General features: G+C 36.7%; 92 protein-coding genes, 1 tRNA gene, 3 pseudogenes, 1 CRISPR repeat array and 1 riboswitch (1 of these 98 only partly in view). Of the genes and pseudogenes, 41 read left to right on the forward strand and 55 right to left on the reverse strand.

The annotated features are described in order from the left end of the window. Window positions 1–60: 60 nt before the first annotated feature. The 3 genes from LDL57_RS18080 to LDL57_RS03020 form a co-directional block, all read right to left on the reverse strand. Window positions 61–312, reverse strand: a complete 252-nt coding sequence (locus LDL57_RS18080; protein WP_375141949.1) for a M10 family metallopeptidase C-terminal domain-containing protein — start codon at window positions 310–312, stop codon at window positions 61–63. 207 nt (window positions 313–519) lie between these two features. After that, the gene (locus LDL57_RS03015) at window positions 520–2334 is read right to left on the reverse strand and encodes a M10 family metallopeptidase C-terminal domain-containing protein (RefSeq protein ID WP_225507034.1); all 1815 of its coding nucleotides are present in this window, start codon (window positions 2332–2334) and stop codon (window positions 520–522) included. 421 nt (window positions 2335–2755) lie between these two features. Then, the gene (locus tag LDL57_RS03020; RefSeq protein WP_180560586.1) at window positions 2756–3016 is read right to left on the reverse strand and encodes a hypothetical protein; all 261 of its coding nucleotides are present in this window, start codon (window positions 3014–3016) and stop codon (window positions 2756–2758) included. A gap of 1096 nt (window positions 3017–4112) precedes the next feature. On the opposite strand from LDL57_RS03020, the gene LDL57_RS03025 reads away from it, so the two are divergent. Continuing rightward, window positions 4113–5033: a metallophosphoesterase family protein gene (locus LDL57_RS03025; RefSeq protein WP_225507036.1), complete on the forward strand. Its 921-nt coding sequence runs from the start codon at window positions 4113–4115 to the stop codon at window positions 5031–5033. A gap of 637 nt (window positions 5034–5670) precedes the next feature. On the opposite strand, the gene LDL57_RS03030 is transcribed toward LDL57_RS03025, so the two are convergent. Then, the gene (locus LDL57_RS03030) at window positions 5671–7764 is read right to left on the reverse strand and encodes a hypothetical protein (protein ID WP_180560588.1); all 2094 of its coding nucleotides are present in this window, start codon (window positions 7762–7764) and stop codon (window positions 5671–5673) included. Window positions 7765–8802: 1038 nt separating this feature from the next. On the opposite strand from LDL57_RS03030, the gene LDL57_RS03035 reads away from it, so the two are divergent. From LDL57_RS03035 to LDL57_RS03045, 3 genes are all read left to right on the forward strand, one after another. Next, window positions 8803–10275 carry an NAD-dependent succinate-semialdehyde dehydrogenase gene (locus tag LDL57_RS03035; RefSeq protein ID WP_180560589.1) on the forward strand — a complete coding sequence of 491 codons (1473 nt, stop codon included), beginning with the start codon at window positions 8803–8805 and terminating at the stop codon, window positions 10273–10275. Window positions 10276–10626: 351 nt separating this feature from the next. Beyond that, a complete protein-coding gene (locus LDL57_RS03040; RefSeq protein ID WP_225507038.1) occupies window positions 10627–10779 on the forward strand; it encodes a DUF5993 family protein in 153 nt (50 codons plus the stop codon). 10 nt (window positions 10780–10789) lie between these two features. After that, on the forward strand, window positions 10790–11335 hold the full coding sequence (locus LDL57_RS03045; protein ID WP_180560590.1) for a disulfide bond formation protein B: 546 nt from the start codon (window positions 10790–10792) through the stop codon (window positions 11333–11335). A 180-nt stretch (window positions 11336–11515) separates the two neighbouring features. Here the strand turns inward: LDL57_RS03045 and ansB are convergent, their stop codons facing one another. Next, window positions 11516–12556 (reverse strand): L-asparaginase 2, encoded by a 1041-nt coding sequence (gene ansB, locus LDL57_RS03050; RefSeq protein WP_180560674.1) that lies wholly within the window; start codon window positions 12554–12556, stop codon window positions 11516–11518. Between the two features lie 583 nt (window positions 12557–13139). Between ansB and LDL57_RS03055 the strand changes: the two genes are divergently transcribed. Further along, complete coding sequence (locus tag LDL57_RS03055) at window positions 13140–15704, forward strand: hypothetical protein (RefSeq protein ID WP_225507040.1); 2565 nt, start codon at window positions 13140–13142, stop codon at window positions 15702–15704. A gap of 706 nt (window positions 15705–16410) precedes the next feature. On the opposite strand, the gene LDL57_RS17695 is transcribed toward LDL57_RS03055, so the two are convergent. From LDL57_RS17695 to dnaQ, 9 genes and pseudogenes are all read right to left on the reverse strand, one after another. Then, the gene (locus tag LDL57_RS17695) at window positions 16411–16890 is read right to left on the reverse strand and encodes a M10 family metallopeptidase C-terminal domain-containing protein (protein ID WP_180560592.1); all 480 of its coding nucleotides are present in this window, start codon (window positions 16888–16890) and stop codon (window positions 16411–16413) included. Between the two features lie 51 nt (window positions 16891–16941). Next, a pseudogene (locus LDL57_RS18085) lies at window positions 16942–17193 on the reverse strand (calcium-binding protein); the annotation flags it as partial. Next, entirely contained in the window at window positions 17190–18119 is a 930-nt protein-coding gene (locus tag LDL57_RS17700; RefSeq protein WP_180560594.1) for a calcium-binding protein, read from the reverse strand. The pseudogene LDL57_RS18085 and the gene LDL57_RS17700, both read right to left, overlap by 4 nt. Before the next feature lie 356 nt (window positions 18120–18475). Continuing rightward, on the reverse strand, window positions 18476–19555 hold the full coding sequence (fbaA, locus tag LDL57_RS03065) for a class II fructose-bisphosphate aldolase (protein WP_180560595.1): 1080 nt from the start codon (window positions 19553–19555) through the stop codon (window positions 18476–18478). Window positions 19556–19616: 61 nt separating this feature from the next. Further along, window positions 19617–20780, reverse strand: coding sequence for a phosphoglycerate kinase (pgk, locus tag LDL57_RS03070; RefSeq protein WP_180560596.1), 1164 nt, complete (start codon window positions 20778–20780; stop codon window positions 19617–19619). Between the two features lie 75 nt (window positions 20781–20855). Beyond that, window positions 20856–21887 carry an erythrose-4-phosphate dehydrogenase gene (gene epd, locus LDL57_RS03075; protein ID WP_180560597.1) on the reverse strand — a complete coding sequence of 344 codons (1032 nt, stop codon included), beginning with the start codon at window positions 21885–21887 and terminating at the stop codon, window positions 20856–20858. Between the two features lie 270 nt (window positions 21888–22157). Beyond that, complete coding sequence (gene tkt, locus LDL57_RS03080) at window positions 22158–24152, reverse strand: transketolase (protein ID WP_180560598.1); 1995 nt, start codon at window positions 24150–24152, stop codon at window positions 22158–22160. A 328-nt stretch (window positions 24153–24480) separates the two neighbouring features. Further along, window positions 24481–24557, reverse strand: a tRNA-Asp gene (locus LDL57_RS03085). A 117-nt stretch (window positions 24558–24674) separates the two neighbouring features. After that, a complete protein-coding gene (dnaQ, locus tag LDL57_RS03090; RefSeq protein WP_180560599.1) occupies window positions 24675–25439 on the reverse strand; it encodes a DNA polymerase III subunit epsilon in 765 nt (254 codons plus the stop codon). 59 nt (window positions 25440–25498) lie between these two features. Here dnaQ and rnhA point away from each other — a divergent pair, with 59 nt between their 5' ends. Further along, window positions 25499–25969: a ribonuclease HI gene (gene rnhA, locus LDL57_RS03095; protein WP_180560600.1), complete on the forward strand. Its 471-nt coding sequence runs from the start codon at window positions 25499–25501 to the stop codon at window positions 25967–25969. Here the strand turns inward: rnhA and LDL57_RS03100 are convergent. Continuing rightward, complete coding sequence (locus LDL57_RS03100) at window positions 25966–26682, reverse strand: methyltransferase domain-containing protein (protein ID WP_180560601.1); 717 nt, start codon at window positions 26680–26682, stop codon at window positions 25966–25968. The two genes, rnhA and LDL57_RS03100, sit on opposite strands and share 4 nt — an antisense overlap. A gap of 44 nt (window positions 26683–26726) precedes the next feature. Between LDL57_RS03100 and gloB the strand changes: the two genes are divergently transcribed. Together gloB and mltD are read left to right on the forward strand one after the other, a co-directional pair. Beyond that, window positions 26727–27479 (forward strand): hydroxyacylglutathione hydrolase, encoded by a 753-nt coding sequence (gloB, locus tag LDL57_RS03105; protein ID WP_225507042.1) that lies wholly within the window; start codon window positions 26727–26729, stop codon window positions 27477–27479. A gap of 90 nt (window positions 27480–27569) precedes the next feature. Next, window positions 27570–28934: a murein transglycosylase D gene (mltD, locus tag LDL57_RS03110; protein WP_180560603.1), complete on the forward strand. Its 1365-nt coding sequence runs from the start codon at window positions 27570–27572 to the stop codon at window positions 28932–28934. Window positions 28935–29035: 101 nt separating this feature from the next. Here mltD and LDL57_RS03115 read toward each other — a convergent pair whose 3' ends face one another. Beyond that, complete coding sequence (locus LDL57_RS03115; RefSeq protein ID WP_180560604.1) at window positions 29036–29401, reverse strand: ribonuclease G; 366 nt, start codon at window positions 29399–29401, stop codon at window positions 29036–29038. 306 nt (window positions 29402–29707) lie between these two features. On the opposite strand from LDL57_RS03115, the gene LDL57_RS03120 reads away from it, so the two are divergent. After that, on the forward strand, window positions 29708–30622 hold the full coding sequence (locus LDL57_RS03120) for a two-partner secretion domain-containing protein (RefSeq protein WP_180560605.1): 915 nt from the start codon (window positions 29708–29710) through the stop codon (window positions 30620–30622). Between the two features lie 128 nt (window positions 30623–30750). Here the strand turns inward: LDL57_RS03120 and eno are convergent, their stop codons facing one another. The 6 genes from eno to dgt form a co-directional block, all read right to left on the reverse strand. After that, on the reverse strand, window positions 30751–32052 hold the full coding sequence (gene eno, locus LDL57_RS03125) for a phosphopyruvate hydratase (RefSeq protein WP_180560606.1): 1302 nt from the start codon (window positions 32050–32052) through the stop codon (window positions 30751–30753). A gap of 66 nt (window positions 32053–32118) precedes the next feature. Beyond that, complete coding sequence (pyrG, locus tag LDL57_RS03130) at window positions 32119–33756, reverse strand: glutamine hydrolyzing CTP synthase (protein WP_180560607.1); 1638 nt, start codon at window positions 33754–33756, stop codon at window positions 32119–32121. Window positions 33757–33980: 224 nt separating this feature from the next. Beyond that, window positions 33981–34772, reverse strand: a complete 792-nt coding sequence (gene mazG, locus LDL57_RS03135) for a nucleoside triphosphate pyrophosphohydrolase (protein WP_180560608.1) — start codon at window positions 34770–34772, stop codon at window positions 33981–33983. A 72-nt stretch (window positions 34773–34844) separates the two neighbouring features. Continuing rightward, entirely contained in the window at window positions 34845–37079 is a 2235-nt protein-coding gene (relA, locus tag LDL57_RS03140; RefSeq protein ID WP_225507044.1) for a GTP diphosphokinase, read from the reverse strand. A 13-nt stretch (window positions 37080–37092) separates the two neighbouring features. Next, complete coding sequence (gene rlmD / locus LDL57_RS03145) at window positions 37093–38433, reverse strand: 23S rRNA (uracil(1939)-C(5))-methyltransferase RlmD (RefSeq protein WP_180560610.1); 1341 nt, start codon at window positions 38431–38433, stop codon at window positions 37093–37095. A gap of 543 nt (window positions 38434–38976) precedes the next feature. After that, the gene (gene dgt, locus LDL57_RS03150; protein ID WP_180560611.1) at window positions 38977–40503 is read right to left on the reverse strand and encodes a dGTPase; all 1527 of its coding nucleotides are present in this window, start codon (window positions 40501–40503) and stop codon (window positions 38977–38979) included. A 121-nt stretch (window positions 40504–40624) separates the two neighbouring features. Between dgt and mtnN the strand changes: the two genes are divergently transcribed. Then, window positions 40625–41338: a 5'-methylthioadenosine/S-adenosylhomocysteine nucleosidase gene (mtnN, locus tag LDL57_RS03155; protein ID WP_180560612.1), complete on the forward strand. Its 714-nt coding sequence runs from the start codon at window positions 40625–40627 to the stop codon at window positions 41336–41338. An 80-nt stretch (window positions 41339–41418) separates the two neighbouring features. Here the strand turns inward: mtnN and erpA are convergent, their stop codons facing one another. Next, complete coding sequence (erpA, locus tag LDL57_RS03160; protein ID WP_180560613.1) at window positions 41419–41763, reverse strand: iron-sulfur cluster insertion protein ErpA; 345 nt, start codon at window positions 41761–41763, stop codon at window positions 41419–41421. A gap of 218 nt (window positions 41764–41981) precedes the next feature. On the opposite strand from erpA, the gene hemL reads away from it, so the two are divergent. Then, a complete protein-coding gene (gene hemL / locus LDL57_RS03165) occupies window positions 41982–43265 on the forward strand; it encodes a glutamate-1-semialdehyde 2,1-aminomutase (protein WP_180560614.1) in 1284 nt (427 codons plus the stop codon). A gap of 64 nt (window positions 43266–43329) precedes the next feature. Here hemL and mrcB read toward each other — a convergent pair whose 3' ends face one another. Next, window positions 43330–45813, reverse strand: coding sequence for a bifunctional glycosyl transferase/transpeptidase (gene mrcB / locus LDL57_RS03170; protein ID WP_180560615.1), 2484 nt, complete (start codon window positions 45811–45813; stop codon window positions 43330–43332). 301 nt (window positions 45814–46114) lie between these two features. On the opposite strand from mrcB, the gene sfsA reads away from it, so the two are divergent. From sfsA to folK, 5 genes are all read left to right on the forward strand, one after another. After that, entirely contained in the window at window positions 46115–46819 is a 705-nt protein-coding gene (gene sfsA / locus LDL57_RS03175) for a DNA/RNA nuclease SfsA (protein WP_180560616.1), read from the forward strand. A gap of 195 nt (window positions 46820–47014) precedes the next feature. Next, on the forward strand, window positions 47015–47470 hold the full coding sequence (gene dksA / locus LDL57_RS03180) for an RNA polymerase-binding protein DksA (RefSeq protein WP_180560675.1): 456 nt from the start codon (window positions 47015–47017) through the stop codon (window positions 47468–47470). Window positions 47471–47532: 62 nt separating this feature from the next. Continuing rightward, the gene (gene gluQRS / locus LDL57_RS03185; protein WP_180560617.1) at window positions 47533–48435 is read left to right on the forward strand and encodes a tRNA glutamyl-Q(34) synthetase GluQRS; all 903 of its coding nucleotides are present in this window, start codon (window positions 47533–47535) and stop codon (window positions 48433–48435) included. Window positions 48436–48749: 314 nt separating this feature from the next. After that, window positions 48750–50090 (forward strand): polynucleotide adenylyltransferase PcnB, encoded by a 1341-nt coding sequence (pcnB, locus tag LDL57_RS03190; RefSeq protein WP_225507457.1) that lies wholly within the window; start codon window positions 48750–48752, stop codon window positions 50088–50090. Between the two features lie 2 nt (window positions 50091–50092). After that, complete coding sequence (gene folK / locus LDL57_RS03195) at window positions 50093–50572, forward strand: 2-amino-4-hydroxy-6-hydroxymethyldihydropteridine diphosphokinase (protein WP_180560618.1); 480 nt, start codon at window positions 50093–50095, stop codon at window positions 50570–50572. Between the two features lie 271 nt (window positions 50573–50843). Here the strand turns inward: folK and LDL57_RS03200 are convergent, their stop codons facing one another. After that, a complete protein-coding gene (locus LDL57_RS03200; protein ID WP_180560619.1) occupies window positions 50844–51614 on the reverse strand; it encodes an ABC transporter permease in 771 nt (256 codons plus the stop codon). Next, window positions 51611–52555 (reverse strand): ABC transporter ATP-binding protein, encoded by a 945-nt coding sequence (locus LDL57_RS03205; RefSeq protein WP_180560620.1) that lies wholly within the window; start codon window positions 52553–52555, stop codon window positions 51611–51613. The genes LDL57_RS03200 and LDL57_RS03205 overlap by 4 nt, the downstream gene beginning before the upstream one ends. 164 nt (window positions 52556–52719) lie before the next feature. Here LDL57_RS03205 and can point away from each other — a divergent pair, with 164 nt between their 5' ends. Next, window positions 52720–53370 carry a carbonate dehydratase gene (gene can, locus LDL57_RS03210; RefSeq protein WP_180560621.1) on the forward strand — a complete coding sequence of 217 codons (651 nt, stop codon included), beginning with the start codon at window positions 52720–52722 and terminating at the stop codon, window positions 53368–53370. 62 nt (window positions 53371–53432) lie between these two features. On the opposite strand, the gene hpt is transcribed toward can, so the two are convergent. Both hpt and cueO read right to left on the reverse strand, forming a co-directional pair. Next, window positions 53433–53969, reverse strand: a complete 537-nt coding sequence (gene hpt, locus LDL57_RS03215; RefSeq protein ID WP_180560622.1) for a hypoxanthine phosphoribosyltransferase — start codon at window positions 53967–53969, stop codon at window positions 53433–53435. Window positions 53970–54084: 115 nt separating this feature from the next. After that, entirely contained in the window at window positions 54085–55665 is a 1581-nt protein-coding gene (cueO, locus tag LDL57_RS03220) for a multicopper oxidase CueO (protein ID WP_225507046.1), read from the reverse strand. Between the two features lie 229 nt (window positions 55666–55894). Between cueO and LDL57_RS03225 the strand changes: the two genes are divergently transcribed. The 3 genes from LDL57_RS03225 to speD all read left to right on the forward strand — a co-directional run bounded on the left by LDL57_RS03225 (window position 55895) and on the right by speD (window position 58044). After that, window positions 55895–56248 carry a YacC family pilotin-like protein gene (locus tag LDL57_RS03225; protein WP_225507048.1) on the forward strand — a complete coding sequence of 118 codons (354 nt, stop codon included), beginning with the start codon at window positions 55895–55897 and terminating at the stop codon, window positions 56246–56248. Between the two features lie 105 nt (window positions 56249–56353). Then, on the forward strand, window positions 56354–57217 hold the full coding sequence (gene speE, locus LDL57_RS03230; RefSeq protein ID WP_180560625.1) for a polyamine aminopropyltransferase: 864 nt from the start codon (window positions 56354–56356) through the stop codon (window positions 57215–57217). Between the two features lie 26 nt (window positions 57218–57243). Continuing rightward, window positions 57244–58044, forward strand: a complete 801-nt coding sequence (gene speD, locus LDL57_RS03235) for an adenosylmethionine decarboxylase (RefSeq protein WP_180560626.1) — start codon at window positions 57244–57246, stop codon at window positions 58042–58044. A gap of 128 nt (window positions 58045–58172) precedes the next feature. Here the strand turns inward: speD and LDL57_RS03240 are convergent, their stop codons facing one another. Next, window positions 58173–58799 (reverse strand): TetR/AcrR family transcriptional regulator, encoded by a 627-nt coding sequence (locus LDL57_RS03240; protein ID WP_180560627.1) that lies wholly within the window; start codon window positions 58797–58799, stop codon window positions 58173–58175. 217 nt (window positions 58800–59016) lie between these two features. On the opposite strand from LDL57_RS03240, the gene LDL57_RS03245 reads away from it, so the two are divergent. The 3 genes from LDL57_RS03245 to LDL57_RS03255 all read left to right on the forward strand — a co-directional run bounded on the left by LDL57_RS03245 (window position 59017) and on the right by LDL57_RS03255 (window position 62810). After that, complete coding sequence (locus tag LDL57_RS03245; protein ID WP_180560677.1) at window positions 59017–60234, forward strand: Tm-1-like ATP-binding domain-containing protein; 1218 nt, start codon at window positions 59017–59019, stop codon at window positions 60232–60234. Between the two features lie 15 nt (window positions 60235–60249). Next, window positions 60250–61080, forward strand: coding sequence for a phosphoenolpyruvate hydrolase family protein (locus LDL57_RS03250; RefSeq protein ID WP_180560628.1), 831 nt, complete (start codon window positions 60250–60252; stop codon window positions 61078–61080). Window positions 61081–61469: 389 nt separating this feature from the next. Then, on the forward strand, window positions 61470–62810 hold the full coding sequence (locus LDL57_RS03255; protein WP_180560629.1) for an MATE family efflux transporter: 1341 nt from the start codon (window positions 61470–61472) through the stop codon (window positions 62808–62810). Between the two features lie 54 nt (window positions 62811–62864). On the opposite strand, the gene yjiA is transcribed toward LDL57_RS03255, so the two are convergent. The 9 genes from yjiA to rimO all read right to left on the reverse strand — a co-directional run bounded on the left by yjiA (window position 62865) and on the right by rimO (window position 74598). Beyond that, entirely contained in the window at window positions 62865–63764 is a 900-nt protein-coding gene (gene yjiA / locus LDL57_RS03260) for a GTPase (RefSeq protein ID WP_225507459.1), read from the reverse strand. 104 nt (window positions 63765–63868) lie between these two features. Next, on the reverse strand, window positions 63869–64072 hold the full coding sequence (locus LDL57_RS03265) for a YbdD/YjiX family protein (RefSeq protein WP_180560630.1): 204 nt from the start codon (window positions 64070–64072) through the stop codon (window positions 63869–63871). Between the two features lie 64 nt (window positions 64073–64136). Beyond that, window positions 64137–66290, reverse strand: a complete 2154-nt coding sequence (locus LDL57_RS03270) for a carbon starvation CstA family protein (protein WP_180560631.1) — start codon at window positions 66288–66290, stop codon at window positions 64137–64139. A 465-nt stretch (window positions 66291–66755) separates the two neighbouring features. After that, complete coding sequence (locus LDL57_RS03275; protein WP_180560632.1) at window positions 66756–67664, reverse strand: fimbrial protein; 909 nt, start codon at window positions 67662–67664, stop codon at window positions 66756–66758. Between the two features lie 17 nt (window positions 67665–67681). Beyond that, a complete protein-coding gene (locus LDL57_RS03280; protein ID WP_225507050.1) occupies window positions 67682–70207 on the reverse strand; it encodes a fimbria/pilus outer membrane usher protein in 2526 nt (841 codons plus the stop codon). Between the two features lie 21 nt (window positions 70208–70228). After that, window positions 70229–70939 (reverse strand): fimbrial biogenesis chaperone, encoded by a 711-nt coding sequence (locus tag LDL57_RS03285; RefSeq protein WP_225507052.1) that lies wholly within the window; start codon window positions 70937–70939, stop codon window positions 70229–70231. A 59-nt stretch (window positions 70940–70998) separates the two neighbouring features. Then, the gene (locus tag LDL57_RS03290; protein WP_180560633.1) at window positions 70999–71550 is read right to left on the reverse strand and encodes a fimbrial protein; all 552 of its coding nucleotides are present in this window, start codon (window positions 71548–71550) and stop codon (window positions 70999–71001) included. 971 nt (window positions 71551–72521) lie between these two features. Then, window positions 72522–73040, reverse strand: coding sequence for a DUF2165 family protein (locus tag LDL57_RS03295; protein WP_180560634.1), 519 nt, complete (start codon window positions 73038–73040; stop codon window positions 72522–72524). Between the two features lie 226 nt (window positions 73041–73266). Next, window positions 73267–74598, reverse strand: a complete 1332-nt coding sequence (rimO, locus tag LDL57_RS03300; protein ID WP_180560635.1) for a 30S ribosomal protein S12 methylthiotransferase RimO — start codon at window positions 74596–74598, stop codon at window positions 73267–73269. Window positions 74599–74897: 299 nt separating this feature from the next. On the opposite strand from rimO, the gene speFL reads away from it, so the two are divergent. The 4 genes and pseudogenes from speFL to LDL57_RS03320 all read left to right on the forward strand — a co-directional run bounded on the left by speFL (window position 74898) and on the right by LDL57_RS03320 (window position 79487). After that, on the forward strand, window positions 74898–75005 hold the full coding sequence (gene speFL / locus LDL57_RS03305) for a leader peptide SpeFL (RefSeq protein WP_119712386.1): 108 nt from the start codon (window positions 74898–74900) through the stop codon (window positions 75003–75005). Window positions 75006–75271: 266 nt separating this feature from the next. Continuing rightward, on the forward strand, window positions 75272–77431 hold the full coding sequence (gene speF / locus LDL57_RS03310; RefSeq protein WP_180560636.1) for an ornithine decarboxylase SpeF: 2160 nt from the start codon (window positions 75272–75274) through the stop codon (window positions 77429–77431). A gap of 76 nt (window positions 77432–77507) precedes the next feature. Then, a pseudogene (gene potE, locus LDL57_RS03315) lies at window positions 77508–78833 on the forward strand (putrescine-ornithine antiporter). A 237-nt stretch (window positions 78834–79070) separates the two neighbouring features. Beyond that, window positions 79071–79487, forward strand: coding sequence for a lysozyme inhibitor LprI family protein (locus LDL57_RS03320; RefSeq protein ID WP_180560638.1), 417 nt, complete (start codon window positions 79071–79073; stop codon window positions 79485–79487). Between the two features lie 118 nt (window positions 79488–79605). Here the strand turns inward: LDL57_RS03320 and LDL57_RS03325 are convergent, their stop codons facing one another. Together LDL57_RS03325 and LDL57_RS03330 are read right to left on the reverse strand one after the other, a co-directional pair. Continuing rightward, window positions 79606–80670, reverse strand: a complete 1065-nt coding sequence (locus LDL57_RS03325) for a porin (RefSeq protein ID WP_180560639.1) — start codon at window positions 80668–80670, stop codon at window positions 79606–79608. A gap of 272 nt (window positions 80671–80942) precedes the next feature. Then, a riboswitch (M-box (ykoK) riboswitch) is annotated at window positions 80943–81112 on the reverse strand. 154 nt (window positions 81113–81266) lie between these two features. Beyond that, window positions 81267–82148, reverse strand: a complete 882-nt coding sequence (locus LDL57_RS03330) for a LysR family transcriptional regulator (protein ID WP_180560640.1) — start codon at window positions 82146–82148, stop codon at window positions 81267–81269. A gap of 699 nt (window positions 82149–82847) precedes the next feature. Between LDL57_RS03330 and cas1f the strand changes: the two genes are divergently transcribed. From cas1f to cas6f, 5 genes are all read left to right on the forward strand, one after another. Beyond that, on the forward strand, window positions 82848–83804 hold the full coding sequence (cas1f, locus tag LDL57_RS03335) for a type I-F CRISPR-associated endonuclease Cas1f (RefSeq protein WP_180560641.1): 957 nt from the start codon (window positions 82848–82850) through the stop codon (window positions 83802–83804). A 4-nt stretch (window positions 83805–83808) separates the two neighbouring features. Then, complete coding sequence (cas3, locus tag LDL57_RS03340) at window positions 83809–86472, forward strand: CRISPR-associated helicase Cas3' (RefSeq protein ID WP_202881813.1); 2664 nt, start codon at window positions 83809–83811, stop codon at window positions 86470–86472. 292 nt (window positions 86473–86764) lie between these two features. After that, window positions 86765–87754: a type I-Fv CRISPR-associated protein Cas7fv gene (gene cas7fv / locus LDL57_RS03345; RefSeq protein WP_180560642.1), complete on the forward strand. Its 990-nt coding sequence runs from the start codon at window positions 86765–86767 to the stop codon at window positions 87752–87754. Window positions 87755–87761: 7 nt separating this feature from the next. Then, a complete protein-coding gene (gene cas5fv, locus LDL57_RS03350; protein ID WP_180560643.1) occupies window positions 87762–88787 on the forward strand; it encodes a type I-Fv CRISPR-associated protein Cas5fv in 1026 nt (341 codons plus the stop codon). Window positions 88788–88795: 8 nt separating this feature from the next. Beyond that, complete coding sequence (gene cas6f, locus LDL57_RS03355; protein ID WP_180560644.1) at window positions 88796–89401, forward strand: type I-F CRISPR-associated endoribonuclease Cas6/Csy4; 606 nt, start codon at window positions 88796–88798, stop codon at window positions 89399–89401. Window positions 89402–89532: 131 nt separating this feature from the next. Beyond that, window positions 89533–91001: direct repeats of the CRISPR family, unit length 28 nt; unit sequence GTTCACTGCCGCATAGGCAGCTTAGAAG. Between the two features lie 434 nt (window positions 91002–91435). On the opposite strand, the gene LDL57_RS03360 is transcribed toward cas6f, so the two are convergent. After that, window positions 91436–92584, reverse strand: a complete 1149-nt coding sequence (locus LDL57_RS03360; protein WP_180560645.1) for an acetate and sugar kinases/Hsc70/actin family protein — start codon at window positions 92582–92584, stop codon at window positions 91436–91438. 111 nt (window positions 92585–92695) lie between these two features. Here LDL57_RS03360 and LDL57_RS03365 point away from each other — a divergent pair, with 111 nt between their 5' ends. Next, window positions 92696–92932: a hypothetical protein gene (locus LDL57_RS03365; protein ID WP_180560646.1), complete on the forward strand. Its 237-nt coding sequence runs from the start codon at window positions 92696–92698 to the stop codon at window positions 92930–92932. A 131-nt stretch (window positions 92933–93063) separates the two neighbouring features. Here the strand turns inward: LDL57_RS03365 and LDL57_RS03370 are convergent. Together LDL57_RS03370 and LDL57_RS03375 are read right to left on the reverse strand one after the other, a co-directional pair. After that, window positions 93064–93159 (reverse strand): annotated as a pseudogene (locus LDL57_RS03370) (IS6 family transposase); the annotation flags it as partial. 200 nt (window positions 93160–93359) lie between these two features. Beyond that, the gene (locus tag LDL57_RS03375) at window positions 93360–94613 is read right to left on the reverse strand and encodes a phosphatidylserine decarboxylase family protein (RefSeq protein ID WP_225507055.1); all 1254 of its coding nucleotides are present in this window, start codon (window positions 94611–94613) and stop codon (window positions 93360–93362) included. A 1587-nt stretch (window positions 94614–96200) separates the two neighbouring features. On the opposite strand from LDL57_RS03375, the gene LDL57_RS03380 reads away from it, so the two are divergent. Both LDL57_RS03380 and LDL57_RS03385 read left to right on the forward strand, forming a co-directional pair. Then, a complete protein-coding gene (locus LDL57_RS03380) occupies window positions 96201–96920 on the forward strand; it encodes a helix-turn-helix transcriptional regulator (protein WP_180560647.1) in 720 nt (239 codons plus the stop codon). Window positions 96921–98466: 1546 nt separating this feature from the next. Further along, the gene (locus LDL57_RS03385; RefSeq protein ID WP_180560648.1) at window positions 98467–99189 is read left to right on the forward strand and encodes a helix-turn-helix transcriptional regulator; all 723 of its coding nucleotides are present in this window, start codon (window positions 98467–98469) and stop codon (window positions 99187–99189) included. A 79-nt stretch (window positions 99190–99268) separates the two neighbouring features. Here the strand turns inward: LDL57_RS03385 and LDL57_RS03390 are convergent, their stop codons facing one another. The 3 genes from LDL57_RS03390 to LDL57_RS03400 form a co-directional block, all read right to left on the reverse strand. Continuing rightward, on the reverse strand, window positions 99269–99442 hold the full coding sequence (locus LDL57_RS03390) for a hypothetical protein (RefSeq protein WP_180560479.1): 174 nt from the start codon (window positions 99440–99442) through the stop codon (window positions 99269–99271). A 480-nt stretch (window positions 99443–99922) separates the two neighbouring features. Next, window positions 99923–100213, reverse strand: coding sequence for a hypothetical protein (locus tag LDL57_RS03395; RefSeq protein ID WP_180560649.1), 291 nt, complete (start codon window positions 100211–100213; stop codon window positions 99923–99925). Between the two features lie 438 nt (window positions 100214–100651). Continuing rightward, window positions 100652–101137, reverse strand: a complete 486-nt coding sequence (locus LDL57_RS03400; RefSeq protein ID WP_225507058.1) for a VOC family protein — start codon at window positions 101135–101137, stop codon at window positions 100652–100654. Between the two features lie 348 nt (window positions 101138–101485). Between LDL57_RS03400 and LDL57_RS03405 the strand changes: the two genes are divergently transcribed. From LDL57_RS03405 to LDL57_RS03415, 3 genes are all read left to right on the forward strand, one after another. Further along, window positions 101486–101782 carry a magnesium transporter CorA family protein gene (locus LDL57_RS03405; RefSeq protein ID WP_225507059.1) on the forward strand — a complete coding sequence of 99 codons (297 nt, stop codon included), beginning with the start codon at window positions 101486–101488 and terminating at the stop codon, window positions 101780–101782. Continuing rightward, window positions 101779–102429, forward strand: a complete 651-nt coding sequence (locus tag LDL57_RS03410; protein ID WP_180560651.1) for a magnesium transporter CorA family protein — start codon at window positions 101779–101781, stop codon at window positions 102427–102429. Before LDL57_RS03405 ends, LDL57_RS03410 begins: the two co-directional genes overlap by 4 nt. A 628-nt stretch (window positions 102430–103057) precedes the next feature. Beyond that, the gene (locus LDL57_RS03415; RefSeq protein WP_225507061.1) at window positions 103058–103735 is read left to right on the forward strand and encodes a hypothetical protein; all 678 of its coding nucleotides are present in this window, start codon (window positions 103058–103060) and stop codon (window positions 103733–103735) included. Between the two features lie 406 nt (window positions 103736–104141). Here LDL57_RS03415 and LDL57_RS03420 read toward each other — a convergent pair whose 3' ends face one another. Beyond that, the gene (locus LDL57_RS03420; RefSeq protein WP_180560652.1) at window positions 104142–104549 is read right to left on the reverse strand and encodes a hypothetical protein; all 408 of its coding nucleotides are present in this window, start codon (window positions 104547–104549) and stop codon (window positions 104142–104144) included. Window positions 104550–104796: 247 nt separating this feature from the next. Here LDL57_RS03420 and aac(6') point away from each other — a divergent pair, with 247 nt between their 5' ends. After that, the gene (gene aac(6'), locus LDL57_RS03425) at window positions 104797–105243 is read left to right on the forward strand and encodes an aminoglycoside 6'-N-acetyltransferase (RefSeq protein ID WP_180560653.1); all 447 of its coding nucleotides are present in this window, start codon (window positions 104797–104799) and stop codon (window positions 105241–105243) included. A gap of 137 nt (window positions 105244–105380) precedes the next feature. Here the strand turns inward: aac(6') and LDL57_RS17705 are convergent, their stop codons facing one another. Then, a complete protein-coding gene (locus LDL57_RS17705) occupies window positions 105381–105503 on the reverse strand; it encodes a hypothetical protein (RefSeq protein WP_255498998.1) in 123 nt (40 codons plus the stop codon). Between the two features lie 388 nt (window positions 105504–105891). On the opposite strand from LDL57_RS17705, the gene mutS reads away from it, so the two are divergent. Together mutS and miaE are read left to right on the forward strand one after the other, a co-directional pair. Further along, the gene (gene mutS / locus LDL57_RS03430) at window positions 105892–108453 is read left to right on the forward strand and encodes a DNA mismatch repair protein MutS (protein WP_180560654.1); all 2562 of its coding nucleotides are present in this window, start codon (window positions 105892–105894) and stop codon (window positions 108451–108453) included. A gap of 2 nt (window positions 108454–108455) precedes the next feature. Beyond that, complete coding sequence (miaE, locus tag LDL57_RS03435; protein ID WP_225507063.1) at window positions 108456–109217, forward strand: tRNA isopentenyl-2-thiomethyl-A-37 hydroxylase MiaE; 762 nt, start codon at window positions 108456–108458, stop codon at window positions 109215–109217. Window positions 109218–109278: 61 nt separating this feature from the next. Here the strand turns inward: miaE and rpoS are convergent, their stop codons facing one another. The 7 genes from rpoS to ispD form a co-directional block, all read right to left on the reverse strand. After that, entirely contained in the window at window positions 109279–110268 is a 990-nt protein-coding gene (rpoS, locus tag LDL57_RS03440; protein ID WP_180560656.1) for an RNA polymerase sigma factor RpoS, read from the reverse strand. A 54-nt stretch (window positions 110269–110322) separates the two neighbouring features. After that, a complete protein-coding gene (gene nlpD / locus LDL57_RS03445; protein ID WP_225507066.1) occupies window positions 110323–111378 on the reverse strand; it encodes a murein hydrolase activator NlpD in 1056 nt (351 codons plus the stop codon). Between the two features lie 154 nt (window positions 111379–111532). Then, window positions 111533–112159, reverse strand: a complete 627-nt coding sequence (locus LDL57_RS03450) for a protein-L-isoaspartate(D-aspartate) O-methyltransferase (RefSeq protein ID WP_202881814.1) — start codon at window positions 112157–112159, stop codon at window positions 111533–111535. Beyond that, window positions 112153–112914 carry a 5'/3'-nucleotidase SurE gene (gene surE / locus LDL57_RS03455; protein WP_180560658.1) on the reverse strand — a complete coding sequence of 254 codons (762 nt, stop codon included), beginning with the start codon at window positions 112912–112914 and terminating at the stop codon, window positions 112153–112155. Before surE ends, LDL57_RS03450 begins: the two co-directional genes overlap by 7 nt. An 823-nt stretch (window positions 112915–113737) precedes the next feature. Continuing rightward, window positions 113738–114787: a tRNA pseudouridine(13) synthase TruD gene (gene truD / locus LDL57_RS03460; RefSeq protein WP_225507068.1), complete on the reverse strand. Its 1050-nt coding sequence runs from the start codon at window positions 114785–114787 to the stop codon at window positions 113738–113740. Further along, window positions 114753–115265, reverse strand: a complete 513-nt coding sequence (gene ispF, locus LDL57_RS03465) for a 2-C-methyl-D-erythritol 2,4-cyclodiphosphate synthase (RefSeq protein WP_180560659.1) — start codon at window positions 115263–115265, stop codon at window positions 114753–114755. Before ispF ends, truD begins: the two co-directional genes overlap by 35 nt. A 23-nt stretch (window positions 115266–115288) precedes the next feature. After that, window positions 115289–115343, reverse strand: the end of a protein-coding gene (ispD, locus tag LDL57_RS03470) for a 2-C-methyl-D-erythritol 4-phosphate cytidylyltransferase (RefSeq protein WP_180560660.1). 674 nt of this gene lie beyond the right edge of the window; only the last 55 of its 729 coding nucleotides appear in the window; the start codon falls outside the window, past its right edge; the stop codon is at window positions 115289–115291.

Raw genomic sequence — 115343 nt, forward strand, 5'->3', positions numbered from 1 at the left:
TGTTAATAATACTAACATTATTTTCTTTCTTATTTGCCAGATTATAGGCAGCTAATATAACTACCATACAATGATATCGGTATCTGGATTAAAGGTACCGAAAATGTCTAGCATAAAATCCCCTTCAGAATAACTATCCCCTCTGATAAGAATACGATGTCCATTATCCGAATAATGCTTTACCTCAATTTTTCCAATCTTATGACTAAACTGTTCAACAACATAGTCTCTATTTGTATTTTGCGCCTTATTGCTAATTTTCATTGCAGAGAGATCTATTTTATCAATTCCAGCCTGAAATCCTATAATCATGTCGCAAGCTGAAGGTGTTGATTCTTTAGCAGAAAAATAAATAAAGCGATCTTCTTCAATAATTTCATGAGAGATAGCCGCGGTTCTCCGATCGGCTATTTGCTGCGTTGTTATTTGTTGTTGCGTGGTAGATTGGTCAGCTTCTGCTCCTATTATTCCAGCCGCATTGGCTGAATCAAATGCAGTTATCTCCTGTTCAATAGTTTGTCACTGCTCTGGACTTAAAGTATCAAAATTAAACTTCTCTGAACCAATACTTTGCATGGCCTGAGTAAACCGAATCGATTGCGGATTTACGCCATCACCCCAAAGTCGATCAGCACCAAGTCCTCCATAAATAGTGTCATTGCCCGCTCCGCCTTTAATATTATTAGCTGCATCATTACCGACAATAGTATCATTGCCATAACCGCCAATAACATTTTCAATAACGGTTCCCTTAGCGATTGAAAGATTAGCTTTTAAACCACCAACATCAGAAAATGTACTCTCGTTCAAATTTATTCGTTGTCTCTGAAAATAGCCGGAAAGATCTAAAGTATAATTACCTCCGGCATCCCATATACAGCATATCAGCTCTATACGGGCATCATTGGTTAAATAGTAATCTTTGCCCGTATTAGAATTAAAACCATAGATTGTATCTCCAGTGCGAGTATTCATATTTGGCCCATACAACCTTTGTATAGCACTAATATCATCTAGCAAGGGCGCCGCTGCATAAAGCCCTTGAAAATAGGCACCGGTAACATCTTCACGCCAATAACTCATTACACTAAATTGACGAGAATCTTCCTTATAACTCGCATCAAACAGATAAGTTAATCTAACACCCTCTTGTGCATTATATTCACCCGGATGAGATAAACCTAAGGCATGACCAATCTCATGAACATAAGTATGTCGGCCATAATTGCCATTAGTTGGATATAAATTTTCTGAATGGTTCTGTACATTAAACCAGCATTCGCCGGAAAGGGCCCCAGAATTGGGTAAATAAGCAAAAGCTTGACCTTGCACTCTGTTAAAATTACCAAAATCAAGATTTGCTCGGCCACTGAGCGATGATTTAAGGCTAAAAGTGATATTAGCGACATAAGCCCAAGAATCTAATGCGAGCAATATTTGATGCTGTTGTTGTTCACTAAGGCCAACCACCTGAGTGGAACCAGGCGAATTCGAATTTGCCTGCCCCCAATCATAAAAAGTGTAAGTTATGTCAGCATGCCTACCAAGAATATTTTTACCATTCCAGGTTGAATTTTCTCGCGATATTTGTTCTGCCGCTTTAGTAATATCATAAGAAGGTTTATTATTAACTCCATTACTATAACCACCTCTGGCATAATCATTCATTAGCTCGACAATTTGCTTTGACGCTTGTGAACGAGGTATAAATAATGCTTCCTTTGACGTTACTGCTGGCTGTGATGAAGTCGGTGTTCTATCTATTATCAAACTATAGTCTAAATCTACATTTGAACCCGGTATCTTAATTTTTACATGCGAAGTTGGCGTTGTCGTTACAGGATGCGAAGTTGGCGTTGCCGTTACAGGATGCGAAGTTGGCGCTGTCGTTACAGGATGCGAAGTTGGCGCTGTCGTTACAGGATGCGAAGTTGGCGCTGTCGTTACAGGATGCGAAGTTGGCGCTGTCGTTACAGGATGCGAAGTTGGCGCTGTCGTTGAGGTCACAGTTGGCTGCGTTGATGTCGGAGTATTATTGATTAACCCATAGTTCAAATCAACACCCGCATCAGGCATCTTAATCGTTACGTGCGAAGTCGGCAATGTCGTTGTGCTATGCGAAGTTGGCGACGTGGTTGTATTATGTGAAGACGACCACCTCATTGTGCTATGTGAAGTTGGCAACGTCGTTGTGGCCTCGGTAGAGGGTAATGGAGTTGACCTATCAGAAGAATTAACGGTTGGGACTTGAACTGAAGTAGGTAATGTATACCGAGTATCCGATTGATTGGAATTATTGTAATTTATCCTAATATGCGTATAACTTCCCCCCATACCCCCTCCCATCTTTAAATGTTATTTTTTTTAACAAACTATAAGAGGTTATAACATTCCTTTATTTTTACAAATTCACCGCCACATACTTGCTTATTTTTAAATATTACTCAATTTGCCAATATAATAGAAAAATTAAGTAATTTTCATGTTAGGGTTTATAGATTTTTATAAATATTTTTAATAGCATATAATTGACTTCAGCATTCAATTATTAAACTATCAAGTCATTGATAAAATAACAGCCAGAATAAAATTAGCAAAAATAACTATTGAAAATCCGCCTATAAATATAGAATATAAAAAACTCAAACTATTATTTGATATAACGAAATAAATAAAGTCTGAGTTATCATTTTAATTATCCCTGTTGCCAGCACATTTAACTAAGTACACAGTCAGTAAATTATCTTTGTTTTTACTAATGTGCCTCTTTTGCCAGTAATTGATTTAATAAATCAAATGAAGAATGACTTAATGAATGAACTTCTATTATTAACTCAATAAAACTTTGTTGAGTCATTTCTTGGTAACTAAATGATCTTACTAAATATTTTAGCTCTATAAGTGCTTGAGGATATATTCTTACATCATGATAGATATATTCTGAATATAATTCTAAAAAATTCTTTTCATTGATTTTTTTAATATCAATTTCTTTGCTTAAATTCTGATTTAACAAATAATCAATCAGCTATAGATAAATTTCTTCTTTTTTAAAATGTAAAGGTGAATTTTATATAGGATAATTTATTATCAGTATAATTTTCCATAATAATTAAATAATGTTCTTCTACTTTTTTAAATTTTTCATCTATTAATGAAAAAAATCATTAACTTCAAATAATAATGTTTCTTTGTCAATTATTGAATTATTTATATTATAAATTTTTTGTTTAAAAAAACTAATTTTATCAAAGACTTCTTCTAATGTATTAGATTCTATAATGGAATCAGTAAGATAAACATTATTACAATTTTCAGATAACAGCAATATGCCACAATAAATCTCAATATCCTTTTTTTAAAAATTCAAGTTGGTTACTTATTTTAGATAAAGCTGAATATAAATCCTTATTATTTTTTATATTAGAGTTAATTTCATTTATTTTTCTTACACAAAATTAGAGTATTGACATAATTTTTCTACATCAGCCACATTAAACAGCTGTCCCTATTCATCAACAATTAATAATTTAGTATTTCAAGTTTTTTCTAATATATTGAAAATCTTGTGCTATAAAATTCTATTCTTTAGCTAGTTCACTATGAGAGATATAACCACAGCTTCCCTCATCCTAAATCTGGGTTGTATAGTTCAGCAACTCTTTATCAATTTTAAAATGTAATATATCGGTATGTTAATAATGACAAATAGATTATTGCGTAAAAAATAAAAAAAACAAAAATTCTTCAGGCTAACCAGTTTCAAAATACTCTACAAAACAACCTACTTAGGTTATCGAGACTGAAATTAATCAGTAAGCAAAAAAGCACAATAAATTGACCACGACAATATAAAAATCATTTTCATTAATATTAATAAAGTGTTAAATCTTGACATCCACGGATCAGTGCTCAAAGATGAATATAGGCAACATTTAATTTAGCCACTAGTAAAAAATTTTTGCAACTTAGGAAAAGCATCTATCAGTCGAAAATAACCTGGCCATGGATGTGATAGATACTGATAGGGAGAGTATACAATTTGGCAATATTGAGCTGAACACTTTGTTCTATCAAAGAGAAGAAAAAAGAATATGGGAATTAGAACATGTATGTACAATATTATTCTATTTGTCGCTCTGTTCTATTATGAAGCGAGCACAAAAAGCTATTGTATAGAAAATACAAATGAAGTTCCTTTGCATAAAAATAAATTAATTAAAAAAGATAATGACTCAGATAAATACCTGCTTCCAGATAGAAGAATCGTTGCTTATTATGGTAATTTTGACTCAAGAAAAATGGGAGTATTAGGCGAGTATTCCCCCTTACAGATGTGGAATAAATTAAAAACTGAAGCTGCACAGTGGAATGCAGCAGATCCGACAACCCCAGCGATAATGGCTTTGCACTATATAACCATCGTTGCAAGTAATAATCCAGGTAATGATGGCCAATACATTAACAGGATGAACAAATACCAAATAGATAATGCAATTTCAATCGCCGGTATGGAAAAAGACACCATTTTATTTTTAGACATCCAACCCGGATTGAGTGATTTAAGATATGAGGTGACAAGACTTCGACCTTATTTAAAAATGCCAAATGTTCATTTAGGTATAGATCCTGAGTTTATGATGCACAATGGCAATATACCTGGGAAGGCAATAGGTTCTATATCTTCTGTAGATATTAATTATATTATTGATTATTTATCAAATTTGGTTGAAGAGTTTAATCTACCACCTAAAGTTTTAGTTATTCACCGATTCACAAAGAGAATGGTGATTGATTTTGATAACGTGAAAAAATCGAAAAATGTGCAAGTTGTGTTAAATATGGATGGTTTTGGCGCACCGATTGTAAAAAAAACCAAGTATAGCCAAGTGATATCTTCAGAACCAAATGCTATTTATACCGGGATAAAAATATTTTATAAAAATGATTTAATCTCTCCTCCTCATAGATTGCTTTCTAAGCAAGAAATTCTTAATTTAGAGCCAAAACCTTTATATATACAATATCAATAATAGCCATTCGCCCCTTTAGCATAAATAGAAAATATTAGCTGACCTCCAACATCTAGCATATTTACAAGATGTTATTTTTGTGAAAAATAATTGAGTTTATATGTCATCTGTGCCAAATATTTTGATAATATTTATTAGACAATTATATGACACCTTTTGTTAAACCTGCATGGTCATATAAAACAAAATATTTATCATAAACTCTATTTTAAAAACTTATTAGCAATAAGTACTTTGAAACTAATTTGGATTATTTAATAAGTTATCCCTGGTATTTAATAAAGTAAATAATTTACCGTTACTCGACGAAAAATTGTCCATCTTTCGTGCTGCTATTTTTTGCCATTTATTTTAGTGACCAAATATCACAATCTAGCATGTCACAGCGCGATAAAAAAAGTTTCTAACATCATTTTACTCTATTTTTTATTACAATTTCATCCAATAGGATTTGTTTTAAATAAATGCAATCTATAACCCTAACGATAAACTCGTTCTTATAATAGACGCTAGTTAAAATTTGCAAAAAAAACTTTTTATTTAAATTAACTTAATATCTGTAGCATAGTGATAAATTAACATTAGCTCTATTGTTTAACATGTTATTATTAAAGTAGATATAACTAACAGTGTCTCACTATACGGGGTTGTTGGTATTTTGTTCAGCTGTTGCTTCCGTTGCTAATGCATTTATTATATGCTCATAAGCATCATCCCTTAAAAATTTAGCTTCATTTTTCATTTGTTTAATAAAATAATGGTTATAATGTTGGGTATAAATAGTTTTTGCTTGTTTATCAATCTGGATTAGTTGTTGCAGGTCATGCCAAGTAAATAATTTATCAGAAATACCATCTTGCTGTTGTAAAGCTGCTTTGATTATTTTGTTTTCTGTTGTTAGCTTTAAAAAATCGTGCACACAAGATTTTAATATTTTTTCTTGGCTAGTTGTTGATAGCAATATTTTATGCTGTTTTTGTATCTGCCCTAAGCTAGACATTAAATCATAGTATCCTTGTTGATTTATTAATTTATTTTCAATACAGTCAATCCTGTATTCACCAATGGTAAGCATATCTTTTATTATTTTTAAATCATCTAATAATAAACTAGTCGGTTGGCGGATAAAATGTTTATTTGGTTGTTCTATAAATCGTTTTTGACTCTTATTTACTCTATCAAATAATTGATTTACTTCATAACTAACCTCTTTATGTAATGTTTGTGCAGTTAGTAAAATATTATTCTGATAGGCTTTATTGAGGATCTTTTGAATTATCGAGAGTAATTTTGCTTCTGCTAAGATTTTTTGTTGTTGTAGCATAGTATTAGTGGCTGTTTTAACAACAGTATTATGTGTATCAGTCGTTGATAGAGGTGCTTGCTTAGTGACTGGAGCGGTTTCTTTAGCTTTATTTTTCGTTAGCTTATCAAAATTTAATCGTTTATTAGATAAATTTTCAGCTTCTTTAACCCCTAAAAATTTTACTTCTTGCACTTTACTTCTTATGCGAATAAAGGCTCCATAAATAGTCGCTGGAGCGCCAATTGCAGCAGGTACAAAACCTACCGCCGCACCAACTCCAGTAATGGCACTTAAAGAACTTAATGCCATCGCTGACTGCCCAATCGCTGTTACAGCCCCATACTCCAATCTTTGCTTCGAATTATAATGTATTTTGCGATCTGCTATTTCTTTTAATTGGGCAATATTTTCTTTAACAAAATCTTGGTGTTGGTTGTTTTTTAATAAAGTACGATTTTCTTGTAGTAGCTTATCTCGCTTAGATCCAGCAATGGTTTGAGCAATTCCATAGGATGTCATCATTATTTGGGCTGGCAAAAGTAGAATATTGCTTACCAACCCTGCCGCATCACTAGCTACTTCTGCTGCCTGGATCCCTTGCGATAACAATAGATCTGCAATTGATTTTGCAGACAAACCAACCATTCCTGCCGTCATCAAACTCATCGCTGCGGCTTGCAATGGAGAAGAATTGCGTTCAATTTTTACAGCAGGGAATTCTTGTTTAATACGTTGATATTCCTTAGCCATATAAGGAATCTTTGCTGAACCATGACCTTGTTCTTGCAAGTCTTGCCAGACAGCACACAGTTGCTGGAAATGTTCGCTATTTTCTTGTTTATTTTCACCTTGTAACCAATCAATCCAAGCATCGAAGTATTGTTCAATATCTTTTTTAATAAGCTTCTTGTCGACATCATTTGCAGCATTATTTTGTTGTAATGCTTTTAATATTTCCTGTTTTTTTTGCTTCATTTCTTTTATAAACGAAGGATAAATAACCTGAAAATTTTCTGTTGCTTCATCAATAGCACCTTTAGCACCAATTCCAACAAAAGGAATTGCGGGTAGTAATATACTTAACGATAATAATGCCTGTTGAAATTGTGGTAAAATTTGTCCTGTCGCCCCAGTAAATTCATCAATACCATCAATTGAACGCAAATAATGATATGCTGAACTTGTTATTTTTTTACAAGAAGTTTTTGCACTATTTAATATATTTTTTTGTTTATCTAGTGCGTTTGGCTGTATAAGAATAGAAGGTGTAGATTCGTTATCTATATTCTGATTAGAATTACTAACATTATTTATCATAGAAGAAAAAGTTGATTGATCTATATTATATTTAGCTTCTGAAGTCTTTTCTAAAGAATTAGTAGAGTTAATAGAATTTGCAAAAAAGATAGTAGAGGGAGAAAACATATTAATATCCCACAATGTAAATGATACTGATAACCAATATCATTTATCATATCAATTTTTTTTGCCAGAGTGGTAGATTTTTATTAGTAACTTTTGGCTTTATCACATTAATCGTAAAAAATTTAATTTGGCTAGAATAGAACGTTTTTTTAGGCAACTAAAGCATAAAAGAATTTTTTAGCCATATAAAATAGCAAAAAAACGCCTTAATAGATCAAATAATAATTTGTTATACTTTTATTGTACCTTCAATTATATGGCTATAGAAGAATAATAATTATTCTAATTGAATTATTATTTACTTAATTAACAACAAAACCTGAATAATATTAAGGGAAGTTTTATGAATAACCACAATAATAGTGCTGAATAGGGTAGTAATAACAACGATAATTTTCTTTCTGCGAAAATATTATTTAATCAACAAAAATAATATTAAGATTTCGTAGCGTTTATTTTTATTCCTCTTAATAAAGTTTGGTTATCATATTGTTTTAATAGATAATGATAAATTTATTATGTTGCATTTACAGCAGCAGAGCAGCAAAGGTTACGCTGCTGTTTTTTAGCCAGCTAACAGATAAGATTGGGCTACTAGTGACAACTCCACTTTTTTGAATATCCAATTATGATCGCTAGCAGCGATAGCAACATATTATTTTAACATTCCAATGTAGTGAACAAAATTTTATTGATCCCTTCACTATAATATAATTGCTGATATCTATGATGAATGAGGTATCCCATATAACAATATGATACTAACACGACAAAATAATCGCCTGATACAAAATTATTAACCCGTGATCATCATTTAGTGCAATAAAATTGGTGTTATTTGTGCTTAGCTGATTATTGTATTTTTCTAAATTAGAATAAAAATCTAACCTAGTAATGATGATAACTATTATTAACGCAGTTTTAAATCAGTTAGCAATTGTTGCATGTGTTATTCTGCAGTTCTTAGCCACAATTGAAAATAAAATTAAAGATAAAATATCAAATGGTATTCCACCCCTAAATTCTGGAGAAAAATCAATGGAAAATAATCTCATTAATTCTCCCCTTTTCCGTCAACAAGCCTATATTAACGGTCAATGGGTCGATGCTGACAAGCATTCAACATTTAATGTTATTAATCCCGCTAATGGTAATGTAATTGCTAAAGTTAGTGATTTAGGCAAAAACGAAACACAAAAAGCAATCGCTGCCGCTGATAAGGCATTACCCGCCTGGCGAACAATGAGCGCAAAACAACGCAGTCAAATTTTAAATAAATGGTTTTATCTGATTATGGAGAATCAGTCAGCCTTAGCAGAAATATTGAGTTTGGAACAAGGTAAATGCCATAACGAAGCAATGGGTGAAATAACTTATGGCGCTAGTTTTATCCAATGGTTTGCTGAAGAAGGAAAGCGAACCTATGGTGAAACAATCCCATCTCCTGTCGCTGATTGCCGAATAATGACCATCAAACAAGCTGTTGGAGTTGTAGCTGCTATTACGCCGTGGAATTTTCCCAATGCCATGATCACCAGAAAAGTTGCGCCTGCTCTGGCGGCTGGCTGTACTGTTATTTTAAAACCTGCCGCTGAAACACCGCTGTCAGCTTTAGCATTAGCAGTACTTGCTGAAAAAGCAGGTATTCCAGCCGGCGTTTTGAATATTGTACCCAGTACCGATGCAAAAACGATTGGTTCGGTGATGACAGAAAGCCCTATTGTCCGCAAATTAACCTTTACTGGCTCAACGCAAGTAGGCAAATTATTAATGGCGCAGTGCGCTAATACCGTCAAAAAGCTTTCATTAGAGCTAGGCGGTAATGCACCTTTTATCGTTTTTGATGATGCGGATTTAGAAGCCGCTGTTCAGGGTGTATTAGCGGCAAAATTTCGCAATAGTGGACAAACTTGCGTTTGCGCTAATCGTATTCTTGTTCAAACTAGTATTTATGATGAGATCGCAAAACGGTTAAGTGCTGCAGTTAAAACTCTGCGCATCGGGCCTGCAAGTCAAAAAGATGCCCAACTCGGACCCTTAATTAATCAGCAAGCTATCGACAAAGTGAAACAGCATATCAGCGATGCTATCGAACAAGGTGCACACATATTAACCGGTGGCAATGTCGCTTCACAAGGAAAATTATTTTTTGAGCCAACGGTATTGATTAATGTAAATAACCAAATGAAAGTCGCAAAAGAAGAGACATTTGGCCCATTAGCACCCTTATTTAAATTTACTGATGAATCAGAGGCAATTCAGTTAGCTAATGAAACCGAATTTGGCTTAGCAGCCTATTTTTATTCACGCGATATCAACCGCATTTATCGCGTTGCTGAAGCATTGGAAACGGGTATGATTGGTATCAATGAAGGACTTATCTCTCATGAAATGGCGCCTTTTGGTGGGATTAAACAATCAGGACTCGGGCGCGAAGGTTCCCATTATGGGATCGATGAATTTTTAGAAATAAAGTATTTCTGTTTTGGTAATATTAAAGCAACTATATAATTTAACTTTATGAAATATTAATAGTTGTTATTAAGAATGAAAACTTACGGGTAATGTTAAGCTGATAAAATTGGTTTTATTACCCTCTTTAATGGTAATGTTTCATTTTTTTCTTATATCAATAATCATATAACTTTATAATTATTCATTATATAAAATTTTTAATTTAATATAACAATAATCTTAAGTTAGATTATTTCTTACCAATAAATATTATTAATAATTTTTGACATCAATTAGTTAACATCTATAATTTATAATTAAAAATAACATCTGATATTTCATGTATCTTGATAATATTATCGTGCATATAAAATCTAATAGTTAATTTTATATTAATAGGATCTTATAATGTTTTTACCTTTTATCATCGCTTTTCTAATCACTATTTCACTTGTTTTCAAACAGAGAAAACTAAGTTACATACTTTTATTAATGCTGTTTGTTATAACTATTTTATTATTTAAATATCATGCAACTGACAATATTAATCTGTCTTTTTAGTTAGAGAATTATGATGAAAACACTAACTTCAACAAAGATCATTTCTAATCTAAATATTCTAGGGTTATTAGGAATATGTGCAATATTAATTGTTGCGTTCTGTTATCAAATTATATTACATGAAATACCATGTCCACTATGCTTATTACAACGAGTAGGCATTATAATGATAGGCATCGGTTTTCTATTTAATCTTATCCTTGGCATTAATCAACGCCATTACAGTATAATTATTTTTAGTTCTATCGCCACATGTATGACGGCAACCCGACAATTGTTAATTCATATTCTGCCAGGTGATCCAGGATATTATTCTACCGTCTTTGGTCTGCATCTTTATACTTGGTCCTTACTTTTCTCTTTAGCGATTATTCTGTTTATTTCAGTATTAATGTTATTCAATGCCGCAGAAATACAAGTCGCAAAATCCCCTGCGAGAGAAATAGCGATTTATCTATTTATGTTTTTAATACTGGCTAACCTTATATCCACCATATTGGAGTGTGGACTGACAGAGTGCGTTGACAATCCAACATTTTATAACTTATTAAATTAAAAATTTATTTTACTATAGATTGTAAATTCGTAATTTTTTAACTCAGCCTATAAATTATAGTCAAAGTTTAAAAGAATAAGTTTTTGACAAAAACAAGAGATTTTTTGCAATAACATTTTTAGCAATAAACAACTACTACAATTGCAGCGACTATAATGGGGCTATGCGCCCCTGTCATTATTAATACTGTGAAAAATATTGCTGGATTTTCTTTGGATCTTTCGTTTGGGTCAGTGCCAACATAAGTAGCACTCGGGATTTATAGGGGCTTAGCGTCCCAGACGCAATAAAACCGTGTTTGTCATCATCAATTTCGCCGTTACGTGTGGTTGGCCCGGAAGAAACACGTGAGGAACGCACCACCACCAGTCCTTTTTTGACCGCATTGGATAACGTATTTAATATAGCATGGGAGATATTGCCATTACCTACACCCGCGCTCACAATACCCTGATAGCCGTTATCAATAAAAGCCTTGGCAGGAATATCAGACGCATTAGCGTAATTATAGACGATACCCACCTCCGGTAGTTGAGTCAGCTTGCTGACGTCGAACTGCGTCTGTCCAGTGTGTTTTTGCACAGGCGTCCGGGTATAGGTGACTTTGCTGTCGGAGACAGCTCCCAAAGCGCCATAATTAATCGACTGGAACGCCCCTAAATTCTCGGTGTTTAATTTGGTCACATCCCGTGCATCAAGGATCTTGCCATTCATCACCAACATCACACCCCGCCCGGCACTGTCCGGTGACGCTGCCGTCACGATCGCGTCGTACAAATTTACCGGCGCGTCAGAGCTAAGTGCAGTAACCGGACGCATTGCACCCACCAGTACTACAGGTTTCTCACACTTCACTGTCAGGTTTAGAAAATAGGCGGTTTCCTCAATGGTATCGGTACCATGAGTAATAACAAAACCGTCAGTACCTGAACACTGCGCATTTATTTTTTGCGCCAGCTTGAGCCATACCGTGGTATCCATATCCTGCGAACGAACAGTAACCACCTGTTCACCTTTAACATTGGCGATCTGCTTTATTTGTGGCACCAGCGCCACGAGCTGATCGACTTTGATTGTCCCTGGTGTGTAACTGGCTTTGACCGGTGACTCACCGCTACCTGCGATAGTGCCGCCTGTTGCCAGGACAGTAATATTGGGTAGTGCAAGCGCGGCACAAGAGAAGGAAACGCCGAAGGCTAGTACCAGAAAGCTCATTTTCATTTTCGTTTTCACTTTACTATTCCTTAAACAATGAAATTGCCGCTCCATCATACAAGGGTAGAAACACAAGCAATGCTGTTTACGATCAAACAAAGAAGAGAAAGTGGAAAAAATACTGAGTAGCAGGTATTGACAGGGAGTTTTACTTAGTTATTTCTTGGAGTTAGTAGATCTTCCTCATGCTCGTGGTGTGATTCAAGACTATTTTATAATTGTTGCTATAGGATCTTCCCTATCTTCGTAGGGTGTTTTCTTGTCAGGACTTCATCTGGATACATATAATCAGTCAGTTAATAATTCAGCTTATCCTAAATAAAAAAATCTTGCTTGGTTGAAAACTATAGATTATGCAAAAACACCCTGGATAAACGTATCGCTGGCACCGTTAATGGAACTTGCATGTGCTCCAACTCAACCAATCTGAGTGATAACGACTTAGGCACTAGTGCCAATGGCGATGGCATTTGGGGATCCTGCATTAATAAAGTAAGTAACTATCTAATCAGACTTGAATTATTACAATAATTATTTTTCTTCTATGCTTGATGCTTTATTTATATTCTGTTGTTATGGAGTTCAAAACGTGTTTCCAATAAATCATTTATCAACAGTTGCCCCTGCCGCTTTTCACAACGAAAATGATCCACCCAAGATGTTACTACAGCGATTAATATCATCTTCTGCTCATATTCAGGGAGAAAGTCGCTTACTACCTAATGGATTAACTGCGCGCGATAATTTGCCGTTGCTATTTCAGATTGTCCTTGATCCGGTAAATCAACAGCCAGAAATAAATGGTTTTCTACCTTCAGATGACATTGATTCCTTATACCCTATGATTGGCAAACTAGGAGAAACAACCATTCTTGCCGGAAATTATGATGAAATAGTGCGATTTGTCTCTCACAATAAAGCCTATGCAATTTTTGCTATTGCCGCATTTGGCTTACCTGCCGTCTCATTCAAACAAAATTTTGAAGATCCAGACACTAGCGCGATAGCGTTGCTATTTTCTAAAACAGGCAGTTTAGAAAGAGCAACAAACTTTGATGAAACACATATTTTAGGCCCGGTTGATCCAGAGTGGGTGGTTCTATTGCATACCCCCTATAGTGATCTTAATACACTACAACCAGAGGTAGTTGAAAAACTTTCACAAACTTACGAGCAAGTTGTGAATCAATATATCAACTCTTGTAACCATAGTACCTTTGATATCTGGTTCAGCATCTATCCTCAAGATGAAGCTTTACCCTCTCATCCTATAGCTAATGAACTTACCCAACAGCAAATGAATAATGCCAATTTAGAAAGGAAAATAGAGTACAATAATATTCCTCATCATTTACTCACTCAAAGTACTAGTCAAACTGACACTTTGGAAGAAAAAGAAACAGTAAAATTAGTCACCCCTAAAATGTCAACAGAGAGGGTATTATTAAACCCAGGAGAGTTTACAAAGGCCATAGGACTAAAAGGACTTAGTGAAAAATATAGCGTCGATTTGACTACACTAAAAGATTATCCCCAAACAAATAGCACTCCTTCGCTAAAGGGAAAATTTTTTTTAGCTGGCAAATCCAATAAATTAACCCCTGAGATATTAAAAGCGATAATGTCATTAGGCCCAGAGGAGTTTACAAAGGCCGGTGGACTAAGCGGGATCAGTGAAAAATATAAAGTAAATTATACCACCTTAAAAAATTACTTCTATGCAAATGGTACCCTCACGGTTAGAGGAAAGCTTTTTTTAGTCGACAAACCCGATAAATTAACCCCTGAGCTATTAAAAGCGATAGTGTCATTAGGTAAAGACGGGATCGCAAATGCCGGTGGACTTAGAGGGGTCAGTGAAAAATATAAGATAAATTATTCCACCTTAAATAATCATCTCAATACGGATGGGACTCTCACGATTAGAGGGAAAGTTTTATTAGGCAGCAAATCCAATAAATTAACTCCTGAGATATTAAAAGCGATAGTGTCATTAGGTAAAGACGGGATCGCAAATGCCGGTGGACTAAAAAGGCTCAGTGAACAATATAATGTGAATTTTTGTACGTTAAATAGTTACTTTAATGCAAATGGCACCCTCACTGTCAGCGGGAAAAGCTTTCTAGGTGGCAACCCCAATAAAATAACCCCTGAAATATTAACAGAAATTATGTCATTAGGTGAAGACGGGATCGCAAATGCCGGTGGACTCAAAGGAATCAGTGAACAATATAATGTGAAATTGGGGACGTTATATAATTACATGTATACGAATGGCACACTAACGGTTGTAGGGGAAGCTGTACTACGCGGCAAATCCAATGAAATAACCCCTGTGATGTTAAAAGCAATTATGTCATTAGGTGCCGAAGGGATCGCAAAATCCGGTGGATTGAGGGGGCTTAGTAAACAATATAATGTGAGATTGGGTACGTTAAACAATTACCTTAATAAAAATGGCACGCTCACAGTTGGGGGTAAAAGCTTTTTAGGTGACAAACCCAATAAATTAACCCCTGAGCTATTAAAAGCAATAGTGTCATTAGGTGAAGAAGGGATCGCAAAATCCGGTGGATTCAAAGGGCTCAGTGAACAATATAGTGTAAGTTTGGAAACGTTAAAGAGTTACCTTAATAAAAATGGCTCGCTCACAGTTAGAGGAAAAAGTTTTTTAGGTGACAAACCCAATAAAATAACCCCTGTGATGCTAACAGAAATTATGTCATTAGGTGAAGACGGGATCGCAAAAGCCGGTGGACTCAAAGGAGTCAGTGAACAATATAATGTGAGATTGGGTACGTTAAAGAGTTACCTTAATAAAAAAGGCATACTAACGGTTAGAGGTGAATCTATCTTAGGCGGCAAACCCAATAAAATAACCCCTGAAATTCTAACAGAAATTATGTCATTAGGTGAAGACGGGATCGCAAAAGCCGGTGGACTCAAAGGAATCAGTGAACAATATAATGTGAGATTGGGTATGTTAAAGAGTTACCTTAATAAAAAAGGCACACTAACGGTTAAAGGGGAAGGTATCTTAGGTGGCAAACCCAATAAAGTAAGCCCTGTGATGCTAACAGAGATTATGTCATCAGGTGAAGACAGGATCGCAAGAGCCGGTGAATCAAAGGGATCAGTGAACAATATAATGTGAGATTGGATACGTTAAAGAATTACCCTAATAAAAATGGCACGCTCAAATTTAGGGGAAAACGTTTTTTAGGTGACAAACCCAATAAAATAACCTCTGAGTTGTTAACAGAGATAGTGTCATTAGGTGCAAAAGAGATCGCAAAGTCCGGTGGACTGAGAGGGCTCAGTAAACAATATAGAGTGAATTTGAAGACGTTAAAAAATTATATATTTGAAAATGGCATCCTCACGTTTAAGGGAGAAAGTTTTTTAGCTGACTAGCCAGCAAATCCGTAAAAATTACGCTGTTGTTGCTAGCGAGCTAACAAATAAAGTTGGCTTGCCAGTAACAAGATGTTCTTTTTCGGATGTGAGGCTATTCTTCGCTTAATATGTGTATCAATTCGATAGCTGCAAACAAGGTTTGACACCCGCGGAAGGATTTGAAAACTAACATCGCGGGTATTCGTCGTTTGATATGTCGATGTTCTATTTTAACCGAATGGAGAATTATTTACGCTGTCTAACAGTATGTTTCTTCTTCGGATTTTTCTGCGTTCAGAGTACTAATTGCTGCAACATTGGTACCCTTTTACCGATATTAAAAAAGGAACAGCTTCAATATTCGGCAAGGCAAGATTTATCATTAGTTATCCAAAATTTTATTTGTTCGCCACTAAAAAACTTTTGCTAATCCGCTTGCTTTAATACAACAGAAGCCCATTTATTTAAAATATTAAAACATCTTCAATAGGATTGATTGAACCGATTATTTGAATTTGAAATTCTGCCTGCCCATCACCATCATGATCCAGCATTAATTTTGTTAAATTTTGTGTTTTATCATAATTGATGAGCATTTCATTTTTTTTATCAGAAAAGCTATTTACACAGTTGATATGAAAAAAACTATTGCTAATTTTACTCAATAAAGAAATATCTATTTTATCAATACCAACTTCAAAATCCATTATTATATCTGGTGATGTGAATAATGAATCATTAATTGCTTCGTAGTTAAAAATATCTATTCCTGAACCACCATATAGTTTATCGCTACCTGTCCCGCCCTCTATTGTATCGTTGCCATTCCTTCCATTAATTGTATCGTTGCCATCGCCGCCAATTATTAAATCGTTGCCATCGCCGCCATCTATAATATCGTTGCCATCCCCGCCATCTAAAATATCGTTGCCTCTGCTGCCCATTATTATATCATTGCTTTTCCCGCCAGTTATTAAATCGTTGCCATCCCCGCCATCTATTGTATCATTGCCTTTTCCGCCATTTATTTTATCGTCTCCTGTCCCGCCATCTATTATATCGTTGCCTTCATTGCCAAATATTAGATCGTCGCCATCCCCACCCTCTATTTTATCGTTGCCGTCCCCACCATCTATTGTATCGTCGTCTTCCCCACTGTTTATTATATCGTCGCCTGCCCCACCTCCTATTAGATCGTTACCTGTCCCGCCAACGATTGTATCGTTGCCATATCCGCCATCTATTATATCGTTGCCATCCCGCCATTTAGTTTATCGTTACCATCCTCGCCATCTATTGTATCGTCGTCTTGACCACCATTTATTATATCGTTGCCGACCCTGCCATATAGTTTATCGTTGCCTTCCCCGCCATCTATTATATCGTTGCCTCCATTGCCCAATATTAAATCGTCGCCATTGCCACCATAAATCGTATTGTTGCCTGCCCCGCCATTTATTATATCGTCGTCCTCACTACCAAATATGCTATCATTGCCTTCCCCGCCATCTATTATATCCTTGCCTGCACCGCCATCTATTATATCGTTGCCTCCATTGCCAAATATTAGATCGTCGCCATTGCCACCATCGATCGTATTGTTGCCTGCCCCGCCATTTATTATATTGTCGTCCTCACCACCAAATATGCTATCATTGCCTTCCCCGCCATCTATTATATCCTTGCCTGCACCGCCATCTATTGTATCGTCGTCTTCACCACCATTTATCGTATCGTTTCCTTCCCCGCCATCTATTGTATCCTTACCTGTTCCGCCATCTATTATATCGTCGTCTTGACCACCATTTATCGTATCGTTGCCTTCCCCTCCATCTATTATATCTTTACCTGTCCCACCATCTATTGTATCGTCGTCTTCACCACCATTTATGGTATCGTTGCCTTCCCCACCAACTATTGTATCTTTGCCATCCCCGCTATATATTATATCTTTGCCTCCATTACCAAATATTAAATCGTTACCTTCCATGCCATTTATTGTATTGTCGCCTTCACCACCATTTATGGTATCGTCGTCTGCCCCACCAGTTATTACATCGTTATCTTTTTTATCGAATATTGGTACCCGGCCCCATTCGCTACTACGAGTAAATTTTGTTAAATTTTTCTGTGACTCAAGATGATAATATTGACTATTGAGCATTGTGTTCATTTTTTGTACCTAACTTGATTATTAATTTTGATCCGCTATCTACTTCAAAATCCACCTATCTAATGAAAAATTTAATATAGTGTGCGGCAATCATATTGGCCAATTTTGCTCAATAATTATTTTACAAAAATTCAACAATAGTAGGCTGGCTTTTACTAAAGGATTAACCCGTGGATCCATTCGAGGATGGGTATTTTCAAGAAAAAAATATTTTGTGAGCCGTTCGCGGGTTTTGTATACATGGCATAAATTATTGCAAATAAGCAACAAATGAAAAAACGAGCTTACTTTATATAATAAAAAACCCTATGGTGTGAACCATAGGGTTGAGAACCAGGAAATAGAATAGCGATTAGTTACAGCACATTGATACAATTTAACTCTTTATATGCAAGTTCTAAACGCGCAATCATAGAAGTTTGACCCGCACGCAGCCAAACACGAGGGTCATAATATTTTTTATTAGGTTTATCTTGACCTTCTGGATTACCCAATTGGCTTTGTAGATAACCTTCATTTTTCTTATAATAATTCAAAATGCCTTCCCAAGTCGCCCATTGGGTGTCAGTATCAATATTCATTTTTACCACACCATAACTGACTGCTTCTTTAATCTCTTCAGCAGTAGAGCCTGAACCACCATGGAAAACAAAATTCAGATTATTTTCCGCTGGCAAATTAAATTTCTGCGCAACGTATTCTTGTGAATTCTTAAGGATCTTTGGTGTTAATTGAACATTACCTGGCTTATAAACACCATGTACATTACCGAAAGATGCCGCAATCGTAAATCGATGACTAATTTTACTCAATTGCTCATAGGCGTAGGCGACATCTTCGGGTTGGGTATAAAGTGATGTGCTATCTAAGCCCGTGTTATCGACACCATCTTCCTCACCGCCGGTACAACCTAACTCAATTTCTAACGTCATCCCCATTTTGCTCATCCGGTGCAAATATTGGGAGCAAATTTCAATATTTTCCGCCAATGACTCTTCAGACAAGTCGATCATATGAGATGAAAACAGTGGTTTACCGGTGGTTTTATAATATTCCTCACCGGCATCCAGTAAGCCATCAATCCAAGGCAGTAGTTTACGTGCACAATGATCGGTGTGTAATATCACAGGTACAGCATAATGTTTTGCCATCTGATGTACATGATGAGCTCCTGAAATTGCGCCTAAAATCGCAGCTTGCTGGCCTTCTGCTTTTAAACCTTTACCAGCGATAAACGAGGCACCACCGTTAGAGAATTGGACAATGACAGGAGAACCAACCTTAGCGGCAGTTTCCAAAACAGCATTAATCGAATCTGTACCTACACAATTGACGGCCGGCAACGCAAATTTATGCTCTTTGGCAATGGCAAAAACTTTTTGCACATCATCGCCGGTAATAACACCTGGTTTTACAAAATCAAAAATCTTAGACATGAGATAAAGTCCTATTATTGGACAGGTAAGCAATACTACCTGTCATTTTCTTCAGATATAATTACTGTTTTGCGCGTTCTTCTAACACGACAACGGCAGGTAATTTTTTACCTTCCACAAATTCAAGAAAAGCACCACCGCCAGTAGAAATATAAGAGATTTTATCTGCAATACCAAACAGATCAATGGCCGCTAATGTATCGCCACCACCGCCAATAGAGAAAGCTTCGCTCTCAGCAATGGCTTGTGCAATCACTGCGGTGCCATGACGAAAATTAGGGAACTCGAAAACCCCAACCGGGCCATTCCATAAAATCGTTTTTGCCTTTTTAAGGATATCAGCCAAACGTTTAGCAGTTTCATCACCTAAGTCCAAAATCTGCTCATCATCTTTAACATCATTAACCGATTTCATCACCGCTTGTGCCGTTTCAGAAAATTCGGTTGCCACACGAACATCGGTTGGCACAGGAATATCGCAAGTCGCTAATAATTTTTCTGCTTCTGGGATCAAATCATCTTCATATAAAGAACGGCCAACTTTATGACCTTCAGCAGCAATAAAAGTATTGGCAATACCCCCTCCGACAATAATCTGATCGGCAATTTTTGCTAAAGAATCCAAAACAGTTAATTTAGTAGAAACTTTTGAACCACCAACGATTGCAACCATTGGACGAGCTGGCTCTTTTAATGCTTTACCTAATGCCTCCAACTCAGCAGATAATAGTGGACCTGCACATGCGATAGGTGCAAATTTTGCCACTCCATGAGTTGAAGCTTGAGCTCGGTGAGCGGTACCAAATGCATCCATTACATAGATGTCACAAAGTGCGGCATATTGCTTAGATAGAGTTTCATCATCCTTTTTTTCCCCCCTATTGAAGCGAACATTCTCAAGAACCACCAGCTCGCCATTAGCAACTTCCACCCCATTTAAATAATCTTTTACCAAACGAACAGGGTAATCAAGCTTATCTGCTAAATAGTCTACAACGGGTTTCAATGAAAACTCCTCATTATACTCACCTTCAATAGGGCGACCTAAATGAGACGTTACCATTACCTTTGCGCCTTGTTTTAAAGCGCTTTCAATCGTCGGTAAAGAAGCACGGATGCGTGCATCAGAGGTAACTTTGCCATCTTTGACAGGAACGTTTAGGTCAGCCCGGATGAATATTTTTTTACCCGCTAGATCTAAATCAGTCATCTTAATTACAGACATGGTGAATCCTCTCGTTGATTCTCTAAATTATTAATCTTCTGCTGTGTATGGAGAACAGTATGCCCATACTGTCTGTCAACAGATAGATTTGTTGAAACCAGTAGCAGCCATTGCTAATGTCGTATCAAGCATACGATTGGCAAAACCCCACTCATTATCACACCAAACTAAAAGCTTAATCAGGTGTTCTCCACTAACACGTGTTTGCGTACCATCGACAATAGCACTGTGTGGATCATGATTAAAATCAGTTGATACTAACGGCAATTCAGTATAATCAACTATACCATGAAATGAATCCTTTGCTGCCTGTTGCAATAGTTGATTGACTTTCCTTACCGTTACTTTAGATCTTACCGTCACACTGAGATCAATTGCCGTTACATTGATAGTCGGCACGCGAACCGATATGGCTTCAAAATGATCTTTGAATTTAGGCAATATTCGAGTGATCCCAGCAGCTAATTTGGTATCAACAGGAATAATAGATTGGCTAGCCGCACGTGTTCGACGTAAGTCTGGATGATAAGCATCGATAACCGGCTGATCATTCATTGCAGCGTGAATTGTTGTCACTGTACCAGACTCAATATCCAAAGCATCATCTAATATTTTTATCACAGGAATAATACAATTTGTGGTACATGATGCGTTTGATACCAATTGATCACTATTTTTCAAACTGGTTTCATTAACACCATAGACAATAGTCGCATCTAGATCAGTACTGCCTGGATGGGAGAATAGAACCTTTTTTGCACCACTGGCTAAATGCGCATAACCATCGGCCTTTGAACCATAAATACCAGTACAATCAAGTACTATATCAATATCCAATGCCCGCCATGGCAGTTTTTCAATCTCAGATTGATGAAAGAGATGAATCTTGTCATTACCCACCACTAACGAATCGTTATCCAGGTGCACATCCCAGCCAAATCGACCATGACTAGAGTCATACTTCAATAAATGCGCTATCCCTTTTGCAGTAGCAATTTCATTAATCGCAACAACAGTTATTTGAGCGCGGTGATCTGATTCATAAAGCGCTCTTAAAACACTACGCCCTATTCGCCCAAATCCATTAATTGCCACTCTAACTACCATACTATTCCTTCAATTTAACAACTGATTTATTAACGGCTAAGAATACTGATAATTACAGCTTTTGTACTGAGGATTTTTGTTGTCAATCATAAAAAGTGTGCTTTTGATCAATAAATCTCTATCAACTTCAAAACTGAAACGTTTCAGCTAAACGTAAACAGGTTACGACATTAAAAAGATGTTCGCAATAGATCAAGATCATCGGCTTAAATAAAAAAAGCGTATCTAATCATATAAAATTGACCAGTACGCTCACACCGTTTCTGTCAATTACGACAATAAAGATTTTGCCTTTGCAATCACATTTTCCACGCTAAAACCAAATTCTTTAAATAAAATCTCAGCCGGCGCTGACTCGCCAAAAGTATGCATACCAACAACCGCACCGGTTGTCCCCACATATTTGTACCAATAATCAGCAATGCCCGCCTCAACAGCAAGTCGTGCTGTCACCGAACAGGGTAATACAGACTCACGATATGTGGCGTCCTGTTGATCAAAAGTATCCGTTGATGGCATAGAAACCACCCGTACTTTATAGCCTTCCGCGGTCAACTTTTCGTAAGCCTTAACAGCTAATCCAACATCAGAGCCGGTTGCTATCAAAATAAGGGCTGGTGTTCCTTCACAATCTTTCAGCACATAAGCCCCTTTAATAATGTTGGCTAACTGTTTAGCATCACGTGGCTGCTGCTCAAGATTTTGACGGGAAAAAATCAACGCACTTGGCCCCTCTTTACGCTCAATCGCATATTGCCAAGCAATGGCTGATTCCACCTGATCGCAGGGACGCCAAGTACTTATATTAGGCGTCATACGCAAACTAGCTAATTGCTCAACAGGCTGATGAGTGGGGCCATCTTCACCCAGGCCAATAGAATCATGAGTATAAACAAAAATACTACGAATTTTCATTAACGCAGCCATGCGTACTGCATTACGGGCATACTCAACAAACATCAAAAAAGTTGCGCCATAGGGTATAAAACCACCATGCAATGCGATGCCATTCATAATTGCCGACATACCAAATTCACGGACACCATAGTGAATATAATTACCGGCTAAATCGTCATTTATTGATTTAGAAGCCGACCACATAGTCAAATTACTAGGAGCTAAATCTGCAGAGCCGCCTAAAAGTTCAGGCAATACCTTACCGAAAACTTCCAATGTATTTTGTGAAGCTTTACGGCTGGCAATATTGGCGGGGTTACGTTGTAATTCGCTTACGAAATCATTCGCCAGAGCTTGCCAATTTGCCGGTAATTCAGCGTGGGTACGACGTATAAATTCATTGGCAAGTTGCGGAAAAGCCTGTTGATAGGCGGCAAATTTTTCACGCCAGGCGGTCTCTTTTTTCTGCCCTATTTCGCGAGCATCCCAGGCTTGATAGATATCTGCTGGTATTTCAAAAGCTGGATAAGGCCAATTTAGTGCCGTCCGGGTTTCAGCAATATCCGTTTCACCTAATGGCGAACCATGCGCTTCTTCAGATCCCGCCTTATGTGGCGAGCCATAACCAATTATTGTCTTGCAGATTAATAAAGAAGGTTTATCGGTAACCTTACGGGCTTGTTCTATTGCTGACTTTATTTGTTCTGGATCATGTCCATCAATACCCTTGATCACATGCCAGTGATAAGCAGCAAAACGTTCAGCAGTATTATCCGTAAACCAACCTTCTACCTCACCATCGATTGAAATGCCATTATCATCATAAAAGGCAATCAGTTTACCTAGTTTTAGTGTTCCGGCCAGTGAACAAGCTTCATGTGAAATACCTTCCATCATGCAACCATCACCCATAAATACATAGGTATAATGATCAACAATAGTATGCTCAGGACGATTAAATTGCGCAGCTAACGTTCGCTCGGCAATAGCAAACCCTACAGCGTTTGCAATCCCTTGTCCCAGTGGGCCAGTCGTGGTTTCAACACCTGGAGTATAACCATATTCAGGATGTCCCGGTGTTTTGGAGTGAAGTTGGCGAAAATTTTTTAATTCTTCGATCGGTAAATCATAACCGGTAAGATGTAGCAAACTATAAAGTAGCATAGAGCCATGGCCATTAGATAATACAAAACGGTCACGATCTACCCAGCTAGGATCAGCCGGATTATGATCCAAATAGTCACGCCAGAGTACTTCAGCAATATCCGCCATTCCCATTGGCGCTCCTGGATGCCCTGACTTTGCTTTCTGAACCGCATCCATACTGAGGAAACGAATAGCATTAGCAAGGATTTTACGAGTGATCATTGTTTACTCCATCTCGAATAAATAGCAAATTTCACACTGATTTTCTCAATGCTACTTTGTCATTTTAACAGTTAAAATTTAATCTAGGTACCTAGCCTAAATAACCAACGGTAACAAAACCTTAATTAATCACAAAGGAATCAAAATAAGTGAATGAAAAAATAATAACAACACAGTTTGTGCTACATCGAAAACCAAAACACTAACATCCTAATTTTTTCTAAGCAAAAAGGCTGTGAGATTGGATATGATTTTACTGGAAAAAAGGTGCCAATTTTCTAAAAAAGACAAAAAACCCCGAGACTTATTGCTCAGGGTTTCATAATATTGGCGGTGCGGACGGGACTCGAACCCGCGACCCCCGGCGTGACAGGCCGGTATTCTAACCAACTGAACTACCGCACCACGATATAATCGAGTTAAGAACGACCACGATATTACGAATCAGCTATCTATACGTCAATATCTTTTAGAAAAAAAATCACTGTTTGCACATTTTTTCAGCTAAAAAAGCAATAGTGGTTAATGTTTAACCTGCTCTTTTTCACTATTATTCGATCGCCAAAGCGAAATCCTGCCACTTTTCTTTTCAATCAAATCCAGTCGTTCCTCATGGGCAGCAATTTCTTCTGGATTTGCATAAATTATGCTTAATCCAGACGCCTCTCTCTTTATTCGTTTAATATCCCCTACATAAACCTCACTACCCGGCTCAGAATCAACTGAAAAAGCTAAAGAGGTTTGGCCTCCTGTCATTGCCATATAAACTTCGGCCAAGATCTCAGCATCGAGCAATGCGCCGTGTAAGGTACGCTTTGAGTTATCAATATGATAGCGATCACATAAAGCATCAAGATTATTCCGTTTTCCCGGAAACAACTTTCTGGCCAGCACCAAGCTATCTGTGATCTGACAAAAGTTGGCGGTTGGTGGAATATCTCTATTTAACTTAGAAAATTCATAGTCCATGAATCCAATATCAAAAGGGGCATTATGGATCACTAACTCAGCACCGCGAATAAAATCTAAAAATTCATCCGCTATTTCGGCAAATGTGGGTTTATCCTGTAAAAACTCATCACTAATACCATGAACTTCGAAAGCTTCAGGATCAACTAATCGTGTTGGTTTTATATAAACATGAAAATGACGGCCGGTCAGGCGGCGATTAATTACCTCTACCGCCCCAATTTCAATAATATTATGCCCTTCATAATGGATCCCTAGCTTATTCATACCAGTAGTTTCCGTATCAAGAACAATTTGTCGTGTAATCACTGTGCTCATAGTGCCTTTTTATGTCAGACTTAGGGTTATAAATCACCAATAAAATGAGTTTATCAGAAATGACGAAACAGGTAGAAATTTTCACCGATGGTTCTTGCTTAGGTAATCCAGGCCCAGGCGGCTATGGTATTTTACTCCGTTATCATAAACATGAAAAAACATTGAGCAAGGGCTATTTTCGTACCACCAATAATCGTATGGAGTTAATGGCTGCCATTATTGGTTTGGAAACGCTGAAGCACTCCTGCCAGGTTATTCTAACCACAGATAGTCAATATGTACGTAAAGGGATCACTCAATGGATACACAACTGGAAAAATCGCCAATGGCGACGTGCAGATAAATCGCCTGTTTTGAATGTTGATTTATGGCAACGATTAGACGCAGCAATTTCGCGACATCAGGTAGAATGGCACTGGGTTAAAGGCCATGCGGGTCATCCAGAAAATGAGCGATGCGATGAATTAGCAAGAAATGCAGCAAATTCTCCAACAGAAGAGGATAGCGGCTACCAGGCGGAGCAAAATTAATGACGTTTACGCCAACACTTAGCTATCCCAACTGTATTACCTATTTTCAGGCGGGTTCGCATAAGTTTTTTTGGTGTTGGCGTCAACGGTAACGTTCTTTTACGGGCAATGATAAGATTAATACAACCGGCAAATTGCAAATTTTTATTGATAAAATGGTTAGGACTTACCCAAGGTATCATTTGAAAACTTTGGTGATGCAGTACTTCGTAATTCAATAAGCTCAACCAATCAAGTTGACGCCAGGTTGAGAACATATGACTAAGGTAGGGTTGCCGCTTACGCAAAAAAGGAATACATTTCCCTATCCCTAACAAACTAAAGGGATTAAAATTAGATAAAATTAGCCAACCATCATCAACTAAAATTCTATCGGCTTCACGCAATAACCAATGTGGGTTATTAGTGTAAGATAGTTGCTGAATCAAAAGACAGGCATCAATCGATTTGTCCTCAAAAGGCATTTTATTAGGATCACCTAATAATTGAAAGTTGCTACCGGCAAGATTCATGCTAAATTGATGAGTAATCAGCGATGATTGAGTGTCAATTTGTAAACTCAATTGACCAATTTTTAACAAATGGAAACCAAATATTTTTGGCCACCATGGTTGTAGCTGCTGGTTCAATGCAATACGATAATACTCTCCCCATGGGATATCTTCCCAGGAGTCAGGCATTTTAGACAGTTGAGCAATACGAGCTGACTTCATTGTAATATCCTTCTAACCCATTAGCTATGAGGCATTATTATATTATGGAGCTTATCAGAATTCCTTCCCTAGTTGATAATTATATATGGCTATTAATCAATCAAGGTAATTGTATTATTGTTGACCCTGGTACCGCTAAGCCGGTACAGCAATTTTTACAACAAAATGCCATACAGCCAGTCGTTATTTTACTCACTCACCACCACCATGATCACGTCGATGGTGTCAAAGAATTACAAAGTTATTATCCAGAATTAGTCGTTTATGGCCCAATGGAAACCAGTAATAAAGGAACAACATGTGTTATAAAAGGTGGAGAGCAGCTAAACTTTGCTGGATTTTCATGGCAAATTTTAGCTGTGCCAGGACATACACTAGGACATGTTGCTTACTATCAAAAACCTTATCTATTTTGTGGTGATACCCTATTTTCTGGTGGTTGTGGACGTATATTTGAAGGTACAGTTGAACAAATGTATCACTCGATTGAAACCCTTAAAGCTTTACCTGATGAGACGTTAGTCTGTTGCGCACATGAGTACACCGCTGCCAATATGGCATTTGCCAGTTATTTATTACCCCATGATGAGGCGATAAAAGCCTTTACTTTAGCCGTCAATCAAAAACGAGCCCAAAAACAACCCACACTGCCATCACAACTTAAAGTTGAAAAAAAGATTAATATTTTCTTAAGATATGACGATCCAAATTTACAAAAAGTATTGGGATTTTCGCCTGCTACTGCTTCAAATTGTGATGTGTTTGCCAAAATTCGCAAACTAAAAGATCGCTTTTAAATTGATGGTTGTCATTAGCTAACGAGATCAGTATCATTGACCTCTTTATTAAGCAATTGAATAAATAACAGCCTAGGATAGGTTACATTAATGAAGACAAAAGCGATACTATTCGCCTCTGTTTTGCTTGTTGGCTGTCAAATGAACCCCAAAAAGCAAACACCAGATCCGTCTTCAGCCAATCAAGATATTGAAACCACCGCTTGGGAATCAACCTATTTAATAGAAAATGATTTGTGGGGTTATATTAGTAATGAGCTGAAAATGGATATTCCTGCTAATGCCAGGATCGCAAATCAAATCAAATCTTATTTAGCCAAAAAAAGCTATCTGCAGAATGTGACATTACGCGCAGAGCCTTACATGTACTGGATTGTTGAAAAAATTGATCAGCGTAACTTGCCAATGGAGCTGGCCTTAGTTCCTATTGTGGAAAGCGCTTTTAATCCCCATGCAACCTCTCAGGCACAGGCAACAGGATTATGGCAGATTATTCCATTGACCGGTCAATCCTATGGATTAAAACAAAATAAATGGGTTGATGAACGCAGAGATGTCGCTGCCTCTACTACTGCAGCGCTAAATTTACTTCAACGTTTAAATAATTTATTCGACGGTGATTGGCCTTTAACCTTGGCTGCTTATAATTGTGGTGAAGGCTGCGTACTTAATGCCATTAAGAAAAATGAAACCCTTGGATTACCTACAGATTATTGGTCGTTATCATTACCTAAAGAAACCATGAACTATGTGCCAAAAATTTTGGCTCTCAGTGATATATTACGCAACAGCGATCAATATACATTGCCATTACCAACGACCAATAAAAATAATGCGCTTACCCAAGTGAATATCGGTGAACAAATTACTTTACCGCAAGCAGCTAGACTTTCTGGGCTGTCGTTAACCACACTTAAAGCCTATAATCCTAATTTAAAGCATAATATAACCCCACCCACCGGCCCCTACACTATTATGCTACCAACCGATAAAGCTGAGCTGCTTAAAGATGCGCTTTCTGATCAAGATGTATTGAACAGTATTCGTCTTGCAGTTGCCAAAAATAATAAACAGCTATTAGCTAAACAACTTGCTATCAGTAGTTATAAAGTTAAACGCGGTGATTCCTTATCGACTATCGCCAAACGTTTTAACATGACAACCGATAAACTTAAGTCACTAAATGGTATGAAAACAGCCAACTTGCGGATTGGGCAAACTTTAAAAATTAGCGGCAAACATAGTTATCGTACAGCAACTATGATTGCTAAAAATAGCACTTCCCTAGGCAAGAAAGGTAAAGTTAATATCAAGACCTACAAAGTCCGTCAAGGGGATTCCTACTATAGTATTGCTAAACGTCATGGTATCGATCTTAAGGATCTTATGAATTGGAATTCTGGCGTTAAAATAGCAGATTTAAAACCGGGGATAACATTAACTATTCACCTCTAATAATATTATGGAAAAATAACCCTTCTATTGAAAGGTTATTTTTCCTCATTAATAAAAATTGACAATTATTTCTTTTTATTATTAGGCATTGAGATAATAATCTATCCCGCCTGAACATGTCCGTAATCGGGACTAGTAAAATAAAAAATAGCAAATACTGAAAAAAATAAAAAATAGAGAATAATAAAAATCAGACTAATAATAAATGCAGCCAATCCAGCTCTATTCCAAGTATCCTGTACCACTTTAAACGTTCTTACATCATTATAGTTACCATTACACCATGCCCATTCATTCCCTTTAAAACCACATACAAACATCCAAATAAAATTAAATAGTGGAATAATACAAAGAAGTGGCCAATAAGTTCGATTACCAAACCCCCAAAAAATACTGAACATAAAAGCGCCCCAATTCCACCCTTTAACTTCTTCTGGCATCATTTTTTTCTGGATTTGATTTTCCATAATTAGCTCCTAAAATCACAAGTAAAAAGCAACTGAAATATAGACGATTTCAATATCAAAGCAAATTTTCTTTTTTATTGTATTTAATATTTATTATAAATAAAAAAATAAATAGCTATTTAATCAACTTAAAAAAATAAAATATTAGTTCATAAAATCATATTTATAATTAAAAATAATTTGACATTAATTATCTAAAGCAATTTTAAATAAGATTATTGGTAAAATCAAAATCTAGAATTTCATATATAATAAACCTGACATAAATTTTTTATCATAAATATATTAATGTTAAAAGGAGTTATAATGGACTATTACTCAATTTTATCCAAATTAAGTTTAAATTTTATATTATTTATTTTAATTAGTTTTAATAAATTTATTTATGCTGATACTTCTACTGTTGAAATTGCTAAACCACTGGAAAATGGAATTTCATATAATACTTTTTCTGAACTGCCTTTTAGTCAAAATAGCATTACCTTTAATAACGATATTCTGTCAAATCCAAAACTGGATAACACAGCGGCTATGATTATTATCGCAGAAATTACTAGTAATAAACACTCTAATCTACAAGGCTCAATCGGTATTAAAGGAACTATTGCTGATCTGATTATTGCCAATCCTAACGGGATCAGTTGGAAAAATGGTAAAACAGACAATGTCAAAAATCTGTCGCTTATCGCAGGTAAATTGGAAATCCCAGCGGAGAAAACGTTACAACAGCTGAAGAGTTTAAAATTCATTACCACAATAGGTAGCAGGATTAATTTAACTGATGATAGAGAAAATGCTTTGCCCATTAATAATCTGGTGAATATTGAGGCTAAAATAAATGTTGCTAAACTCAATCTTGTCGCCGATAAAATTACCATCAATGATAACATTACTCTTAACGCTGGACAGCAACATTTCCTTGCCGCAACTGGCGCGATTTCCTATAGCCTTCAGCAAGCTAATATTAAACTTAAGCACCTAATCAAACCGGATACTCATTTAACTTATTTACACCATAGTCAGTTTAAACTTGACCAACAAGCTATTGTCAAAGGACAAAATATTTTTCTGGAAAGCCATCCTTATCAATGTAGTAATAGTTATTCATGCAAAAATAATAATATTCAATTAAACGGTACGCTCATCGCGCAAAATTTTTCTCTACGTGGTGATAGTCTATTTGAAAATTCTGGATTGCTAATTTTTGGCCGGCAACCATAATAAATTGAAAACATCAATAAACCTTTGCCCTTATTAAACCATAACGACATCCAAAGGATAATTAATAAAAAGGCGAGATAACAATAAGTCTCTCGCCTTTAGTATCTGTTGAATCAACAACGGTAAACTTAAGCCTGGCCTTTCACTTCTTTTAGACCATTAAAAGGAACTTTTTCACCTAATGCTTCTTCAATACGAATTAATTGGTTATATTTAGCTACCCGATCAGAACGGCTCATAGAACCTGTTTTGATCTGACCCGCTGCTGTTCCTACTGCCAAATCTGCAATTGTCGCGTCTTCAGTTTCACCTGAGCGATGTGAGATAACCGCCGTGTAACCCGCATCTTTCGCCATCTTAATTGCCGCTAAAGTTTCGGTTAAGGTACCAATCTGATTGAATTTAATCAAAATGGAATTAGCAATACCTTTTTCGATACCTTCTCGCAAGATCTTGGTATTAGTAACAAATAAATCATCACCCACTAACTGAATTTTGTCACCCAACACTTTAGTCTGATAGGCAAAACCATCCCAATCTGACTCATTAAGCCCATCTTCAATAGAAACGATAGGATATTGTTTGGTTAATTCTTCCAGATAATGAGTAAACTCTTGTGAAGTAAAAGTTTTACCTTCACCTTTCAGCTCATAATTACCGGTTTCCTGGTTGTAGAATTCTGAGGCAGCGCAATCCATGGCTAAGGTAATATCTTTACCTAACACATAGCCTGCTGCTTCAACGGCTTCTTTAATTGCGGCTAAAGCGGCAGCATTAGATTCTAAATTTGGCGCATAACCACCTTCATCTCCCACCGCGGTATTCATGCCTTTGGCTTTTAATACTTTTGCCAGGTGATGAAAAACTTCTGAACCCATCCGGACTGCTTCTTTCAAGCTTTTTGCGCCGACTGGCTGGATCATAAACTCTTGAATATCTACATTGTTATCTGCATGTTCGCCACCATTGATAATATTCATCATCGGTAAGGGCATAGAGAATTTACCCGGCGTGCCATTCAATTCAGCAATATGCTCATATAAAGGCATGCCTTTTGCCGCCGCTGCCGCTTTAGCATTAGCCAGTGAAACGGCTAAAATCGCATTAGCACCGAATTTAGATTTATTTTCTGTACCATCTAAGTCGATCATGATTTTATCGATATTAGCCTGATCTTTGGCATCTTGGCCGATCAACGCATCAGCAATCGGGCCATTCACTGCGGCAACTGCTTTCAGGACACCTTTACCTAAAAAGCGAGCTTTATCACCATCACGTAGTTCCAATGCTTCTCGTGAACCGGTCGATGCACCAGAGGGTGCCGCTGCTAAACCAACAAATCCCCCTTCTAAATGAACCTCTGCTTCAACAGTCGGATTACCACGGGAGTCGATGATTTCACGCCCGATGACTTTAACGATTTTGGACATTAAATTTTCCTCAGTACAAGTTAAATTTCAGCCAATGGTAACAAATTAATACCATTAACCCATATCTCATTTCAGCTGGCCTTGCTGATATTCCTTCGCAGCTTTGATAAAACCAGCAAATAAAGGATGACCATCCCTTGGTGTCGAAGTAAATTCAGGATGAAACTGACAAGCTACAAACCAAGGATGGTTAGGATCCTCAATAATTTCCACCAGCTTATTGTCCGCCGAGCGTCCTGCAATACATAAACCCGCTTCTTCAATCCGCGCTAAAAGCATATTATTGACTTCAAAACGGTGGCGATGCCGTTCCATAATTGTGTCGCTATTGTATAACTCACGGACTTTACTGCCTTTCACTAAATGGCATAATTGACCACCTACTCGCATCGTACCGCCAAGATCACTCTTCTCATTGCGAACTTTAATATTACCACTGTCATCAGACCATTCCGTAATTAAAGCAACAACTGGATAGGGACAATCTGGCGCAAATTCTGTCGAGTTTGCCCCTGCCATACCGGCAACATGACGAGCATATTCAATCAGGGCAACCTGCATTCCCAGGCAAATACCCAAATAAGGAATATTATTTTCCCGTGCGTAACGTGCTGCCATAATTTTTCCTTCGACACCCCGTTCACCAAAACCACCTGGAACTAGGATAGCATCAAGTCCTTTTAGTAGCTCGCTACCACGCGCTTCAATATCTTCCGAATCAATCAGTTTAATATTTACTGTTAAACGATTTTTTAAACCGCCATGTTTTAACGCTTCAATAACCGATTTATAAGCATCAGGTAACTCTATATATTTACCTACCATGCCAATAGTTACCTTACCTACCGGGTTGGCTTGCGCATCAATAACCTGTTCCCATTCAGACAAATCAGCGGCTGGGCATGCAAGTTCAAATTTCTCACAAATATAATCATCTAACTGCTGAGATTTCAATAATGCAGGAATTTTATAAATTGAATCAACATCCTCTAATGAAATCACCGCTTTTTCCGGTACATTGCAGAAAAGCGCAATTTTTGCCCGTTCATTTACAGGAATAACCCGATCAGAACGGCAAATTAACACGTCCGGCTGAATACCAATAGAAAGAAGTTCTTTTACCGAATGTTGCGTCGGTTTGGTTTTAACTTCACCCGCAGCAGGTAAATAAGGGACTAAAGTAAGATGCAAGAAAAGGGTGTGTTTACGACCAACATCAACAGCTAATTGGCGAATCGCTTCCAAAAAAGGTAAAGATTCAATATCGCCCACTGTACCACCAACTTCAACCAAAACGATATCATGACCTTCTCCGCCACGAATAATCCGATTTTTGATCTCATCGGTAATATGAGGAATAACTTGAATGGTTTCGCCTAAATAATCACCACGACGCTCTTTACGTAACACTTCAGAGTATACGCGACCGGTGGTGAAATTATTACGGCGTGTCATTTTAGTACGAATAAAACGTTCATAATGCCCTAGGTCAAGATCAGTTTCTGCACCATCTTCAGTAACAAAAACTTCTCCATGTTGGATTGGGCTCATCGTGCCTGGATCAACATTAATATAAGGATCCAGTTTCATAATGGTAACATTCAGTCCACGGGCTTCAAGTATAGCAGCCAAAGAGGCTGCGGCAATGCCTTTGCCCAGAGAGGAAACTACCCCGCCGGTTACAAAAATATAATTTGTTTTCATGCTGAACCTGAAAATTTAGGTGTAAAAGACGATGAATATAACAGGACGGGAAAGCAGTATACCCTAACCTTAAATCTGCTACAAATGTTCTTAGCCTATTAAGGTTAATTTTCATCAATAATCTTTTAATATCAAGAATTAACTTTGGTCAATTCCCTGCAACAAATAGCTGCTCGATTATAACATTCTAACTAATATTTAATCCATTCAGCTAAAAACAGGAATCACTCTTTTTTAATTTGCTGCCAAAGTTTTTCCATTTCATCTAGTGTAGCATTTTCTAATGAACTGCCTTTGTTTAAGATCAGTTTTTCTACTTGACGAAAGCGGCGTTCAAATTTATGACACGCTTTCTGTAATGCTAATTCTGGCTCATGGCCAAGATGGCGCGATAAATTAACCACTGCAAAAAGTAAATCACCAATTTCTTCTTCAATACGCGACTGTATCGGTGCAGGCTTATTAATTTCTGCCAAAACTTCTTCAATTTCTTCATGCACTTTGGCTAATACTGGTGCAAATTCTTTCCAATCAAAACCCACAGCTGCACAGCGTTTTTGCATTTTATTAGCCTTCATTAATGCCGGCAGTACTGGTGGAATATCATCCAAAACGGAATGCTGGTTTTTTGCTGCTCGTTCTTTAACTTTATTTTTTTCCCAATCATAGTTTGCTTTATCGCTATTTACGCGTGATTGCCCAGCAAAAATATGGGGATGACGTGATATTAACTTTTGATTAACAACTTGGCAGATTTCATTAAAATCAAATAATGCTTGTTCTTTTGCCATTTGAGCATAAAAGACAATATGAAACAGTAAATCACCCAATTCTTCTTTTAAAGCAGCAAAATCCTGTTGTTCAATCGCATCAAGAACTTCATAAGTTTCCTCCAGCGTATAAGGCGCTATTGTGGCAAAAGATTGCACTTTATCCCATGCACAACCATGCTCAGGATCACGTAACTGAGTCATAATCAATAACAATCGTTCTATTGTACCTGAGTCCGTTTGCATGTAATTTCCATCCAAAGTTAATAAAGATCAAAAACCAATTAACGCACTGCTTGCTAAAACATGAGGTAATAATTACGACTTAATATGACGTTTTGCCTCGAATACATCAGGAAGTTGATTCAATTTCGCCAAAATACGACCTAAAACAGGTAAATTATAGATTTCAATATTCATATCAATCGTGGCCAATTGTTGTTTAATATCACTACGACTACTAACACTTAAAACATTTACTTTTTCATTAGCAAGGACAGTCGTGATATCTCTTAATAATCCACTCCGATCATTAGCAAGAATTCGCAGGCCTAATGAATAACCACTTGAGTAGTTTTCTCCCCAAATAGCATCGACTATTCTTTCTGGAGCGTGCAATTGTAGCTCAATCAGTTGCTCACAATCGATACGATGGATAGAAATACCTCGACCTTTGGTAATAAAACCAACAATATCATCACCAGGAATTGGCTGACAGCAACGAGCAATGTGGTGCATCAAGTTGCCAACACCTTCTACAACAATGCTACCACTATCCTTTACTGGCAAGCGGTTAGCAGATATTTTATCTTCCAACGTCTTTAAAGCGGCGCGATCGGCTTCTTCGGCAGTCGTTTGGCTAAATTTATTCTGTAAAAAATTTACCAGTTGATTAATACGAATATCACCAACGCCAATACCAGCGAGAATTTCATCCAACGAGTTAACGTTGTAGCGCGTTAATAACAACTTTTCAGCCTCTTTTAAACTTACCGCTAAATGATTAAGTTCGTTATCTAATATTTGCCTTCCTGCCTGGATATTTTTATCACGATCCTGCTTACGAAACCAATTGTGGATCTTAGCGCGACCACGACTTGTCGTAATGTAACCTAAATTTGGATTGAGCCAGTCACGGCTAGGGTTTGGATACTTTTGCGTGATAATTTCAACTTGATCTCCCATCTGTAAGTGATAGCTAAAAGGCACAATTCGGCCGCTGACCTTAGCGCCAATACAGCGATGGCCAACATCACTATGAATGTGGTAGGCAAAATCAAGTGGGGTTGAACCAGCAGGCAAATCAATAACATCACCTTTAGGAGTAAAAACATAGACGCGATCATCAAAAACCTGGCTACGAACTTCATCAAGCATTTCCCCTGAATCAGCCATCTCTTCCTGCCAGGCTATCAATTTTCTCAACCAGACAATACGATTTTCATAGCTACTCTCTTTGCCCGTTATTACTGCTCCTTCTTTATATTTCCAATGAGCAGCAATACCTAATTCTGCATCTTCGTGCATTTGTCGAGTCCGAATTTGTATTTCAATCGTTTTACCGTTTGGCCCTAATACCACAGTATGAATGGATTGATAACCATTTGGTTTTGGATTAGCAACATAATCATCAAATTCATCAGGTAAATGACGAAAATGGGTATGCACAATACCTAATGCAGCGTAACAGTCTTGCAAACGTTCAACGACAATCCGCACAGCGCGAACATCAAAAAGTTCATCAAAAGTCAGATATTTTTTTTGCATCTTTCGCCAGATGCTATATATATGCTTTGGACGGCCATAAATTTCTGCTGTAATGCTTTCCTGTAACATAAAGTGTCGCAGTGACGAAACAAAATCATCAATATATCGTTCACGATCAATACGTCGTTCATGGAGTAATTCAGCAATCTTTTTATATTCATCCGGGTGTAAATAATGAAAACAGAAATCTTCTAGCTCCCATTTCAATTGCCCAATGCCTAAACGGTTGGCCAAAGGAGCATATATATTTAAGCACTCTTTTGCTGCTAGGACTCTTTCATCTTCAGAGCGATCCCTTACCTCACGTAAATAGGCAATGCGTTCTGCTATCTTAATCACCACGCAACGAAAATCTTCCACCATGGCGAGTAACATCCGGCGAATATTATCTACCTGGCTAGAACTCTTGTCGCCTAATTGGTTAGCATTCAACTGGCGAATGGCGTCCATCTCCATCACACCTTTAACTAAAGCGTGCATGGATTTACCAAACTCAATATTAATAATTTCCTCATTGACAATTTTGGCATCAACTAGTGGAAATAGCATTGCTGCGCGCAGACTATCGAGATCCATACTTAATGTTGACAGGATTTCTCCCATCTCGATCCCACGCCAAAGTAATAATTGACTATTTTCATAGTGCTGAACTTTGCTAAAGCAGTAATGCCAAAGTTCAATTAACTTTTTTTCTGAGTCATTGTTGCTAAGTTTGAGACTAGCAACCCATTTATCAACGGCAAATTCACCTGCAGATGTCAAATGAGCGCTTCTAATTGCAACCATAATCTTTCCTTGCCTATTTGCTTGAATCGCGACAAAAAAGTGCCATAGACTCAAGATGACTAGTATGCGGGAACATATCTAACATCCTGACACTTATAAGTTGATAACCGGCCGTAAGTAATTGTTTACTATCTTTTACTAATGTCGTTAGGTTGCAGGAGATATAGACAACCCGTTCTGGCTTAAATTTGATAATATGTGGCATTACGCCTATAGCCCCAGCACGGGCAGGATCTAATAAAATTTTGTTAAAACCCATTTTTGCCCAAGGGTGGCAATCTATGTCACACTCAAGATCAGCTTGATAAAACTCATCATTAGTTAATCGATTTAAACTAGCGTTATAACGCCCTTGCGCTACCAATTCAGCAACGCCTTCAACACCAACAACAGAATGAACATGACGTGCGATGGGCAAGGTAAAATTACCCATGCCACAAAATAGATCCAACACCCTATCTTTCGGCTCAAGCGCCAACCAATCCAACGCTTGAGCAACCATTTTTTTATTGATTTCGGGGTTTACTTGAATAAAATTTTGCGGATCAAATGTCAATTTCATATTCTCAATAGAATAATAAGGATCACTATCATTACTTGCTGAACTAACAAGTTTAAGCCGATTAGCACTATTGTCGACCAAATAAACATTGAGATCATAGCTTCTGGCAAAAGCAGTTAATAACATTTTATCATCAGTAACTAACGGTTTAAGATGACGTAAGATAACACTTACACCGTTATCCGCATTAACAAGCTCAACATGTCCTAAGTGTTTAACTGCTGCCAATTTGTTTAAACAGTCAGCAACAGGCAGTAATAATTTTTCTAGTTCTGGTTGTAATACAGGACACATTTTCAGTTCTACCAACACATTTGATTGGCTTTGGCGAAATCCCATTTGTAAACGACGTTCTGACTGTTGGTAGTGGAGACCAAACCGCGCTCTACGGCGATATCCATACTCAATGCCTGCGATAACCGGCAATGATTTTACCGTTCTTCCCGTTGCTCCTTGAAATAAATATTCTAATATACTGGCTTTAGCCGCACGTTGAAGAGTTGGCGTCACATGTTGTTGTTGACAACCGCCACAGATGCCAAAATGACGACAAAGCGGCACCACCCGCTCAAGACTATCAGTCAATCGTTTGCTTACTTTTGCCTTGGCAAATTGTCTTTTATCTTCCGTAAGTTGAATTTGTGCTTGCTCACCTGGAAGTAAATTAGTAATGAAAATTGTTTTTCCTTGATAATGCGCGACACCTTGGCCCTGAGCGTCAAGACTTTCAGCTATTACTGTCAAATTATCGGGCTTAACTTTACGCTGCCTGGAAGAATAAAATTGTACCATATCATTAAGGTGTAAAATTTTGTTAGTCTATTAATTAAAGAAACTGCCATCTCATATATTGAGGAAAATTAAATTTACTTTATTCATTTTCTCAATGAGAGATGAAGAATAGTATCACATATCAAAGCAATTGATGTAAATTATCTACCATTAAATGTTAGTTGTTTGTAATTTAAAGGAATAAAACAATAGATATTTTTATTTTTGTAAAAAAATAAAAATTAAAAACAAGGCAACAAATTCTCCAAAAAAATAAACCACGATAATATTGTCAAATAATGTTATAACTTTATAACATAATAAAGTTTATTTAAATTTCAATTTCTAATTTATGTTATAACTAATTTAATAATAATTTTTAATAATTAATATTATCAAAATCACTTTGATTAGATAAATAGAAAAATTTAAATGACGATTATCTTCAAACTCAAAACGTTTTTCTCTTAACAAATTTTAGATGTATATTTAATTAATAGACATAGTCTAAAGCATTACTCAAAATATTTCCCAATATGTATTCAAGCAATGCTTATTTTGATTTTAATTTTTCACCGTAAATTTTCGATATTCCTGATAAGCGTAATGATCAGTCATACCACTAATATAGTCTTGTATAAGACGAGCTCGATAATAAAATTCTAATATATCTTTTTCTATCTCATCATTTGTACAAATTCCTTCAATCGCTTCTCCATAAGCCAAACAATGTTTAGTTGATAATTTATGCAATAGGCGGGTTTCGATGAAATATTTCTTATGATATCTATCTTGATAAAGCTGAGTAAAATCGGCGCGTGGCATTAATAATAAAGGACGATAGAAATTTAGTAAGCCACTAATTATTCGATAACCTTGTAATTCTAATTGTTCAACTTCGTGATGAGTAAATACATATTTATAGGCAACACCTTTCAATACCTCCAATAGATGATGTTCATCACTTTTATCTTCTAATAAGGCACTATTAAAACTTCCAGCATAAATTTCAGCTAAATGTTTAATAAAACGATGGGCACTATAGGATGCCAATTTACTAATAATATTAACTCTAAGATACATAAAAAATTGATCTTGCTTGCTACGCCTAGTTTCATTGTGATTAATACTTTTATAAGCTTTTTCTACCGTCTGTTCAAATAAGTCACCTTTTGCTTTTTTACCTGTTTCCAACCAACCTTGCCGTAAATATTCCAACAATTGATCAACACTAAAAATACCTTTTTCGACCGCATCATCTAAATCGGCAATGCAGTAAGAGATATCATCTGCCGCTTCCATTATGTAACAAAGCGGGAAACGACAATATGGCTCCATATCCAATTGACGGTACAACTCTTTAATAAAACTATCTTCCGACCAAAAATAACCCGGTTTTTTGGTTAAATAATCAAAATTTTTAGGAATTTCATCCAGTTGATAAGCACCTTGGGTATATTTTAAAATTGATCCAATTTGGGCATAAGTCAGGTTCAATTTTAATAATTGATGGATCATCCTAAGTCCCTGGGCATTACCTTCAAATTGACAGAGATCTTTACGCAATTGGCTACGAAGCAAATCCTTGTTAGGTTCATTTTTTAACTGAAGAAAATTAATCTGGCACTGATCATTAGCCTTTGATTTAGTAGAAATAAATTCCGCGTCAAGTAATGTTGAAAACCAGCTCTTAATGGCTGCTTCACCAAAATGGCCAAAAGGTGGGTTACCAATATCATGCATCAAACACGCCATTTCAATCAAACTTTCAAACGCATCAACTCGCTCAGACAGACCATAAGTTGCCAGCAATTTCTTCTTTTTTAATTGACTGATTACGGTCTTTGAAATAAAACGACCAATTTGCTGCACTTCTAATGAATGGGTTAAACGACTGCGAACCGCAGCATTTTGTTCTAAAGGAAAGACTTGCGTCTTCTGTTGTAATCGACGTATGGCTGCAGAATTAATAATGCGTCCCCGATCGCTTTCAAATTGACGATTAACTTGTTCCTCATTCTTGGTATCAACATTGTAATCACTATATTTACGCAGAAAATTGAGCTTTTGCCTAAAATCAATCTTGGACATTTCCCCTCCTGATGATGAAATATCCCCAACTAATGGACAGAGTTAACTTTTTTTTGTGTTCAATGTTAAAATGGCACGGATCTGACAACATGTCTAATTAATCAACGGTGAGTATGACACAATGAAAGTTGCGATAATAGGTGCAATGGAGCAAGAAGTGGCATTATTGCGTGAGCAAATTGATGCTCAGTCTACATTTTCACGGGGTGGCTGCGAAATCTATTGCGGAAAATTTGATGATCTTGATATCGCATTATTAAAATCAGGCATTGGTAAAGTTTCGGCGGCAATAGGAACAACCTTACTAATAGAACATTTTGCGCCTGAATTTATTATTAATACTGGCTCCGCCGGCGGGTTAGTACCTACTTTGCAGGTTGGTGATATCGTGGTCTCCAGCCAGGTTTGCTATCATGATGTCAATGTCACTGCCTTTGGTTACCAACCTGGCCAAATGGCACAATGTCCGGCCTCATTTAATGCGAATAAAAAATTGATAACGCTGGCCGAAAAATGTATTGAAAAATTGGATTTACATGCGGTTTGCGGTTTGGTTTGTAGCGGTGATAGCTTTATTAATGGTGCTAAAGAGCTAACCTATATTCGCCAAACTTTCCCTGAGGCCATCGCAGTTGAAATGGAAGGGGCTGCAATTGGTCATGTATGTCATCAATTTGGTATCCCATTCGTTGTTGTACGTGCAATTTCTGATGTCGCTGATAAAGAGTCTCATCTCTCTTTTGAGGAATTTTTACCCGTCGCAGCTCGTCAATCAAGCCTAATGGTGCAAGCAATGTTAGCCAATTTAGCTAACTTAAGCCAAAGCAGTAAATGAGCGATTAACAACCTTTTCGGCATGTTAAAATAGCACCTTCATACTAAGGGTTATCAATTACCCTTAGTAAGGTTAAGCGATTAAATACTAAATGAAGAACCACAACCACACGTTGTTTTCGCATTTGGATTAGTAACCACAAACCGTGACCCTTCTAATCCTTCAATATAATTAACACAACCACCAACCAAATACTGTAAACTCATCGGATCAACGATTAATTCCACGCCTTGCTTTTCAATCGTTAAATCCCCTTCATTCATTTTATCATCAAAGGTAAAACCATATTGAAAACCACTACAGCCTCCACCAGTAATATAGACGCGCAAACGCAAATTGGGATTTTCTTCATCCGCAATCAGCGCTTTAACTTTATTTGCTGCAGCATCAGTAAACTGTATAGGCAATGCAGTATCATTACTCATTTCTAACTCCAGGCCGACATGCCAATCAATAGACGCAGGAAGCATCAATACTTCACTGGACAAGGGATAATTATCTAACAGCCGGCCAATTGATTCAAGATCCAGCCTAAATTAACTGATTTTAAAAAATTCCCACTAAATTTGCTATTTGGTTTACTAGCAATACTGCTTTAAGATATGGCAAAAATTTCTGCTGGACAAATGCTTGGAGTTATTTAATGAGTCAATCTGAAACACTTTACCTAAAAGCTAAAAAATTTATTCCTGGCGGTGTCAATTCGCCCGTACGAGCGTTTAATGGTGTTGGCGGTTATCCATTATTTATTCAGCGAGCTAACGGCGCTTATATTTATGATGTTGATGGTAAGGCTTATATTGATTACGTCGGTTCCTGGGGACCGATGATTTTAGGTCATAATCACCCTGTAATTAAGCAAGCAGTCATCCAAGCAGCAGAAAATGGTCTGAGTTTTGGTGCCCCTACCGCCATTGAAGTAGAGATGGCAGAAATTATTAATCAACTTATTCCATCCATCGAAATGGTACGTATGGTAAATTCAGGCACAGAAGCCACGATGAGTGCCATAAGACTCGCTCGCGGCTATACAGGGCGAGATAAAATTATTAAATTTGAAGGCTGCTATCATGGACATGCCGACTGCCTATTAGTTAAAGCGGGCTCAGGTGCTCTAACCATCGGTCAACCTAATTCTCCTGGCGTCCCTGCGGATGTTGCCAAACATACGCTTACCTGTACATTTAATGATTTAGATTCTGTACGGCAAACTTTTGCCCAATATCCGCAAGAAATCGCTTGTATCATTGTTGAGCCAGTAGCAGGTAATATGAATTGTATTCTACCGGAGGCTGAATTCTTGCCCGGCCTGCGTACCTTATGCGATCAATTTGGCGCGTTACTGATTATCGACGAAGTCATGACCGGCTTTCGAGTAGCCTTAGGTGCCGCGCAAGCACATTATCAAGTTAAACCTGATTTGACCTGTTTAGGCAAAATAATTGGTGGTGGCATGCCTGTTGGCGCATTCGGTGGCCGCCGCGAACTGATGGAAAAACTCGCACCAATAGGGCCAATTTATCAAGCTGGCACATTATCAGGCAACCCATTAGCCATGGCAGCAGGCCTAGCTTGCCTAACTGAAGTCGCTAAACCCAATACCCATAAACGCTTAACAGAGCTGACGACACAACTGGCAAACGGTTTACAAGAAAAAGCGCAACAAGCGGGGATCCCATTGATAATTAATCATGTTGGCGGCATGTTTGGTCTATTTTTTACAACTGCACCACAAGTTAATTGCTACCAAGATGTTATGCAATGTGATATTGAGAAATTTAAGCAATTCTTTCATTTAATGTTAGACGAAGGCGTTTATTTAGCCCCTTCAGCATTTGAGGCCGGTTTCATGTCCGTTGCGCATAGTCATGAAGATATTGAGCGCACAATCAAAGCAGCAAAAAATGCGTTTAACAAGATGCAATAATTATTATTAAAGCATAAAAAACCGGCACCCATTTTTAACCTAGCGCCGGTTTACCCACTTTTTATTAGTGTCCAAACATCTCTTTTACCCAAGCTGGCGCATCATTACTATTTGTCTGCTGCTCATTTAAATTCAAGTTTGGCTTCAACGATTGTATCCCTAGCTGACATAATGCTTGAGGATCCTCGGTCCATACTGGCAGAATACGATATCCACAATCTGCACAGTTAAAACTACCATCAGTATTCACTCGCATCTGCGTAATTCCTTCTGGTGGGCGATTATCCAATGCCAGAGGGGTTTGGTTTTCTAAATAACGACGATATAGTTGTAATGCACCACTTGCACCAGTAAGATTTGTCGGCCCATTATTATCACGACCCGCCCAGGCGATTGCCACTTCCTTGCCATCAATACCGGCAAACCAACTATCGCGTAGATCATTGGTTGTGCCCGTTTTACCAGCTAAATGATACTGAGCAAATTTATTCATTAATGAACGAGATGTTCCCCGCTCTACTACTTGTTGCATACCATACAGTGTTAGATAAGCTGCTTGCGGGGAAACTGCCCGCTCGGCAGAGGGATAACTTTGATAAAGCTCATTGCCATCACCATCGATCACAGAACGCAATGCCGATAATGACGCTCGATTGCCTCCACCACTGATGGTTTGAAACATTTGCGCCGTTTCCACTGGCGTTAAGTTCAATGCCCCTAATAACATAGCGGGCACTTTTTCTATCGCATCACTTGGCACGCCAAGACGTACCAATACTTTACTAACCTGTTCCAAGCCTACGCTCAAGCCAATATTTACCGTCGGGATATTCAACGAACTGGCCAAGGCATCAATTAACATGACCTGCCCCCGGAAGCGGCGATCATAATTTTTTGGTTCCCATATTTGGTTATCAAATTTGACGCTAATTGGCTCGTCTGGTACCCAGGTATTTAAACGAAAACGATCCGGTTCACTTAATGCGGTGAGATAAGTCGAGGGCTTAGCCAATGAACCAATTGAGCGGCGAGCATTTAACGCTCGATTAAAACCAGAATATTGTGGTTGCGAGCCGCCGACCATAGCGCGAACTTCACCATTAATACGGTCAACGACCACCATAGCCCCTTCAAGATCAGGCAACTTACGAGTTTTGCGTAAATCGGCTATCCCATGCTCGACAGCATTTTCAGCCGCTTGCTGCGAGACCGGATCTAAGGTAGTAAAAATCTTAGCACCGGAAAGGTTATTCACTCTATCACCCAATTTTTCAGTTAATTCTTGCCGAACGAGCTGCATAAAGGCGGGTTGAGGTGTTAAAACACCACTTCTGGATTTAACGCCCAAAGGACGAGCACTCAATATATTATACATTTCATGATCGATAATTTGGCGCGTTTCCAACAGCTTTAACACTAAATTACGACGCTCAAGGGCCAGTTTAGGGTTACGCCATGGATTATATAGTGATGCGCCCTTCACCATACCGACTAATAATGCTTGTTGATCAATACTCAGCTCATCGATTGGACGACCAAAATAATAGAGACTGGCAAGAGGAAAGCCCCGAATTTGTTCATCGCCACTTTGGCCTAAATAAACTTCATTTAGATAAAGTTCAAGAATACGTTCTTTGCTATAGCGAGAATCCATTAAAATCGCCATATAAGCTTCATTGGCTTTACGTATTAACGTTCTTTCATTACTTAAAAATAAGTTTTTAACTAATTGCTGGGTTAGCGTACTACCACCCTGAACAGTCTTCCCGGCCATTAAATTAGCAATAACCGCACGTCCAATAGAATAAATACTTACTCCGTCATGTTCATAAAAATGCCGGTCTTCGGTTTCAAGTAATATTTTGACTAAAGAATCTGGGAAATCTTCTCTCGGTAAAACTAAGCGTTGCTCATTGTTAGCCGATTGCATCATAGTGATAAGTTTTGGATCAAGCCGAAAAAAACCAAATGAACGACCATTTTCCATATTAGTAATATTAGTGAGGCGAGCTTGTTCAAAACTTAATTTAGCTAAAATCTGTTCTTCTCTTTGATCAGGAAAGGAAAATGGCCGGCGTAACATCTCAATCGTATTATTTTTAACAATATACTCACCAGGTAAAGTAATTTTATTGACCTGACGATATTGCATGCCATCTAATAATCGGATCATCTCTTCTTTACTGTAATTCATCCCTGGTTCAAGATTAACCATTCGGCCATAAACAGCTGCCGGTAGATCCCAAACTTTGCCATCAAGACGTTCACTAATTTTCTGATATAAATAGATACCATAGACACCAATTAACAGTGCCAAGACGATGGCAATTTTGACAAACAACCAAAACCAACGCCATCTATTATTTTTAGCTGGCCGAGACTTATTGTCTTTATTTGCCATTAGTTCTTCTTCCTCGTTGTCATCAATATCTTCATATGCATAATCATAGTTGTCTAAGCGATTATTTTGCTGAGATTTTGATTTTTTACCAGTGGGCTTTTTCTTAGATCTGCGCCCAATAGGTTCATAATTATCTTTGTCAAACATGGTATAAAATTAATCTTTATTTACTAGTCGTTTATTATTAGCCCAAGATCTTAATCATAACTTACAGATATTTTTTTCATATATCTCATTAAAACAAGATTTTATCATAATTCAATAATCAACATCCGCTACCTAGTAGTTTTATATCCTGATAGTGACCGTTATTACCAAGATCCCATTTAATGAACACTATCTATCCACCAATTTATATTTAAAAGCAACAATTATTAACTTATAGTGCTAAACATTGTAGCATTACTGTTGTCTTTAGCCGCATCTATCACTACTGGAGTAGTTACCAATGTATCGGTTTCCGCCACTAAAATCAGCCCAGTTAGTAAAGCGTTATAAACGTTTTCTCGCTGATGTTATTACACCATCAGGTAAATTACTAACCATTCATTGTGCCAATACAGGCGCCATGACAGGCTGTGCAACACCTGGAGATACGGTTTGGTACTCAACATCAAACAATGTTATGCGAAAATATCCACATAGTTGGGAACTGACGCAAACACAAACTGGCGATTGGATTTGTGTTAATACTCATCGAGCAAATGATCTTATTAGTCAATTTGTAGTAGAAAATAAAATTCCGGAATTATCCGATTATGATAACATTAGCCGAGAGGTGAAATATGGTGACGAAAATAGTCGCATCGACCTTCTACTAACCAAAAAACAGCAGGTTAATTGCTATATTGAAGTAAAATCAGTCACCTTACTAGAAAACAATATCGGTTATTTTCCTGATGCTGTTACAATCAGAGGGCAAAAACATTTACGTGAACTATCCTTGATAGCTGAACGAGGCGAAAGAGCAGTTTTGTTCTTTGCCGTACTTCATAGTGGTATAAAGAAAATGTCCGTTGCAAGCCATATTGATTGTCATTATGCTGCTCTCTTACGGCAAGCAACAAATATTGGTATTGAAATACTCTGCTATCAGATTAAAATATCAGAAAAAGGGCTATCAATGGATAAAAAAATACCCTTTATTCAATAAACCAAGCTATTATATTCTTTTAGGCAAAATTCGTTTTACTTACAAAATAGGCAGAGAACACGTGCATTACCCGGGTACAGTAAAACGAATTGTAAGAACCATTGCCAAGTATAGAGTGTTCTGTTATTTATAGCGGCCTTAGTTTTTCCCCCTTGTGGGGTTCTTTATGAATATTGCGTGTGTAGGAGAAGCATTATGCAAGAAGGGCAAAAACCTAAAACCTCGTCCTTAAGCATTCTCGCCATCGCTGGGGTAGAGCCCTACCAAAAAAAGCCAGGCGAAGAATACATGAACGAAGCCCAACTCAAACATTTTAGGGCTATTCTCGAAGCATGGCGCAATCAACTCAGAGATGAAGTCGACCGCACTGTAAGTCATATGCAAGATGAAGCAGCTAATTTCCCTGATCCCGTTGATAGAGCGGCACAGGAAGAGGAATTTAGCCTTGAGTTACGCAATCGCGATCGCGAACGTAAGTTGATTAAAAAAATCGAGAAGACGATAAAAAAAATTGATGATGGAGATTTTGGTTATTGTGAAAGCTGTGGAGTTGAAATTGGCATCCGCCGCTTAGAAGCTCGTCCAACAGCTGATTTGTGTATTGATTGCAAAACATTAGCTGAATTACGTGAAAAACAGATGGCGGGTTAGCCAATAATCTTACTCCATAAAAATAAGGTACACAAAAGTGTACCTTATCCTTTTGATAATCAATGAGTCATTCAATAATTACTAAAGTTCCAGCCTATATTGGACGCTTTGCTCCGTCCCCCACAGGTGATCTGCATTTTGGCTCGTTAGTTACAGCGCTTGGTAGCTACCTACAAGCCAAAAAAAAGCAAGGAAAATGGTATGTCCGGATTGATGACATCGATACAACTAGAGTCGTGCCAGGTGCGGCTTCACGCATTTTAAAAACGTTAGCGCATTATGGCTTACATTGGGATGGTAAAATCATCTATCAGTCACAACGCCATGATATTTACCATGACATTTTAGCGCAGCTAAAGCAGTGCGATGGCTGCTACTATTGTCGTTGTACACGTCAACGTATTAATGCTATCGGTGGTTATTACGATGCACATTGTCGCAATCTTGGTTTATCTTCTTCTGCAGCAGCTTTGAGAATAATCCAGTCAAAACCAGTTTATCGTTTTTATGATCAACTACAAGGTGATTATGTAGCGCCTCGTGCTTTGGCGGAAGAAGACTTCATTATTGTGCGAAAAGATAATTTATTTGCTTACAATCTTGTTGTCGTTATTGACGATAATGACCAAGGTATTACCGAAGTTGTTCGTGGCGCTGATCTCATTGCGCCAACGGTTAGACAAATTTCTCTTTATCACCATCTCGCTTTTCCAGTACCCGATTATGTGCATTTACCTTTAGTATTAAATCGTTCTCATAATAAACTTTCTAAACAAAATCATACTCCGCCGCTACCTATGAACGATCCGAGGCCTATTTTAATTGATGCACTAAATTTTTTATCACAAACAACTATTATGAATTGGCAAGACCTTAGTACTGAACAATTACTGAGCCAAGCTGTACAACATTGGCAACTAGATAGCATTCAACCAAGCGGCAGAATTGTTACAAATTATGATTAATTAGCAATTTTTATCCTACTTAGGCATTCTCAAAAAAAATCCTATAAGATATGATTAATTATTAGTATTTACTTTTTTAACTAAAATCGCATTAGATATCGAGGTGTATTATTTTTACCCGGGTAGCCAATTTCTGTCGTAATTTATTGATACGAGAAGAAAAAAATAATCGAAGTAAACAGAAATCTTATGATAGTTCAGCGACTGAGACTAAGTCCAAGACTAAGGTAAAAGCTTTACTAACAAAAAGATATCAGAGTACAAAAACCATTAAAAGTACTCAATTAGCAGATAAATCTACACCCGCCTCTGCTATAAATACTTCAATAGCCATAATTCCACGAGATAAGCATCCTATCTCGCGAAGAGACATCAGTGATAATGCACTGAAAGTTCTTTATCGTCTAAATAATGCTGGCTATGAAGCCTATCTGGTCGGAGGTAGTGTCAGAGATTTACTGTTAGGTAAAAAACCTAAAGACTTCGACGTTACCACAAATGCAACACCGGAACAAATTCGCAAATTATTTCGTAATTGTCGTCTAGTCGGACGCCGTTTCCGTTTAGCGCATATCATGTTTGGTTATGAAATCATCGAAGTTGCCACTTTCCGTGGTTCGCATGAACAAACTGATACTAATAATAAGGATCTGGCTCATCAAGCACAAAGTGGTATGTTACTAAGGGATAATATTTTCGGTAACATCGAAGATGATGCCATTCGTCGCGACTTTACCATCAATAGTCTATATTACAGAATTAACGATTTTACCCTACGTGATTATGTTGGTGGATTTGAAGATCTAAAAAATGGCATGATCCGCTTAATTGGTGATCCCAAAATCCGTTATCGAGAAGATCCCGTTAGGATGCTGCGTGCTATTCGATTTGCTTGTAAACTAAATATGCAAATCGATGCCGAAACTGCCAAGCCTATTCCACAACTGGCCTATTTATTAAAAGACATTCCATCAGCACGTCTATTTGAAGAGTCGCTCAAATTACTTCAGACTGGTCAAGGTTATCAAACCTATCAACAATTAAAACGTTATAATCTTTTTCAATCATTAATTCCGCTAGTTGAACGACACTTCACCGCCAATGATGATTCACCGATGGAGCTTATCATTAATCAGGTACTGCAAAATACTGATTATCGAATAAAGAATAACAAACGTGTTAATCCTGCATTCTTATTTGCCACCATGTTATGGTATCCACTGGTAGAACATGCTGAAAGGCTTTCTCAGGAAAGTGGATTACCCTATTACGAAGCCTTTGCTATCGCAATGAATGATATCCTTGATGAGCAATGCCGTTCTATCGCTATCCCTAAACGGCTTACTTCAATAATGCGCGATATCTGGCAGCTACAATTGCGACTACCACGGCGCCAAGGGAAAAAAGCAGATAAGCTACTTGAACATCCAAAATTTCGCGCTGCGTTTGATTTGCTAGAACTACGCGCCAACGTAGAGCAGCGGCGGGAATTAGAAGAGCTGGCTCATTGGTGGGCTGAGTTTCAACAAGCAAATAATAGACTACAACAAGAAATGGTCTCGGAGTTAGGTAATATACCAACTCATCGTCGTAATTGGTCGCATCGCCGAAATCATACTAACCGTAAACCGATAAAAAACAACCGAGTTAATTAAAGATGGAGCGTGTTTATATTGCCATTGGCAGCAATCTAAATGACCCTTTACAACAAGCACAAAGTGCCATTAGAGAATTGCATCAATTACCCAATACCAAGCCGGTTATTGTTTCTTCCTTCTATCGCTCTAAACCTATGGGGCCACAAGGGCAACCTGATTATCTCAATGCCGTTATCGCATTAGACACTGAGTTATTGCCCGCAACCCTACTTGAACATACCCAATCGATTGAATTAATGCATGGTAGAATCCGTAAAGGCGATCGTTGGGGGCCAAGAACTCTCGATTTGGATATTATGTTATACGGTCAACAAATTATCCAGACAGCGTACTTAACTATTCCCCATTATGGCCTTAAAGAACGGGAATTTATGCTTTATCCGTTAGCAGAAATTGCCCCAGAGCTACGCTTTCCCGATGGTGAATTGCTTAGTGATAGATTGCTGCTGGTTGCTAAAAATGGGCTGACTTTATGGTAACTTAGCTAATAATTCTATTGGCGATATGAATTTGTTAACGCGGGTATTTGGCTGATGCTTAAAATCTAAATAACTTAGCGGCGATAACACAGGGAAAAATGGGGGTTGACCACATGACCCGCTATCGCAAGCTCTTAGCATTCGCCAAAACCAACAAGTACTATTGAAAAAACTAAAAATTTATAACGGCTAACATAGTGATAATACAGCAGAAGCGCTAAAAAATAGCGCCAATCCGATCCTATATATTTATCACACTATACGTGAATAATTATGTTCTTAATCCTTGTCCTTTTTCAATTAAGTGCCACGTTATGGCATATAAAATAACAATAAAAATCACTAATACTGATAAGGTAATCGATATTGCAACATCACTGATGCCAAGAAATCCATAACGTAATCCGCTGATCATATAGACGATCGGATTAAGTTTAGATACCATTTGCCAAAACTCTGGCAAAAGAGACAAAGAATAAAAAACACCGCCTAAATAAGTTAATGGTGTTAAAACAAAGGTAGGAATAATACTAATATCATCAAATGTTTTAGCAAATATCGCATTCACTAACCCAGCTAATGAAAACAAAATTGCCGTCATTAATACGGTAATAATTACCATCCACCATGAATAAATATGTAATGGAACAAAAAATAACGAAACCAGGGTAACCAACAGACCAACCAATACTCCTCGGGCAACCCCACCGCCAACAAAACCCATTATGACAATATGGGTAGGAACGGGTGCAACCAACAATTCTTCAATACTTTTTTGGAATTTTGCCCCAAAAAAAGAGGAACAAACATTTGCATAAGCGTTTGTGATCACCGACATCATAATCAAACCAGGAACAATGAACTGCATGTAATTCACGCCATCCATGTTGCCAATTCTTGCACCAATTAAACTACCAAAAATAATAAAGTAGAGTGACATGGTGATCACCGGCGGTAGTAAGGTTTGTACCCAAATTCGCGCAAAACGGGTTATTTCTTTGATCCAGATGGTTTTCATCGCTACCCAGTAGAGCTGAATCATCTATTTTCTCCTTGCTTTATCGATAGTGGATGCTGTTTATTCATTAAACCAACAAATAGTTCCTCCAAACGATTTACTTTATTACGCATGCTGGTTATCTGTATCCCTTGCTCAGAGAATTGGCTAAATAAACCATTCAGGCCTTGATCGCGAAGTACATCAACTTCTAAGGTTGAAGTATCCAGCAGCCTGAATTTATAACCCTCTAATGTCGGAATCCTACTCTTTGGTGCCAGATCAAAAATAAACGTCTCTGACTCCAACTGATTGAGTAGTTTTTTCATACTGGTATTCTCAATCAATTCTCCATATTGAATAATACCAATATTTCGACACAACATTTCCGCTTCTTCCAGATAATGGGTAGTTAAAATAATGGTGGTGCCTTGCGCGTTTAAGGTCTTCAAAAAACTCCACATTGAACGACGCAGTTCAATATCTACTCCTGCAGTGGGTTCGTCCAAAATTAATAGTTTGGGTTGATGCATTAATGCGCGAGCAATCATCAAACGCCGTTTCATACCCCCAGAAAGGTCTCGCGCAGGCTCATCACGTTTGTTCCACAAAGCCAGTTGCGACAGATACATCTCTGCTCTAGATAAGGCTAATGAACGCGGGACGCCGTAATAACCCGCTTGATTCAGCACTATCTGTATTACTGTTTCAAATGGATTAAAATTGAATTCTTGTGGCACTAAACCCAACTGACGTTTTACATTCACCACGTCTTTATCTAGATCGTAGCCAAACACTCTCACTTTACCGCTCGTTTTATTGACTAATGAACTGATAATACCTATGGTCGTTGATTTACCTGCACCATTAGGTCCTAATAAGGCATAGAAATCACCCACCTCAACCTGTAAATCAATCCCGGTTAATGCTTTCACACCACCAGTATAGGTTTTTGTAAGCTGGAGCAGCTCTAAAGCATAAGTCATAAAAAACCTTTTTTATCTATTTTTAATTCACATATGATAATAAATCACACCATTAGCAATCTTTTTTCAATTAAACTATAACTAACAGCGAGTAAATATTAAAAAATAAATTGATGTTGTATATGATTATTATCGCAGTTAACCATAACTAATCCACGTGAATTATGATGAAAAAAATTAAACAGCTGTTTGAAAACAATCTTCAGTGGTCAGAATCCGTAACCAAAGAAAATCCCTCTTTTTTTAAAGAATTAGCAAAATTTCAAAATCCACATTTTCTGTGGATAGGCTGCTCTGACAGCCGCGTACCCGCTGAAAAATTAACAAAAGCAGCGCCTGGTGATCTATTTGTCCACCGAAATGTCGCTAATTTGGTGATCCATACTGATTTAAATTGCCTGTCAGTCATCCAATATGCTGTTGACGTACTAAAGGTTGAACACATTATCATTTGTGGTCACTATGGTTGTGGTGGTATTGAAGCCGCAATTGATAACACTGAACGAGGACTGATTAATAACTGGCTGCTACATGTCCGTGATATTTTGTTTAAACATAACGCAATCTTAGGTGAACTTGCACCGCAAGAACGGGCAAATCGCTTATGTGAACTCAATGTTATTGAGCAAGTTTATAATCTGGGTCATTCGACAATAATACAATCTGCCTGGCGGCGCAGCCAAAACGTCAACATTCATGGCTGGGTCTATGGTATACAGAATGGCAGACTCAATGATCTTGATGTTACGGCTAATAGCCGTGAACAGCTTGAAATTACCTATCGACAAGCTATCGCTAAATTAAGCCAAGCATAATAAGCGCCACAAAAAATCGAACGTTAGTTCGATTTTTTCATGCCAATAAATAACACTAGCACTTAATCGTCCAGTAAAATAACATGCCCAATATAGGGTAAATGTCGATATTGCTGTGCATAGTCGATACCAAAACCCACAACAAATTCATCTTGAATAGCAAAACCTGTCCATTCAACCGGAACCTCTACTTCACGTCGAGAAGGTTTGTCTAATAACGTACAGATAGCGACAGATTTAGGACCGCGTAATTTCAGGATTTGACGGACTTTTTTCAGTGTATTACCTGAATCAATGATATCTTCAACAATCAGAACATGCTTGCCGCGAATATCTTCATCGAGATCCTTAATAATTTTCACATCACGGCTTGAAGTCATGCCATTGCCATAACTTGATACCGTCATAAAGTCGACTTCATGAGGGATATCAATTTTACGACATAAATCAGCCATAAAAATAAAAGAGCCTTTTAACAGACCAACCAACACCAACTCATCTTGCAATGATTTATAATGTTCAACAATCTCTTTTGCCATCTCATCAATACGTTGTTTGACATCCGCTTCTGAGATCATGACTTCTACAATTTGTTTCATAACTTTAGGTATTCATGGAAGTAAAAACTTTAGATTCTAACATAAGGGCAATAAAGACGCGATAAAATGCCCTCATCCAATATTGATTAACAACATAAATAAAAGAGTTAATACCTTAGCTAACAGAGAAACTGAGCATCATGCCCGTATCTTCATGCTCTAACAAATGACAATGTGCCATAAAAGGATGCGCCTGGGTTGCGATATGATCAAACTTTACCAATACCTCACTGATATCACCATCAACCCGCACAGTATCTTTCCAACCTTGTCGGTGAGCAGCCACTGGTTGACCATTCTCTGTCAGGATCCTAAATTGAGTTCCATGAATATGGAAAGGATGTAACATCATGTCACCACGACCGGATATGATCCAGCGTTCATATTGACCTTTTGCAAAATTAAATGCCACCTCCGTCATGAAAAAAGGACGGTCATTAATACTATTGGCATGCAGAAGATCAAATGATTGCTTCATCATCGGCGCTTGCTGATGATTGTGCATCGCATGCGCCCCATCTTCCCTCATCATATTGCTATGACCATGCATATTCATCCCGGCCAAAGCCTGTTCACCATACTGTTTTCTGAGCGCCATCATACCTTGCATATCTAAACGTGCATCCATCCTTAAATGCAATTGACGCTGTTTAAGACCAGTCAAATCAGGCAATGAGGCAATAGAAGCTAAACTATCAGGTAAAAAAGTCGCTCTTGCATTTAATCCCGGCTCAATATGCAATACAGCTTTGGGTTGATCAAAAGGCGCTATTGTCATCCCCATTTGTTTAACTGGCAATGTAACAATATCAAACGCTTTACCATTCGAGGCATCGATCAGTACCTCAAAACGTTCAGCGCTGATCATCGGTAATTGATCAACTGCCACCGGTTCATTTAATAGTCCACCATCACTCGCAATAATATACATTTTACGCCCATCACTGGTTGCCAGATTTAAACTTCTAGCATTACAACCATTAAGAAAACGTAAACGTAACCACCCCCTAGGTGCTGTATGTTTAGGTAATACAACTCCATTAGTCAACATAATGTTGCCAAACCAACCAACAGCAGCACTCATTACATCAAGCTGATAATCTATCTGCCCTGCACGATTTAAACGTTTATCCTGCAAAATAACGGGAATATCATCGATACCCCATTGATTTGGCAATTTTTGTGATTGGCTATGTTCATCCTCAATTAATACTAAACCCGCCAACCCCATGGCAACTTGATAACCCGTTTTACCATGAGGGTGCGGATGAAACCAACAAGTTGCCTCGGGCTGGTTAACGGCAAAATTAACCCTTCTTACCGCATTGGGTTTAATTACCGCATGAGGTCCACCATCAGCTTCACCGGGAATTTTTAGTCCGTGCCAATGCAGTGCGGTAGCCTCGGATAACTGATTGTGAATATCAATAGTGATACGTTGGCCTGATTTAAGCTTGATAGCTGGACCTAACAAGGATCCATTATAACCCCATGTTACTGCTGATTTAGCGGGTAAAAATTGTGTTTTACCTTCAGTAACTCGGATGGTAATTTTGCCATGGCTGTCCGGCCATAATAATGCTGGAATAGGTAAACAAGGATATTGCGTTGCAGACAATGCAGCACGACTCCAAGTTGGTAATAAGCTTACTGATCCCATCGCCGCTGCCAGTTTCATAAAATCCCGACGCAACATAGCTTGCTCCTTTATTATTAAACCCTAATAAGATAAGGTATAAATATGAAATGGTAGAAAATAGATAAATTCACTAAAATATAGAGGTTCCACTTACTGGAAGGTCAAGCCGATATTTTTTTATGTAATATGACAATATATTTATCTGCTTTAGCTGAAAATAAGTATACTTCATCGTTCTATTGGTATTAATAGAATAAATTGACATTTAAATTATACAACTAACTGAATGCGTAAAATTATTTTTATTTCACATGTAGCTCTGTTTTTTTGGTTTATTTTTTCCACCAAAGCATCTGCCCTATCAAGCAATGAAACAGAAAATCTTGCTGATTTAACGGCAGTTTATATATTTTTAAAGCATGATTGTGGTTACACACAAATTCCTGATCGTGAAATTGAAAGAGCAATCTTCTATTTTGCTCAGAGTAATCATTGGGATCTAAGTAATTACGACAAACCTGCCATGGAAAAACTAAATGAAGAGCGTTATGATGACTTAAAAAAAATCCCTATCCCCCGTAAAAAGAAATGCCGGGTGCTTGCCAATGATGCTTTAGCGTTATTTGCCTATGTAAAATAAATACTTTCTTTCATGCATTTAGATAAGAAATTTCTTACTTACCATTGAAACGAAATAAATTATTAGCTGCGCTTTTTTAACTCTGTTAGAAAGGAAAAGACAAGTATGTCAAAAAAAGAAATTTGGCTTGAAACACTCCACCACAATGTCGGTCAATATTTTACTATTGATAATATACTGTACCATAATAAAACCGCTCACCAGGATCTGATTATTTTTGAGAATGCTGAAATGGGGCGCATTATGGCCCTTGATGGTGTGGTACAAACAACTGAACGGGATGAATTTATTTATCACGAAATGATGACTCATGTGCCTTTATTTGCCCATGGCCACGCTAAAAAAGTACTGATAATTGGTGGTGGTGATGGCGGAATGTTACGTGAAGTATGTCGACATCAATATTTAGAAAGCATCACGATGGTTGAAATTGATGCCAGTGTTGTCGAATTCTGCCGCCAATATCTACCCAATCATAATGCAGGCGCTTATAACGATCCCCGTATTAAATTGGTCATTGATGATGGTGTCAATTTTGTTAAGACCAGCCAGCAGAAATTTGACCTAATCATTTCTGATTGCACCGATCCTATTGGACCAGGAGAAGGGCTATTTACCTCAGATTTTTACCAAGGATGTGGCAACTGCCTGCATGAAAATGGTATTTTAGTGGCCCAAAATGGTGTTTGTTTCCTGCAACAAGATGAAGTGATTAATAGTCACCAAAAACTCTCTGTTTACTTTAAAGATTGCGGTTTTTATCAAGCCGCTATACCGTCTTACTATGGCGGAATGATGACCTTTGCCTGGGCAAGCCAAACAGCAAAATTAGATCAAATACCCTTGCAAATATTAGAAGATCGTTTTAAAAAAGCAGATATTATCTGTCGCTATTACACACCCGCATTACATCTAGCCAGCTTCGCGTTACCACAGTACTTACTGGATTTACTTGCTAACAAAGCATAGTTTTACTCAATAGGAGGTGAAATAAATTGCAAAAATTGAAATTACATGGTTTTAATAATTTAACTAAAAGCCTAAGTTTCTGTATATATGATATCTGTTATGCCAAAACAACAGCAGATCGCCATAGTTATCTGGCCTATATTGATGAGCAATATAATGCAACCCGCTTGACTGAAATTCTAACTGAAACCTGCTCTATTATTGATGCCAATATCTTGAATATTGCCCGGCAAGATTATGATCCTCAAGGTGCCAGCGTTACAATTTTGATCAGCGAAAATTCAATAAATCCCCAAAATGTAGACAACACAGAAAATCCAGGGCCATTACCTGATTCTATCGTTGCTCATCTCGATAAAAGTCATATTTGTGTTCACACCTACCCAGAAAGTCATCCAGATGATGGTATATGTACTTTTAGAGCAGATATCGAAGTCTCCACTTGTGGCGTGATTTCGCCATTAAAAACCCTTAACTATCTTATTCATCAACTTGAATCAGATATTGTTACTATTGATTATCGGGTTCGTGGTTTTACCCGCGATGTTAACGGCATCAAACACTATATTGATCACGAAATCAACTCCATTCAAAATTATATGCCGGAAGAATTTCAGTCTCAGTATCATATGATAGATGTTAACCTCTATCAGGAAAATCTTTTTCATACTAAAATGATGCTAAAAGACTTTGAGCTTAATTTGAATAACTATTTATTTAATACGACCGCAGAACAACTTGCCCCTGAGGAAAAAAAACGGATTACTTATCTGTTAAAAAAAGAGATGCAAGAAATCTATTACGGCCGTAATCTGCCAGAACTGTAATTTATATCGATTAGTGGATCGAGAATAGATATCTTATCCACTAATCACACGACTCCATTTTATTATTGATATTCATTTTTACTTTAAAGCCAGGATATACTAAATATATTATCGGATAATAAACAGGCCTATTGCTTTTTTTCATTATCTTTTATGGCTTGATTATAAATGGCTTTTGCTATCCATTGGTTAATTTCTATTACCTCTGCATTATCCATATGCCAAATATCTTTCATTACCAAAAAGACTTCAGAACCATAAATAAGCGAAAATGCTCTTTTTACTCTCTCAATAATTTCTGGCGAAAAGTCATCCTTCATCGGTTCAACTATCATCGCCAAAGTATCTTTCCGATGTCCACGAACTAACCGTTTCTCTGCCTTAATTGTCGATGAACGAGCTGCCGCCCATTGCTGCAAAGAAACTTGCAATGCTGCTCTAAGCGCTCCTTCATATTGAAACATACGCGGATAGGCAAATAACAATAATTCTTGGATCCGTTCTTCCGTTTTTTGGCTATCAGGCAACCAGGTTAAAATAGGCCCTAAGCTTTCACTCACAATGGCAGAAACTAGATCGCTATGAGTTGGAAAATAACGATAAGCGGTCGCTCTCGAAACATGAGCATGAGATGCAACTTCAGAAACAGAAGGCAATTTCCCGTCTTCAAACAAGCTCAATGCAGTAGAAATTAATCGGTTAAAAGTCCGTTTTCTAGTACCTGTGTATTGTGAAATAAGATCAATTGACGTCATAAAATTTATCCTTTATTTTTAACCAAAATGGATTTAAACGTCACCTTTACGATAACTTTTATAATTAGAATGTACTGCATTAAGAAACAATATAACGCTAAAGAATTAAAAATAAATTGAGACTAATATCTCAATTTATACAAAGCACAAATGATAGCTTACTTTTAATGTGCCTATAATACTCCCATCCAAGTCAGCAAACAATCAAGGATTTATGATGAAGGAACAGCATGGATATATCTACATTGCAGCGACGCTCGATACCAAAGGTATCGAAACTTTTTATGTTAGCCAACTTATAAAAAAAACGGGCTTAGCGGTACGTATTGTTGATTTAAGTACTAAAGCTGACAATTTGGATGATAAAGCTGATATTACGGCTGAAACTGTTGCTAGCTATCATCCTATAGGAAGAGATGCTATCTTTGGCCAAGATAGAGGTAAAGCTGTCGCCGCGATGGCAATCGCATTTGAAAAATATCTGTTACAACAAAAAGATGTTTTAGCTATTCTTGGATTAGGTGGCTCAGGTGGAACAGCGCTTATTACACCCGCAATGCAATCTCTTGCCGTTGGTATTCCTAAATTAATGGTCTCAACAATGGCATCCGGTGATGTTTCAGGCTATATCGGTGCCAGTGATATTGCCATGATGTACTCAGTGACAGATATTTCTGGCCTTAATGTTATCTCCCGTAAAATTCTAAAAAATGCCGCTGCCCAAATCGCAGGTGCAGTACTTTTTAATTCTGCTGATGATACTGAAGACAATAATAAACCAATATTGGCACTAACTATGTTTGGTGTAACAACGCCCTGTGTCCAACAGTTAACCAAAAAATTAGCTGATCATTATGATTGTTTAGTCTTTCACGCCACCGGAAGTGGTGGCAAAGCAATGGAAAAACTGGTTGATAGCCAATTAGTAGATTGCGTGCTAGATATCACAACCACCGAAGTTTGTGATTACCTTTTTGACGGTATACTTGCCTGTGACGAAGATCGCTTTGGCGCAATCATACGTACCCAAACACCCTGTATCATCTCTTGTGGTGCATTAGATATGGTTAACTTTGGTCGCCCAGCAACGATCCCTGAAAAATATAAAGATCGCCATTTTTATCATCATAACAGTCAAGTTACCTTAATGCGCACTACAGCCGAGGAAAATGATCAGATGGGAGTTTGGATCGCACAGAAACTTAATCAATGCCAAGGCACTGTTACTTTCATTATTCCAACAGGAGGATTCTCCGCATTAGATATTGAGGGTGGAGCTTTTTGGTCACCACAAGCTAACCAAGCTTTCATTGATGCGTTTAAATCCAACTACCAGATCACCGCTAACAGAAAATTAATAATCAGTCCTTACCATATCAACTCAACAGAATTCTGTCAGCAAGTGATACAATTGCAGCAAGAATTAATGAATTAAATTGGAGTTATTGATATGAAACAAACACGCGCATCATTATTAGAAAAATTTCAAATGATGATCTCGCAGGGTCAACCCATTATCGGGGGTGGTGCCGGCACGGGTTTATCAGCAAGATGTGAAGAAAGAGGAGGGATCGATCTTATTGTAATTTATAACTCCGGTCGCTATCGCATGGCTGGCAGAGGTTCATTGGCAGGTTTACTCGCTTATGGCAATGCCAACGATATTGTTATAGAGATGGCAAAAGAAGTTTTACCCGTAGTTAAAAATACTCCGGTATTAGCTGGTGTTAATGGTACCGACCCATTTTGCCAATTCGATCAATACCTTGACTCCCTAAAAATGATGGGATTTGCCGGTATACAAAATTTTCCTACAGTAGGTTTGATCGATGGTAATTTCCGAGCTAACCTTGAAGAAACGGGCATGGGATATGCGTTAGAAGTGGATTTGATCCGGCAAGCCCATGAAAAAGATTTATTAACAACCCCTTACGTTTTTAGTGCTATTGATGCTAAAAACATGACAGAAGCTGGCGCTGATATTATCGTCACGCATATGGGATTAACAACGGGTGGTGATATTGGCGCAAAAACAACTCACGCATTAGAGGATTGCGTAAAGCTTATTAACGATTGGGCGGCAGCGGCAAAATCTGTTCGTAAAGATATTATTGTACTTTGCCATGGCGGTCCGATTGCAACACCTGAAGATGCCAAATATATTTTACAAAACTGTCCTGATTGCCACGGTTTTTATGGGGCAAGTTCTATGGAACGTTTACCGGCAGAAACTGCCATAACTGAAACGACAAAAATATTTAAAACGATAAAACGAAAATAATTTTTAATCCATTTTAGGTTGTTAAATCAACCAAACTATTGATCGCTAGCACCAGAAGCCTGTGGTATTTACCACAGGCTTATTTTATTTAATAGATAACTAGCAAATAAATAGATGTTGCAATAAATTAATAATAATTAACAAAATATTAAAATATCCTTACCAATAGAAGCTTATCATCTAATTTAATTAATATAGAATTAGAGATTACAAAAATAGAAAAAACGCCTAACTATTCAATTAATTTAACTAACGAAATTTAAATAAAAAAATACCAATAAATAATAAATAGTTAATCATCTATCATACATATATAAAATGTGTAAAATATTTAGTCGTTTTTTGTTTATTTTGCCAAAAAGCTTTTTGTTTACTTAAAAAGGTGCATAATGCATTCATCTGATGTTACCGAGCGTTCGCTCTATTCGCTAAGTTGGCCGATCTTTATTGATGTTCTGCTCCATTTTGCGACATTACTTATCAATACTTATATGGTTAGCCACGTCTCCACAGCTTATCTGGCTGCAATGGGCGTAGGCAACCAAGTTTTTGATCTTTTTATCACCATATTTAACTTTATCAGTGTAGGATGCAGCGTTGTTATCGCCCAATATTTAGGTGCAGGTAAAAAAGAAAAGGCCAGTCAAGCCATTCATATCTCGATTGCTTTTAACTTCCTATTAGGTTTTCTAAGTGCTGTCATTATTCTACTGTTTGGCTATAAGATCCTCGGGATCATGAATACACCAGCACATTTACTTGATTATGGTTATGCTTACTTACATATTCTTGGTTTATGTTTAATACCAGAAGCAATTTCTATTATATTAGCGGCTTGCTTACGTGTTTATGGCAGATCACAACCGGCAATGTGGGTAACATTTATTGCTAATCTAATCACCATCTTCGGCAATATGATTGTTTTATATGGTTTTTTTGGCTTACCTCAATATGGTTTAACCGGCGTTGCCTGGTCTACTGCTATCGGACGCATAATCGCTATTGTATTACTTTTCTTCTTACTGTTTAGTGGCCTGAGGATCAAATTTGTTCCCACTTTACTGTTCCGCTGGTCAAAAAGTATGTTGAATAAAATATTACATATCGGACTACCATCAGCAGGCGAAAATTTAGTCTGGATTTTACACTATATGGTCGCTTCTGCTTTCATCGGTTTAATGGGAGAAACCTCTCTTGCTGCTCAAACTCTCTATTTCCAACTTTCACTATTTATTATGTTGTTTGGTATTTCCCTTAGTATTGGTAATGAGATCATGGTGGGTCATTTAGTCGGCGCCAAGCGCTTTGAGGATGCCTACCAGAGAGGATTGAAAAGCTTGCAATGGGGATTTTTTATTACCATTGGTATTGTCTTTTGTTTCTGGTTATTTCGTATACCACTATTGGATGCAATCACTGAAGATCAAAATATTATAAAATTATTACTTCCGCTGTTCTTACTCTCTGTTTTCCTAGAGCCTGGCAGAACACTGAATATTGTCATGGTGAATGCCTTACGTGCTGCTGGTGATGCCCGTTTCCCCTTCTGCACCGCACTTATTTCTATGTGGGGTATTGCGCTGCCAATTAGCTATTTTTTAGGTTTAAAAATGGGAATGGGGTTATTAGGGATCTGGCTTGGATTCCTATGTGATGAATGGCTACGCGGTCTAACCAATGCCTGGCGTTGGCGCTCTAAGCGTTGGCAAACTAAGCGGCTCGATATCTAATACCATTGCTACCTTAGTTGTCTTTAAGCAACCAAGGTAGCCACAAAAAACTGATCAACTAACGCTTTCTGTTAATAATGCAAATTGTTGTCGTATTTCCTCTTCCGGTAAATGTAAACCAATAAAAACCATTACACCTTGACGCGTCTCGCCTGCTTGCCATTCACGATCCCAATCTGCACTGTATAAACGCTGCACGCCTTGAAATATTAATCGACAAGGCTGATGTTTAATCGCTAATATTCCTTTATAACGTAAAAGATTATCAGCATAGTGACATAATAAGGTCTCCATCATTTTTGATAATTTCGACAATTCAACCAATTGATCAAGATAGACTACAATCGATTGAATAGCATTTTGTGTGCTAGACATAAAGCGAAAAACTGGTTTTGCAATGGTTAAGTTATCGCTAAGCATAAATCCATTTAAATTAAATAAGGGTGCTATAGCTATATCACCATGGGTGACTGGATAAATAGCGGCTCGGGCATTAATACGCTGTAAACGCGCTATCAATGCGCTATTATTTGATTGAACATCAGTTTTAGTCAGCAAAATACAATCCGCATAACCAATCTGAATTTGAGCAATAATAAATTGATTCAGTTGTTTTTCAGCATGTACTGCATCCACAACAGCAATAATGCCATCTAAAACAAAACGTTGACAAAAAACTTGGTGCGAAAAGAAAGTTTGAGTAATAGGGCCTGGATCAGCCATTCCAGTACATTCAATAACCAGGCGATCAAAAACCAATCGTTTTTTATCTATACCATCCAGTAAATCTAATAGCGTATTTTCTAATTCATTCGAGCGATTACAACAAATACAACCATTACTTAAGGTTGTTATTTGAGTGGCATTATCACCGATAAGCTCACTATCAATCGATTCTGCCCCAAATTCATTTTCAATAACTGCAATCTTATAGCCATGCTTTACATTGAGAATATGACGAAGTAATGTCGTTTTGCCTGCTCCTAAAAATCATGTCAATATTGTTACTGATATTGGTGTCATGCTAAGCCTCAGTTATCCTATCCATTGAATAATCGCTAGCAACAGCGAAAACCCCCTTTATCACTACCAGCATAACGCGCTGCCTGACGTTGCCGAAAAAATTCTTCATAGCTCATAATAGGCTGCTCAGGATGATTATGACGCATATGCTGAACATAATTATCATAGTCAGGAATACCGATTAGCATAAGTGCCGCCTGTCCCAAATATTTGCCTGCTTGTGCAAGATTATTAAACATATTTATTACCTCAAAAAACTCCCACCTAAGTGATAACCTATTTTGTGGGGAAAAATAATACTAATTAATGTGAGGAGGAAATTTTAATATCGCTTTCAGCGACAGTAACATAAGGTGTTTCCATATCTGAACGTCTAGCTGTTCTTCCTGCTTTTATCGCTATTTTAAGCCCATAAAAAATAATGCTATACACCACGAGCAAGAATAAAATACTTAATCCTGCATTAGTATAATTATTGATCACAATATGATGCATATCAGACAGTTTTTGCGCCGTTGTAGCAGTGGCAGCGGTTGCTATTTTTGCTTGGTATGAATGAGCCAAATAGATAAAGCCTTCCAACTGAGGATCAGCGCTAAATAATTTCAAACCCAACGCCCATGTAGTACATATTAATAACCATATTGCTGGAACAAGTGTTACCCAAATAAACTTAGTACGCTTCATTTTAATCAAAATAACACTGCTTAAAACTAACGCAATCGCTGCCAACATCTGATTGGAGATACCAAATAATGGCCATAAACTTTTAACACCACCTAAAGGATCAACAACCCCTTGATAAAGCAGGTAACCCCATAAACCAACACAACCGGCAGTAGCAATAATACCAGCTACTAATGAATCTGTTTTTTTCAGCGCCGGGATAAAATTAGCCAAAAGATCTTGTAACATAAATCGACCAGAACGTGTGCCGGCATCCAAAGCGGTCAAAATAAATAAAGCTTCGAAAAGAATACCAAAGTGATACCAAAATCCCAGATCAGCAGCAGGGATAATTTGCTGAAATACATAAGCAATACCTACCGCAAGCGTAGGCGCGCCACCGGCACGATTCAAAACAGAAGGTTCACCGATATCTTTAGCCGTTTGCAAGATTTGCTCTGGCGAAATAATAAATCCCCAAGAACTGACAGTTGCTGCAGCATGTACGGTAACTGCTTTCAATTGTGCCATAATCATAGCTGCATCGGAGCTGCCTAATTGATGCAAATTAGGCATGGTAAATCCTAATGCGGCCGGAGGGGTATTCATTGCAAAATAGAGACCAGGTTCAATGATAGAAGCAGCAACTAGCGCCATGATAGCCACAAATGACTCCATCAACATAGCGCCATAACCGATGTAGCGAGCATCGGTTTCATTTGCCAATAATTTAGGCGTTGTTCCCGACGCAATTAACGCATGAAAACCAGACACGGCCCCACACGCAATAGTAATAAACAGAAATGGAAATAATGTTCCTTTCCAAACTGGCCCGCTTCCATCGACAAATTGGGTTACAGCCGGCATTTTTAAAGCTGGGTTAAGAATGATAATGCCAATTGCTAAACCAACGATGACACCTATTTTCAAAAAGGTCGCCAAATAATCTCGTGGCGCTAAAATCAACCACACCGGCAATAGCGCTGAAACAAAAGCATAACCAATTAAGACATACGTAATGGTCGTATCTTTAAAGGTTAACGCACGTCCCCAATAAGGATCATGAGCAATAATACCACCAAACCAAATTGCCACAATCAACAGAGTAATACCGATAATCGAGACCTCAGCAACACAGCCTGGCCGAATATAGCGCATATAAATACCCATAAAAAGCGCAATTGGTACCGTTGAACAAACGGTAAAAACTCCCCATGGACTTTCAGCCAATGCTTTTATAACAATTAACGCTAATACGGCTAATATGATAATCATAATCAAAAAGCAGCCGAATAATGCAATTGAACCTGGTACTACCCCCATCTCTTTTTTTACGATTTCGCCTAAAGAAATCGCATTGCGGCGCGATGAAATAAATAACACCATAAAATCCTGCACCGCCCCGGCGAGCACGACACCTGCCAACAGCCATAGTGTACCTGGCAAATAACCAACCTGGGCCGCCAATACCGGCCCGACTAATGGGCCGGCGCCGGCAATGGCGGCAAAATGATGGCCAAATAACACATTGCGATTGGTTGGTACATAATTTAAGCCATCATTATTCAGGACGGCGGGTGTGGAACGGGTTGGGTCAAGCTGCAATACTTTTTTGCCAATATATAAACTGTAATAGCGGTACGAAATTAAATAAACGGCAATGGCAGCAACAATGATCCATAAAGCACTAATGTGCTCTCCACGTCTAAGGGCAACCACACCTAAACAAATAGCACCAATGATCCCTAATATTAACCAAGGGATATGCCTTAATATATTATTCTTATTCATTTAAGAAACTCTTCCTAGGTGAAATAAACATGTCATATGGGAATAACTTTTATTGACTATTTTCAGCATCTATTTTTTAATTCATGGCAGTTTAAAAACATCCTTTGCCATGATGATTATAATAAAACGGAAGAGGAAGAAGTTGATTTTTTCTAAGTAAACGGTTAAATAAATTCAATGAGTGGTTAAAAATAAAAAAAGAAATATTTTTTTGTGACAGCGCTAACAATACAATTGTTAAACTATTAATAGGTTGAGCGTTAATGACTGGTTAAAAATGTTATTATTGTAAAATAATAAACATTATTAATATAGGTAAAAATAAAAATGTTACTGTTTAATCAAAGTAACGTGAAGTCAGAATGACAGTTAAATGAATAAACAAATAGAATAAACGCTAAAAAATTAAATAATCAGCATATCTTATCGGTAATCATATATTAATATCCTTAATAACAAATTATTTTATTTATAATCAATAGTAAATGTTGCTGTTGCATTAACCGTTCCAGCAGAAATACTATTCCCAGTCTGATAATATTTTGCACTATAAGTCAATTGTTTAAAAAAATCTATATCCAGTTTTTTATTAAATATTATAGGTGTATTCTTCGCAAAAATCTGAATCCCAACCCCAGTTGCTGAGGAATTTTTATCCGCTGGTATAACACCATTTGAATCTCCCCCCTGCCAGGTAATATAAGCTTGGTTAACACCTTTACAGTTTACATCAATATTAAAATTCCGCTCTCCGGTGGTACTTCCTTTACCTTTAAAATTATTTTTAAATACTGTCCCCATCTGAACATTTAATTTTGGTGTTTTTATTTTGCATGACTGTTCCTTAATTTTAAATTTAGGAATATGATAAGTAAATAATGTTTCTCCCGTATCCTGGTTTCCATCGCGGTGAGCAAGCGTTATTTTTATGGGATTCACTTCTCCAGCTTGAAAATCAGGATAAATAATTATAGTAAAACGACCAATAAATATTTTTTTATTACCTTCATCAATCCTTCTATAACCATTTAATTCCATTTTTTTTGCTCCAGATCCTTTTCGTTCAAGCTTCCAGCGCAATTTCACACCGTTAAGATTTGTATTGAAATAATACCCATTGACTGATTTTATTCCTTCAATAGATTTAACATAGACATAGTTATCACCTTTCTGCTGGCAATTAATCTTAATTTCACTGCCAATTTTTCTTACTTTATAGGGGAAATGGGTATTATCATAATGAACTGATAATTCATCAAATACGATATTTTGTTCTGTGATATCAGCTGAACATTTTCCCGCAATAGCAAATGATATATAACTTTGAATTAAAATAAAAATTAACAATAAATATATCTTAAATTTAAATGACATATAATTCCTATTATAATTTATACGGAAAAATGTTTATCTATATAACAATCAGCATCGATTTCTAATATATCTAATTCTTTTGCTAGTTTAGAAAGATCTAATTTGACGTAACACTGTTGCTGTTCATTTTTTCCCCATTGAACTTTTATGTTGGCTAAATCAGGTACTGCATTTAAATATAATTCTCCATCATCACCAACAATGCCATGGCTATCACCATCAATTAATGTGGCAATCGCGCCAAAAGGGACTGGCTTATTATTTTGCGATAATTTGACCAATATACGATTACCACGACGCACATGAAAATTAACCGTTGCAACCGCCCCTCTGGTTGGTACCACTTTTTGCACCGGATTATCAATATCCACTCCATTGGCTAATGATTCAGTATCAATGGTAATATAGTTATAATTATACGGTTCGCTATAGGGGATCACCGCATAACCGCGTGCATCAGTTTTAACACCACGATGATTTAATATTTTGGTTTCCATCGCCCCATCAGCTTTAACTAATATGACCGTTTCCCCTAATGGTTGAGAAAAAACAATCCCATTCCGATGAACAATCATGCCACCTGAAAGCCCATAATTAAAAGAACGTTCGTTATTGTTATAATTATACCCTACATTCATACGAGCCAGGTTATTGCTATAATTCAAAGAAATACCACCACCTAATTCTTTTAAACTAGTATAATTATTATCTAATCGAACATTATATAATAATTCATCATTACCTAATAAACTGCCATTAATGGCTAATTGCTGCCCATTTATTGTATTATTATTAATATTATATGTGATCCAACCACTAGGTAACCATTTACTGAAGGGTACAGAAACATTAAATGCAATTTGCTTATCTTTATTTTCAGTAGATTCATCATTATTATTAAAAAATAAATTTATTCCAAAGGTAATATCAGCAATATTAATATTGTAGCCGGCAGACAATGATTGAGTAGTGCCTTTTTTTCGGCGATAATTCTGCCAATAAGCAGAAAAATAAAAATTACCAAAGTCCTCCATATTTTGATTGAGTGTAAACTGAAATTGGCTAAGTTTATTTTGTCCATTTGCAGTATCCTGTTTTCTTAAAGGTCTATTTACTTCTGGAAAAGAATAATATTCAGGGCTAGTATAAAAATTTCCAGAAAAATTAAATGATGTTCCTATTTCATCAATACTTTTCTCATATTGAATTTTATAAGACTGCCCTTTTTTACGTCTATTATTCGGCAGCTTCGCATCAGCAAATACCGCATTAAAAAAAATAGCACCAAAATTATCTAACCCTAATCCCAGACCCAGCGAAAGCGATAAATAATTTTCAGCTGCTTGGATACCCGATAATAAACTTAATCGATTAGAAACCCCATATATTGAGACTAATTCGCTAAAATAGGGTTTATAAAGATTTTTTCTCGAACTAGCATAACGTCCCAGAGTAAATTGATACTTTAATTTACCCTCTCGTTGCATAATGGGCACGGATGAAAATGGCTGAATAAATTTTGTTTGTTTGCCATTATCTTCAGTAATGGTAACATGCAAATTACCCGAACCGTATATTGCATAAAGATCGGAAATCTCAAAAGGACCAGGTGGAACATAATTTTCATAAATAATATAATTATTTTGCCGCACTGTAACTCGCGCGTTTGTTTGCGCTATTCCTCTAATAACTGGCGCAAAATCACGTTGACTACTTGGTAACATTAAGTCATCTGAGATAATTGATGCGCCAATAAATTTTATACTTTCAAAAACATCATTATTAGTAAATGTTTCACCCAAAATAATTTGGCTTTTTAATTTATGAATATCTCGTTGAATATAACTATTAACAGAGGATAAATTATTTTTACCTGTTTGCGAATCATAATTATAAACTAATTGATTTCGAAAACGCCAAGCGCCGATATTAATTCCATTGTGTAAATTTAAATAATAATTTTGACTCGTTATATTGTAATTATGATTATGTGAACCACTAAAATCATAACTGATTAAAAAAGCCGATTCCCCTTGTTGCCATAAATCGGATGGCACAGTATCTCTGGCTATATTATCCATAACGGCTTGCGGAATATTAATTTCCAGGCGTTGTTGATGAAAATCGAATAATATTGTGGAGTAGGGAATATAATCCTCAATATTATACAAAATTTGGTTGGCAGGTAGCTTCATCAATGCAGGAAAAGCTGTGATTTTAACCCCTAATTGCTTTAAATCATCAACAGTTAAGGCCGCAAATAATTTTCCATTCTTCTGAACAAAGTTAATATCCTTATTCTCCTTTTCTGTTCCATTAAGCAAAACAGTGACTCTGTAGGTTCCTGGCAATTGGCCGCCAGGTGAAGAAAATGAACTCAAGTCAATAACTGCCTGCTCAGCGTTACTTATTTCTAACGCAGATAATGGAAAATAATCTTGAGCAATAATTTCGGGTAAAAATATCAATGAACTCAAAGTGACTAGAAAAAAAACAAATGAACATAATTGTTTTTTTTCTAACGGGTTATTAAAAAAAATCACATTAAAGGCCTTCCATCTCATCTAAGGTAGATTTTTTTTCATCTCTGCACTAATACCACCATAACTATTTATACTATTCCAACTAATTAAATTAGATGAGTTAGCAGATATATTAAAATAAGCTATTTCTTGTGGCGCAATCATATCTGTATCATTTAAATTAACGATTTGATTGCCAATTTTAAGTTGATTAATAGTCACATAATAATTACTTGGATTTTTAACTTCTAATTGTTTACCAAGGCGGCGAAAGGTTAATAATTTATAACTTTCTTCTGCATCACCTTGAATTTTTTCGGGCCGATAAAATAATTTTATGCGGGTTTTTACTGTAATAAATAAAGTATTTTGCATATTATCCTGGGCTGAAGGAATCGCTTTCACATTGAGATAAAAAATAGACTCTCTATCCAAAGGCAAGTCACCACCTGTTCGCATAATTCGTAAAATATTTTCTTTGCCAGCGTCTAAACGAAACAAAGGTGGGGTAACAACAAACGGTGCTTTTTTGCCATTTGCATCAACACTGATGAAAGATTGAATTAAATAAGGCCTATTCTCATCATGATTTGTTACCAGAATTGAAGCTTCCCTTTTATTTCCTTCATAAATAACGCGTGTTCCATTAATTGTCACATTTGCATAAGCTTCAAATATAAAAAATAATAGTATATAAAGTATTGAAAACTTTATTATTCTGCTTCTCATTATTATTACTCGAACATTAGTCATAAATATAAAGAATTCTTTCTATGACTAGGAAAAATATCTAGAAATTCAATTATCAATTTTTATTTATAAAGGATCTCAAAATTCACCGTAGCATTTGCTTGACCGGCTTTAACTTTTTGCCCATTAGCAATATAAGCTGCCTTTAACTTGATAATAAATGGATTGCTATTATCGAAAGGAGCATGATGCTCATATTGCTTTGTTATATCTAATAACTTACCATTTAAATCATAAAGACCGATAGCGATGCCTTGTGCCCCTGATTCATCTAACTTTATTAATTTGTCATGAAATTTATCATTAGGTGCCGTCATTTTTATTTTAGGATAAATCGAATAACCACTTCCATTAGGGCATTTGTCTAGCTTGATTTCTATCTCTTTTTCACTGCCAGGAATTTTTTGGCCACGCACAGTAGGTACTTTATCCTTCATAAAAACACCCATCTGGACAGTTAAAGAATTTGCAGAAGATTGGGATAAAGACAGCACACACGGGCTCTCTATAATTTTTCCTTCAAAACTGATAGTTCCGCTTGGTGCAGAGAAAACTAAATTACAAAATAAAATTAACAATATGCCAATAAAATAGCAGGTAAGATTATTTTTCATGTATATATTCCTAATAAAACAAATGATATATTTCAAACTCATAATGAAATATTTAAATGACGCAGCAGTATACTGAGATACATCAATTTATAATAAAAATTAAAAACTGGAGTTGTAATTTATGTTATGCAAAAAATAATACCTAGCTAGGCCGGTATAAATATAGGTAAAGCAAAAATGCTCAATCTTGAGTAATAAAATTATCGCTAATAAATTCGCCGCCAAATAATTATTCCATTTTAAAAACAGAGCCCTATCATGTTAATTAATAATCATTGTAATAAGCAATATATTACCTAAAAATAATCAAATTGCAATCAAAAAAATACATAATCTAACATATATTTTAACATCTATACCTAAATATATTATTTAAGATAATTCAGATACTATAAAAGCATGACTTTAAGAATATGCCTATTGTCATTTTAATGAAAGTTAATTAAATAAACAAAAATCAGCATCCACTTATTAATATTTTGCATATCTCACAAGTTACAATAAATTTTGCCGCAAAAATTCAATTATAATTTCAGCCTACTTATTTAATTCAATATTTAATTATTTTAAAATGGATACCATTTATGAACATTAACCCCCAACGATGTTAATTTTTTTTATTAAAAAGAGTGTACTACTAAAATTTTGATTACGCCTATTGCTAGGCAATAAATAACCATTCTTTTAACCAGATACTCTTAATATCGGCGAAAAATAATTTTAAAATTAACTATATTTTATTATATATCTGATAGGCTGATATCATCGATATATTTAATAAATTATTTTAAAAACATTTAATTAAACATTAGTATGCAATCGTCGTAAAATCCGGCATTATTCAGTTCAGAAATAGAATAACGCATTTTTTAACTAACAATAACTTAGCGGTTCATTAGCATTTATAAGTTTATAAATGCTAATGAACTTTGCCAATAAGATGAGCTGCAACTCACGGCATACAAAAAAGGTTACTTCATCTCATTATGCTCACGCTCACGATTACGGTCTCTATCGCGATGAACAAGATAAATAAGCACCAGCAAAATAGTGGTATAAACTTGAAACGCTTCTGCCCCACTATTCCATTCAGACATCCACATACCAAACCACTCTCGGCCCAATGACATATACACAATTTGCCAGGTCAAAAAACCTAAGGTTAACCCAGCAATGGCAATTTTTTTCTTTCTATTAAAATTAGCCGCGGTATTTTTCAAATTAGCTAATAACCTAATGCCACCAATCCAGCAAAGTATTGCTGTTAATGTTTGCAGAATAATGAGAATGACATAACTAACATGATGGGCAGTTGGAGACTCAATCGCACGGTACTTAATGGTGGCCTCAGGAAAGATAGTATCCATCAAAAGAACATGACGAATTAAGGCAAAATTGGTGTCATAGTCGGTAATATTACCGATAACCACTAACGATGTATATAACGCCACCGCACATACAGCCAACGCTTTAGATAAACGAATAATCATGATTTATTGTCCTTAGAAATACAATAAGATAATCTTCGATACAAGATGCAGGCTCAAAAATAAAAATGTTCACTGTTTAGTATAATTAACTAAACAATGAACAGATTAATTTTAACACAAGAATTTAAAATAGGACAAAATTCAAAAAAAAACAGTAATTTTGTTAATAAGGCATATTAGTAGGCAAAAATAAAAACCCTATCATACTTTATAGATTTGATTCACATTAATGGATATGTCTCGTGGCCCATAGATCATATTCGTCAGCATGTTCAACGTATACCTGAACGATATCCCCCGGTTTAACATTAAATTCGCCATTAAGGTAAACGACACCATCAATTTCAGGTGCATCAGCCATACTACGCCCTACTGCTCCCTGATCATCCAGCTCATCGATGATTATCCAGATCTTAGAACCAACCTTCTGTAGCAAGCGCTGCTGAGAAATTTGCTGCTGAACCTGCATAAAACGGTGATAACGCGCCTCTTTTATTTCTTCTGGAACTTGATCAGGTAATGCATTAGCCTGCGCGCCATCAATGGGGCTATATTTAAAACAACCAACTCGATCTAACTGCGCCTGTTGGAGAAAATCAAGTAATAACTGGAAATCCGCTTCAGTCTCCCCTGGAAAACCAACAATAAAGGTTGAGCGCAAGGTTAATGCAGGACAAATTTCACGCCAACGGCGAATACGCTCTAAGGTTTTCTCTACTGCCCCCGGCCGTTTCATCCGTTTTAACACCGTTGGACTCGCGTGTTGCAGGGGAATATCTAAGTAAGGTAAAATTTTACCCTGTGCCATTAGTGGGATCACGTCATCAACATGAGGATAAGGATAAACGTAATGCAATCGGATCCAAATTCCTAAAGCGGCAAGCTGTTCACACAAGCTGACCATACTAGTTTTAACTGGCTGGCCATGCCAAAAACCTACGCGATGCTTAGTATCTACGCCATAGGCTGATGTATCTTGTGAAATTATAAGCAACTCTTTCACGCCTGCGGCAACTAAGCGTTTGGCTTCACTTAATACCTCACCAATAGGCCGACTATCCAAATCACCTCGCATTGATGGAATAATGCAAAATGTACATCGGTGATTACAGCCTTCAGAAATTTTCAAATTCGCATAATGCCTAGGTGTTAACTTGATCCCTTGCTGCGGCACTAAACTAAAAAAAGGATTATGTTGCGGTTTAGGAACATAATGATGAACATGGGCTAACACCTGTTCATAACTATGCGGACCAGTGATGGCTAATACTTTCGGATGTACTTCACGGATCTGATCTTCTTTCGCTCCCAGACAACCGGTTACGATCACTTTACCATTTTCATTTAATGCTTCACCAATGGCTTCCAATGATTCTTGTACTGCGCTATCGATAAAACCGCAGGTATTAACAATAACCAGATCAGCATCATGATAACTGGCTACAATTTGATAACCATCCGTGCGTAATTCAGTCAAAATTCTTTCAGAATCGACCAAATTTTTTGGGCAGCCTAATGATAAAAATCCTATTGTAGGGACACGTTGTTTATTGCTCATAAAGGTAGGATCTATGTTGTAATATTAATTGGATAAAAAAGTTATTTTAACATTGAAAAAACGAAATTGTACAATTGGGTTTGCGATCCAAATAAATGCGTATCAAGAATTGCAATATTGTTTATTAATAATAAAATTCTATCTGAAATGAGGGATAAATTCAGATAAAAAGCGTGACAGCCAATAATTAAAAAAACTTCTTATACTAATTTTGATTAACATCATTATTTATTTTTTTTATTAATTTATATTGATAAAAATACCCCATATAACAAACTGCTTTTTTAGAAGTGCAAAAAATTGAAAATAATAACCGACTTTGGCCCCATATAAGACGAACAACCCATTTAATGATGTTCTGCCATCGCTCATGTTTTAGTTTTGAACGTTTCTGCACCCACAGGTGATCCTTTTCGACATTCATGCTGCTGTTTTTACTGTATGGATCGTCATTCCCAAATAGTCATGCCATTGATTTAAATAAATCATGTCTATTGTATTAACTATTCATACTTGTCAATCAGCGCGTTTAGATTAATTAATCTAACAAAATGATTTATTGCTTTAATCTAAATCAAATTTAGCTTAATTCAATTTTCAATAAAAAATACGCCAAAATAAATGTCCATCCATTTTGGCCGCAATTCTATTGTCTTAATTTACAGGAAATAAAATGGAACAATATAAACTCGCTACCAGTTTTGATATCAGTGATCATATTGATAGCTCACGTAGCTTGGTTAATATCTTTGCTACTGACTTCAGTGATGTTGCGGCGATTATTATTTCGCTAGAAGATATTCAGCAAGGTGGACTTGATACGATTAAACAACAAAGTTTTGGTCAGCCGATTTTTGCGCTCATTCATCACAATCAAGTTATTCCGGCTGATACACTTGCTTGTCTGACTGGTGTTATCGATCTCAACAAAAACAATAGCCAGTTGTATGCTAAGCAATTAGAAACTGCGGCACAAAAATATGAGCAAAGTTTACTCTCACCTTTATTTGGTAAGCTAAAAAAATATGTCGAACAAGGCTACAGCGCTTTCGATTGTCCAGGTCATCAAGGGGGAGCATTCTTTCGGCGTCATCCATTAGGTAACTTATTCGTCGACTATTTTGGTGAAAACCTGTTCCGTTCAGATCTCTGTAATGCTGACGTTTCAATGGGCGATCTATTGATCCATGAAGGTGTACCTTGTACGGCACAACAATACGCCGCAAAAGTGTTTAATGCCGATAAAACCTACTTTGTTTTAAACGGCACCTCTTCTGCCAACAAAGTGGTATTAAACGCCTTACTGGCACCGGGGGATTTAGTGTTATTTGATCGCAACAATCATAAATCTAATCACCATGGTGCGTTGATCCAAGCAGGTGCTACACCAATCTATTTAGAAACAGCTCGCAATCCATTTGGCTTTATCGGTGGCATCGACGCTCACTGCTTTAATGAAGATTATCTGCTTGATCTGATCAAAAAAACTTCGCCTGAGCACGCAGAGCAAAAACGTCCTTTTCGTCTGGCGGTGATCCAACTTGGTACCTATGACGGAACAATTTACAATGCACGTCAAATTGTCGATAAAATTGGCCATCTTTGTGACTATATTTTATTTGATTCCGCCTGGGTGGGTTACGAACAGTTCATTCCAATGATGAAAGACTGTTCGCCATTACTGTTGGAACTCAATGAAAATGATCCAGGTATTTTGGTCACTCAATCGGTTCACAAACAACAAGCAGGTTTCTCACAGACTTCTCAAATCCATAAAAAAGACCGTCATATCAAAGGGCAACCACGTTATGTCAATCACAAACGCTTGAATAACGCCTTTATGATGCACGCTTCCACCAGCCCGTTCTACCCGCTATTTGCCGCTTTAGATGTTAATGCCAAAATGCATGCCGGCGAAAGTGGCAAACGGCTATGGATGGACTGCGTAAAAACCGGTATCGAAACGCGCAAATTATTGCTAAGTTGCTGTAAACTCATCCGCCCATTTATTCCTGCAATGATCGATGACCGCCCCTGGAATAACTACGACACCGATGAAATCGCTAATGACTTACGCTTCTTTAAATTTACCCCCGGCGAACGCTGGCACTCATTTGATGGTTACGCGGAAAATCAGTACTTTGTTGATCCATGTAAACTAATGTTAACTACACCCGGCATCAATAGCCAAACTGGCAATTATGAAAGCTTTGGTGTACCAGCCACTATTCTGGCAAATTACCTACGTGAACAGGGCATTATCCCGGAAAAATGCGATCTAAACTCAATTCTATTTTTACTCACACCGGCAGAATCGATAGCAAAAATGCAACATCTGGTGGCCCAAATTGCCCGTTTTGAACATTTACTGGAAATCGACGCCCCATTAGCTGACGTTTTACCAACACTCTACCGCAGCAACCAACAACGCTATCAGCACTATACCCTGCGTCAGCTATGCCAAGAGATGCATGACTTATATGCCAAATTGAACGTAAAACAACTACAAAAAGAGATGTTTCGTCAAGCGCATTTTCCAGCCGTTAAAATGTTACCGCAAGCAGCCAATATCCAGTTTGTACGCGGCCAAATCGAACTGATTGCGATTGAAAACATTGCCGGTCGAATTGCGGCCGAAGGCGCGCTACCTTACCCACCAGGCGTACTATGTGTTGTGCCAGGAGAAGTCTGGGGCGGTGCGGTGCAAAACTATTTTCTGGCGTTAGAAGACGGGATCAATCAGTTCCCAGGTTTTTCACCTGAACTACAAGGCGTATATCTGCAAACTGATGCTGATGGCCGCATCCGTGCTTATGGTTATGCCATTAAATAGTCATGTATATCTTCACAAACCGTAAATCTTTACCAATTAAATAACTAAGATTTCTCAAGAGTTAAGAGAGAAAAAAATGCAGGTATCTAAAAATAAAATGAGTGTGCTACAGCTAACCATATTGACTACGGTTAATATGATGGGCTCAGGTATTATTATGTTACCGACCAAGTTAGCAGAAGTTGGTACCATATCGATCCTCTCATGGATCGTTACCGCTGTCGGCTCAATGGCCCTGGCTTACGCTTTCTCAAAGTGTGGCATGTACAGCCGCCGCAGTGGCGGGATGGGTGGTTACGCTGAATATACCTTCGGTAAATCCGGCAACTTTATGGCTAACTACACCTATGGGATCTCACTATTAATTGCTAATGTCGCGATTGCTATCTCTGCAGTTGGTTATGGAGCAGAACTATTCGGGGTAAGCTTAAGCCCATTACTTATTTGTATCGCTACCATCGCCGTATTATGGATCTGTACTGTTGCTAACTTTGGTGGTGCTCACATCACGGGTCAGATAAGTAGTATCACCGTTTAAGGGGTTATTATTCCAGTTATGGGGATCTCCATTATTGGCTGGTACTGGTTCAAAGCCGACCTATATATCAACTCCTGGAACCCACATAATTTTCCATTTTTTCAGGCCGTTGGCTCCTCAATTGCCATGACATTATGGGCATTTCTCGGCATGGAATCGGCTTGTGCAAATAGTGAAGCTGTTGATAACCCAGAGAAAAATGTCCCTATTGCTGTATTAGGCGGCACACTAGGCGCAGCAGCCATCTATATTGTATCCACCAATGTCATAGCCGGTATTGTGCCTAATATAGACTTAGCTAACTCCACGGCCCCCTTTAGTTTAGCTTTCGCACAAATATTTAATCCCACTATCGGTAAAGTCATCATGGCGCTAATGATCATGTCATGTTGTGGTTCCCTACTGGGTTGGCAGTTTACGATTGCGCAAGTATTTAAATCATCATCGGATGCTGGCTACTTTCCAAAAGTTTTCTCCGCTGTCAATAAAGCAGAAGCGCCGATTAAAGGTATGCTGATTATCGTCATTATCCAATCTGGCTTAGCGCTGATGACCATTAGTCCATCACTAAACAAACAATTTAATGTATTAGTTAACCTAGCCGTTGTCACTAATATTATCCCTTATATTCTTTCTATGGCCACCATGATCATCTTACAAAAAGTGGCTAATGTTGAGCCACAGAAAGCAAAAATGGCTAATATTATTGCTTTTATTGGGGCCGCCTATAGTTTTTATGCCTTATATTCTTCTGGAGAAGATGCCATTATGTGGGGCGCGCTAGCGACATTCTTAGGCTGGACGCTCTATGGCTTCGTTTCGCCACGCTTCGAGATGGAAAACAATCAAAATATACATAGCTAATACTAACTCAATATCATTGACTAACTTTCTCCTCATCACCATGCGATGAGGAGTAATTTAGCCAGCCTAAATTAGCGATCTACATAATGACGATAATTTCAGCATTGACAAATAACCATTCTTTTATTCAGGCTAAATCGTAATATTAATAAACAACCGACATTAATATCTCAACCAGCAACCTTGTCCTGTATACTTATATATTATTAATACCGATAAACCATTTGAGTTGATGCCATGAAAAAATTAATCATAGTTATCATGTTATTTATCAGTAAATTGGTACTTGCCGATAGCAATAATATCGATCAAGCGTTAGAGCAATGTTTAGCCAAACCAACAACAGTATCAACCCTCGATAGCATTGATTGTTACCAAAATGCGTTAAAGTTATGGGATAACGAATTGAACAAGCAATATCAATTATTAATCGCCGCTAAAGAGTTAAGCCCAAGATTCAAAACTGCGTTGAAAAAATCACAATTGGCATGGATAAAATATCGCGATCTCAACTTAGAAGCGATTAACCGCTTTTATGACAATCAGCAAGGAACCTATTGGGGGATCGCCGCGATGGCTAACAAAATTGAGTTAACTAAAAATAAAGCGCTGGAATTAACCAAATTAAGAACAAGCACTGAAATCGGTAATTAATAACCATTGGTTAATAAAAATAAATTTAGTTATGTGTGTCGTTAGTTATTTAATGACACACATAACTAACCATTACCATGAAAGATAACAGAAAATTCGCTCACAATAGTGATAAAGTTTAGAAACTATAAGTCATCCCTACCCCAATAACATTATCGCGCGCTAGCTCTAATTCGTTACCCCGTTGGCTATTTCTCAATAAATTAACTTTATAAGCAGCGTAAGCTTTGAAATTATGGTTAAAATTATAGTTAGTAAAAATATTAAGATAATTAACCACATCTACTTGCTTATCAGCCCGTGAATAAAAATAAGCTATTCCTGGCTCCAAGCCTGATGCAAAAGCATAGGAAGAAAGCAACTCAAGGGTATTAACTTTACCAAAGATCACTACATTATCATCGACTTCGTGGAAATGAATATTGCGGCTTTCGGAATATAAACCGGCAAATTTGACAGGTTCAGCGTCATAATTGAAACCTACCGCCCATATTTCCGCCGATTTACCCGCCCGGATCTGCTGTTGCTGCTGAGTTCTGTTGGAATAAAAATAGGCCACGGTTGCTTGCAAATTATCCGTTAAGTGATAATTAACACTAGCTCCCCAACCCTCACCATTTTGATGCTGAACCTCCTCATTATGGCTATTTTTGCCTTGATATTGCAAAGCAAAATTGAGTCCCTTAATCAAATTAAAAAAATCAGTTTGGCGATAAGTCAGCAAATTACTTGCTTCTTTGGTGGTTGAAATATCACTATCAGAAAAGAAATCACCGTCAAAAAGCGACAATCCATCGGTATAAGCAGCAACATCATAAATCACACCATAATTACGACCATAATCGATATGGTGAGTAGCATATTTTAATCCGGTAAAAGCCAAATTATTCTTTGATTCATTACTTTTGTCCCCTTCTCCACCATGCAATTCTATTTCATGTTCAAATTTGGCAAAACCACTAGCAGAATCGGTAAACTGACTATCTAACTCTAAACCCAGTTTTACTTTTATTTCATTACCATCTTGATCCTTATCTTTTGAACTCATTAGTTTAGATTCAATCTCACCATTTACCGCTATTCGACTACCTTGCTTATCATAAACGTCTACAGCCATAGTCCCGGGAATATAAAAACTGAAAAAAATTAAACCGGTCGATTTATTTTTAATAAAAGAAAACATGATACTTATCTCAAGACATATAAAAATTGATGAACTAGTCATCATACAAATATTTTAAATATACACAGCCTAATTAGTAATTAATGATAATCACTTTATGCTGTTTTAACCCAATAAAATAAACAGTTAATTTATCGGTATAGGAGAAAGAAGAGAGATATAGCTAAATCTAACTAAGAAAATACTTTGCTCGCTGAATGTCAAAAATAGAAACATATAGATACCCTATAATAAATCTCATATATAGGGGCGACCAGATGAAAGAGCATAGAACACTATCCCAATCGTCTTAGTTTTAGCACTATACAACGTATCCTATGAAAGGAAGTTACTTTGAGACAAACCTTAATACGATCTGCCTTGTCCTAACCTTGGGCGTCTCTCGACGTCGTGAGATCAGCAACTTGTGTTTGTATAGGAGCCTCGCCTAACGAGATATAACACTTTCGAATGAGCGCATATTATATGCGTAAAGAATTGGGAAAAAATATCCCATTGCTAGTTTGTTTATGTTTTATTTAATTATGTTAGCCATTTTACGCTAAAGCCAAGCAACGAGTCGTTAAATCAATGAAATAACAAACGGTGCTAATTACTTAATGATAACCAAACCACTCTTTTAATCCTGAGCTTAAAATGGCAGATATGGCAAAATAACAATAATCCGCTCGGTAATATAGCATCAATGAATGAATATTATTAACTTCATTTTTGTCGACTTTTATCTCTTTTAATTTTTTTGCCAAAATAGAATTAATAGCCATATGGTCAGGAATATAAGTAACTCCTAATCCTTTTTCAGCCAATTTCACACATGAATAATAATCAGTGGTTAACATCATTTCTGCATAAGGCAGAAAATGATATCGCTCATCATCGACCTTACCCTGTAATGAAGGATAAATAACCGTTTCAGAAGATAAAGATAAACTATTCACCCGTTCTTCTTTTGCCAAAGGGTGGGTTGGATCCGCCACTAACATCATTTGAATATCACCAACAACTTGCGCATTAATGTTGTTGTATATCTCAACACATTGTAAGCCTAAAACAAAATCTGCTTTGTTACTATTAAGGGTAAATTCAACATCAAATAAATCCGCATGAACAATATGTATTTCAACAGCGGGAAATTCCTTCTTTAATTTTAATACTACATCAGCAATCGCCTCTTCAGGAATCAATTGATTAAATGCTAATCTAATGGCGGCAGGATCTTTATTATTATTTAAAGCGAAAGAAAACTTTTCTAATTTTTGCAAAGATAACAAAAACATTTTAACCTTTGGTAATAAAATTTTACCATTACTATTTATATCCAAAACAGAACCATTCGAGCGTTTATCAAATAATGTATAACCTAATATAATCTCAAGTTCATTTATCCAACGACTAATTGTGGTTTTAGACTTATTTAATAATATCCCTGCCTGTAAAAAATTACCTGACTCAGCAGCAGCGACAAACGCCATCAGCATTTTATTTTCTATTTGTGGTAAGAATTTTTCATTACTGCTCCGCTGTCTGTTTTATTGAATAATTATTAATTGAAATCAATTTATAAAATTTTATAATAAAATATTATGATAATCAGACATTAACAAATATTTTTCTGCAACTAAATTTTTAATAGTATATTTAATATAAATAAATTTCATTTTTTGTAAAAAAACGTTAGGTATCGCTATCAGCGATACCTTAGTATTTCAACTAAATAGCAATGTAAAATCAAATTTAATTTATTTTTTGTTTAAACTCTATTTATTTAACTATTCAATCATCATTAGAAATTTTTAATTTTATAATAAATGAAAATAATAATAGATTAGCAGCATTTAATTAATATATAGCTCTTTAAATTAATAATATATTTCTATAATTTCAATTAACTATATTTACATAACTTATTTAGTTAATAAAAAGTCTCGCCCAACTAACCAATAAATTAATTATGACTAATTAGGGGAAAATAAAGTTAATACTAAGCTATATCATCAAACAACAACTTACTTAACCTAAATTTAGCTGATTTTTATGTGCTATGTCATGAAATATAAAAAAATTTTCATTAATATATGACGCTAAATAGCAACCAACAAAACACCACTTAGCAATCAATTAATCCGCTAGCGCCATTTTGCGGGAAACAATTATTAAAATGGAGTTTTAAAATAAAAATGGAACAACTGCCTCCTTCAGACTTAAAAACAATATTACATTCTAAAAGAGCTAATCTCTACTATCTAGAGCACTGTCGTGTAATGCAAAAGGATGGCCGAGTTTTATATCTAACGGAAGCTAAAAATGAAAACTGCTATTACAATATTCCCATTGCAAATACCACTGTAATTCTATTAGGCACAGGAACCTCTATCACTCAAGCCGCTATGCGAATGCTAGCCACAGCCGGCGTACTGGTCGGTTTTTGTGGCGGCGGTGGTACTCCTTTATTTATGGGTGCCGAAATCGAGTGGCTAACACCACAAAATGAGTATCGACCAACAGAATATTTGCAAGGCTGGATGCAGTTCTGGTTTGATCAAGATAAGCGTTTAGCCGCCGCTAAGCAGTTTCAGCAGGAGAGGATCAACTATTTACAACAAGTTTGGGAAAAAGATCGTGAATTGAAAAATGAAGAATTTGTTTACCAAAATAAAATAATCCAAAAAGCTCTAGAAACATTTCATGCGCGAACGAAAGTGGCGAAGGATCCCACAGAACTCTTAGCAACAGAAGCACAATTGACGAAAACTTTATATAAATATGCAGCAAATAATACCAACCAGAAAAATTTCATCCGACAACATAAATCACACAATAAAACTAATGAGTTCCTTAATCACGGTAATTACTTAGCTTACGGTTTAGCCGCCAGTTGTCTATGGGTATTAGGCATCCCGCACAGTTTTGCTGTTATGCATGGCAAAACCCGCCGTGGCGCACTGGTATTTGATGTAGCTGACTTAATTAAAGATGCGATCGTGTTGCCTTATTCATTTATTTGTGCAAAAGAGAAAATGACGGAGCAAGCATTTCGTCAGCAAGTACTGCAAAAATTAACTGAACATAAAGCGCTGGACTTTATGTTTAAACAAGTAAAAACCGTCGCTTTATCATCGGTTGCGGGAAAATAAAACAATGTATGTCACTTTTATCAGCCAATGTGAAAAAAAAGCACTGGCTCGAACACGTCGAGTACTGGATGCCTTTGCTGATCGAATTGGGAATAATACCTGGCAAACGGTGATCACAGAAGATGGTTTGATTGCAGTAAAAAAATTATTACGAAAAACTGTTAGTAAAAATACAGCGGTAAGTTGTCATTGGATCCGTTCAAGACAGCGCAGCGAACTACTTTGGATTGTTGGCAATCGTAATAAATTTAATCTGCAAGGAATAGTACCGGTGAATACTACACAAAAAGAGGTTTTTATGGATATTGCAATCAACCAAGTAAAAAAAGATGAATATTATGCCAATACTCAATTACAACCTCTAGCAGAGCACTCTTTTGCTGTCGGTTATATTGCACAACAATTATTTAACCAACTGGTTGATAACAATGAACATCGTAACTTAGCAAAAGTTGCTTATTTAGCTGGTTGTTTACATGATATTGGTAAATTAGATCTCCTTTTTCAGCAATGGGTTAAAAAAGGCAAACAAAAAGATCCTACTGAAGACGGTCAACATATTGATGTTAAATTCACGTTTGAAAAATATCCCAGACACAACGAAATTTCTTTATTAATTTTTAACGTGTTAGAACAACAAATTACTGGTTTATATAATCATCAAAAAGAAAACTTACACCATGTTATTTATTGGCATCATGCTAAACCCTATAGGCCAAATGGTGATTTTGACAGCCTGACAAAAGCATATAGTTACTTATTAAAAAATATCACCGCTGAACAATTTGAAAAATTAATTAATGATACATTATCACTATTAAAACATATAGTTAAACTTTCTAAAAATTATAATAATGTCTACGATATTGAAAAAAATCTGAATTTATCATTTGACTACACTCCAGCCTTACGGGAAAACTTCGAATATCAAATTAAAGATAAAGAATTTCCTAAATTTAAAAGATATGAAACAACTGATTCCGTCGCTATAGATAAACTAAAACAAAATATTAATAAAAATGCACACCATAACTTATTACGTGCCTGTGTTATTAGCGCTGATCGCCTAATTTCTCAATTAACCGCTAGTGATCTACTGGATTATGTTCATCAACAACGGCTGGATGAATTACTGATTGATAGCCAAGAAATGCTGTCTAACTTGCCAAGTCATTTAACACAAATAGCCACAAAATTCCCTACTAGTGAACGCAGCCAAAAACAGTTAGAAATTGCCCAAAAATTAGCAGATTTACCTGATATTGCCGTGCTCGCTGGCCCTGCGGGTTGCGGTAAAACCCAAATAGCTCTGCAATGGGCAAAATTAAAAGATGCAAAACAAATTATCTGGGTGTGCCCTCGGGTACAAATATGCCAGGGGATTTTCCAAGAATTAATCGATACCTATCTACCCGACGCAAAAATCGAAATTTATACCAGCGAATTTAAATATACCAATTCATGGGGAGAAGCAACCGATGAACAAGCCTATTTTTCTGGTGATGTCGTTGTTACCACCATTGATCAAATCTTAAATTCCATTGTCACCCACACCAAAGTAAATAGTTTATTACCATTCATGGGCTCACACGTTGTGTTCGACGAATACCATGAATATATGACGATGGAAATATTCAATTTGCTCTTTGCCGAATTGATTGCCAACAAGCGGATGCGGGAGAAATTCAACAAAAATACTTTATTGGTCTCTGCAACATCTCCTTATCTATACTTACAAAATATCATTGGGTTACATGAAAATGATGTAATTGAAATGGCCTCGTTTAATCAAAGTAATTATCAAATCAATTTTATTGAATACAATGATGAATCCATCGATGACAATCCCTTCTACAAAAAATATTCCGATAATACTTTCGTTATTAGTAATACTGCCCAAACCGCCCAACTCAGTTTTATTCACAAAAAAAACCACGAAAATGCCGTATTATTTCACTCCAAATTCAAACGAAGTGATAAAAAATATTGGTTTAACGAAGTCTATGAGAGTTTTAAAAAGCAGGGTTCAGGCAAATATGATGTTTTAAGAAGTGGCCCAATTGTGCAGGCATCACTTAATATTAGTTGTGATTTTATGTTGAGTGAAATGACCTCACCAGAAAACTTGTTACAACGCATTGGCCGCCTCGACCGTTTCGGTGAAAATCAACAAGGTAATATTATACAAATTGCCATTACCCAAAGTGTTAAACAAGGAAAATGTATTGGAAAATCTGCCTATTTTCTTAACCGGTTAAATAGCCTGCAAATCTCAAAAGCCTGGTATGAATACTTACAGGATAAACTCGCTAACCAACAATTTAAACTAACGCAACTCTATCAATTGCATAAAACATTTTACACCTCAGATTACGGAATAAAATCTGCAACCGCTGATTTAGCAAAAGCATTGCAAAATAGTATCATGCTAACTAATAGTAAAGTCACTGAACCGACAAAAATCATAAAAACCAAAACGACTCTACATAACACCAAGATTAGCAAAAGTTCACTACGAGGCGACAGTCGATTTATACAGTTAGCGGTGTTAAATCTCAATAATTATCAGCAACCAAAATTTGAAAATTTCTATGCTTATCAACCACCACTAGACGATATAACCGAATTTGATAATTTAACGGAATCACTCACCGCCATTAAGGACTAAGGCCTACTGGATTTTATTGCGCAAAAACATGGCAATATTGATGTTACTCATCCAGTTAAGGGTATTCCAGCTAAGAAATATCAAGCCAGATGTAAAGTATTAGAAAACTACTCGAGAGATGCAGAATATCCGCTGTATTTAAGTTATATCGAAGACGATCTAAACAAAGTTGGTGGTACTCATGTTCGTCATCCAGAAGCCATTTATTATGCCACTTGTGATAAACAGCCTGTGGGCACAATTGCATTACAAAAACTGCAAATTTTAACTATTAATAAAGAAGGAAAATAACATGACTAAAGTAACCGGTATTAAAAGTGTTGATTTTAAAATCACGGCTTATGGTTATGGTGTGGTTAACTGGAATGGCCCCACCTCTTTAACAGGAGATAATGGTAAAACCGTTGATAATCATACTTTACCTAAATTACGCGGATTTTCCAATTTATCAGGTAAAGTTAAAGAAAATGGTTATAAATATAGAAAAGAAATTTCAGATATTAATTTTAAAGAAACTCCCCTATATATTAGCCAAAACTGTATTCGACATCATCTATTCCGTGAGCAATCTTTTGACCTACACTATGCGAATGACAAAAATATCCTTGAGATCTTGGCTTCGATTACAGGTTTGATCCGTGGCTATGTTGTGCCTACAAGTCAATACAAGAGGACCAGTCCATTATTGATCACAGACTTTATTGACCAACTGGGTAATGGCAATTTTGAACAAATGTCAAATGCCAGTTCAAGTGAAGAAAAAAATGAGGCTGATGGTACCAAAAGCTACAAACGCGGAGAAAACTCTATTTTTTCTAAAACTACCTTTGGCGATACTCAATATGTCGCTTATGGTTCAATCAACATCGAACAACTGGCATTTATCTCTTTAGATAAAAAGTTTGATAGAGCATCAATGGTGATTAAACAAGGTGAAGGTGAAAATGTTGCCCAACACATACAACAATTTATTAAAAGTTTAGACCCCACCAGAGAGCCAAAAGCGGTTTTTCATGCTAACTATGTGCGTAACGGCACTATCTATCACGAAGGCGAAGTCGGCATTCTATTAGACAATACCGCTATCGATATTTTAGTTAACGAAACCCTCGATAGATTACGCAATCTAAGCATTAAACAAGCTAAAGGCTATATGTATGTTGATGAAGTTGAAGTGGATTATAACGATAGTAATAAAATGATGCGGATCAAACGTCACCCAGAGCAATCCAGTATCGAGCCACAAAATGATTATGCGGTTTATTTTACTGCCCATGAATAGGTGAATTATGCAAATTATTATCGAATATGAAGCATCATGGCGTAATTCATTTTTAGATGGCTCTAATAATGAAGAGCTACAACCAAAAGGCCGTAAATTCATTGCCTTAAAACAAGAATTAAAGAAAAAAAATACAGCTAATTTTAAATATCGTCCGATATCGAAAGACACAATAATAGGTATATTGAATCGATTAATTGGCGAGCAACGTAAACTCTATCAAGCTCGTCAAGATCCTGATTACTACTTTAAAACTATCGAATCGATATTAACTGAGCAGGATATCAAAGATAATGCCACCCTCACCCAAGAATTGGTTTTTATTAGAAATATGTCAGGAGAAGATCCAAATTGGTTTACCGGTATGATTAAATCCAATGATCCAGCGTTTAAGTCAGACTTTTCGCCACAATTATGGGGCACTCTATTTCTTAGTTTAGATGAAGTTATTCAGTTTATTTTAAATGATGATTTTCAATTCACACCAAGCATATTTGAATTTGATCCTATTGTTATTATTAATCGCTTAGAAGAATTAAAGAAAATTAAAACAACTAAGTTACCAACTGAGAGCAAAAAAGCCTTTGAAAAAATTCTGGACAAATTTAAAGATATTAAATTCACACTAGAAGATTTTCCTAAACAAAAAGTAATTAGCTTTTACACCGCCGCGGTATATATACAAATTTTACGTCTAAAAGCTCAATATAATTTAACCCATATTTTAACTAAACAAGGAAATATAAGTGGAATTGCAAAGACTGGATCTATTACTCCAAAAGACTTTATGAGTACATATACTACCGGCAAAAAAAAACTAGTTTGGGGAAATCCCTATATTTTAAAAGAAAAAAAGAAAGGTGAAGGTGAAGTCGTTCAATCTCTGACTAAAGCAAGTGGTCGTTTAGCAATCACATTAAATATTCCTAAAGAGCAAGCACGTGATCTAGAACAAAAGATCGAAGATGCGGGCGTTTCTTCTTTTTATATAGGAAAAAAAGGACTTGCTTATGTCACAGATATTCGCATTTAAGGAATGATATGAAGCATTATATAGAAGTGACATTAATCGAAACAAACGACTTTCCTCTTTATCAATTATGGTCAACAGTCTATATGCAATTACATATAGCCTTTGTTGAGATAAAAGATCAAAATGGAAAAATTTCTATCGGTCTCTCTTTTCCACAATATTATTTTAACCAAGAGAAAAACATTAGCTTTATGGGTAGTAAACTCCGGCTTTTTGCTCAAACAGAGAAAGAATTAAAAAAACTTAATCTAGCTAAATGGTTAGCTCGTTTAATGGATTATGTGCATATCACAACCATACGTAATGTTCCTGAACATAAAGTAACTGGCTATGCTATTTATAACCGCAAACAAGTTAAAACTAATGCAGAACGTTTAGCCCGACATCGTGCTAAACGTGGTGATATTGCTTTTGATGAAGCCTTAAAACGTTATCAAAATGTCGTGACAACAACGGACTTACCCTATATTAAATTAGAAAGCCTCAGCTTATCTAATCACAATAACAAACATCATTTTAAATTATTTATCACCAAAAACAACACAGAGTGTACTAACAACCAAATCTTTAGGACTTACGGATTAAGTTCAGTGTCAAGCGTACCTGAATTTTAACCCAATATTTTTTGCTCTTTAAAAAAATAAATCAAAATCAATAAGTTATAATAGCAAATAAAAACTTAGGTCAAACCGTTATTTTTGTTCTAACTTGCTGTTATAACTTTATTTTTTATTGTAGTATTGTTGTTCACTGCCGCATAGGCAGCTTAGAAGTTATCACCGAAAATAGAGAAAAGAGTTTTAATGTTCACTGCCGCATAGGCAGCTTAGAAGATGTTCTGCGCAGCATTTAAAAAAGCCATAAAGTTCACTGCCGCATAGGCAGCTTAGAAGATCTTCATAACAACATTCAAAATCGCAAATGCGTTCACTGCCGCATAGGCAGCTTAGAAGTATAAATCAGAGTATGCAGAACAAGCGCGTAAGTTCACTGCCGCATAGGCAGCTTAGAAGAAGCCCAAGTCTTGTTTCATCATTGAGTAAATGTTCACTGCCGCATAGGCAGCTTAGAAGTTCTGTAAATCACTACTGGTATCACGCAAAAAGTTCACTGCCGCATAGGCAGCTTAGAAGAACATATATTACTGATCACGCAGAAAAGCTAAGTTCACTGCCGCATAGGCAGCTTAGAAGTCTATCAACCATGTATACATCAGAATATAAATGTTCACTGCCGCATAGGCAGCTTAGAAGTGTTTTGACACAATCTAATATTGAGCACATAAGTTCACTGCCGCATAGGCAGCTTAGAAGAACAAATCAAAATGCGGTCGTTTCTATTTCACGTTCACTGCCGCATAGGCAGCTTAGAAGTTGTCTCTTTAATCGCAAGGGTAATTTTGAAAGTTCACTGCCGCATAGGCAGCTTAGAAGTTTTTGAGGCCAAGGAAGGCACGACGTAAAATGTTCACTGCCGCATAGGCAGCTTAGAAGTAAAACCGCCTCGCATCACATGACGACGAGCAGTTCACTGCCGCATAGGCAGCTTAGAAGTATTGATTCTATTATATTATCGCCTAAAAAAGGTTCACTGCCGCATAGGCAGCTTAGAAGTATTTGCTGCCTCAATCGGCAACGATTTAATGGTTCACTGCCGCATAGGCAGCTTAGAAGAAATCCACAAATCCTAGATAAAATGCTAGTAGGTTCACTGCCGCATAGGCAGCTTAGAAGTTGAGAAATAAGGGAAATGTTAATACCAAACCGTTCACTGCCGCATAGGCAGCTTAGAAGACGAGGGTATGTCTACTATAGCCCCTTCATAGGTTCACTGCCGCATAGGCAGCTTAGAAGATTTTAAGAGATTTTATTATGAAAATGCGTTCGTTCACTGCCGCATAGGCAGCTTAGAAGTTACCTAAATGGAGAGAAAGCTAACTTTAAACGTTCACTGCCGCATAGGCAGCTTAGAAGTGTATCCCCAGATCGAGAAGGAGTAGAAGCTCATTCACTGCCACACAGGCAGCTTAGAAACCATAGTCCCTTTCATGGATAATGCTTTTCTTGGTTCACTGCCACACAGGCAGCTTAGAAAACTAATGCCAATAAAACCGATAAAAGACGTACGTTCACTGCCACACAGGCAGCTTAGAAAACTAATGCCAACAAAACCGATAAAAGACGTACGTTCACTGCCACACAGGCAGCTTAGAAATTCACGATTACCGTGATTTTTTCATCCAGCTCTTTTTCTTTCAGATCGATAACTGAGTAAGTTGGCAAATCACTATTTCTATTTTGACTAACATTAGTGGTTGGAATGATTGCGATCATTGCAAGGGATTGTTTGATATTGCCGGCAATCACAGCTTCAATCGTCGGTTTTAATGCTGGGTTTGTCTAACAATCTTACGTATGACAACAGTATCAGAGGCACTGCGTTCGAGAGTTAATTTAAATGGCACGCCACTTTCATAAGATTTAAGTTGTTGTCAGTCACCGGAAAGAACAATACGTCTGCCTTGTCCGGTAATATTATTTAATAGGATGGCGTAGATTTTGTTGCCGATCATTCAGCTTTTATTAATGATAAACAGGCTATTTATCGACTAAGATATAGATTTTCATCTTAAAAAATATATTTTGCATTTATTTTTTTGCCGTTTGGGTCGATAGAAATGTATAACCTGCTGTCCAGCGAACATCAGTATTATTGTATTTTTTTACTCCTTGTAATGTAGCATTAGCCAGTTTTAAATAGTCGTAAAGTAGGTTATATACAAATGTTCCATTAGAGCATTTAAATTGCGGCTCATGATAGTCCTTTTGGGGATCTCGCTCTAGCAAAATTTTAATGTCATCATAACTTTTGCAATTATCAATCAAACTTTTTTTCAATTTTTCCTTTTCCGGTTTTTGATTGTCGAAAAAATCTAACGTGTAATTAAGCGCACTTAGTCCAATAAAATTGGTCTTTTTCAATGCAGAAATTTCAGCCGTTTGTTTCAGTTTGCTATAAGCAATATTATCATTGTGGATCACTTTGTCATAAGCTTGATCACATAAATTAAAATTAAAGCCTAAAGATTTTTCATAACCCAAGGGGTAACAGGTTTGCTGTAGATTAATTTTATTCATTGCTGAACGTACTGAATTAGCGCCAAAACCTAGCAGACTCTCACTCCATAAATAGTAAATTTTACCTTTAAGTCTAATAGGATGTGTACCAGCTAGGCTCGAGTCTTTAGTGTCAAAAGTGATCTGAGTAGATGCACCTCCCATTTCAATAATACCTAGTGTGTTATCCGTTCCCAGTTTCTCCGCAAGCTGATTAATATGCACCCAAGCGAAGACCCCCTCTTCACCGCCAGTAATCGTACGAATCTGACCCGGCTTATAGCCTGCCTGTATAATACTTTGCCGCACATTGCCATAAATTGCACTTTGTTGCGCATCAGTAAGTTTTCGCATTCCAGCGGTACCCAATACATTGATTTCTATATTATTATCGCTGTTAGAAATTTTACTTCTGAGCTCTTTAATTAACGGTAGGATCACTTCATTACCGGTACTATCGACATTGGAAATAAAACTTGATAGCGCCTTGCTATCTTTAGATACAGCAATTTGCGTAACTTTATCTACTGATGACTGGTATAAATAGGCTCGGGTTTTACTACTTCCCGCATCAAATACTATAGAGTACTCGCCTAGAGATTCAGATGCGTTAGTTAACTTGATAAATGCGAAAAACAAAAGAAAAAAACTATAACTTCCTGAGCTGCAGATTTTTTTCATTTTATATCCACTCCACTAGTTGATAGTTTAAAAGGCATATTGCACATAAGATCCTGAGTACAACACTGATATCTACTCCAGTTGGCAATAATCATATTTGATAATATTGTTATGACGTTTTATCTGTCTTTGTTCAACGCCAGGCAGGTATCTTCCATTATTTTACATGGTAAAAATTTATCGAGAAAGCAATATACAAAAGTACTAATATTAGTATTGATGGCATCACGAATATCAACGACACTGTTGCAAAAATCTAACAATAGTAGACTGTCTGTTATTTTGGCACTGTGGCAAAAATCTAACAATGGTAGAATGGCTGTTATTTTGGCACTGTTACAAACATGAGTATGGCGGAGCTTTTGCACAATAACAGAGGATAAGATTTCAAAAACGCTGTTCACCAGCCTTACCTCATCCAGGGGATGGCCATAGTGGCTCTGTCTGACCTTTACGCTGCGCCCGAATCACTTCAATTTCTTTATCGTAGCATAAGCGGTTTTCATCGATTTGAACCCTAGAGTAGCATTGATTATCCGTTTCAACATACCATGATCACATTCGAGGGCATTGTTTTGCTATTTTATCTGGCAGGCATGGCAGATTATGTAACTTATAAAAGTAGGCCCGAGTGTAATTTAATAAATTTCAAGAGGAAGTGATTTTTTTAAGACTCACTTTCTCTTGCGCTGTTAGAATAAACCGATAAGTTTTTCAGCTTTCTGAGGCAACTCCTAATAAGCCAACATATAATTGACTTATTAAGTTAAGTTTTTTATTTAACCGTTGCAATACGGGAATTAATAGGAATGTTATGGCTATCTAAACCAGGTGTTTGACCATGTAAATCAAATTCTAGTGAAACTTCTGGACGAAAGATTAAGCAATGAGTAGAGCCACCAAAATGGAACATCCCAATTTCTTGACCTTTTGTTATATGTTGACCTTCATAAACTATAATTTCACAGGTTGATACTTCAGCCATACCTACCGCCATAAAACACATAAGACCAATTTTTGGTTCATCAGCTTCAATAAATATCAGCGCTCTGGTCGCAACTTCATTGATATACCCTTGCGATTTATTAGGCGCTTCTGGATCGAATCCCATACTAATTGCTTGAGAGTAATAACTACCATTAATTAACTTAGTTTTTATAACCTTGCCTGAAACAGGCGCATGCCATCGATGATAACTAAGAGCGCTAAGAAATGCTTGATAAATAGTTCCGCCAACAAATTTATCTACTAATGGATCGTTATCCAACATATATTGCAGTGCATAATTTTGGGCTTTAATCCAAAAATTATCTCTTAATTTTACGTTGCGAGCTAATCTGTAAGGGGATGATTCACAAGCATTGATTATCACACTGTTATTATCTGGCTCAGCGACTGGGCGAACGCCTTGCCGAAACTCTCGTGTAAAAAAATCATCCCATGATTTAAAACCATAGTGCGCAGCTGCAGGATCACATTTAAAATCACTAACAAAAGTCGGCATTGCTTTTTTAGCATCTTCACCCAACCACCCATGTTTCGGATCCTCATTCAATACATAGGTGCTTTCAGGTGATTTTAAAAACATAGCCCATTCATTCAGCATGGCTTTTAAATGATGATTAATTTCATCATCTAAAAAGGCACTCCATCCTGAATTTGTCGCCATTGACCAATCTAAAATAGCATTAAAAGGGAAACCGACCAGTCCTGTTTCATCAAAATCTGGAGCATGCGTCATTATCACGTTGAATAATTCTAACATATGTTGATAGTCACGAACTTGAGGTAAGCCAGCAGGTTGATCTTTTTTATCTGCCTTATCAAACATTTGATTAAAAAACATATAGGCTTTAGGATTTGACTCAATGAAATCTTTTAAATTCTGAATAGACGGTAATAATGGAGCATGACTAATTTCTGCTTTATCTATAATCTTACGCATCCAATTTGCTAATGTAGTCTGATCTGATGGCATCCAGTTACCGATTAAATAGGTTTTATTACTTGGTTTATCTATTATTGCCATGGTGATATCTCTTTTATTAGTTTAAGTTTACAAATAAATTTAAACTAACAACGGATAAGTTTAAAATTAAAATGTTTTAATTATCATTAAAATATATTGTCAAACAAACCGTTTAATGTTTGCTATGTGCAACAAAATCAGGGTATTTTGCAAAAAAAATTTAATAACAAGTAGGTGGTCGTTGCTGAAATGCCACTTTAAAGGACATAGAAAGATAATCTCTTAAAATTAGCGCCTATTTAATATAATGGTTCCCTTAACTACCCACGTTTTTTGCTGAAACTAGGTAAAAATAGGGCAAATCGGGACAGTATATTATTTTAACAATCCTAAAGGTAAATGCTGCTTCAAAGCTCCTGAAATTGACTGCCTGCTATGTGCCAAAAGCAGCAGCGACGTTCAATGTTACCGAGTATTAATCTGCAAGTAGTAGTAGACTGAACATACAAAAGTAGAGCCTTAGAGCCTCTGCCGGATCGATAAAGCCATTTCATTCTGGAGGAACTGTAGGATGACAATCAGGAGCAATAGTTTTTACCTGAAACAAACAATTGATATGACCGTGGATGTGGATAGCTAAACGCTGCATAGCACATTAAAGTTTAGCGGTTTTGAGATCTCGGTGTTTACTCTTAAAAATTATGCATCACCCGCCGAGCCTGCTTTTTTTGTATTTACCTGTAATAACAGAGAACTTATCTGTACTCCGTAACGGTAAAGCTTACACCATCTAGGAAATAAGGCTGAATGAGTTAGTTGTCTCAGCTGATTACATCACTATGGAAAAGTAGCACACGCATTTTGATAAATTTGAACTTCATCTGACGGGAATTTCATTCTGGATTTAGGGACACAGAGGTTTTACCCTTAACAGTGATTGTATTGAGCGGAACATCAGCACTGAAAAAATCAGTAAGCCGTTCAGCTTTGATTCTGCCCTATAGATTCTCTCTCACAATATCCCTATCGATACTCATAGTGAAACAGCTGTCGAGAGTCATTGCAATATTGAGCACACGCTGTTCACAGTGGCACAGTTAGCTTAGAAATTCTGGTCAGGCCAATTATTTAATTGTAGGGCAATTCACTGCCAAATAGGCAGCTTAAAAAAGGTAAAGACGATACATTTGTGTTAACTTTTGCTTTACTACACCTAGGCAGCTTAAGAAGTGTGTGCAAAGTCCGACAATTCCGTCCCCTCGTTCACTGCTTCATAAGTAGCTTAGAAGATATAAAACTGTATCATAATCTGACCGAAATAGTTCACAGCCGCATAGGCAATTTAGAAGTTTTGCGATAACATCAAGGTATAAATTAACTGGTTCACTACCCCATAGGCAGCTTAGAAGTTGGAAAATGATTAACAAAAACAGAATATCGATGACATAGTCAAAAAAATAGCCAATGACAATCGCTTTGCTAAACAACTGCAACAAATAGAACGGGATATGCTAGGTGGCATTATGGCAGAAAAATCCTGTGTGATTAGCAATCAAATACTCTGTCAGTCGAAGTCAACGATATCAAAAATCATTAAGGCATTTTAGCAAAAACTTATCACCATCACTTGCAACAGGAAAAAATTTAATGCCGAAAATTTTTTTTTCGAATACAGAAAAAAATAATTATATCAAGCAGCATCTGGATAAACAATTAGCTAAACATGACAAGGTAAACTATGTCTACGCTGTGATGAATAAAAAAAACACCGATGACATGATGAACATTAGTGATTTAGCTGATGAGCTTGTCAGTAATTATCTTGAAAAGAAAACTCAATACATTGATCCTGTTATTATTAAAGCATTAAATCAGTTTTCGTCTTTTTCTTGGGATGAGAATATTAAAATTAACTCCATATGGCCGGTTAAAAAAGTCTTTGAACCAATAAAAACGCTTAATATTAGCGGTTATGCTTTTGTTTTACATGATCACCTTAATAACTTAGCCCTGTTATCGCTATACATAGATAAATTTTTAATAAAAGATATTAATTTTTTTATTAATAGTAATAAAGATGCGCTTCAGGGACTGTTAATTTATACTCATGAAATGTTGCTTGCACTCTATCAGAATGAAAATAAACCCGAGAAGATTATATTTTCACCCCGTGAATCAGAAGTACTTTACTGGTGCAGTATTGGAAAAACCTATTCAGAAATAGGCACCATACTTAATATAAGTACTTATACTGTAAAATGCCATATTGGAAATGTTGTAAAAAAGCTTGGCGTTATTAACGCAAAACATGCCATCAGCTTAAGTGTAAAACTTAATCTTATTTCTCCCCCAACAGGTAAAAAATAAGCTTTGTTCTGAGGATAGCGCACAACCGGATATAATTTAGGGAAACCATCAATACTAATTGGGGAGGCAGCATCAGTATACCCCCATCGTCTAATTAGGGTTCGTGTGCTAAACTTGGTACATTCGGCGTAACAGGGTAAGTTGGCTTTATCAAGAATAGTATTAAATTCGCTAAACAGATCATCAACTAAACCTCTACCTCGGCAAGAACGTTTTACTGCAAGAAGAGATATATAGTAATGATGAAAAGTTTGTGGATGATGTTGCTCAAGCCCATCTATAAACGCGATGGCTTTCGAATAGTCTGAGCCACATACTTTGCGTAGCTGACTATCAATTTTAGTCAGTTCTTCTTTGGGCATTGCCATCGATTCAGGTCGGAAATAGACCAAAGCGCCAGCATTATTTTTTGTAAGCAGTATACCGCCATATTTACTTGCAAGGTTAACATAAATACGAAAAAAATTTCGTAATACATCAATAAGACTATCACGGTCACGACCTGGAAATATCAGCTTGTGTACCGGTTCCTCAGAAAATGCTGATGCTAGAATATTACTTACGTTTGCCAAATCAGAATATTTTGCGTGTCTACATTTCATTGTTGTTCCTCATCATTAAATATAATAAAAAAGCAGTTTTAGCTTATTATTATTTAAATAATAATAATATTAAAAAAGCAGAAAATTATATTAAAGGAATAGAAACATCAACATGTAACTTAATTTGTTACGATATTGAAATTGAATTAAATATATTAAACTTAAGCTAACATCAAATATCCACATAAATGATTTAGATGTGAAAAAAGCATTTTTCCATTAAGTTATTTTTGGCATTGATTATATTTCATTGGATAATATTTATTTTTATAAACAATTTAAAAAATCGTCAAAATGATGGCGTATAATTTACATAATTAACATTAATGATCTAAAAAAAATATTTTAATTTCTTCTTTTGTTGTTTCTCTTATTTCTTTCAGCTTTTTTTTATATTCTAATTTTTCTTTTGCTGCTAAATAAGGGCAAAAGATCGCATTGCTATTTTACTACCACATAGACAGCTTAGAAGAATTAACGCAAACGCAGCCGATAAATCATGTTGTTCTCTGTCACACAGGCAGCTTAGAAATTCAATCCTATTATTGACGATCTAAGTACCGAGCTGCAAATAACAAAATTTTAGCTAGCAAACTGCGGTAACACCGCCAAAAATAGTCAAACCAATTATCCTATCGGCGATATTTGACCGGCAGGGATCCTTTCACTTGAACAGACTAATAATTATCAGGTTCGTTATCTGTCAATGATGGAACTTAATCCTGATACCGTTAAAGAGAGCAAGGAATTATTTCTTTCAGATGAAAATAATTTACCAAAAAATAAGACCGATATTAATAAGGAGACTAAATAATTAGACTATGGTGAAGTAAACATTTTGCATCAAGCATCCACAGAAAAAAGAAAAAAATTATAAGGGATTAAAAACATATTAGAATTATTATAAAATATGGTTAATAACAATTCACTTCAGAGCAAAATAAATGGCTAAAGGTTTCTTTAATAATAATTTAATAAATGGTAAGATAAAAAACTTTTTAGATGAGCAAATTATAAAGTATGGTGATATAAAATATGCCTACCTGGTGATGAATAAAATTAATCCAATGGATGTGATAATAATAAATAACCATATTGAATGGTTTGATCTATATATTAAAGGAAGCTATCAATTTATTGATCCTGTGATTATGAATGCCATAGAAAGAGTGGACGATTTTCACTGGGATGAAAAAATAATGGATTATTCAGAGATCAAATTACCTATAATATTCAAACACTCAAAAAAATATAATATTAATAAAGGTCATACTTTTATTCTCCATGATTATCTAAACAATCTGGCGGTATTATCTATTTTTGAATCAGAATCAGATGATAATAATAGTAAAAATATCATCAACAATCATAAAGAAAAATTTCAACAATTACTGATCAAAACTCATCAGAAACTTTTATCTCTTTATGATGAAATAGAAAAAGGTGGGAATCAGTATAAACCTTTAGGGCTATCCCCTAGAGAAAATGAAATTTTGTATTGGGTTAGTATTGGCAGAACGTATCAAGACATTGCAAAAATTCTGGGGATCAAACAAGGTACCATAAAATTTCATATGGGTAATATTGTCAAAAAACTTGGGGTATCCAGCACCAAGCATGCTATAAAATTAGCAACTGAATTCAAAATGATTCAATTACCATCATGATAAAACTTTAAAGTTAAGTAATCATTAATGAGCCTAAAAGATAATCAACATTTATATTGTCGTATTTATCAAATTATTGCTAATTCAGTGGTGGAGCGACAGAATGCGCACAAGCACTATTAGGCGCATTAAGCTCATCGATACAGGTCTGTGTATCCAATGGTTTTGCGGGAGAATTATCCCGTTTTGGATGATTATCTGCCATACAACCTGACAGAACACATAAAAAAATACAAACAATCAGCTTATTCATAGTTATCTCCTTTTGAAAGATTTATTTGATATGGGAATTAAGGCCTGCCCATATTTCATTGCCTCAGAAATGGTTAAAAGGCTTATCACCACGTTCAGGTAATGTGCCATGCTAACCCATGACGGGGAGCAAAACGGTTATCTATATGACAACGAAAGTCACCATAGCCGTGAAACCAGAGGCCTGCACCAATAAATGCGCCGTCGACAAACCATTCGGCATCATCATAGCCATAGGGCGCACATTAATAAGCTGGATAATCTTAATAACCGTATGGGTAGATGGGTTCAGCACCCACCGCAACAATCACTTCTGCTGATATTTGAGTAGAAAATAATAGCAAAATAAAATAAGCAAAAATGCGATTTTCTTTATCATGGTTAGTTTCTCACCCGCAAAAAGTAAGCAGGCTGATAACTTGATATGTTTATCCGCTCTGTAATTAGATTTAGCTAATTTAGGGCGGATAAAATCTAAACGTTATTTTTTGAAAATTTCAACATCAATATTTTGATAGTTTGTTTCATTACCTGTCTGATCAATAATGCGGTAATAACAATTATCTGTTTTTACCCCGCCGAGATCCTGGCATTTTTTATCAATTGCCTGCAATAATTGCGCATGATTCCCAATAGGTAAACCTGACTCCTTAACGGATAACTCACCGATCTTTGTATAGCCAGAAGACTCTTCAGCTGTGATCTCTTTTGCAGCAAAAGAGGTGGCAGAAAACAGGATGGAAACAGCCAGTACTGATAGTATCAATTTCATTTTATCTCTCTATCCTTATCATGAAAATAATTAGCAATTTATTTAAATTATTTTATTGTAACCATTAAAGGCTTAGCATAGGCTTATGGGAAGTCAATGTGTTTATGAGTAATCAGTGAGCTCCATTTAAGAAAAGAAAAATATTATTCGCTAAACATATATTTCAACCAGAGCCGGGATCTTTAACTTCTGCAAGCTATGTTTTACTCGTTGATTAAGAAAATTAGGTGCAAATTCTGCATCGTCTGAAATCAGAGACGTCATCGTTAGATAACCCGTTAAATGCTTGAGAGTTGTTTAAACAGACATATACAGTGATTAAATTTACTCAATTAACCAGCGCTGAAATAACAAATCGGTTCAAAAGCTAATAAATGAACGATCGTGGAGCGAAAGCATGAAATAAAACGACGAACCACCACAATGTCTCTCTTAATATTATGTTTTACGCACAAATGGCCCTTTAGGCGCAATAATTTCTAAATTAGTACCGTCAGGATCACGGAAATACGCAACGCCTGTACCAAAGCCTGATTTTAATCCATCTTCTGGCATAAAAAAAATGGGCTCCCCATCAGGCTCAATACCTATCGATTTCATTCGCTTAATGGCAGCATCTAGGTCATCAACTTCAAAACAAAGATGCATCGCGCTAATTTGGTTATTGGAATAAGAAGCTCGGGTAGGTTCAGGTACCACATATTCCAGGATATCGATATTCAAATTATCAAGCTGAAAATTAGCAAACTTAATTCGGATGTTATCTAAACCTTGCGTCTGCGCCATTCTCTTGCCACTTATCTCGTCAACGTTTACCGCTTTAGTACCGGTTAAAGTTTCATGGAAAGCAATAGATTTAGCCAAATTACTGACAGTAATGCCAACATGATTAGCTCTAGAAAAGCCTGCTGTTAACTCTTTCATATCAACCCCGTCAATTGGATTTTTATTTAATAGTCTTGCATTATAAATATCTATATTATAGCTATTTCTGCCAAAGAGATTTTCTCACCAACAATCGATAAGATAATTCATTAAATCTGCATACTAGTACTAAGATTATAACTAATTTGTGATATTACTATTATTTTTTATAACCCATCGGGAATAGCTTTTCAGCCATTAGATCTTTTGCAAAGATAATTGGCAACGCTGAGCCAGTGAGTACGGGGCAATAATATCGAGCAGAGTCACCTGCAAAACACGCATGGATAAATTCAATATTGTGAGTAATAATTACATAATAAAATATTAAGATATGAAAGTGATTAATTGTTTATGGCAAATTATCATTTGGATAATAAAGACCCTGATAAGGCTAATACATTACATTATAATGATGGCTATATTATTCATATTGCAAATCCAACCGATCAAGATATTGCATCGCTAGCAAAAAAAACCGCTATCTCGACACAAAATATAAATAAAGCATTAGCAAATAAAGAGAGAGCGAGAATTGATTTAAGGGATAATTTTATTTTTGCTGTTGTTAATTCACCAATAAAAACCGGAGATAATGCATTCTCAATTAGCCCAATTTGTATTTTTTTAACTAAAAAAATATGACTATTATTTCATATGATAAAGTGAATGCCTTAAAATATATCGAGAATATTGACTGTAAGAATATGTCTGGCATAAATCTATTGCTGGCTTTGATGTATGGCATTGCGAGTGAATTTAATATCATCACAAAATTAATCATCAATAAATTTGAAAAGTTAGAAATTGAATTATTAACTAGCACGAAAAATGAAGATGTTATCAGCATAATGGATTTACAACGAAGTTTGGTCTTTTTTTCCATGTCATTACATTCCAATGATCTGGCTGTTATGCGAATTATTAAAATAAAAGACAATGCTTGTTATAAAACTTCTTATTTTGCTGAAATCGATGAGGAGTTATTAGATGATGTATACACTGAAAATAAACAGTCAATTGAAGTGGTCGTAACCTACTCAAAAATAATTACCGATATGATGAACACGGTTGCTTCAATGGTAGCAAATAATCAAAATAAATTTCTTAAGTTTCTGGCAACCATTACCATACTATTAACGATACCGATGATCTTTTCTAGTTTTTGGGGAATGAATGTTAAAGTCCCTTTTGAAGGTGAAGTGATAGGCTTTATTATTGTATTAAGCGTTTCTCTATTAACAACATTGTTAGCAATCATCTATTTATGGCTCAAAAAAATACTTATCTAAGTTTAATCCTCTCTTTATTACACTCAAGAAACGACGCCTGATTAATTACAGTAAAATCATTGATTGATACGCCATCGACCGTTGCTGAAACTTCATACCTGGCCATAAAATTCTTTCCTTACTTCTTTCACCATCGATAACTAACCTATTTGTCTTTGATAAAGAGCACTAACAGTCTCGTTAAGTTATGCTGTAGCAAAAATTATCACCAGATCACCTTTATTTAAGAACAAATAGCATTACATATATTGTCGTATAGTTTTTTTTAAAAAATATTGATTTTTTTTCTATTTTGGCCAATAACGGAATGAAAAAACATTTAACTCGGTTTTCATTTTTTATCTTATTTAATCGATATTTTTATAACAAAATTAGGTTAATTAATTTTTATATATTAGTCGCTAGTTATTTTTAGTTTGAAATAGTATTAAAGCCGCATTAACGATCACGGTAAGCAATAAAAGATATTCATAATAATAAGGTTTAATCCTGATAGTAATAAATAAGTTTTATTGGGAAAATTATTGTAGAAGCGCAAACTTATCGCGGCCAAGAGATAAGTCACTGCTGTTTTGCAATAGCGTTAAGATAAAATACTTATCCTATTACTAATTAAGGACCCCAAATTATGACCATAATCTCAAACACTTATCCCAATCAATCTAGTGATTGGGCTGATATCTCTGGTGCTGAACACAGCATGCCAACCGAGTTTAGAAATCCACCTTCACCAGAAAAGTCCGGTTTTTGTTCCTGGATGCGTAATTTTTTCAATTACTTAACCGGGACTTTTGGTGAGAAATTAACCCCAGCAAAATTAAATTTTGCTTTGGATGATATCTTTAGCAAAAGCAATCAATGGCAACATGAAGCACCTTTTTATAATGGCGGTGTAGAGCAAACAGGTTATCGCAGTAAGCAAATAGACAACACGACTTATATTGTCTCTTCTGCCTGTCATGATTTAACCAACGCTAGCGAAACAAAAAGTCAACTATCCGGTGGCCGTTCTGCTGCCCAGACGCTGCATGAAATCAAAAATGCTTATCCCCACCAGCAAGTAAAAGCCTTAATTCCAATTGCGCAAAGCAATCAATTTGGCTTGAGTACTCGCGGCCATTTTGTGTTACTAGAAGTCGATATGAATGCGGGTAAAATTCAATCAGCCAAAATCCATGATTCTAAAGGCGGCTTACTTGATACTTTTTATAGTGGCGCTGCGCATTTAACTGAACAGTTACATAAAGCTGAAGGACTAGATTTAGCTGAAAATTTTGCTATCACTACCGAATATCATGGCGATTAGTCTTTATTTAATGGTAATGATTGCGGACGCTTTAGCGCTTATTATGCCGACAAAATTATTCATAATGATTTATCGCAGGCAAATGCTGTAGATGCCCGAGCTTTCTTCGAACAAAATTTTAAAAAAACATCCTAAAATTAACCGGTTTTGTCGCATTAATAGCAATTAAATTTGCTCAATAACAAAATAAGCTGCTCGGATAGTTAAAGATAAAAATGTAATAATGATTAATGCGACAAACCAATAAGTTTTAATGATAGAGAAATAGCGTTTATAGCAAATAACGGTTTATAGTTTAGAAAACAGTTTATGCCATTGGTTAATATTATTAATTAAAACAATTCTGCCAAAATAAAATAAGCCCACTACTGGGCTTAAATTATTATTTTATACCTACTAGCTAAAATTATATGTCCGATAAAGTAGCGTTAATCGTTTCCGGATGAAGTGTATACATACCACCATTAAATGGATCGACAATTAACCAACCGATTAATCCACCAAAAAATAGATTACCAGCAACATACCACCCATTAGCACTCGCTTTTAAGGGTAAGGTAACCGGTTTTAATCCTTCCTTGGTCAAAGTAATTTCATAACTCTTTTTACCAAAATAACTACCCTCAGATTTTTCTAATGTAATTCCCTGAGGAGTTCTTCCTTGAGCAATGATTGTGCCCTTTTCATCTTTGACAGAAAATTCAGCGCCAGACGGATTGCTATCAATTTGTACGCGCTGAGTTTTTTCACCCACTATCGTTGCACAACCACTCATCATTCCCATTGTAATTAAAGCTAAAACTAACTTTTTCATTATCATCCCTGTCAAATTTAATGTTAAATAATTTTAACTAAAACAAGATATAAAATAAATATGCAGTTATTTTTTTTATAAATGGAATAAAACCAATTTAGTGAGCAAAATGTCACGATTGAATGATATTGTTATAGAATAAAGTGCAAATAAAGCTGTTCAAAATTTGTCGTAACGAATGATTTAAATTTATTTCTTATATAGTCAAGAAGATAAGGTTGCCACTGTTACGAAAATAGGAAACGCTATGTCAATAATGATCAGAAAGATGCAGAAAACCGACCGCATGCTTTGGGCAGCTATGCGTCTGCAACTGTGGGACAAACATGCCCGCGATGCCCACCTTAGTGATATCGATAACATATTGAGTAACAAGCAGAATGCGGGATATATTGCTCTGTTGGCTAACCATCAGGCGGTCGGTTTTGCCGAAATTTCCCTACGGCAATATGCCAATGGTTGTAGCAAACAACCGGTTCCCTTTTTGGAGGGTATCTGGGTTAAGCCTGCATATCGTCAACAAGGTATTGCTCAAGCATTAATCAGTCAAATAACCACCGATTTAATTGCAAAGGGATTTGATGAACTCTGTTCCGATGCCGAAATTGACAATACACGGTCATATAAAGCCCATCAAAATTGGGGCTTTGATGAAATAGAACGCGTTATCTGTTTTCGCAAAAAACTTATCTAATCTGATTAGTTTAAGCATTTTGTCAGGCCGCCTTTGCCTAATTCATCCGTCATAACTATTAGAAAACCGCCATCGAGAAGGTTTTTTGAGCGTAATTTAAACTATTACCTAGTCTGCTAACATAAGCAGAACTTAATTTAACTAGCTCCTACTGATTTTAAGCCAATTGCATAACAAATTATTTTCACTTTCACTAATTCAAACATGGTTTCACCAGCGAGCACAATCTGACCATTAATGAGCTCATTGATTAGCGTCATTTTTTTCCGTCAGCCTGGAGAATAATTTTTAGGCTGTGTTATCTCTCATGATTGGCTATTCATTCCAGTGGCGCAAGTAACTAAATAAATCGTTACCGCTGTTTTTTCCACTCCACTTCGCGATTTAGTCAATAAATCTGCTAAAGATCCTATACTGGAGCTAATTTTTCCAGCACTATTTTTCAACGCTGTGACTTCTGGTTATTGCTTATCCATAGTATAGTAAAGCAAATTTTTCATCAGTGGGTAGATTTAGCTAGCAAGCTGCCAATGCATTTTTAAAATTCATTCCTCATACAGAAAATTGTTTAGAATTTAATTAAAATAGCATTAAGCAAGCAAGTCTTACCGGCAACAATACAACTCAAAGAGTTAAAAAATAAAAACTATGACTAATCCCCAAAACTTCGCTTCCCATACCCCAATGATGCAGCAGTATTTGCGGCTTAAGGCACAACATGCTGATATTTTGTTATTTTATCGGATGGGTGATTTTTATGAGTTGTTCTTTGATGATGCCAAAAAAGCCGCACAATTACTCGATATTTCATTAACTAAGCGTGGACAATCGGCCGGGCAACCGATTCCAATGGCTGGTGTACCTCATCATGCAGTAGAGAGTTATTTAGCCAAATTAGTCCAATTAGGCGAGTCGGTGGCTATCTGTGAACAAATCGGTGATCCCGCTACCAGCAAAGGCCCGGTGGAACGTAAAGTTGTTCGTATCGTAACACCAGGAACCGTTACTGATGAAGCATTACTACAAGAGCGGCAGGACAATCTATTAGCCGCGATTTGGCAACAAGAGCAGCGTTATGGCTATGCTACTTTAGATATTACTTCCGGCCGTTTTATTATTAGTGAAATGGCTGATATCAACACTATCAGCGCTGAATTACAACGAACCCGCCCGGCAGAACTGCTCTATCCAGAAAATTTTACCAATATTGCGCTATTTGAAAATAATAAAGGATTACGTCGTCGCCCGTTATGGGAGTTCGAATTAGATACCGCCAAACAACAATTGAATCTGCAATTTGGTACACAGGATCTAATGGGTTTTGGCGTTGAAAAAGCAACATTAGCTTTGCGAGCCGCAGGTTGTTTGCTGCAATATGTCAAAGATACGCAGCGTACCGCGTTACCCCATATCCGTAGCATCACCATGGAGCAACAAAAAGAGACCATTATCCTTGATGCAGCTACCCGTCGTAATCTTGAATTAACACAAAATTTATCGGGTGGTAGCGATAATACCGTGGCGGCCATACTGGATCAGTGTGTTACGCCTATGGGTAGCCGTATGCTAAAACGTTGGCTACATAGTCCGTTACGCAAGCTAGATAAATTATTAAATCGCCAACAGGCAATAACAGGGTTGCAAGCTTATCATTTTGAATTACAACCTTTTCTGCGCCAAATCGGTGACTTAGAACGAATAATAGCCCGTTTAGCGCTTCGTTCAGCGCGACCTCGAGATCTAGTTCGTATGCGTCACGCTTTCCAACAATTTGCCGATATTCACGCGATATTAGATAAGATAGGATCTCCCTATGTGAAAAACTTGCAATCCCGTGTTAGCACTTTTACATCGCTGCAAACATTATTAGAAGAGGCCATTGTTGACACTCCACCGGTGTTAGTGCGGGATGGGGGCGTGATTGCCGCAGGATATCATAGCGAACTGGATGAATGGCGCGCACTGGCCGCTGGTGCCAGTGATTATTTAGAAAAACTTGAATTGCGGGAAAAAGAGAAATTAGGCATTGATAGCCTAAAAGTCGGTTTTAATGCGGTGCATGGCTATTATCTGCAAGTCAGTCGCGGACAAAGTCATAGGGTACCTATCCATTATGTCCGTCGGCAAACCCTAAAAAATGCCGAACGCTATATTATCCCTGAGCTGAAAGAATATGAAGACAAGGTGTTAACTTCTAAAAGTAAAGCATTAGCAATTGAGAAACAGCTTTATGAACAACTGTTTGATCTCTTGTTGCCCCATCTGTCAGCGTTACAAATAAGCGCCGAAGCTTTAGCGGAATTAGATGTACTGAATAATTTAGCAGAACGCGCCGAAACTTTAGACTATCGCTGTCCAATATTAAATGAGAAACCTGGTATTGAAATTGTCGCTGGACGCCATCCGGTCGTTGAGCGGGTACTGAGTGAACCATTTATTTCTAATCCACTAGATCTGTCGCCACAACGGCGTTTGTTAATTATTACTGGCCCCAATATGGGCGGTAAAAGTACTTATATGCGTCAAGCCGCACTCATCACCTTGCTCGCTTACATAGGTAGCTTTGTACCGGCCGAAAAAGCGATTATTGGCCCAATTGATCGGATCTTTACACGGGTCGGTGCTTCTGATGATCTTGCTGCCGGCCGGTCAACTTTTATGGTGGAAATGATAGAAACCGCTAATATACTGCACAATGCGACAGAACAAAGTCTAGTGTTGATGGATGAAATAGGTCGCGGTACTTCAACCTATGATGGTCTTTCACTGGCCTGGGCCTGTGCGGAAAATCTAGTTAGCCAGATTAAAGCCATGACGCTATTTGCCACTCATTATTTTGAATTAACCAATTTGGCAGATAAACAGGAAGGTGCGTTTAATATCCATCTGGATGCAATGGAGCATAACGACACTATCGCTTTTATGCATAACGTACAAGATGGTGCCGCCAGTAAAAGCTATGGCTTAGCCGTGGCTTCATTGGCGGGTGTGCCCGCTAAAGTTATTCAACGAGCAAAACAGAAATTAATCGAGCTAGAAACACTCTCAACACTGCCAGCGAATAAATCTATTGATGATTCACAACTATCAACAATAGTGGAAAAAACTATTTCACCAGCCATTGAAACATTAGCCGAGTTAAACCCTGACACATTAACACCTCGTCAGGCACTTGAATTGATTTATCGATTAAAAGAAATGGTGAAATAGTTATGTTATATGATGCAAAATTACTCGATCCAATTCACCATTTTTTAGCCTGTGAAACGCCGCAAGCATGGATAGACAAAGCGAGTCAAGCAGAAAACTTAACGATTATTTTATGCGATCATCTATTGTGTGAACTAAAAGCTGCACAAAGTGCGATGTTGCTGTTGCGAAAATATGCCGTTGATGAACAGAGCGGTGATACATTATTACAATGGTTACAACCTTTCGAAGATTTTGCTTATAAGAAAATCGGTAATATTGATACTTTAAGAGGAAAAAATCAGCTTTCTAAATCGCTCCGAGGCAAGAAAAACACAAGTTATAGCCAATCTTTAATTGATAAAATGGTGTTATTAATTAAAGAGGAACTCCACCATTTTTATCAAGTGTTGGAAATCATGTCGAAAAGAGATATCAGATATCAAAGTATCAGTGCTGGTCGTTATGCTAAGCAGTTATTTAGCCACGTTAGTCATCACGAACCGAACGCATTAATTGATAAACTAATCATTGGCGCTTATATCGAAGCGCGCTCTTGCGAGCGTTTTGCTAAACTTGCCCCCCATCTCGAAACAACCTTAGCTAAATTCTACATTTCACTACTCAAATCAGAATTTCGCCACTATCAAGATTATTTAGTTTTAGCGCAAGCTATTTCTAGTGAAAACATTCAGCAGAGGATCCAATATTTTGCTCACATCGAGGCTGAGTTGATCCAAACACCAGATAACGATTTTAAATTTCATAGTGGCGTGACCACCTGATGACAAACAAAAAGGTGGGTTTTTCTCCCACCTTATTAATATTAACGCTATTGAAAAGATATTAGGTCTTAAATAAAGATTCCATACTAAGACCTTGATTATGTAAAATATCTTTTAATCGGCGCAATCCTTCAACCTGTATCTGACGAACACGCTCTCTAGTAAGGCCAATCTCTCGCCCTACTTCTTCTAACGTTTCCGATTCATAGCCTAATAAACCAAAGCGCCGCGCTAAAACTTCACGCTGTTTTGCATTAAGTTCAAACAGCCATTTAACAATACTCTCTTTCATATTGTTAGCCTGGATAGTTCCTTCTGGCCCTGAATCGTTATCATCAGATAACACATCAAGTAACGCTTTATCTGAATCACCGCCGATTGGCATATCAACAGAAGAAATCCGCTCATTTAGCCGTAACATCCGACTAACATCATCTACCGGTTTGTCTAAGCGTTCTGCAATTTCTTCGGCGCTTGGCTCATGATCGAGTTTCTGAGCCAATTCTCTTGCAATACGCAAATAGACATTTAACTCTTTAACGATATGAATCGGTAAGCGAATAGTTCGCGTCTGATTCATAATTGCTCGTTCAATAGTTTGGCGGATCCACCATGTTGCATAAGTTGAAAAACGAAAACCTTTTTCTGGATCAAATTTTTCAACCGCCCGAATTAATCCAAGATTGCCTTCTTCAATTAAATCCAGTAGGGCAAGACCACGATTACTATAGCGACGAGAAATTTTTACAACCAAACGTAAATTACTCTCAATCATACGCTGACGTGATGCTGCATCTCCACGTAAAGCGCGCCTTGCATAAAATACTTCTTCTTCCGCTGTCAGAAGAGGTGAATATCCAATCTCACCAAGATAAAGCTGAGTTGCATCTAGAACACGTTGATTAATATTTTGAAATAAATCTAAATCATCATCTTGTTCTAGATTTAAGTCCTCTTCTTTTAGCAAGCTTTCATCGAAAGCTTCCGCATCCATGCTAGTTTCGTCTAAATCGTCATATAACTCGTTAACTTTTAGCGAATTTTGGCTCATCAGTCACTCCTACCCTTGATAATGCAGACAGCATTGACAAGCAATCTGTCCAAGTTATCGCTGCGAAATATAACGCAACGGGTTTACTGATTTTCCCTTGTAACGAATTTCAAAATGTAATCTTACCGAACTTGTACCGGTGCTACCCATAGTGGCAATCTTTTGCCCTGCCTGAACCTCCTGTTGATCACGAACTAATATAGTATCATTGTGAGCATAGGCACTCAGATAGTCATCGTTATGTTTTATTATTATAAGATTTCCATATCCACGTAATGCATTTCCAGAATAAACCACTTTTCCTGCTGCAGTTGCAAAAACAGGCTGACCACGCGATCCAGCAATATCAACGCCTTTATTTCCGCCTTGCACATCAGAGAAAGATTCAATGACTTTCCCTTCGGCTGGCCAGCGCCATTTACCTACGGTATTCACTACGCTATTACTATTAAAGCCCGAAGATGCTGTTGTTGCAGGCGGCGTAGAAGGTGTTAATGGCTTGGTTGCTCTCGGTAACATCTTACCTGAATTTTGCTCACTGACAGATGAAGCATACGCATTAGTTGGCCGAGAATCAACATTTGTATTTGGAGTACGATTAGCAACCACTATTTCTGAATCGGTTGAACTATTACCAATATTAAGTACTTGCCCAACATTTAAACTATAAGGTTCTGTAATTTTATTACGTTGCGCTAGATCACGATAATCATTGCCTGTTATCCAAGCAATATAAAACAGGGTATCACCTCGTTTAACTGTGTAAGTGTTACCACTATAGCTTCCTTTTTGGATATTTTCATAATTTCGGTTATAAATTATTCGACCATCTGTATTAGTCTTAGGTGCTGGCATTACTGGCTGATATATCGGCTGATTTATACTACTACTCTGATTGCTAACAGAAATATTTTTAGGAGAAGAGGCTATTGGCGTACTTTTTGCCGATGTATTGACAGCAGGATAAGTATTAATCGGACGGCTACTATCATGGACACTACTAATTGGCGCTGCTGGATGATATGGTGTCGAGCACCCGATTAACATTGTGCCTGTTATTATACAGATAGTTGCCCATCGAATCGCAAATTTTGGGCTGTTAAAATTCATACTTCTTCTCCCATGAAGACAAATCTTGAATAAAAATCGATAATCTAAGTCATGATCGACAATTTATCGCAATAACTAAATAATAAATTATTATGTCTATTAAAGCAGAGATTAATAAAACCTTAAATTATCTATCGCTAAAATATTACCTATTTCATGCCAAACTTCCAGGAATTAAAGGAACAAATCTCACTGGTTCTACTGTTGTAGCATGAAAATCATTACCCTGGCGTTTAATTACTTTTAACATCTGTTTTTTCTCACCGACAGGTAATACCATTCGGCCACCCTCTTTCAATTGTTCAAGCAACACGAGAGGGAGCTCTGCCGGCGCCGCTGTGACAATGATCCCATCAAAAGGCCCCTTAGAAGCCCATCCCAGCCAGCCATCACCATGACGAGTTGAAATATTATGTAGATCAAGTTGTTTTAATCTACGTTTAGCATTCCATTGTAATCCCTTGATACGTTCTACCGAAAAAACCCGCGCGACAAGATGCGCTAAAATGGCGGTTTGATAACCCGAACCGGTACCAATCTCTAATACATGATCCGAGGGAGAAAGCGCAAGTAATTCTGTCATACGAGCAACGATATAAGGTTGCGAAATGGTTTGAGAAAAACCGATAGGTAAAGGAATGTTTTCATAAGCTTTATGTGAAAGTGCTTCATCGACAAAACGCTCACGAGGAACTTTAGCAATAGCTGCCAATAGCGCTTCATCTTTAATCCCTTGATGGCGTAGTTGTGTCAATAAATCTCTCATTGACCGTTTTAGCATTCCTCACTTGCCTCTGCTTTTAGTAACCAATCTTTAACTACTTGCTGAACCTTATAAGCGGTTAAATCCACTTGTAACGGTGTGATAGAAACATATCCTGCTGCTACTGCGGCAAAATCGGTATCTGGACCGGCATCACATATTTCTCCAACAGGCCCTAACCAATACACCATATCTCCCCTTGGATCTTCAGATGAATAAACTTGTTGAGCAGCATGACGACTACCACACCGTGTTACTTTGTAACCTTTAATTTCCGACAAAGGAATGTCAGGTACATTAATATTAAGAATATTACCAGCCTTTAATGGCGTTTTTTGTAATAATTTTAATAAATGACAAGTTACCTCTGCTGCTGTTTGGAAATGGGTTTCACCATTTAATGAAACCGCAAGTGCCGGTAATCCCAGATGGCGACCTTCTGTCGCTGCTGCAACAGTGCCAGAATAAATAACATCATCCCCCAGGTTGGGACCATGATTAATACCTGAAACGACAATTTCAGGAGAGGGTCGAATAAGCTGATTAACGCCTAAATAAACACAATCCGTTGGTGTTCCTTGTACTGAGATGTCTCCATTGGCTAACTTGGCTATTCGTAATGGTTTATGAAGTGTCAATGCATTTGATGCTCCACTTCGATTTCTATCAGGTGCCACAACCTGAACGAAATAATTTTTACGTAGCGCAGTAGCAAGCGTTTGAATGCCAGTTGCTGTTACACCATCATCATTACTTAGCAATATCCTTAGCATTATTGTATCCTGTTGATTTATATTGAACGATATATTAAGAACTAGGCTATTTTATCCAACTATTCTCATCTATGATAAAAAAGATTATGGGTTGAAAATAGCGTCAATAATAGATTACAGCAAGAATATCATTAAGTAACAATAAAAACACATCAAATTATGATAGAAAAATGAAGGTCTAATATTAACGTAAGTGAATGTAATAAAATAACAATATAATTTTGTTTCTTTTAACAACTACCTGAAAAATAATAAAATATCTAATTACAATTATTGTTTTTAAATAACATCAATAAGATAAGCCAAAATAATATTCAGTGAAAGTACTCTCTTAAGCAAATATCTAACTAGCAATGTATCAATCAATAAAAATTTATAATAAATACAAAAAAAGTATAAAGGATGGTTGACTCAATATTATCAACACAAGCAGCCAATAACGAACAAAATAAGTAAGTTAATTTTTATAAAAACAACAATAACACCGCTCAATGTATTAACCGCCAATCTTTTATTAAACTTGTTAGCAATTAAATTTTATTTTTTCTCCTAATCTTAATGTCTATTGCGTATCTTTGATCACCCATTTTAAGTCTCTTCTGTTTGGGCTTTAGTTAATAACAATATTTACTAATTAAGTGTTGTAAGCAATCGTTAGCATCTAATATGATAATATCAAAATAAATTTTTAACTTAATACTGCTTATTGCTAAAAGGCGTAATAACTTTAAAAAACAAACTGATAATATAAATACTAAATTTCAAATCTTATTATATAAATATAATAAGATTTATCATCAATAACATTATTTTTAATCGAATACTATTCGTCAATATCAACAATATTTTCAGTAGATTGATTAATTAATTCTCTTATTACACTAGTGGCAAAACTACCCTTGGGTAATGAAAAAGACAGTTTTAGGGTTTGCTTTTCTAACCATTTCCACTGCATATTTTGAGGAACAACAATGATTGCTCGTCGAACTAAATTTGTTCGTTCAGTTTGCAGCAGTGGTAATAAAACAGAAAAATGGGTTAAACATTGTTGTTCAAACAGTTTAGCGGCTGATTGGGTACCTAATTCTTTTTCACCATATAGCGGCGCAGTGATTTGGATTTCGCCAGCCTGCAATCTCGCTTGTAATTGTGGTAATTCTTCACTGTTAGCAACAAACCAACTGCCACTACCGGTTAATTGCATAACATCACCGTCCATTATCTGACCTATTTTATTATTAAGCAGACGTTCGCTGACGATAAAATTAAATATAACACTTCGAACCGCAGAGAGATAAAAACTACGTTTATTACGCTGCTTAACTACAATTTCACCTTTTGCCCAACGCTCAGCTTGCACGAGATTATTACCCGCTCGACCAAAACGCTGCTCGCCAAAATAGTTAGCTACACCCAATTTTCTGATTTGTTGCAAACGTGTTTCCACCGCTTGCTGATCACTAATTTGTCGTATAGTTAACTCAAAATCATTGCCTTTTAATGAACCGATACGTAATTTACGTTTTTGTCGTTTTGCTAGCAAAATTTCACATCCTGCTAAAAAAAACTGACTAAAATCGGGATCTTCCTTGCCTGGCAAATGGAGACAAAACCACTGTTCAGTCACAGCTTGCCGATCTTTCAATCCCGCATAACTAACACTCCGTGGAGAAATTCCAGCAAATCGAGCCAACTGTTCAGCTACAAATTGAGTATTACAACCTTTTTTTCTAACATAAACCATCAGGTGCTCTCCCTCACCTTCAGGCAAAAATCCCAGATTTTCACGCACAATAAAATCTTCAGCGGTTAATTTTATTGCTCCACTTGCTACTGGTTTACCATGCAGCCACTGAAGTGCTGTCACCGTCATTACTATTATCCTTTACTAATAAAGCCACCGCAGCACAAGCAATGCCTTCTTTTCTACCTATAAATCCCAATTTTTCCGTCGTGGTGGCTTTAACATTGACATCATCAATATGGCAACCAAGATCATCTGCTATATTTTTGCGCATATCAGCAATATATGGCAGCATTTTCGGCGCTTGAGCAATAATTGTGATATCAAGATTACTAATACAATATCCTTTTTTCAGCACCTGCAAATACGCCTCACGTAACAAACTACGGCTTTCTACATTTTTAAATGCTGGATCGGTATCAGGAAAGAGTTTACCGATATCACCTAATGCTGCTGCACCAAGAATAGCATCTGTCAGTGCATGTAAGGCGACATCGCCATCAGAATGCGCTATTAATCCTTGTTCATAGGGAATTTTCACGCCACAAATTGTAATTGGGCCATCTCCACCAAATTTATGTACATCAAATCCATGTCCAATCCGCATGAACAATACTCCTAACAATAGTCTTATAAAGCGCGAGAAAGGTAGAACTCTGCTAACATCAAATCTTCTGGTTCAGTA

The sequence above is a fragment of the Arsenophonus apicola genome (assembly GCF_020268605.1).
Taxonomy (GTDB): domain Bacteria; phylum Pseudomonadota; class Gammaproteobacteria; order Enterobacterales; family Enterobacteriaceae; genus Arsenophonus; species Arsenophonus apicola.

Excerpts from the sequence above, each read along its gene's own strand:
- cas1f (WP_180560641.1), top strand. The coding sequence starts at position 82,848 with ATGGAACAACTGCCTCCTTCAGACTTAAAAACAATATTACATTCTAAA.
- LDL57_RS17700 (WP_180560594.1), bottom strand. The coding sequence starts at position 18,119 with ATGAACACAATGCTCAATAGTCAATATTATCATCTTGAGTCACAGAAA.
- LDL57_RS17695 (WP_180560592.1), bottom strand. The coding sequence starts at position 16,890 with ATGGGCAGCAGAGGCAACGATATTTTAGATGGCGGGGATGGCAACGAT.
- nlpD (WP_225507066.1), bottom strand. The coding sequence starts at position 111,378 with ATGAATTTTAACAGCCCAAAATTTGCGATTCGATGGGCAACTATCTGT.
- LDL57_RS03225 (WP_225507048.1), top strand. The coding sequence starts at position 55,895 with ATGCGTAAAATTATTTTTATTTCACATGTAGCTCTGTTTTTTTGGTTT.
- mtnN (WP_180560612.1), top strand. The coding sequence starts at position 40,625 with ATGAAAGTTGCGATAATAGGTGCAATGGAGCAAGAAGTGGCATTATTG.
- pgk (WP_180560596.1), bottom strand. The coding sequence starts at position 20,780 with ATGTCTGTAATTAAGATGACTGATTTAGATCTAGCGGGTAAAAAAATA.
- surE (WP_180560658.1), bottom strand. The coding sequence starts at position 112,914 with ATGCTAAGGATATTGCTAAGTAATGATGATGGTGTAACAGCAACTGGC.
- pyrG (WP_180560607.1), bottom strand. The coding sequence starts at position 33,756 with ATGAAAACAAATTATATTTTTGTAACCGGCGGGGTAGTTTCCTCTCTG.
- speF (WP_180560636.1), top strand. The coding sequence starts at position 75,272 with ATGGAACAATATAAACTCGCTACCAGTTTTGATATCAGTGATCATATT.
- rlmD (WP_180560610.1), bottom strand. The coding sequence starts at position 38,433 with ATGGTACAATTTTATTCTTCCAGGCAGCGTAAAGTTAAGCCCGATAAT.
- fbaA (WP_180560595.1), bottom strand. The coding sequence starts at position 19,555 with ATGTCTAAGATTTTTGATTTTGTAAAACCAGGTGTTATTACCGGCGAT.
- rpoS (WP_180560656.1), bottom strand. The coding sequence starts at position 110,268 with ATGAGCCAAAATTCGCTAAAAGTTAACGAGTTATATGACGATTTAGAC.
- sfsA (WP_180560616.1), top strand. The coding sequence starts at position 46,115 with ATGTATCGGTTTCCGCCACTAAAATCAGCCCAGTTAGTAAAGCGTTAT.
- LDL57_RS03205 (WP_180560620.1), bottom strand. The coding sequence starts at position 52,555 with ATGACTTATGCTTTAGAGCTGCTCCAGCTTACAAAAACCTATACTGGT.
- gluQRS (WP_180560617.1), top strand. The coding sequence starts at position 47,533 with ATGAGTCATTCAATAATTACTAAAGTTCCAGCCTATATTGGACGCTTT.
- LDL57_RS03400 (WP_225507058.1), bottom strand. The coding sequence starts at position 101,137 with ATGAAAGAGTTAACAGCAGGCTTTTCTAGAGCTAATCATGTTGGCATT.
- LDL57_RS03415 (WP_225507061.1), top strand. The coding sequence starts at position 103,058 with ATGACCATAATCTCAAACACTTATCCCAATCAATCTAGTGATTGGGCT.
- LDL57_RS03255 (WP_180560629.1), top strand. The coding sequence starts at position 61,470 with ATGCATTCATCTGATGTTACCGAGCGTTCGCTCTATTCGCTAAGTTGG.
- rnhA (WP_180560600.1), top strand. The coding sequence starts at position 25,499 with ATGACGAAACAGGTAGAAATTTTCACCGATGGTTCTTGCTTAGGTAAT.
- LDL57_RS03395 (WP_180560649.1), bottom strand. The coding sequence starts at position 100,213 with ATGAAATTGATACTATCAGTACTGGCTGTTTCCATCCTGTTTTCTGCC.
- LDL57_RS03290 (WP_180560633.1), bottom strand. The coding sequence starts at position 71,550 with ATGAAAAATAATCTTACCTGCTATTTTATTGGCATATTGTTAATTTTA.
- relA (WP_225507044.1), bottom strand. The coding sequence starts at position 37,079 with ATGGTTGCAATTAGAAGCGCTCATTTGACATCTGCAGGTGAATTTGCC.
- LDL57_RS03240 (WP_180560627.1), bottom strand. The coding sequence starts at position 58,799 with ATGACGTCAATTGATCTTATTTCACAATACACAGGTACTAGAAAACGG.
- LDL57_RS03265 (WP_180560630.1), bottom strand. The coding sequence starts at position 64,072 with ATGTTTAATAATCTTGCACAAGCAGGCAAATATTTGGGACAGGCGGCA.
- cas6f (WP_180560644.1), top strand. The coding sequence starts at position 88,796 with ATGAAGCATTATATAGAAGTGACATTAATCGAAACAAACGACTTTCCT.
- cas7fv (WP_180560642.1), top strand. The coding sequence starts at position 86,765 with ATGACTAAAGTAACCGGTATTAAAAGTGTTGATTTTAAAATCACGGCT.
- speE (WP_180560625.1), top strand. The coding sequence starts at position 56,354 with ATGTCAAAAAAAGAAATTTGGCTTGAAACACTCCACCACAATGTCGGT.
- ansB (WP_180560674.1), bottom strand. The coding sequence starts at position 12,556 with ATGAAAATGAGCTTTCTGGTACTAGCCTTCGGCGTTTCCTTCTCTTGT.
- LDL57_RS03015 (WP_225507034.1), bottom strand. The coding sequence starts at position 2,334 with ATGGGGGGAAGTTATACGCATATTAGGATAAATTACAATAATTCCAAT.
- LDL57_RS03030 (WP_180560588.1), bottom strand. The coding sequence starts at position 7,764 with ATGTTTTCTCCCTCTACTATCTTTTTTGCAAATTCTATTAACTCTACT.
- dksA (WP_180560675.1), top strand. The coding sequence starts at position 47,015 with ATGCAAGAAGGGCAAAAACCTAAAACCTCGTCCTTAAGCATTCTCGCC.
- ispF (WP_180560659.1), bottom strand. The coding sequence starts at position 115,265 with ATGCGGATTGGACATGGATTTGATGTACATAAATTTGGTGGAGATGGC.
- LDL57_RS03040 (WP_225507038.1), top strand. The coding sequence starts at position 10,627 with ATGTTTTTACCTTTTATCATCGCTTTTCTAATCACTATTTCACTTGTT.
- LDL57_RS03410 (WP_180560651.1), top strand. The coding sequence starts at position 101,779 with ATGACTATTATTTCATATGATAAAGTGAATGCCTTAAAATATATCGAG.
- LDL57_RS03390 (WP_180560479.1), bottom strand. The coding sequence starts at position 99,442 with ATGAATAAGCTGATTGTTTGTATTTTTTTATGTGTTCTGTCAGGTTGT.
- LDL57_RS03385 (WP_180560648.1), top strand. The coding sequence starts at position 98,467 with ATGGCTAAAGGTTTCTTTAATAATAATTTAATAAATGGTAAGATAAAA.
- LDL57_RS03320 (WP_180560638.1), top strand. The coding sequence starts at position 79,071 with ATGAAAAAATTAATCATAGTTATCATGTTATTTATCAGTAAATTGGTA.
- LDL57_RS03200 (WP_180560619.1), bottom strand. The coding sequence starts at position 51,614 with ATGATTCAGCTCTACTGGGTAGCGATGAAAACCATCTGGATCAAAGAA.
- dnaQ (WP_180560599.1), bottom strand. The coding sequence starts at position 25,439 with ATGAGCACAGTGATTACACGACAAATTGTTCTTGATACGGAAACTACT.
- mrcB (WP_180560615.1), bottom strand. The coding sequence starts at position 45,813 with ATGTTTGACAAAGATAATTATGAACCTATTGGGCGCAGATCTAAGAAA.
- LDL57_RS03285 (WP_225507052.1), bottom strand. The coding sequence starts at position 70,939 with ATGACTAATGTTCGAGTAATAATAATGAGAAGCAGAATAATAAAGTTT.
- LDL57_RS03270 (WP_180560631.1), bottom strand. The coding sequence starts at position 66,290 with ATGAATAAGAATAATATATTAAGGCATATCCCTTGGTTAATATTAGGG.
- LDL57_RS03250 (WP_180560628.1), top strand. The coding sequence starts at position 60,250 with ATGAAACAAACACGCGCATCATTATTAGAAAAATTTCAAATGATGATC.
- LDL57_RS03115 (WP_180560604.1), bottom strand. The coding sequence starts at position 29,401 with ATGGAAAATCAAATCCAGAAAAAAATGATGCCAGAAGAAGTTAAAGGG.
- LDL57_RS18080 (WP_375141949.1), bottom strand. The coding sequence starts at position 312 with ATGATTATAGGATTTCAGGCTGGAATTGATAAAATAGATCTCTCTGCA.
- rimO (WP_180560635.1), bottom strand. The coding sequence starts at position 74,598 with ATGAGCAATAAACAACGTGTCCCTACAATAGGATTTTTATCATTAGGC.
- eno (WP_180560606.1), bottom strand. The coding sequence starts at position 32,052 with ATGTCCAAAATCGTTAAAGTCATCGGGCGTGAAATCATCGACTCCCGT.
- LDL57_RS03420 (WP_180560652.1), bottom strand. The coding sequence starts at position 104,549 with ATGAAAAAGTTAGTTTTAGCTTTAATTACAATGGGAATGATGAGTGGT.
- epd (WP_180560597.1), bottom strand. The coding sequence starts at position 21,887 with ATGGTAGTTAGAGTGGCAATTAATGGATTTGGGCGAATAGGGCGTAGT.
- miaE (WP_225507063.1), top strand. The coding sequence starts at position 108,456 with ATGTTATATGATGCAAAATTACTCGATCCAATTCACCATTTTTTAGCC.
- truD (WP_225507068.1), bottom strand. The coding sequence starts at position 114,787 with ATGACGGTGACAGCACTTCAGTGGCTGCATGGTAAACCAGTAGCAAGT.
- LDL57_RS03100 (WP_180560601.1), bottom strand. The coding sequence starts at position 26,682 with ATGAAGTCAGCTCGTATTGCTCAACTGTCTAAAATGCCTGACTCCTGG.
- LDL57_RS03450 (WP_202881814.1), bottom strand. The coding sequence starts at position 112,159 with ATGCTAAAACGGTCAATGAGAGATTTATTGACACAACTACGCCATCAA.
- LDL57_RS17705 (WP_255498998.1), bottom strand. The coding sequence starts at position 105,503 with ATGACGCTAATCAATGAGCTCATTAATGGTCAGATTGTGCTCGCTGGT.
- LDL57_RS03380 (WP_180560647.1), top strand. The coding sequence starts at position 96,201 with ATGCCGAAAATTTTTTTTTCGAATACAGAAAAAAATAATTATATCAAG.
- hemL (WP_180560614.1), top strand. The coding sequence starts at position 41,982 with ATGAGTCAATCTGAAACACTTTACCTAAAAGCTAAAAAATTTATTCCT.
- LDL57_RS03330 (WP_180560640.1), bottom strand. The coding sequence starts at position 82,148 with ATGCTGATGGCGTTTGTCGCTGCTGCTGAGTCAGGTAATTTTTTACAG.
- erpA (WP_180560613.1), bottom strand. The coding sequence starts at position 41,763 with ATGAGTAATGATACTGCATTGCCTATACAGTTTACTGATGCTGCAGCA.
- gloB (WP_225507042.1), top strand. The coding sequence starts at position 26,727 with ATGGAGCTTATCAGAATTCCTTCCCTAGTTGATAATTATATATGGCTA.
- LDL57_RS03325 (WP_180560639.1), bottom strand. The coding sequence starts at position 80,670 with ATGTTTTCTTTTATTAAAAATAAATCGACCGGTTTAATTTTTTTCAGT.
- LDL57_RS03035 (WP_180560589.1), top strand. The coding sequence starts at position 8,803 with ATGGAAAATAATCTCATTAATTCTCCCCTTTTCCGTCAACAAGCCTAT.
- LDL57_RS03295 (WP_180560634.1), bottom strand. The coding sequence starts at position 73,040 with ATGATTATTCGTTTATCTAAAGCGTTGGCTGTATGTGCGGTGGCGTTA.
- LDL57_RS03365 (WP_180560646.1), top strand. The coding sequence starts at position 92,696 with ATGACGTTTTATCTGTCTTTGTTCAACGCCAGGCAGGTATCTTCCATT.
- folK (WP_180560618.1), top strand. The coding sequence starts at position 50,093 with ATGGAGCGTGTTTATATTGCCATTGGCAGCAATCTAAATGACCCTTTA.
- LDL57_RS03120 (WP_180560605.1), top strand. The coding sequence starts at position 29,708 with ATGGACTATTACTCAATTTTATCCAAATTAAGTTTAAATTTTATATTA.
- hpt (WP_180560622.1), bottom strand. The coding sequence starts at position 53,969 with ATGAAACAAATTGTAGAAGTCATGATCTCAGAAGCGGATGTCAAACAA.
- LDL57_RS03360 (WP_180560645.1), bottom strand. The coding sequence starts at position 92,584 with ATGAAAAAAATCTGCAGCTCAGGAAGTTATAGTTTTTTTCTTTTGTTT.
- LDL57_RS03275 (WP_180560632.1), bottom strand. The coding sequence starts at position 67,664 with ATGTCATTTAAATTTAAGATATATTTATTGTTAATTTTTATTTTAATT.
- cas3 (WP_202881813.1), top strand. The coding sequence starts at position 83,809 with ATGTATGTCACTTTTATCAGCCAATGTGAAAAAAAAGCACTGGCTCGA.
- cas5fv (WP_180560643.1), top strand. The coding sequence starts at position 87,762 with ATGCAAATTATTATCGAATATGAAGCATCATGGCGTAATTCATTTTTA.
- dgt (WP_180560611.1), bottom strand. The coding sequence starts at position 40,503 with ATGTCCAAGATTGATTTTAGGCAAAAGCTCAATTTTCTGCGTAAATAT.
- LDL57_RS03245 (WP_180560677.1), top strand. The coding sequence starts at position 59,017 with ATGAAGGAACAGCATGGATATATCTACATTGCAGCGACGCTCGATACC.
- mltD (WP_180560603.1), top strand. The coding sequence starts at position 27,570 with ATGAAGACAAAAGCGATACTATTCGCCTCTGTTTTGCTTGTTGGCTGT.
- cueO (WP_225507046.1), bottom strand. The coding sequence starts at position 55,665 with ATGTTGCGTCGGGATTTTATGAAACTGGCAGCGGCGATGGGATCAGTA.
- mutS (WP_180560654.1), top strand. The coding sequence starts at position 105,892 with ATGACTAATCCCCAAAACTTCGCTTCCCATACCCCAATGATGCAGCAG.
- can (WP_180560621.1), top strand. The coding sequence starts at position 52,720 with ATGATGAAAAAAATTAAACAGCTGTTTGAAAACAATCTTCAGTGGTCA.
- LDL57_RS03375 (WP_225507055.1), bottom strand. The coding sequence starts at position 94,613 with ATGGCAATAATAGATAAACCAAGTAATAAAACCTATTTAATCGGTAAC.
- mazG (WP_180560608.1), bottom strand. The coding sequence starts at position 34,772 with ATGCAAACGGACTCAGGTACAATAGAACGATTGTTATTGATTATGACT.
- tkt (WP_180560598.1), bottom strand. The coding sequence starts at position 24,152 with ATGATCACTCGTAAAATCCTTGCTAATGCTATTCGTTTCCTCAGTATG.
- LDL57_RS03025 (WP_225507036.1), top strand. The coding sequence starts at position 4,113 with ATGTACAATATTATTCTATTTGTCGCTCTGTTCTATTATGAAGCGAGC.
- LDL57_RS03045 (WP_180560590.1), top strand. The coding sequence starts at position 10,790 with ATGATGAAAACACTAACTTCAACAAAGATCATTTCTAATCTAAATATT.